Raw genomic sequence first — 113,531 nt, forward strand, 5'->3', positions numbered from 1 at the left:
TCGCGGCCGATGCCGAGACGGGTGTTGTGCTTCTCCGTCGACTCGCCCATGGCGATGTTCTCGAAGGAGTCCGTGAGCCCGTCGTACGCCATCGCGTCGATCATCTGGATCGCCCCGTACTTGTAGCCCTCACGGGACTTCGGGAGCAGATGGGGGGCGTTGGTCATCGACTCCTGGCCGCCCGCCACGACCACGTCGAACTCGCCGGCGCGGATCAGCTGGTCGGCCAGCGCGATGGCGTCGAGACCCGAGAGACACACCTTGTTGATCGTGAGCGCGGGCACGCTCATCGGGATGCCCGCCTTGACCGCGGCCTGGCGTGCCGGGATCTGCCCTGCCCCGGCCTGGAGCACCTGGCCCATGATCACGTACTGCACCTGGTCGCCACCGATCCCCGCACGGTCCAGGGCGGCCTTGATCGCGAAGCCGCCGAGGTCGGCTCCGGAGAAGGACTTCAGCGAACCGAGCAACCGTCCCATGGGCGTACGGGCGCCCGCGACGATCACCGAGGTCGTGCCGTTCGTTCCAGTCATGAGGTGCGATCCCCTTCCAGCCTGCACGGCCGAGGAGTGAGTGAACGAGGGTTTACTTCGAATGTACTGAGTGGCACTCCGTGCCGTCACCGGGCCGTCGGTGTGATCGCGCGCACGTTGCGTAACCGTCGTATGAGCGCTGCACTGACTCCATGCTGACGCGAATCGACCACATCGGGATCGCCTGTTTCGACCTCGACGCCACCGTCGAGTTCTACCGGGCCACCTACGGCTTCGAGGTGTACCACTCCGAGGTCAACGAGGAGCAGGGCGTGCGCGAGGCCATGCTCAAGATCAACTCCACGGACGACGGAGGCGCCTCCTACCTGCAGCTTCTGGAGCCGACCCGCGAGGACTCCACCGTCGCGAAGTGGCTGGCCAAGAACGGAGAGGGCGTGCACCACATCGCCTTCGGTACGGCGGATGTCGACGGCGAGGCGGCCGCGATCAAGGACAAGGGCGTACGCGTCCTGTACGAGGAGCCGCGAGTCGGTTCCATGGGGTCACGGATCACGTTTCTGCACCCCAAGGATTGTCATGGCGTACTGACAGAACTGGTCACTTCGGCGCCAGTTGAGTCACCTGAGCACTGACCCCCGTACATATGGGCCGGTAGGGTTGGGGTCGGCCGTCCCCTTTCGGGGTGACGGCCCGGGTCCTGCCGCCTTCCGACGAGTGGGATCCAGGGGCACCGCGGCGATCCATCAGCGGCTGTCCCAGGGCCGGGGTCCAGGTTTCGGGGGACGAGGGTGAGGGCGGCAGCCCGTGCTCCGCCGTTGATCTGACACCATGCCCCGGGGGCACCGTTCGGCGGTTGGACGGAGCTCGTTTGCCAGAGGTTGCGACCAGGGGACGGATGGGACCGCGCAGTGCGGGGCTACGAACGCCAGGAGCGAGAGCCGGCGGCTGACGTCGACCACCTCTCTCGGTTCGAGGCCGAGATGGAGCGGCTGAAGACCGAGCGGGAAAAGGCGATTCAGCACGCCGAGGACCTCGGCTACCAGGTCGAGGTGCTGCGCGCCAAGCTGCACGAGGCGCGCCGCACCCTCATGTCCCGGCCCGCCTACGACAGCGGGGGCGACCTCGGGTACCAGGCCGAGCAGATGCTCCGCCAGGCCCAGATGCAGGCCGACCAGCTGCGGGCGGACGCCGAGCGGGAGCTGAGCCAGGCCCGGGCGCAGACCCAGCGGATCCTGCAGGAGCACGCCGAGCAGGCCGCGCGGCTCCAGGCGGAGCTGCATCAGGAGGCGGTCACCCGCCGCCAGCAGCTCGACCAGGAGCTGTCCGAGCGCCGGCAGACGGTCGAGAGCCACGTCAACGAGAACGTGGCGTGGGCCGAGCAGCTGCGCGCCCGCAGCGAGTCCCAGGCCCGCCGGCTCGTCGACGAGTCCCGCGCGGAGGCCGAGCAGGCGCTCGCCGCCGCCCGCGCCGAGGCCGAGCGGCTGGCCACCGAGGCCCGCCAGCGCCTCCAGAGCGACTCCGAGGCCGCCCGGGGCGAGGCCGACCAGATCCTGCGCCGGGCCCGCGCCGAGGCCGAGCGGCTGCTGAACGCGGCGTCCACGCAGGCCCAGGAGGCCACCGAGCACGCCGAGCAGCTGCGTACCTCCACCGCCACCGAGTCGGACTCCGCCCGCCGCCAGGCCTCCGAGCTGAGCCGGGCCGCCGAGCAGCGCATGACGGAGGCCGAGACGGCGCTGCGCGAGGCCCGCGCCGAGGCCGAGAAGCTGGTCACGGAGGCGAAGGAGAACGCGGCCAAGTCGGTCGCCGGCGCCGAGTCGACCAACGAACAGCGCACCCGTACGGCGAAGGAGCAGGTCGCCCGGCTGGTCGAGGAGGCCACCAAGGAGGCCGAGGCCACCAAGGCGTCCGCCGAGGAGGTCGTCGCCGACGCCAGGGCCGAGGCCGAGAAGATCGTCGCCGAGGCCTCGGAGAAGGCCCGCTCGATCACCGCGGAGGAGTCCGCCTCCGCGCTCGCCAAGACCGCCAAGACCGCCGAGGACGTGCTGAACAAGGCGTCCGAGGAGGCCCGCAGCACCACCAAGGCCGCCATAGAGGAGGCCGAGCGTATCCGCGCCGAGGCCGAGGCCGAGGCGGACCGGCTGCGCGCCGAGGCGCACGACCTCGCCGAGCAGCTCAAGGGCACGGCGAAGGACGACACCGAGGAGTACCGCGCCAAGACCGTCGAGCTGCAGGAGGAGGCGCGCCGGCTGCGCGGCGAGGCCGAGCAGCTGCGCTCCGACGCGGTCGCCGAGGGCGAGCGGATCCGCTCCGAGGCCCGCCGCGAGGCCGTCCAGCAGATCGAGGAGGCGGCCAAGACCGCCGAGGAACTGCTCGCCAAGGCGCGCACGGACGCCGACGAGCTGCGGCAGACGGCCACCGCGGACAGCGAGAAGGTCCGCACCGAGGCCATCGAACGCGCGTCGACGCTGCGCCGCCAGGCCGAGGAGACGCTGGAGCGCACCCGCAAGGAGGCCGAGCGGTACCGCGCGGAGGCCGCCGAGCAGACCGAGGAGCTGAAGGCCGAGGCCGAGCGCGCCGCCCAGGAGCTGCGCGAGGAGACCGAGCGCGGTGTCGAGGCCCGCAAGGCCGAGGCGGCCGAGGAGCTGACCCGGCTGCACACCGAGGCCGAGTCCCGGCTGGCCACCGCCGAGGAGGCACTGACCGACGCCCGCGCCGAGGCCGAGCGGATCCGCCGCGAGGCCGGCGAGGAGAGCGACCGGCTGCGCTCCGAGGCCGCCGAGCGCATCCGCACGCTCCAGGCGCAGGTCGAGGCCGAGGTGGAGCGGCTGCGCGACGAGGCCGCGTCCGACGCGTCCGCGTCCCGCGCCGAGGGCGAGGCCATCGCCGTACGGCTACGGTCGGACGCCGCGGCCGAGGCGGAGCGGCTGAAGTCCGAGGCGCAGGACACCGCCGACCGGGTACGGGCGGAAGCGCAGGCCGCGGCCGAGCGGCTGTCGACCGAGGCCTCGGAGACGCTGGCCGCCGCGCAGGAGGAGGCCGCCCGGCGCCGCCGCGAGGCCGAGGACCTCCTCGGTTCCGCCCGGCAGGAGGCCGACCAGGAGCGGCTGCGGGCCCGTGAGCAGAGCGAGGAGCTGCTGGCCTCGGCGCGCAAGCGCGTGGAGGAGGCCCAGACCGAGGCCGTACGGCTGGTCGAGGAGGCCGAGCGGCGGGCCGGCGAGATGGTGTCGGCGGCCGAGACCCACGCCCAGCAGGTGCGGGACTCCGTCGCCGGGCTGCACGAGCAGGCCCAGGAGGAGATCGCCGGGCTGCGCAACACGGCCGAGCATGTGGCGGACCGGATGCGCCGGGAGGCCGAGGAGGAGTCCGACCGGGTCCGCGCCGACGCCTACGCGGAGCGGGAGCGGGCCGCCGAGGACGCGGGCCGGGTGCGCCGCGAGGCCCGGGACGAGACGGACGCCGCCAAGTCGCTCGCCGAGCGCACGGTCGCGGAGGCCATCGCCGAGGCGGAGCGCATCCGTTCGGACGCCTCCGAGCACGCCCAGCGGGTGCGTACCGAGGCCTCGGACACCGTCGCGCGGGCCGACCAGGACGCCTCGCGCACCCGGGCGGAGGCCCGCGAGGACGCCAACCGCATGCGTTCGGACGCGGCCACCCAGGCCGACACCCTGATCACCGAGGTGACGGCCGAGGCGGAGCGGCTGACGCGGGAGACCAACGAGGAGGCCGAGCGGGTCCGGGCCGAGTCCGTCGCCAAGGCCGACCGGCTGGTCGGCGAGGCCACCGACGAGGCCGAGCGGCTGCGGGCCGAGGCCGCCGAGACGGTGGGCTCCGCGCAGCAGCACGCCGAGCGGGTGCGGGCCGACGCCGAGCGGGCGCGGGCCGCCGCCGAGGCGGAGGCCGACCGGCTCATGGCGCATGCCCGCGAGGAGGCCGACAACACCCTCGACGGGGCCCGCAAGGACGCCAACAAACGGCGTTCCGAGGCCGCCGAGCAGGTCGACAAGCTCATCTCGGAGACGGCGGCGGAGGCCGACAAGCTGCTCGCCGAGGCGCAGACGCAGGCCCTGCAGACCACCGCGGACGCCGAGGGACAGGCCGACTCCATGGTGGGCGCGGCCCGCAAGGAGGCCGACCGGCTGGTCTCCGAGGCGACCGTCGAGGGCAACTCCATGGTGGAGCAGGCCCGTACGGACGCCGACGAGCTGCTGGTCGGGGCGCGCCGGGACGCGACCGCCATAAGGGAGCGGGCCGAGGAGCTGCGGGACCGGATCACCGCCGAGATCGAGGCGCTGCACACCCGGGCCCGCCGTGAGGCCGCCGAGACGATGAAATCCACCGGCGACCGCTGTGACGCGCTCATCAAGGCCGCCGAGGAGCAGTTGGAGAAAGCGACGACGAAGGCCAAGGAGATCGTTTCCGAGGCCAACTCCGAGGCGGGCAAGGTCCGTATCGCCGCGGTGAAGAAGGCGGAGGGTCTCCTGAAGGAGGCCGAGCAGAAGAAGTCCACGCTCGTCCGTGAGGCCGAGGAGCTGAAGGCCGAGGCGATCCGCGAGGCGCGGCGCACGGTCGAGGAGGGCAAGCGCGAGCTGGAGGTGCTGGTCCGCCGCCGCGAGGACATCAATGCGGAGATTTCCCGTGTCCAGGACGTCCTGGTGGCGTTGGAGTCTTTTGAGGCCCCGTCGGGCGGCAAGGACGGTGGAGTCAAGACGGGTGCTGCGGCGGGTGCGACCCGTTCGGGTGGCAAGTCGTCAGACGGCTAGCGGTGTCGGGGTGTTGCGGGTATCTTCCCGCGCCGCCCCGGCGCTACGGACATCATTTTGTGCTCGTTTTTGTGCTCGTTCTGTGCTTGCCATCTGTGCCGTCCGTGCTTCCAGGGCCTTTACGCAAAGTTTCTGGCAAGTATTCCGATGGTCGGCCACTCAAAAGGGGTGTCATTCTCCAGATCAAACGTGCATCTGCTCGATGACACGCCGCTTCGCCCCCTAGGATTCCACCTATCACCTCACCGGTCTCATTCGACAGGAACCCCATGAGCGACACTTCCCCCTACGGCTTCGAGCTTGTGCGGCGTGGATACGACCGCGCTCAGGTGGACGAACGTATCTCCAAGCTCGTCTCCGACCGTGACTCCGCTCTCGCCCGCATCACCGCTCTGGAAAAGCGCATCGAGGAGCTCCACCTCGAAACGCAGAACGCCCAGGCCGCCGTGACCGACGCCGAGCCGTCGTACGCGGGTCTCGGCGCGCGCGTCGAGAAGATCCTCCGCCTCGCCGAGGAGGAGGCGAAGGACCTGCGCGAGGAGGCCCGGCGCGCCGCCGAGCAGCACCGTGAGCTGGCCGAGTCCGCGGCCCAGCAGGTGCGCAACGACGCCGAGTCGTTCTCGGCGGAGCGCAAGGCCAAGGCCGAGGACGAGGGCGTCCGGATCGTCGAGAAGGCCAAGAGCGACGCGTCGCAGCTGCGTGCCGAGGCGCAGAAGGACGCGCAGTCCAAGCGCGAGGAGGCGGACGCCCTCTTCGAGGAGACCCGTGCGAAGGCCGCGCAGGCCGCCGCCGACTTCGAGACGAACCTCGCCAAGCGTCGCGAGCAGTCCGAGCGGGACCTGGCGTCGCGTCAGCAGAAGGCCGAGAAGCGTCTCGCGGAGATCGAGCACCGCGCGGAGCAGCTGCGGCTGGAGGCGGAGAAGCTGCGCACCGACGCCGAGCGCCGCGCCCGCCAGACGGTGGAGACCGCGCAGCGTCAGGCCGAGGACATCGTCGCGGACGCGAACGCCAAGGCGGACCGGATCCGTTCGGAATCCGAGCGGGAGCTGGCGGCGCTCACCAACCGCCGCGACTCGATCAACGCGCAGCTCACCAACGTGCGCGAGATGCTGGCGACCCTCACGGGTGCGGCCGTCGCCGCGGCCGGCACGCCGGTCACCGACGACGAGCCGATCTCCCGCGGCGTCCCGGCCCAGCAGTCCCGGTAACTCGCTCACCTGACGGCAACAGCCGGAAGAGGCACCTACGGGCCCGCGTCTCCCCTCCGGAGGGCGCGGGCCTTTGGTGTGCGGTTCCCCTCCGCCTAGTAGCTCGGGGGCTTCCCTGGTGGCGCGACCGGCCGCCGTACGTGGTTGTTCGCGCAGTTCCTCGCGCCCCTGGAGGGCTGGGGTGTGGTCACAAGTGCTCCGGTGGCAGGGCGCCCGAGGCCGTTCTAGCGTGGCCGCATGATCGAGCTGGACGGGCTGACCAAGCGGTACGGCGAGAAGGTGGCGGTGAACAATCTGACGTTCGCCGTGCGGCCCGGGATGGTGACCGGCTTTCTGGGGCCCAACGGGGCCGGGAAGTCGACGACGATGCGGATGATCCTGGGGCTGGACCGCCCGACCGCGGGCGACGTACGGATCGACGGCACGCACTACGACGGCCTGCGGGACCCGCTCACCTACATCGGCGCCCTCCTGGACGCCAAGGCCATGCACGGCGGCCGCAGCGCCTTCAACCACCTCCTGTGCCTCGCGCAGAGCAACGGCATCCCCAGAACCCGCGTGCACGAGGTGCTGGACACGGTCGGCCTGACCTCGGTCGCCCGGAAGAAGGCCAAGGGATTCTCGCTAGGGATGGGCCAGCGGCTCGGCATCGCCGGCGCGCTGCTCGGCGACCCCCGCATCCTGATGTTCGACGAACCGGTCAACGGCCTCGACCCCGAGGGCATCCACTGGATCCGCAACCTGATGAAGTCCCTCGCCGCGCAGGGCCGTACCGTCTTCGTCTCGTCCCACCTGATGAGCGAGATGGCCCTGACCGCCGAACACCTCGTCGTCATCGGCCAGGGCAGGCTGCTCGCCGACACCTCGATGGCCGAGTTCATCCGGCAGAACTCCCGGTCGTACGTACGGATCCGCACCCCACAGCGCGAGCAACTGCTCGACGCGCTGCACGCGGCCGGGGTGATGGTCGTGGCGGCGGGCGACGGGGCGCTGGAGGTGGACGGCGGTAAGCCGGAGCTGATCGGTGAGCTGGCGGCCCGGCGGCAGGTCGTGCTGCACGAGCTGAGCCCCCAACAGGCCTCGCTGGAGGAGGCGTTCATGCGGCTGACGGCCGAGTCGGTGGAGTACCACGCCCACGACGGCACCCCGCCGACGAGCCCGGCACCGGCCCCTGTCCCCGCCCCCGACTGGGGCGCCGGCTGGAAGCGGGAGGGCTGACCATGGCCGCCACCCAGGTCGTCCGCTCGGAGTGGACCAAGATCCGGTCGGTGGCGTCCACGGTGTGGACGCTGTCCCTGGCCGGGATCGTCACGATCGCGCTCGGCGTGCTGATCTCCCTGCTGTCGAAGCACGAGTTCGACAACCTGAGCCGCGACGACCGGCTCTCCTTCGACCCGACGTTCATCAGCTTCGCGGGCATGACCCTCGGCCAGCTGGCGATGATCGTGTTCGGGGTGCTGGTGGTGTCGAACGAGTACAGCACCGGCATGATCCGGACCTCGCTGGCCGCGGTCCCGCAGCGGGGCACGTTCCTCTTCAGCAAGATCGTGGTGGCCACCGCCCTCGCCTTCGTGGTGGGGCTCGCGACCAGCTTCGTGGCGTTCTTCCTCGGGCAGGCAATGCTCGGCTCGCACCGGGCCGAGATCGGCGACCCGGGCGTGCTGCGCGCGGTCTTCGGCGGCGGGCTCTACATGACCCTCATCGCGATGTTCTCGATGGGCGTCGCGGCGATGCTGCGCAGCCCGATGCTGTCGCTCGGCATCCTGATGCCGTTCTTCTTCCTGATCTCCAACATCCTGGGCAACGTGAGCGCCACCGAGAAGGTCGGCCGCTATCTCCCCGACCAGGCCGGCAGCAGGATCATGCAGGTCGTCACCCCAATCGACGACGACACCCCGTACGGTCCCTGGGGCGGCCTCGCCATCATGGCGCTGTGGGTGGCGGCGGCCCTGCTCGGCGGATATCTGATGCTGAAGAGGCGGGACGCGTGACCGTGCCGGACGGCCTCGACCCTCGATCAGCCACCTGACCAGCGATGACGTACATGCCAAGCCGATCCCGCGGTGACCTGCGTGGTTTTACTTCCTCTTGGCCGGAACCGTCAACGCCCGGCTAAGCTCCTAATCCTTACGGGGGCGTGCGCCCCGACGTCGGCGGACGTCCAGGGACGTCCCGAACCGTTCGATGGGTTGCGGAGCATGATCGAGGCAGTCGGCCTGACGAAGCGCTACGGCGCCAAGACGGCCGTGTACAACCTTTCCTTCCAGGTGCGGCCGGGGGCCGTCACCGGCTTCCTCGGGCCCAACGGCTCGGGCAAGTCGACGACGATGCGCATGATCCTCGGCCTGGACAACCCCACCTCCGGGCAGGTGACGATCGGCGGCTATCCGTACCGCAGGCTGCCGAACGCGGCCCGGCAGGTCGGCGCGCTGCTCGACGCCAAGGCGGTGCACGGCGGCCGGCACGCCCGGAACCATCTGCTGTCGCTGGCGCAGCTGTCGGGCATCCCGGCCCGCCGGGTGGACGAGGTGCTGGGCGTCGTCGGCCTCCAGGACGTGGCCAGGAAGCGCTCCAAGGGCTTCTCGCTCGGCATGGGCCAGCGGCTCGGCATCGCCGCCGCCCTGCTCGGCGACCCGCAGGTGCTGCTCTTCGACGAGCCGGTCAACGGCCTCGACCCCGAGGGCATCCTCTGGGTGCGCAACCTGATGAAGGCGCTGGCCGCCGAGGGCCGTACGGTCTTCGTCTCCTCGCACCTGATGAGCGAGATGGCGCTGACCGCCGACCACCTCATCGTGATCGGGCGCGGGCAGCTGCTCTCCGACATGAGCATCAAGGACTTCATCTCGGCGAACTCCGCCGACTTCGCGCGCGTAAGGACCCCGGACAGCGAGCCGCAGCAGCGCGAGAAGCTGTCGGCCGCGCTGACCGAGGCGGGCGGCCAGGTGCTGCCCGAGCAGGACGGGGCACTGCGTGTCATGGGGCTCCCGCTCCCCCGGATCAGCGACCTCGCGCACGGCGCCGACGTACGGCTGTGGGAGCTGTCGCCGCACCAGGCCTCGCTGGAGGAGGCGTACATGCGGATGACGCAGAACGCCGTCGACTACCGCTCCACGGCCGACCAGAAGGCCGGTCTCCAGCAGCCGCTGCCGCCCGGCGCGCAGCCGCCGATGCCGGTGCCCGGCCAGGGCCAGCCGGGCTGGTACGCCCCGCCCGCCCCGCAGCAGCCCGGCGGCCAGCCGTACGCGCCACAGGGCCAGCCGGTCCCGCAGGGCCAGCCGGTCCCGCCCGCCGGTCCGTACGGGGCTCCGGCGCCCGCGCAGCCCGAGCCGAACCCGTACGCCCAGACCGCGCCCCCGGCGCCCCAGGCCCCCGCGCAGCCCGCCGCCGCGCCGGCCTCCTCCCCCGCTCCCGCGGCACCCGCGCCCGCCGCCGACCTGACGAAGTCCGAGGACGCCCGATGAGCACGCCCCAGCCGCCCGTCGCCCAGCAGCAGCCGCCCGCCCCCAACTGGCAGGCGGCGCCGGGCACTTCGTACACCTCGCCGATCCCGGTGGTGCGCACCCATCTCGGGCACGCCATCAGCTCCGAGTGGACGAAGATCAAGTCGGTCCGGTCGACGATGTGGACGCTGGGCGTCTTCGTCGCCCTGGTGGTCGGCCTCGGTCTGCTCTTCGCCCTGATCGGCGCCTCCACGGACATGAGCCTGGAGGGCGAGTCACCGCTGGTGCTGGGCCTGTTCGGTCTGATGATCGGCAGCGTCTGCGTCATCACGCTCGGGGTGCTGACCACCGCCTCCGAGTACGGCACGGGCATGATCCGGACCACGATGACCGCGTGCCCGAGCCGCGGCCGGGTGCTGCTCGCGAAGGCGATCGTGTTCTTCGCGCTCACCTTCACGGTCACCCTGGTCACCACCGCGTTCGTGGGCTTCGCCCAGGTCGCGATCCTGGAGGGCAACGGCGCCGCGAGCCCGGACGCCGACGAGTGGCTCAAGGCCACGGTGGGCGTGAGCCTGTACCTCGCGCTCTTCGGGCTGCTGTCGCTGCTGATGGGCTCACTGATCCGGCACTCCGCCGGCGCGATCACCATCATGCTCGGTGTCTTCCTCGCCCCGCTGGTCATCGCGATCTTCATGTTCTCGGAGTCGCTCAGGGAGGTCCAGGAATTCCTGCTGGAGTACTCGATCCCGAGCCAGCTCAGCGTCTTCTACGGCTCGGAGCTCAGCCAGTCCGGCCCGTCCGGCTGGGAGCCACTGTGGATCATGCTCGGCCTGGTGGCGGCGGCGTTCGTCGGCGCGTACGCGCTGCTGGAGCAGCGGGACGTGTGAGCGCGAGGAGCGAGTAGGCGCGAGAGCCAAATGAGCGCGAGAGCCGCCGGGTTCAGAACCTCGGCGCGTTACGGGACCGCTGCACCCGAGAGGTGCGGCGGTCCTTCGCGTTCCAGCAGGCCTTGTGCCAGTGCCGGCGCTCGTCGACGCCCGAGTGCTCGGGCCAGGCGACGACATGCGGCACCCCGGAGGCGATCATCTGGTCGCAGCCGGGGCAGCGGTAGGTCTTGCCCGCCGCGCTCGCGCCCGCCACATGCCGCACGCTCCACTCCTCGCCCTGCCAGGGCTCGCTGGTCTGCCAGCCGCCGTACCGGTCCGACCGGTCCTCCTCCGCACTGCGGCCTGCCGAACCCGACTGGCCCGACGAGGCAGAGTCCTTGGGGCGGTTGCGACGCGGGGACACGGGACACCTCACGGGGCTATACAGGGAGCAGGGTTGGTGTCCAGCCTACGCGGGCTCGGTGGGGGTACGCGTACCTCACCAATCCGCTCAGATCGCCCCCCGCCCGGCGCATTCTGCAGACAATCGGCAAATCTCGCCGCCAGGCCGTGACTTCGGCACGTGTCAGGCGGTTATGCCGGTGGGGGAGCTCCCGAGTCGGAGCCGAGGAAGCAGGAAGAGCGATGCACGTAGGAACATTTGTACTGGGCGCCCAGTTCCCCGGCCAGGGCCAGGGGGAGGCGCTCCACCGGGCGGTACGGACGGCGGAAGTGGCCGACGAGTCCGGTCTGGACGCGGTCTGGCTGGCCGAGCACCATTTCGTGCCGTACGGCACCTGCCCGTCGGCGATCACCCTCGCCGCGTTACTGCTGGGACGCACCCGGCGCATCCGGGTCGGCACCGCGGTCAGCGTGCTGCCGACGGTCCATCCCGTGGCCCTGGGCGAACAGGCCGCCCTGCTCCATGTGACCTCCGGCGGACGCTTCTCGCTGGGGGTCGGGCGCGGTGGCCCGTGGGTCGATCTGGAGGTCTTCGGCACCGGACTCGACGCGTACGAGAAGGGGTTCCCGGAATCACTCGATCTGCTGGTGCGCTGGCTGCGCGAGCCCTCGGTGTCGGCGTCGGGGGAACGATTCAGCTTCCGTGAGGTCCCCGTCGTCCCCCGGCCAGCGGAGGACCTGGACGAGACGCCCGGCCCCGAGGTCGTGGTCGCCTGCACCTCCCCGGCGAGCGTGCGGCTGGCCGCCGAGCGCGGGCTGTCGATGCTGCTCGGGATGCACGTCGGAGACGAGGAGAAGGCCGAGATGGTCGCGCTGTGGCGCAAGTGCGCCCGGGCGGCGGGCCGTTCGCCGGAGGAGATCGCCGGCGCGGCCCATGTGTCGGCCGGGGTCTGCCAGATCGCGGACCGGCGCACCGACGCCGTGGAGGCGCTCACCAAGGCGATGCCGGGCTGGCTGAAGCAGGGCCTCGACGCCCATGTGACCGTCGACGGCCGCGCCCGCGCCATGCGGGACCCGCTGGCGTACACCGAACTGCTCTGCGGACTGCACCCGGTGGGGACGCCCCGACTGTGCGCCGACCGGCTCGCGGCCACCAGCGAGCGGACCGGCATCTCCCGCTTCGCCCTGCTCGTCGAGGGCTCCGGCGATCTGGCGGCGACGGAGGAGAACGTACGGCGACTCGGTGCCGAGGTGCTGCCTCACCTCGGCTGAGCCACGCCGTGTCGTGCCGGGGAGCTTGCCGCCCCGATTACTGATGCACCTCCCGCGGTCGGAGCGGCAAGCCGTGCCGCGTCATGGCCTCAGCAGTCCCGGAGTTCCGGGGACTGGTTGAGGAGTTGGCCGCGGATCGAGGTGAAGCGGGCCAGCCTGTCGTCCACGGACGGGTCCAGTGGGAACACCGCCACCCGGTGGCAGTTCTGGAAGGCCAGCCGTACACCGAAGTGCCGCTGCAGCGCGCCGCGAATCGCGTCGCTGGCGAGCGCGCGCAGCAGTTGTCCGCGTGCCTGCTCGTCCGGCGGCGGCGTCTGGTTGTCGGCGAACTCGCCGCCGTCGACCTTCAGCTGGGCCACCAAGGAGCTGATCATCTCCCACGCGAAGGGCAGGGAGGTACGGACGCAGTCGACGAAGGCGGCTTCGTCGACCTCGCCTCGCTCGGCCTGTTCGAGTAGGGCCGGTGAGACGTCGAGCGACATGGGTTCTCCTCTCGCACCCCCACAACAACAGGGGTTGACGGACAAGGTCGGAGATCGGGTCGGCGAACACGCAGAGTGCACGCTTCGCGACCTCCAGTTTCTACGGTATGCAACCGAACGTGACCGCACCAGGAGATTGCGCGCACCGACAGGGCGCGTGACGCACACAATCAGCCAATGCCGAACAAGAGTTGACAGCGGCACATGCCGGGGGGACGACGGAGCGCCACGGGAGGGGCGGGAGGGGGTGACGCAGGGCGACGGCGGCGGCGACGGCGACCGAGGTCGAATCGCGCGCACACGTCGGCGTCGAGTAGCGTTGCCGACCATGCGTCTCGTCATTGCCCGCTGCTCCGTCGACTACGCGGGCCGGCTCACCGCCCATCTCCCCTCGGCTCCCCGTCTGATCCTGGTGAAGGCGGACGGCAGCGTCTCGATCCACGCGGACGACCGGGCCTACAAGCCCCTCAACTGGATGTCGCCGCCCTGCACGCTGAAGGAAGAGACGGGAGACTCCGAGGGCACTGCGGGCGTCTGGACCGTCATCAACAAGGCGGGCGAGAAGCTCATCATCACGATGGAGGAGGTCCTCCACGACTCCTCGCACGAACTCGGTGTCGACCCCGGCCTGATCAAGGACGGCGTGGAGGCGCACCTCCAGGAGCTGCTGGCCGACCGCATCGAGACCCTCGGCGAGGGCTACACGCTCATCCGCCGCGAGTACATGACCGCCATCGGGCCCGTCGACATCCTGTGCCGGGACGCCGAGGGCGCGACCGTCGCGGTCGAGATCAAGCGGCGCGGGGAGATCGACGGGGTCGAGCAACTCACGCGCTACCTGGAGCTGTTGAACCGCGACCCGCACCTCGCGCCGGTCCGCGGCATCTTCGCCGCCCAGGAGATCAAGCCCCAGGCCCGCGTCCTCGCCACGGACCGCGGCATCGGCTGCACCGTCCTCGACTACAACGCGATGCGCGGCATCGAGGACGACAAGCTCCGCCTGTTCTAGGGCCGTACGGCCGCGCCGCCCGCCCCCTGTTTTCCGCGTCAGGCCACCGTGCTGCTGGACTCGGCGGGCTGGCTGGCGGTGGGCGCGCCGGCGGTGTTCGTGGTGCCCGGGTCGGTCGGGTTCGTCGGGTCGTCCGTCGGCTCCCCGGTGGGGTCGTCCGTCGGCTCACCCGTCGGGTCGTCCGTGGGCTCGCCGGTCGGGTCGTCGGTCGGCTCGCCGGTGGGGTCCGTGGACGGGTCGTCGGACGGCGTCGGCTTGGGTGAGGTCTTCGTCGGGGTCGGCGACGGCTTGCCCGTCGGGCCCTCCGTGCCGGTCGGGTTCTCCGAAGGCCCCGCCGAGTCCGTAGGCGTCGGGTCGTCCGATGTGCCGTAGGTGCCGTCGGGGCCCGGGTCGGTCGGTTCGGGGACGGTGCCCGGGGTGTTGTCGTCGTCGCCTGCCTTGGGGCGGTCGGCGACGAGGCCGCCGTCGTCGACGCCCTCGCTCGCGGAGGGGTTGACGCCGACCTTGTCCGCCGGGGCGCCCCCGTTGCCGTCGGAGGTCGCGCCGAGGGTGACGACCGTGCCGAAGACCGCGGCGAGCAGCGCACCCGCTCCCACGGCCACCAGATTGCGCCGGGCACTGCCGATGACGCCCTTGAGACCACCGGCCTTGTGCGCGGGCGCACCGGCCCCCGGCCGGTAACCGACCAGCGTCGTCTCACCGTTCTCCGCAGACGCGCCCGCCCCGCCGAAGCCCGTCGACGAGTACGCGGACGGGACACCGCCGGGCGGGGACGCGGACTCCTCGTGCCGGGCGTCCGGGACCTCCTCCCCCGCCGCCGTACGCCCGCCGGGCGGCGTCGCCCCGGAGCGGTCGGCGACCAGGGCGAGGGCCCGGCGGCCGGCGACGGTGCCGCGCTTGTCGGCTAGGACGTTGCGCAGCCCGATGGAGGCCTCCAGCTCGGCCCGGGCCCGCTCCAGCTGCCCGCAGCAGAGCGCGAGGACGCCCAGCTCATGGTGGAAGTAGGCCTGCTCGCCGGTCTCCCCGGCGAGCCCGGCCGCCTCCGCGCCGGCCCGCAGCGCCCGCTCCCAGGCGCTCCAGCGCAGCCCCGCCGCGAACGCGGGCGCCGCCTGCCGGGCCAGCACCACCGCGGCGCTCTCCTCGTCCTCGCCGACCGGTGCCGTGACGGGCACCAGCGCGGTGAGGGCGGCCAGGACGGCGTCCGCCTCGGCCGCGACCCGCTCGGGGGTGACCGAGGGGTGCCCGGCCCACCAGGCGTAGTGCTGGGCGGCGGTGTGGGCGCGGGTCTCGGCGTCGTCGGCGTACCCGGCGGCCACCAGCTGGGTCCGTACCCCGGCGGCGAGCCGGTAGCGGGCGCCGACAGGTGTCACCAGGGCGCAGCCGACCAGCTCGCCGAGGGCCGCGTCGGCGTGGGTGTCGCCGACGAGGGCGGGCAGATGCGCCTGGTGCGGGACCTCACCGCCGAGCGCGACGGCGAACCGGAGGGTCTCGCGGGCCGAGGGGCTCAGCCGGGACGCGAGCAGCGCGGCGGGCGCGGCGCCCTCGGCGAGCGAGGGCAGGGGTATGGCGTGCTCGTCGGGGACGGCGTCCGCGGGCGGGTCGAAGGGGGCGTCGACGGGCGGCGCGTCCTGGAAGACTCCGAACTCGTCGACGGCGTCCGCGCCGGCCCGCTGCCGGTCCCGCTGCCGGAGCAGGGCCCCGGCCTGGGTGAAGCGCAGCGGCAGTCCCTCGGACTCGAACCAGAGGTCACCGGCCCAGTTCGACTCGTCCTCGGTGAGCACCCGCCCGACGGCCCGTTCCAGGAGCTGTTCGCTGCCGGCCCGGTCGAAGCCGCCGAGCACGACCTCCTCCAGGGGAGCGTCGGGGGACGGCAGGGGGACGTCGGGGGTGGCTCCGATCAGGAAGGCGCACTCGGGGGTCGCGTCGAGCAGTTCGTCGAGCGCGATGCCGCCGAACTCCAGGTCGTCCAGGACCACGACCGCGCCGATGTCCCGGACGATGTCGAGCATCTGCTGCCGGCCGGGCCGGAACAGGGATGTGCTGTACACGGCTGCGAACAGTTCGTACAACAGGTCGTCGACCGTGCGCCGGAAACCGCTCAGCCGGACGACACCGTCGGGTGCCAGATCCGCGCAGTCCTCGGCGACGGCGTCGAGGAGGGCGGTACGTCCGGAACCGGCGGCTCCGCTGAGGCGGACCGAGCGGCCGCGGGCGAGGAGCCGTACGAGCCGCTCTCTCTCGTCGGTGCGGTGGAGCAGGGGCAGCCGGGGCAGCGAGGGGCCCGGGGGCACCGGCGGCCGGGCGGCGCGGTCGATCGCGGCGCGCTCGGAGGGCAGGTGCTTCATGGGCTGACCAGGCAGTTCGCCCGGTGGGCAGGTCTCGATCTCGCTGCCGTCGACGGGGTTGACGGTGAGCAGGAAGTCGCCGGAGACAAGCTGGACGGTGCGGGCGAGTGCCGGGGCGTGCCGGTCGAAGTCCTGCGTCAGCGCATCACGTGCTGACCGCTTGTTCGGCGCCTGTCCGTCGTCCTGGCCGTACTCTTCGGGTCCCCGGGTGTTCGGGTCCATCGGTTCTAGCCCCCCAAAAGCGTCTCGTGTGCTGGAGCCCCTCCCGGCCGTGTCGCACACCGCGCTGTCGCTTCTGGTCCGGAACCCGCGTGAGGGTAGCTGGCAGCGGGCAGCCGAACCCTAAACCTTCGCACAGTATCTCCGACAGTCCGGGGTCCCGCGCCGTCCGAGACGTCACAGTCTCGTGAGGATTGGCCGTGTGGTGCGTTTCGCCCCCATGGTCCCCAGGTGGTCGCCGACGGTTCCCCAGGGTGGCCCGCACACACAGACCCATACGTACGGGCCCGTACACGCGTTCACACTCTGGGCAACGACTCCAGACCGATACCGCCCTCGATCGCCAGGATCCGGTGCAGCCGGGTGGCCACGAGCAGCCGCTGCATCTGCGGTGGCACATCGCGCAGCACCAGCCGCCGTCCGCACCGTCCCGCCCGCCGGTGGGCTCCCATGATCACCCCGAGTCCGGTGGCGTCCCAGGAGTCCAGCTCTGACAGGTCGAGCACCAGGTCGCCGGCTCCGTCGTCGACGGCCGAGTGCAGGACCGTACGGGCGTCCGCCGCGCTGCGTACGTCGAGGCGGCCCCCGACGACCAGCTCGGCGTGGTCGCCCCTGATGTACATAAGCGCTCCCCGTGAGTGCGTCTCGTACTCCGTGATGTGTGATGCAACGTCTGACGGTGTTTGACACCGACAGGTTGCCGTCTGTGAGCGAACCGATACCGAATTCACCTCAAGGGGTGAGGTCGGAGAGGCTCATGCGTTCACATGCGTGGGAAGGGCCGCCCGTGAAGCGTGCGCCGGCGTCCGCCGGGTCCGCGTCAGTAGGTGTAGAAGCCCTGCCCGCTCTTGCGTCCGATGTCACCGGCGTCCACCATCCGGCGCATCAGCTCCGGAGGGGCGAACTTCTCGTCCTGGGACTCGGTGTAGATGTTGCTCGTGGCGTGCAGCAGGATGTCGACGCCCGTCAGGTCGGCCGTGGCCAGCGGTCCCATCGCATGGCCGAAGCCCAGCTTGCAGGCGAGGTCGATGTCCTCGGCGGTGGCGACGCCCGACTCGTACAGCTTCGCCGCCTCGACGACGAGGGCGGAGATGAGACGGGTCGTCACGAAGCCGGCGACATCGCGGTTGACGACGATGCAGGTCTTGCCGACCGACTCGGCGAACTCCCGTGCGGCGGTGAGCGTCTCGTCACTCGTCTTGTAGCCGCGGACCAGTTCGCACAGCTGCATCATCGGCACCGGTGAGAAGAAGTGGACGCCGACGACGCGCTCGGGCCGCTCGGTGGCCGCCGCGATCTTGGTGATCGGGATGGCGGAGGTGTTCGAGGCGAGCACGGTGTCCTCGCGGACGACCTTGTCGAGGGCCCGGAAGATCTCGTGCTTCACTTCGAGCTTCTCGAACACCGCCTCGACGACGATGTCCGCGTCGGCCGCCGCGTCGAGATCGGTGGTGGCGGTGATCCGGCCCAGCGCCGCCTCGGCGTCCCCGGCCGCCAACTTGCCCTTGCTGACGAACTTGTCGTACGACGCCTCGATGCCGCCGATGCCACGGTTCAGCGCCTCGTCGGTGACATCGCGCAGGACGACGTCCCAGCCCGCCTGCGCGGACACCTGGGCGATACCGGACCCCATGAGTCCGGCTCCGATGACGGCGAGCTTCCGTGCCACTGTGCGACTCCCCTGGTACACGCTGTTGATGTCTGGCCTCTCCGGCGGACACTAGCGCTCGTGAGGGGGCATGTGACCCGGAAGTAATGCGTGTCACGTCTCAAGGCCTGAGACAGTGGTCACGTCTCAACTGACGGACTTGGCGATCCTCCCGGCAGCCGGAGCCGCAGGATTCCATCCTCCGAGGATGGCGCGCTAATACCTTGCGGGTTCACGCTGGTTGACGCTTCACAGACCGGCTTACGCCGAGGTCTCCACGTCCTGTGACCCGCATGCCCGCGGGCCAGTGTGTTTTTCGCGCCTACTGTATCGGCGTGTTCGCGATGACCACAGGCCATGCACACGAACTTCGCTTGGCTCTCGCGGTTGTCCGGGTGCACGTGCCCGCAGGCGAAACACGTCAGTGAGGTGTAGGCCGGGTTCACGGTACGTACGGTGGTCCCTTTGTGCCGGGCACGACTCCGCACTGCCAACTCGAAGGCATGCCAACCCTTTTCCAGGATGGCACGGTTCAACCCCGCCTTCTGGCGTACGCGGCTCCCGGGCTCGGTCACCGTTCCCCTAGCGGTGGACGTCATGCTCGTGATGTTGAGGTCTTCCACCACCACGAGGGCATTGCCGTTGACGATCCGCCGAGCCGTCTGCGCGTGGAAGTCCCGCCGGCGTTCGCGGAGCCTGCTCATCATGGCCCTCATCTTCACCCGGCAGGCCTTGCGTCGCTCGGATCCTCTCCTCGTACGGGCGAACTGGCGTTGGAGCCTCCGATAGCGTTCAGCCTCGCCAGGGGTCATGAAGGCACGGTCGAAGAAACGGCCGTCACTCGTAGCGGCCATGATGACCACCCCTCGATCCACTCCGATCCTGCCGCGTTCCAACGAGACCTTGGGCTCCGGCACCCCGGTCTCCACAAGGAAGCTGATGTACCAATGTTTGCCGTCACGGGACACAGTGGCCGACTTCACCGCACCACCTAGCGGGCGGGACCAGCGGAAAGCCACCCAGCCGAGCTTCGGCACGTGCGCCCGGCCCCGCTTGCGTCCCAGTCGCTCCACGGAGAGATGCCTCGGATCCGGAAATCGGAACGAAGGCTGCCATCGGTGCTTGGACTTCCAGCGCACTCCGTAGGTGCCGTGCGTTCGGCATGCCGTGTCCAGGTCACGCAGGGTTTGCTGAAGAATGTGCGACGGCGCGGTTCTCAGCCATGGGTGTTCCGCCTTGGCCTCGGCCATCTCACGAGCTTGTTGCACATACCCGATGCTCACACCCCGGCGCCGATACTCCCTGCGCTGCTCGAGCCCGATGTTCCAGACCGCCCTGCAGATACTCCCGTACTCCTCGGCCTGTTCGGCTTGCCCAGGCGTGAGTGTGAGCCGGTATTTCCTGCCGACCAGCACGACCCCACCCCTTCCGCTGGACACCAGCCGATCGTCATTTGCACAACGACACCACCCAGCTCCAGGACGCGGGTGCGATGCAAGAACAAATGCACAGCAATGAACCGTCTACATTGGCGCCATGGTCAATCTGACGCGCATCTACACCAGGACCGGCGACAAGGGCACCACCCACCTCGGGGACATGAGCCGGGTGGCCAAGACCGATCCGCGGATCTCGGCGTACGCGGACGCCAACGAGGCCAACGCGGTGCTCGGCACCGCGATCGCACTGGGCGGGCTGGACGAGGAGATCGTCAAGGTGCTCGTGCGGGTGCAGAACGACCTGTTCGATGTCGGGGCCGACCTCTCCACGCCCGTCGTCGAGAAGCCCGAGTTCCCGCCGCTCAGGGTCGAGCAGTTCTACGTCGACAAGCTGGAGGCGGACTGCGACCGCTTCAACGAGCGGCTGGAGAAGCTGCGCTCCTTCATCCTGCCCGGCGGCACCCCCGGCGCGGCCCTGCTGCACCAGGCCTGCACGGTCGTACGGCGGGCCGAGCGCTCCACCTGGGCGGCGCTGGAGGTCCACGGCGACACCATGAACCCGCTCACCGCGACCTACCTCAACCGCCTCTCCGACCTCCTGTTCATCCTCGCGAGGACGGCGAACAAGGAGGTCGGGGACGTGCTGTGGGTGCCGGGCGGGGAGCGCTGACCCGCTCGCCCAGCGCTCCCCCGGTCCCTGCGATCAGCGGGACACCTTCTCGGGTGCCGGGGCCTTCTCCGGCTCCGGCGCCTTCTTCGGCCAGATCGTGTACGTGAGGGCGATCAGGCCGTGGATGCCCGCGATCCGTAGCGCGGTCCACTGGAACGACCTCAGCGAGTCGACGTTCCCGTCGGCGCCCACGTACCAGACGGCCAGCTGGAGCAGGGCCAGTGCCACCCCGGTCGCCACCAGCGTCCGGGTCCAGAGCTTCCCCTCGTGGCGGGCGCGGGCCAGGCCGTACTTCGGTGGGCCCTGCGGCTTGGGTCCGCCGGCCAGGCGGTGGGCCGCGTGGCCGTCCAGCCATTTGATCAGGTAGTGGCCGTACCCCACGGTGAAGCCGATGTAGAGCGCCGCCACGCCGTGCTCCCAGCTGGGCTCGGCGCCGTTCTTCAGGTCGATCGCGGTCACGACGAACAGCACCAGTTCGAGTACGGGCTCGCAGAGCAGCAGGACGACACTGGCCCGGCGCTTGTTCAGTAGGTAGCGGACGGCCAGGGCCAGCGCCAGCAGCACCCAGAAGCCGACCTCACAGGCGATGATCAACGCGACGATCACGACGCACTCCTTTCGGTCACGCTTCCAGGCTCCCGGGCCCCGGCGCCGGAGTCGTCGTCGGCGGTGACGAAGTCGCGGTACATCGAACGATGCAGTCCAGGACCGTTCCCGGGCATCAGGCGGCGGGGTCCCGTCCCGTGTTGGATGGAGGGCATGGCCGTACGACTCCCCCGCCCGCCCCGCATCGACGTGTCCATCGCCGTCGCCGGTCTCCTCGGCGGTCTGCTGCTGTGGGGCCTGGGCCTCACCACGCGCACGGCCCACGACGGGATCGTGGTGTTCGAGGGCTACTGGTGGGTGCTGCCGCCGCTGGTCGTGACCGCCGGCTGCGAGGCGCTGCGCAGCACCATGCCGCGCACGGCCCTGCTGGTCGGATGGGCGGCCCTGACCCTGGAGACCATGACCCGGGGCAGTCTGCTCACGGTGCTGATGTTCACCGACCTGGTGTACGCGGCCGTGCTGTACGGCCCGGCCGCCACGGCCCGCCGGATCCCCTGGATCGCCGGACTGGTCACGGTGGCCTTCACGGTGGTGCCCCTCTGGGCCTTCCGGAAGCCGGACGCCCTGCTGATCGGGCTGGTCGTCGGGCTGGTCTCGCTGATGCCCGCCGCCACCGGCTGGATCGTCCGCAACCACCGCGACGCCGCCGAGGCCGCCCGGCTGCGCGCCGAGCAGACCACCCTGCTCGCGGAGATGGACCGCGCCCAGGCCGTCGTGTCCGAACGCGCCCGGATGGCACGGGAGTTGCACGACATGGTCGCCAACCACCTCTCGGCGATCGCGATCCACTCCACGGCCGCGCTCTCCCTCGACGACCCGGACACCTCCAAGGAGGCCCTCGGGGTCATCCGGGAGAACAGCGTCGAGGGGCTCGCCGAGATGCGCCGGCTGATCGGCATCCTGCGGGACTCGCACGACGACACCGAGCCGGCCGCCGCGCCCACCCTCGACGGGCTCGGCGCGCTCGTGGACACCGCCCGCACCAACGGCCTCGACGTCACCCTCGACACCGACCACGGCGACACCCTCCCGGCGCCCGTCGAAATGGCGGCCTACCGGATCGTCCAGGAGTCGCTGACCAACGCCCTCAAACACGCCTGCCCCGGCCGGGTCACCGTCGCGCTGCGGCAGACGAACGGCTCGCTCGGCATCACCGTGACCAGCCCGTACGGCGACCGCGACCACCCGAGCGCGCCCGGTTCCGGCGCCGGTCTGGTCGGGATGCGGGAGCGGGTCGCCCTGCTCGGCGGCACGTTCGAGGCGGGCCCCGAGAGCGCGGGACCCGAGAGCGCGGGACCCCAGGGCGCGGGCCCCGAGAGCACAGGCCCCGACGGCTCGGGGCGCGGCAAGATCTGGAGGGTCCGCGTCACCCTCCCCGTCACCGAAGGAGACCCCGCATGATCCGTGTCCTCGTCGCCGAGGACCAGTCCGCCGTACGGGCCGGGCTGGTGCTCATCCTGCGCAGCGCGCCGGACATCGAGGTGGTCGGTGAGGCGGCGGACGGGGAGCGGGCGGTGGCGCTCGCCCGGGAGCTGCGGCCCGACCTGGTGCTGATGGACGTACAGATGCCGCGTCTGGACGGGGTGTCGGCGACCCGTCAGGTCGTCACCGAGGGGCTGGCCGACGTCCTCGTGCTGACCACCTTCGACCTCGACGAGTATGTGTTCGGGGCGCTGCGGGCCGGTGCCGCCGGTTTCCTGCTGAAGAACACGGAGGCGAGGGACCTGATCGAGGCGGTACGGGCGGTGGGGCGCGGCGAGGGTCTGATCGCCCCGGCGGTCACCCGGCGGCTGATCGCCGAGTTCGCCGCCAAGCCCGTACGCGAGCCCACCGTCGACCCGGCGGTCCTCGACTCCCTGACCCGGCGGGAGCGGGAGGTCCTCTCCTGTCTGGGCGAGGGACTGTCGAACGCGGAGATCGCCGGGCGGCTGGACATGGCCGAGGCGACGGTGAAGACGCACGTCAGCCGACTGCTGGGGAAGCTCGATCTCCGGAGCCGGGTGCAAGCGGCCGTCCTGGCCCAGGAGTTGGGGGCCTGACCGCAGCCGCCCCACCCGGGGTGTCCCGCATGAGCACACTGGTCCAGACCCATTGACCTATGGTCCAGACCTTTCTATTCTCAGCCGCACTGCGCCACGTCATGCTCATGCTCATGCTCATTCGCAGCACAAGACACCCCACAAGGAGGCGCACATGCGCTTCAGGCAACGCGCCATAGCGGGTCTCGCCACCCTTCTCCTCCCCCTGGCCGGACTGGTCGGTCTCGCCACCCCCGCCCAAGCGGCCACCTCGGCGACCGCCACCTACGCCAAACCCCAGGACTGGGGCTCCGGCTTCGAAGGCAAGTGGACCGTCAAGAACACCGGGACGACCACCATCAGCTCCTGGACCGTCGAGTGGGACTTCCCCTCCGGCACCTCCGTCACCTCCGCCTGGGACGCGGACGTCACCTCCTCCGGCACCCACTGGACCGCCAAGAACAAGTCCTGGAACGGCACCCTCGCCCCCGGCGCCTCCGTCTCCTTCGGTTTCAACGGGAGCGGCTCAGGCTCCCCTTCGAACTGCAAGCTGAACGGCGGCAGTTGTGACGGCGGCCCGTCCGTCCCGGGTGACGCGGCCCCCTCCGCCCCCGGCACCCCGACCACCTCGGCCGTCACCGACACCTCGGTGAAGCTCAGCTGGTCGGCGGCCACCGACGACAAGGGCGTCAAGAACTACGACGTCCTGCGCGGCGGCACCAAGGTCGCCACCGTAACCGGCACCACCTACACCGACACCGGCCTGACCGCCGGCACCGACTACTCGTACACCGTCCAGGCCCGCGACACCGCCGACCAGACCGGCCCGGTGAGCGGCGCGGCCTCCGTCCGGACCACCGGCGGCGGAACCGACCCGAACCCCGGCGCGAAGATCAACCTGGGCTACTTCACCGAGTGGGGCGTCTACGGCCGCAACTACCACGTGAAGAACCTGGTCTCCTCGGGCTCCGCGGCCAAGATCACCCACATCAACTACGCCTTCGGCAACGTCAAGAACGGCCAGTGCGTGCTGGACGACGCCTACGCCGCCACCGACAAGGCGTACACCGCCGACCAGTCCGTCAGCGGCACCGCCGACACCTGGGACCAGCCGCTGCGCGGCAACTTCAACCAGCTCCGCCAGCTCAAGGCCAAGTACCCGCACATCAAGGTGCTGTACTCCTTCGGCGGCTGGACCTACTCCGGCGGCTTCGGCCAGGCCGCGCAGAACCCGGCCGCGTTCGCCAAGTCCTGCAAGGCCGTCGTGGAGGACCCGCGCTGGGCCGACGTCTTCGACGGCATCGACATCGACTGGGAGTACCCGAACGCCTGCGGTCTAACGTGTGACACCAGCGGACCGGCGGCCTTCAAGAACCTGATGTCCGCCCTGCGCACCGAGTTCGGCTCGAACTACCTGGTCACCGCTGCGATCACCGCCGACGGCTCCTCCGGCGGCAAGATCGACGCGGCCGACTACGGCGGCGCCGCGGCCTCGCTGAACTGGTACAACGTGATGACGTACGACTACTTCGGCGCCTGGGCGACCACCGGCCCGACCGCTCCGCACTCCCCGCTGACCTCGTACTCCGGCATCCCGACCGCCGGCTTCAACTCGGCCGACGCGATCGCCAAGCTGAAGGCGAAGGGCGTCCCGTCCTCGAAGCTGCTGCTCGGCATCGGTTTCTACGGCCGCGGCTGGACCGGCGTCACCCGGTCCGCCCCCGGCGGCACGGCGACCGGCGCGGCCACCGGCACCTACGAGGCGGGCATCGAGGACTACAAGGTGCTCAAGAACTCCTGCCCGGCCACCGGCACCGTCGCGGGCACGGCCTACGCGCACTGCGGCGCCAACTGGTGGAGCTACGACACCCCGGCCACCATCGCCGGAAAGATGACCTGGGCCAAGAACCAGGGCCTCGGCGGCGCCTTCTTCTGGGAGTTCAGCGGCGACACCGGCAACGGAGAGCTGGTGAACGCGATCAGCAACGGGCTGAAGTAGCCACTACCAGGAACGACTAGGCGACATTGACGCGCTGACCGGGCGGGGCTGCCTCCAGCCAGGCAAGGAAACCGGTCAGCGCGTCCTCGCTCATCGCCAGTTCCAGCCGGGTCCCGCGGTGCAGACACGCGAGGATCACGGCGTCGGAGAGCAGCGCCAGCTCCTCCTCGCCCTCGGGGGTGCGGCGCCCGGCCACCTCGATCGCCGAGCGCTCCAGGACCCGGCGGGGGCGGATCGAGTACGAGAAGACGCGGTACCACTCGATACGGTCGCCGTTGTAGCGGGCGACCCCGTACCCCCAGCCCTTGCCGTTCTCGTCGCTGCCGGGTTTCTCCGGGGCCTCCCAGCGCAGGCTGCAGTCGAAGGTGCCGCCGGAGCGCTGGATCAGCCGTCGGCGCAGTCCGAAGACGAAGAGCCCCACCACCACGAGCGCGATCACCGACCCGCACACAGTCAGAGCGAGGACCATCGACACCGACCTCCTCGTCTCCTGGGTAACGGAACTGCTAGGTAATGAAAGGTAAAAAACACCCCTATTTGCCTCAGCCGCGGCTGGGTCGGGATGAGGACATCCAGACCCAGCCGCGGCTGAGGTACAGCATCACACGGCGTACGCGCTCAGCGCGCACCCGCCGTACGCAGTCGTACATCCGCGCGGCGCTCGGCGGCGGCGTCGCCCTCCGCCTTCGCACGCTCCAGCTCTCGCTCCGCGCCCTGGACGTCGATCTCGTCGGCCAGCTCGGCGACCTCGGCCAGCAGGGACAGCTTGTTGTCCGCGAACGAGATGAAACCGCCGTGCACAGCGACGACGACCGTGCCGCCGTCACTGGTACGGATGGTCACCGGGCCCGACTCCAGCACACCGAGCAGCGGCTGGTGACCGGGCATGACGCCGATGTCGCCGGACGTGGTACGGGCGACGACCAGGGTGGCCTGGCCGGACCAGACCTCTCGGTCGGCCGCGACCAGCGCGACGTGCAGCTCAGCAGCCAAGGTGGCTCCTCGGGTCACCACCCGGCGCCTCGGCCGGGTGTTGGGTCAATTCTAGAGGGAGTACAGAGAGGGGCGGGACGCACCCCATGAGGTGTGGCCTCGCCCCTCACTGTTCACAAGTCGCCGGGCGTCAGCTGACGCCGAGCTCCTTCGCGTTCTTCTTCAGGTCCTCGATACCACCGCACAGGAAGAAGGCCTGCTCGGGGAAGTGGTCGTACTCGCCGTCGATGATCGCGTTGAACGCGGTGATCGACTCGTCCAGCGGGACGTCCGACCCGTCGACGCCGGTGAACTGCTTGGCGACGTGGGTGTTCTGGGACAGGAAGCGCTCGACGCGACGGGCACGGTGGACGGTGAGCTTGTCCTCCTCGCCCAGCTCGTCGATACCGAGGATCGCGATGATGTCCTGGAGGTCCTTGTACTTCTGCAGGACCGTCTTGACGCGCATCGCGGTGTTGTAGTGGTCCGCCGCGATGTAGCGGGGGTCCAGGATGCGGGACGTGGAGTCCAGCGGGTCCACGGCCGGGTAGATGCCCTTCTCGGAGATCGGACGGGAGAGAACCGTCGTCGCGTCGAGGTGGGCGAAGGTGGTGGCCGGGGCCGGGTCGGTCAGGTCGTCCGCGGGGACGTAGATCGCCTGCATCGAGGTGATCGAGTGACCACGGGTCGAGGTGATGCGCTCCTGGAGGAGACCCATCTCGTCGGCCAGGTTCGGCTGGTAGCCCACCGCGGAGGGCATACGGCCGAGCAGGGTCGACACCTCGGAACCGGCCTGGGTGAAGCGGAAGATGTTGTCGATGAAGAACAGCACGTCCTGCTTCTGCACATCGCGGAAGTACTCCGCCATGGTCAGACCGGCGAGGGCCACGCGCAGACGGGTGCCCGGGGGCTCGTCCATCTGACCGAAGACCAGGGCGGTCTTGTCGATGACGCCCGAGTCGGCCATCTCCTCGATGAGGTCGTTGCCCTCACGGGTGCGCTCACCGACACCGGCGAACACGGAGACACCGTCGTGGTTGTTGGCGACGCGGTAGATCATCTCCTGGATGAGCACCGTCTTGCCGACGCCGGCACCACCGAACAGACCGATCTTTCCACCCTTGACGTACGGGGTGAGAAGGTCGATGACCTTGACGCCGGTCTCGAACATCTCGGTCTTCGACTCGAGCTCGTCGAAGTTCGGGGCCTTGCGGTGGATGCCCCAGCGCTCGCCCGAGTACTTCTCGTCGGTGTTCAGCACCTCACCGAGGGTGTTGAACACCTTGCCCTTGGTGAAGTCGCCGACCGGCACCGTGATGGAGGCGCCGGTGTCGGTGACCGGGGCCTGGCGGACCAGGCCGTCGGTGGGCTGCATGGAGATGGTGCGGACCAGGCCGTCACCCAGGTGCTGGGCGACCTCCAGGGTCAGCGTCTTCTTCGCGCCGTCCTCGGCCGGGTCGGCCACCTCGACGTGAAGGGCGTTGTAGATGTCGGGCATGGCGTCGACGGGGAATTCCACGTCGACGACCGGGCCGATGACCCGGGCGACGCGGCCCGTGGCAGCGGCCGTCTCAACTGTCGTCGTCATTACCTGTCACTCCCCGCGTTCGCGTCGGCGAGGGCTGCGGAGCCACCGACGATCTCGCTGATTTCCTGGGTGATTTCGGCCTGGCGGGCCGCGTTGGCAAGGCGGGAGAGCGTGTTGATCAGCTCGCCCGCGTTGTCGGTGGCCGACTTCATCGCGCGGCGGGTGGCGGCGTGCTTGGAAGCGGCCGACTGGAGCATCGCGTTGTAGATACGGCTCTCGACATAGCGCGGCAGCAGGGCGTCGAGGACGTCCTCCGCCGACGGCTCGAAGTCGTACAGCGGAAGGATCTCGCCCTTCGGCGCGGCCTCGGCCGCCACCTCGTCGAGGCTGAGCGGCAGCAGCCGGTCGTCGAGCGCCGTCTGCGTCATCATCGAGACGAACTCGGTGAAGACGATGTGGAGTTCGTCCACCCCGCCGGCCGCCGTGTCCTTCTCGATGGCCTCGATCAGCGGAGCGGCGACCTTCTTGGCGTCCGCGTAGCTGGGCTCGTCGGTGAAGCCCGACCACGACTCCACGACCTTGCGCTCGCGGAAGTTGTAGTGGGCCAGACCGCGGCGGCCGACGATGTACGTGTCGACCTCCTTGCCCTCCGCCTCAAGGCGCGCCGTCAACTGCTCGGCGACCTTGATGGCGTTGGAGTTGAAGGCGCCGGCCAGTCCGCGGTCGCTCGTGAGGAGCAGCACCGCGGAACGGGTCGCCGTCTCCGCCTCCGTGGTCAGCGGGTGCTTGGTGTTCGAACCGGTACCGACCGCCGTGACCGCGCGGGTGAGCTCGGTCGCGTACGGCGTGGAGGCCGCCACCTTGCGCTGCGCCTTGACGACACGCGAGGCGGCGATCATCTCCATCGCCTTGGTGATCTTCTTGGTCGCGGTGACGGATCGGATGCGACGCTTGTAGACCCGGAGCTGGGCTCCCATGAGTCAGGTCCCTTCCTTACGTCACTTGGAGACGTTGACGGCCGGGGCGTCCTCGCCGAGCAGCTTGCCGTCCGCGGTCTCGAACTGCTTCTTGAACTCGGCGATCGCGTCGGCGACAGCGGTCAGGGTGTCGTCCGACATCTTGCCGCCCTCCTTGATGGAGGTCATGAGGCCCTGCTCCTTGCGGTGCAGGTACTCCAGCAGCTCCTTCTCGAAGCGGCGGACGTCGGAGACGGGGACGTCGTCCATCTTGCCGGTGGTACCGGCCCACACGGAGACGACCTGGTCCTCGGTCGGCATCGGCTGGTACTGCGGCTGCTTGAGCAGCTCGACCAGACGCTGACCACGCTCCAGCTGCGACTTCGACGCGGCGTCCAGGTCGGAACCGAAGGCGGCGAACGCCTCCAGCTCGCGGTACTGGGCGAGGTCGAGGCGCAGTCGGCCGGAGACCTGCTTCATCGCCTTGTGCTGCGCGGAACCACCGACTCGGGAGACGGAGATACCGACGTTCAGCGCGGGGCGCTGACCGGCGTTGAAGAGGTCCGACTCCAGGAAGCACTGGCCGTCGGTGATGGAGATGACGTTGGTCGGGATGAACGCCGAGACGTCGTTGGCCTTCGTCTCGACGATCGGCAGACCGGTCATCGAGCCCGCGCCGAGGTCGTCGGAGAGCTTCGCGCAGCGCTCCAGCAGACGGGAGTGCAGGTAGAAGACGTCACCCGGGTAGGCCTCACGGCCCGGCGGGCGGCGCAGCAGCAGCGACACGGCGCGGTAGGCGTCGGCCTGCTTCGAGAGGTCGTCGAAGATGATGAGGACGTGCTTGCCCTCGTACATCCACTGCTGACCGATGGCCGAACCGGTGTACGGCGCCAGGTACTTGAAGCCGGCCGGGTCGGACGCCGGGGCGGCGACGATGGTCGTGTACTCCAGCGCGCCGGCCTCTTCCAGGGCGCCACGCACGGAGGCGATGGTCGAGCCCTTCTGGCCGATGGCGACGTAGACGCAGCGGACCTGCTTGTTCACGTCACCGGAGCGCCAGTTGTCGCGCTGGTTGATGATCGTGTCGACGGCCAGGGCGGTCTTGCCGGTCTGACGGTCACCGATGATCAGCTGACGCTGGCCGCGGCCGACCGGGGTCATGGCGTCGACGGCCTTGTAGCCGGTCTCCATCGGCTCGTGCACCGACTTACGGGCCATGACGCCGGGAGCCTGCAGCTCCAGGGCACGGCGGCCGGACGTCTCGATCTCGCCGAGGCCGTCGATCGGGTTGCCGAGCGGGTCGACGACGCGGCCGAGGTAGCCCTCGCCCACGGCGACCGACAGCACCTCGCCGGTACGGCTGACCGGCTGGCCCTCCTCGATACCGCTGAACTCACCGAGGACGATCGCGCCGATCTCGCGCTCTTCCAGGTTGAGCGCGAGGCCGAGGGTGCCGTCCTCGAACTTCAGCAGTTCGTTGGCCATGGCCGAGGGAAGACCCTCGACCTTCGCGATGCCGTCGCCGGCAAGCGTGACCGTACCGACCTCTTCGCGCGAGGCCGCGTCCGGCTGGTACGACTGGACGAAGTTCTCCAGCGCGTCCCGGATCTCCTCCGGCCGGATCGTGAGCTCCGCCATCTGGGTTCCCTGCTCTCCTTGTTGGGCCCGAAGTTTCACTTTGGGGGGATGGGGACTCCCCCCTGAAAGAGGTGAATCCTCTGCACGGCCCAACCGGGCCGCAGACATACGTACGTACTGCTGTACTGCTACTTACTGCTATGAAGTTTGTGCTAGCTCGCCAGTCGGCGGCCGGCGTCCTCGAGTCGGTCCGAGATCGAGCCGTTGATCAGCTCGTCGCCGACCTGGACCCGGATCCCGCCGAGGACCTCGGGGTCCACATCGAGGTTGAGGTGCATGGCTCGGCCGTAGAGCTTCGCCAGGGCGGCGCCGAGGCGGCGCTTCTGCGCGTCGCTCAGCGGGACCGCCGAGGTGACGACGGCGACCACGCGGTCCCGGCGCTCGGCGGCGAGCTTGGACAGGGAGTCGAGTCCCGCCTCCAGGCTACGTCCACGCGGCGCGGTCACGAGGCGCGTCACCAGACGCTCGGTGGTGGCCTTGGCGCGGCCGCCGAGCAGGCTGCGCAGCAGCTCGCCCTTGGCGGACGCACCGGCGGCACGGTCGGTCAGCGCGGCCCGCAGCTCGGTGTTCGAGGCGACGATCCGGCCGAACCGGAACAGCTCGTCCTCGACGTCGTCGAGCGTGCCCGACTGCTGCGCGGCGGTGAGGTCGGCGACGTCGGCCAGCTGCTCCAGCGCGTCCACCAGGTCGCGGGGCTGCGACCAGCGGGAACGCACCAGGCCCGACACCAGGTCGGCGGTGGTCGCGCCGACCTGGCCGCCGAGGATGCGGCCGACCAGCTCGGCCTTGGCCTCGCCGGACTGCGCCGGGTCGGTGAGGACCCGACGCAGCGACACCTCGCGGTCGAGCAGCGCGGTGACGGCGGCCAGCTCGTCGCCGAGGACCGTCGCGTCGACGGACGTGGAGTCCGTCAGCGCGTCGAGACGCTCACGGGCGGCTGCCAGGGCCTCGCGGCTCGCTCCGTTCATCGCGCGGCCTCGGCCTTCTCCTCGAGGTCGTCGAGGAAGCGGTCGATGACGCGGCTCTGCCGGGCGTGGTCCTCAAGGGACTCGCCGACGAGCTTGCCGGCCAGGTCGGTGGCGAGCTTGCCCACGTCCTGACGCAGCGCCGAAGAGGCGGCCTTGCGGTCGGCCTCCAGCTGCGAGTGACCGGCGGCGATGATCTCCTCGCGCTGCCGCTGGCCTTCCGCACGCATCTCGGCGATGAGCGTGGCGCCCTGCTCCTGCGCCTCCTGGCGCAGCCGCGCGGCCTCGTGCCGAGCCTCGGCGAGCTGAGCCTTGTACTGCTCCAGCACGCTCTGGGCCTCGACCTTCATGCGGTCGGCCTCTTCGATACCGCCTTCGATCGCGTCGCGGCGCTCTTCCAGAACCTTGTTGATGTTCGGGAGCGCCTTCTTCCAGAAGAAGAAGAACACGATGGCGAAGGCGATGGCGCCCACGAGCAGCTCGGGGCCGGGCGGGACGAGCGGGTTCTGCTCTTCCCCGGCCGCCAGCTGTACCAGGTTGGCGATCACATCAGTGCCTCTCGTTGAAAGGTTCGCTCGTCAGGGCTCGATCATCCGTAGACGAACGGCATGACGATGCCGATGAGGGCGAGCGCCTCACAGAAGGCGAAGCCGAGGATCTGGTTGGCACGGATCAGGCCGGCGGCCTCGGGCTGACGGGCCAGGGCCTGGGTGCCGTTACCGAAGATGATGCCGACGCCGACGCCGGGGCCGATGGCGGCGAGGCCGTAGCCGACAGCACCGATGTTGCCTTCGAGGGCGGCAAGGGTCTCCATGGCAGCCATGCTGATTCTTCCTTCTCTTTCATGGACCGGCGGGGGTTGGCCACCGGACGTTCTGAGGGGCTTGTAGGGCGGCGGGGCTCAGTGGTGCTCGGCGAGCGCGCCCTGGATGTACGAGCAGGCGAGGAGTACGAAGACGTACGCCTGGACGGCCTGCACGAAGAGCTCGAAGAGGATCATGACGATGGTCATGACGAAGGAGACACCGGCCGCCGGGATCATCCAGCTGTTCAGCAGGTACCAGGAGGCGACGGTGAACATGACCAGCATCAGGTGGCCGGCGAACATGTTGGCGAAGAGTCGCACCGCGTGCGTGAACGGGCGGACCAGCAGGTTCGAGAAGAACTCGATGACCACGACGAGCGGCAGCACCGGGCCGAGCGACTTGTCGTAGCCGGTGACGTTCTTGAAGAAGCCGACGAAGCCGTGCTTCTTGAAGGTCAGCGAGACCCAGACCACGTAGACGATGGCGGCCAGGACCATCGGGTAGGCGATGATCGACGACACCGGGAACTGGGCCAGCGGAATCACGGACCAGATGTTCATGAGCCAGATGAAGAAGAACAGCGAGACCATCAGCGGGACGTACTTCTCGCCCTCCTTCCGGCCCAGCGTCTCGTAGACGATGCCGCGGCGTACGAAGTCGTAGCCCGCCTCGCCGATCATCTGCAGCTTGCCCGGGACCACCTTCGCCTTGCCGAAGGCGAGGGTGAAGAAGGTGATCACCAGAAGGGTGGTGATCAGGGCGAGCAGCATCACCTTGTTGAACTCGAACCCGCCGACCGTGGCGATCGGCTTGAAGAGGAACGAGTGCAGGCCCGGAGCCGGGAAGCCACAGCCGTTGTCGGACATGATCCGACAGCTCCAGTCAAAGGCGAGCTGGGTCCGGTCAGCACTCACCACGGGCTCCTTCGGCGTGACGCATGGGTACGGCAACCTCGTTGTGTCGGCGCGGCGCGCAGCCGCGGGTCGGCACTGGACTGGTGTTACGGATGTGGGGGCGGCTGGGGGGCATCAAGCCTCGCGATTGAGCAGGCGTCAGCTCAGATGCCCGCGCCCGCGATGCCGCAGTTGGCACCGGACGATAGCAGGAGTTCGCACACGCCCTTATCCCGGCCCTACTCCTCACGACGAGTGCCCCGATTTTTCGGGCTTGTTGCCCGTCGGCGCATCGGGTTCGACGTAGAGGATCTTGGCCTTCATATGGGCACGCGTCTGTGCCGCGATCCACACGAGGGTGGTGGCGACGAGCGTGAACGCGAAGGCCCTGGGGTGGAACAGGGTGGTGTTCTTGAACGCGGACAGAAAGATGAACAACAGCAGAATCTGTGCCGCGTAAAGCATCAGTCCCATCATCTGGAACAGATGAGGAAGCGATTTGGCGGTGCGCTGCAGAACGTAGAGCCCGATTCCCATGAAGAGGATCGTGATCACCGCCGCCACAACGGCGCCGAGAGCCCCCTTGCCTCCGACGACCACACCGCTGACGACAGCGGCGATCGCGCCGGCGGCAGCCGTGGGTACGGCGGCCTGAAGGAGGATCCGGACGTCATTGGACGGCATGGCGGCAACTCCGCTTGCTAAGGGGGCAGGGTGTCGTCATGGACGAGCGTAGACCCCGGGGGCGAGCGGAAATCTCCCGCCAACGGACCGTCGTAATGCGGCCCTTCGGCTCTGTCCCGGGTTCTCGTGAACCGTATCACAAACTATTTGATGAGGTCTTTACCTGAATGGCGTGCCAGACGTCACACATGAGAGTGAACCTGCCCGTCTGTGCAAAATCGATGCCGACTTGTCTGGTATAAGGCCGGTTTGCCCGGTCAGGCTCTTGCATGGCATCGGCAAAGTGTTAGTCAGATTCTTACCTTGCCGTCAGCGCGACGCCCCGACCCTCCGCCCGCACGACGGACGGTCCCGGTTCAGTGGCGGGCGCCCGCCGGGCTGCGTTCCGCTTCGTGCGTCCTGCCCCCGATCGCCGTCGCTCCGTTCAAGGACGGGGCCCAGTCGGCGACGGGCTCCGCGGCGACGGTGGGGACCACGCGGCGGCGGCGGTAGCGGGGCGGCACGAAGCGCTGGGCCCAGAGCGGGGCGCGCGGCGTGAAGCGGGGCAGCAGCAGGAGGAAGAGGCCGACCCCGCTGAGCATGGCGATGGCGAGGACGATCCACATGGACGCCGAGTTCACCGTGTACGCCAGGGTGCCGAAGGCGATGACCGCCGACCAGAAGTACATGATCAGCACGGCTCGGCTGTGCGAGTGTCCGACCTCCAGGAGCCGGTGGTGCAGATGCCCCCGGTCGGCGGCGAACGGCGACTGGCCCCGCCAGGTGCGGCGCACGATCGCGAGGATCAGGTCGGCCGCCGGGATCGCGAGGATGCTCAGCGGCATCAGCAGCGGGATGTAGACCGGCACCATCGAGTAGACCGTGCTGCGCTCCGAGCCGTACAGGTTCATCACGTCCGGGTCGACCTGACCCGTGATGGAGATCGCGCCGGCCGCCAGCACCAGGCCGATCATCATCGACCCCGAGTCGCCCATGAAGATCCGGGCCGGGTGCATGTTGTGCGGCAGGAAGCCCAGGCACATGCCCATCAGGACGGCCGCGAACAGTGTGGCGGGGGCCGCGGCCTCGATGCCGTAGCTGTACCAGAGGCGGTAGGCGTACATGAAGAACGCGGCGGAGGCGATACAGACCATGCCGGCCGCGAGCCCGTCGAGACCGTCGACGAAGTTGACCGCGTTGATGGTGATGACGACCAGGGCGACCGTCAGCAGGGTGCCCTGCCACTGGGTCAGCGCGACGATGCCCACACTGGGGATGGGCAGCCACAGGATCGTCAGACCCTGCATGACCATCACACCGGCGGCGATCATCTGCCCGCCGAGCTTGATCAGGGCGTCGATCTCGAACTTGTCGTCCAGGACACCGATGAGCCAGATCAGCGCGGCCCCGGACAGCAGCGCGCGCGGCTCGTTGGACTCGGCGAAGACCTCGCTGAGGTTGGTCAGGTGGTCGGCGACCAGCAGACCCGCGCACAGCCCGAAGAACATCGCGATACCGCCGAGGCGGGGGGTGGGCTCACGGTGTACGTCGCGCGCGCGGACCGCCGGCATGGCTCCGGCCACGATCGCGAACTTCCGCACCGGCCCTGTCAGCAGGTACGTCACCGCGGCCGTGATGCAGAGCGTCAGGAGGTATTCACGCACGGGCTTCCCCACAGGTCTCGCTGGCCATCACAGCCTCACACCCTAGCGATGCGCGCGGCGATGCACGCATACGGTGGAGGACATCCGGGTAGCGACGATGGTTGCACGTGATGCTGTGCCTGGTGGTGCGTCTACCCCACCTCAGCGTGGATACGGCGGAAATCTTCCGGCCAGGTCCCGCACTTCTTCACGCGTCCGCTTGCCGTCCCCGCCGTCTCCGAGGGCCTCCGCGAACAGGACGGCGAGCCGTGCCATCTCGGCCTCGCCCATGCCCTGCGTGGTCAGCGCGGCCGTGCCCAGCCGCAGGCCACGGGCGTCCCCGTGAGGCAGCGCACAGCAGTCCAGGACCATCCCGGCCGCCGCGAGCCGCCCCCGCGCGGTCCGTCCGTCTACGCCGAGTGGCGCGGGATCGACGGTCAGGAGGTGGGTGTCGGTGCCGCCGGTGACGACCACGAGGCCCTGCTCGGCCAGACCCCGGGCCAGTGCGCGGGCGTTCGCGACCACCTGATGGGCGTACGCCGTGAACGCCGGTGTTGCCGCCTCCCCGAACGCGACGGCCTTCGCGGCGATGGTGTGCATCTGCGCGCCGCCCTGGGTGAACGGGAACACCGCCCGGTCCACCCGCTCGGCCAGCTCGCTCCCGCACAGCAGCATCCCGCCGCGCGGCCCCCGCAGCACCTTGTGCGTGGTGGCGCACACGATGTCGGCGTACGGCACCGGGTTGGGCGCGGCTCCCCCGGCGACCAGGCCGATCGGATGGGCGGCGTCGGCGATGAGATACGCGCCCACCTCGTCGGCGACCTCGCGGAAGAAGGCGTGGTCGATGTGCCGGGGATAGGAGATGGAGCCGCACACGATGGCCTTGGGGCGGTGCGTACGGGCGAGGGTGCGCACCTGCTCGCGGTCGACCAGCCCCGACTCGGCCTCCACGCCGTATCCGACGAAGTCGAACCAGCGGCCGGAGAAGTTGGCCGGCGACCCGTGGGTGAGGTGCCCGCCGAAGTGCAGGCCCATCGCCAGGACGGTGTCGCCGGGGCGCAGCAGGGCGGCGTAGGCGGCGAGCACGGCCGAAGACCCGGAGTGCGGCTGTACGTTGGCGTGCTCGGCCCCGAACAGCGCCTTCGCCCGCTCCACGGCCAGCCGTTCGGCGACGTCCACCATCTCGCAGCCGCCGTGGTACCGGGCGCCGGGATAGCCCTCCGCGTACTTGTTGGCGAGCGGCGACCCCAGCGCGGCCAGCACCGCGGGCGAGGTGAAGTTCTCGGCGGCGACGAGCTGCAGCGTCGTCGCCTGCCGATCGACCTCACCCAGCAGGATGTCGGCCAGCTCAGGGTCCTGCCGCCGCAGGACATCGGCCTCGAGAACAGGGGTGACCGACATGATGGACTCCGGGGCGTCGACGGTGACGTACGGCCAATGTAGACCCGCGGCTCCTCGCGCGCCCGGCGTTACGCCCTGGCCGGCACCCCCGTCAGCGCCGTCACCACCGGGTCGAGCGCCTGGTTTATCTCGTCCCCCACCGACTGGAAGAACGGGAGCGGGGCGCCGTACGGGTCGTAGACCTCGTCCGCCTCGGCCGTCGGGGCCAGGAGCCACCCGCGTAGAGCCGCCGCCGCGCGGACCAGCGCTCGCGCGCGGACGACCATGCCCTCCTCCAGGGGAGGGAGGGTGGTCGGGTCGATCGCGCGGACGAGGCGGGTGAACTCCTTCAGGGTGAAGGTGCGCAGCCCGGCGGAGTGCCCCATGGAGATGACCTGGGCCCGGTGGTCACGCGTGGCCGTCAGCACCAGGTCGGCCATGATCACATGCTCGTCCAGCAGTTCCCGCCCCGTGAAACCGGAGGTGTCCGCGCCGAAGTGGGCGAGGACCGCCTCGGCGTTCGCCTCCATGGGCGCCCCCTCGTGCCCCCAGGTCCCCGCGCTCTCGACGACCAGCCCGCCCCACAGCGGGTCCCCGAGCCGGTCCGCCAGGGCATGCCGGGTCAGCCGCTCGGTGATCGGCGAGCGGCACACGTTGCCGGTGCTGACGTGGAGGATGCGGAAGGTGTCCCGCGGCAGCCCCGTGAAGGTCCGCGTCTCTTCCCCGTCCCATATGCCACGCCCCGCGTCAGGGGCCGTCAATTCGCCACCTCGAGGTCGGGTACGACCTTGCGCAGCTCCTCCGCCGACAGGGCGCCCGCACGCAGCAGCACCGGCACCTTGCCGGTGACGTCGACGATGGACGACGGCTCGTTGCCGGGGGTCGGACCGCCGTCGAGGTAGACGGAGACGGAGTCACCGAGCATCGCCTCGGCGGCGTCGCAGTTCTCCGGCGCCGGGTGCCCGGTCAGGTTCGCGGAGGAGACCGCCATGGGACCGACCTCGGTCAGCAGCTCGATGGCGACCGGGTGCAGCGGCATGCGTACGGCGACGGTGCCCCGGGTGTCGCCGAGGTCCCACTGCAGCGACGGCTGGTGCTTGGCGACGAGCGTGAGCGCGCCCGGCCAGAACGCGTCGACCAGTTCCCAGGCCATCTCGGAGAAGTCCGTGACCAGGCCGTGCAGGGTGTTCGGGGAGCCGATGAGCACGGGCGTGGGCATGTTGCGGCCCCGGCCCTTGGCCTCCAGCAGGTCGGCCACGGCCTCCGACGTGAACGCGTCCGCGCCGATGCCGTACACGGTGTCCGTCGGCAGCACCACGAGCTCGCCCCGGCGAATGGCGGACGCGGCCTCGCGCAGACCGGTGGCGCGGTCGGTCGCGTCGTTGGTGTCGTATCGCCGTGCCATCTAGCGGGCCTCCTCGTACACGTACTGCTGCTGAAGTGAACTCATCAAACACGTGCGCGGGCGCGCGCGCGTGCTCGTCGGCCTGCTCACGGCAGTGCCTTGCGGGCGGTCGCGAACCGCGGCCGGTTGTTGAGGTCCGGGTGGTCGGCCGCGTCGGCCCAGCCCCGCTCCTCGGTGAAGATCCAGGGCACCTGGCCGCCCTGGGTGTCGGCGTGCTCGATGACGACGACACCCCCGGGGCGCAGGAGCCGGTGTGCGGTGCGTTCCAGGCCGCGGATCAGATCCAGGCCGTCCTCCCCCGAGAACAGGGCGAGTTGGGGATCGTAGTCGCGGGCCTCGGGCGCCACGTACTCCCATTCGGTGAGCGGGATGTACGGCGGGTTGGAGACGACCAGGTCGACCTGGCCGTCGAGGTCGCGGAAGGCGTCCAGGGCGTTCCCCTGGCGCAGGTCGACGCGGGAGCCCGCCATGTTCTTGCGGGTCCACGTCAGGGCGTCCTCGGACAGCTCCACGGCATGCACGCGCGAACGCGGCACCTCCTGGGCGAGGGCGAGGGCGATGGCGCCGGAGCCGGTGCACAGATCGACGATCAGCGGCTCGACGACGTCCATCGCGCGGACGGCGTCTATGGCCCACCCGACGACGGACTCGGTCTCGGGCCGGGGCACGAACACCCCGGGCCCGACCTGAAGTTCGAGGTAGCGGAAGTAGGCCCGCCCGGTGATGTGCTGCAGCGGCTCACGCTGCTCGCGCCGGGCGATGACCTCCCAGTACCGGGCGTCGAAGTCGGCGTCCTTGACGGTGTGCAGCTCGCCCCGCTTGACGCCGTGCACGAACGCGGCGAGCTCCTCCGCGTCGTTGCGCGGCGAGGGCACGCCGGCGTCGGCCAGGCGCTGGGTGGCCTGGGCCACTTCCGCGAGCAGCAGGTTCACGCAAGTCCTCCGTCGTACTGGTCGTGCTCGTAACCGCCTTACGCGGCTGCCAGCTTCGCGGCCGAGTCCGCGTCGACGCAGGCCTGGATCACCGCGTCGAGTTCACCGTCCAGGACCTGGTCCAGGTTGTAGGCCTTGAAGCCGACGCGGTGGTCCGAGATGCGGTTCTCCGGGAAGTTGTACGTACGGATCTTCTCGGAGCGGTCGACGGTACGGACCTGGCTGCGGCGGGCGTCGGCGGCTTCCTTCTCCGCCTCCTCCTGTGCCGCGGCGAGCAGCCTGGAGCGCAGGATACGCATCGCCTGCTCCTTGTTCTGCAGCTGGCTCTTCTCGTTCTGGCAGGAGGCGACGACTCCGGTGGGAATGTGCGTGATGCGCACGGCGGAGTCGGTGGTGTTGACGGACTGGCCGCCGGGCCCGGAGGAGCGGTAGACGTCGATCCGCAGGTCGTTCATGTTGATCTCGACGTCGACCTCCTCGGCCTCGGGTGTGACCAGCACACCGGCCGCGGAGGTGTGGATACGGCCCTGGGACTCGGTGGCCGGCACCCGCTGGACGCGGTGCACGCCGCCCTCGTACTTCAGCCGGGCCCAGACGCCCTGGCCGGGCTCGGTGGCGCCGTTGCCGCCCTTGGTCTTCACGGCGACCTGGACGTCCTTGTAGCCGCCCAGCTCGGACTCGGTGGAGTCGATGATCTCGGTCTTCCAGCCGACGCGCTCGGCGTACCGGAGGTACATCCGGAGCAGGTCACCGGCGAACAGGGCGGACTCGTCGCCGCCGGCGCCGGCCTTGATCTCCAGGATGACGTCCTTGTCGTCGGACGGGTCCCGGGGCACGAGCAGCAGCCGCAGCTTCTCGGTCAGCTCCTCGCGCTGCTTCTCCAGCTCCTTGACCTCGGCGGCGAAGTCCGGGTCGTCCGCGGCGAACTCACGGGCCGTGTCGATGTCGTCGCCGGTCTGCTTCCAGGAGCGGTAGGTGCCGACGATCGGGGTCAGCTCCGCGTAGCGCTTGTTCAGCTTGCGCGCGTTGGCCTGGTCCGCGTGGACCGACGGGTCGGCGAGCTTCTTCTCCAGGTCGGCGTGTTCCCCGACCAGTTCCTCGACCGCCTCGAACATCTTCTCCGGCTCCCTGTACGACGTACGACGTTGTGAGTGGGCTGCACTCCTGGGCTGCGCAGCTGTGTGCCGCACCGCAAAGCGCCGGTCCCGACACCCCCGAGGGGGCGCGGCGACCGGCGCTGGGGGCTCGCTACTTCTTGGCAGCGGCAGCCTTGCCGAAGCGGGCCTCGAAGCGGGCCACGCGGCCACCGGTGTCGAGGATCTTCTGCTTGCCCGTGTAGAACGGGTGGCACTCGGAGCAGACCTCGGCGCGGATGGTGCCGCTGTCGATCGTGCTACGGGTGGTGAACGACGCGCCACAGGTGCAGCTGACCTGCGTCTCGACGTACTCGGGGTGGATGTCGCGCTTCAAGGTGTCTCCTAGGTTCGGGAGGGCGCCGGGTCGCTGCCGCGGGATGCGGGAGCGTGAACCGGAGCCGACGTACCAGTCTGCCAGGACTGGTGCCATCTCCCCAAACCAGGGGGTGGGCTCAGGTATTCCCCAGCCCCGTTTCAGCTGCGGGCAGTCGTGCCGCTGGGGGCGGCACGGGTGGGCGCAGGCGGCGCCCCGTGAGCGCCGGGCCGCGCGACCTCCCCCGCTCGGCATGCGCTACGGGGTGCCTCGTAACCGCCGTACGCGACCACAGGGCCGTCGTGGCCGCTCGCGCAGTTCCCCGCGCCCCTTCAGGGGCGGGCCGGAAGCCACCACGTCCCCTCGGGGCTAGCCGGCGGCCACAACCCCGTCCGCCGCCCCCGTCGCCGTGCCCTTCGTCGCCGACTTCGGGATCGGTTTGTCGGCCTTCAGGGCGGCCCAGACCTGCTGGGACTTGTCCTTGTCGACCAGGACACGGTTCGGGTCGGCGGGGTCGTACTGGACCGGCATGGTGACCATGGTCATGTTCTTGGAGCCGATGCCCTTGAGGCCGTTCGCGAAGGACGCGAGGGACTTGACGGTGTCGAGGTCGGAGTCGGTGGTGACCGCGTCCGTCGCGGTGTCGGCGAGATCGTAGAGCTTCGTGGGGCTGCTGAAGATCCCGACGGACTTGACCTGTTCGATCAGCGCCTTGATGAACGCCTGCTGGAGCTGGATCCGCCCGAGGTCGGATCCGTCGCCCACCCCGTGCCGGGTCCGTACGAGCCCCAGCGCCTGCTTGCCCGTGAGCGTGTGCTCCCCGGCCTTGAGGTCCAGATGGCTGTCCGGGTCCTTGATGTCCTTGGTGGTCGTGATGTCGACCCCGCCGAGAACGTTGATCAGCTTCTCGAAGCCCGAGAAGTCGACCTCGATGTAGTGGTCCATCCGGATCCCGGTCATGGACTCGACGGTCTTCACCGCACACGCCGCGCCGCCCGTGGAGTACGCGGAGTTGAACATCGCGTACGAGGCCGCCGGCTGCGTCTTGCCGTTCGCGTCGGTGCACTCGGGCCGCTCGACGAGTGTGTCCCGGGGTATGGAGACCACGCTGGCCCGCTTGTGGCCCTCGTACACGTGCACGACCATCGCCGTGTCGGAGCGAGCGCTGCCGTCGTCCACGCCCCCGCCGAGCTTCTTGTTGCTGCCCGCGCGGGTGTCGGAGCCGAGGACGAGGATGTCCTGCGAGCCGTTGTCGACGTCGAGCGGCCGGTCGGTGCCGAGGGCCTGGTTGATGTCGACGCTCTTGATGTTGCCGTTGAGCTTGAAGTACAGGAAGCCGGTTCCCGTGCCGCCCAGCACCAGGACGCCCGCGGCCGTCCAGGCGGTGACGACCGCCGCTCTGCTGTGCCCGCCGCGTGTCGTGCGGTTCCTGCGGCGGCGGCTCTTGGCCGCGCGGTGACGCGGTCCGGTGGTGCCGGTCTGTCCCGGGGTGCCGGGTGTCGGCGTGCTCTCGGCGGACATCTGCTCCTCGGTTCTCTTTCCGGTCGGTTACCCCCTGCGCTCAGGCCCAGGCCTGTCGGGTCGGATACGGCCATGCCGTTCCACGGCCGCTCCGTCCGGTCAGACGGGATAATCCGGGAAAGGGTTGCACGACGAACGGTGCCCATCGCGTAAAGCGCGATGGGCACCGTGTGTGACAGATGAGCCCGGTGGGACCGGGCTCACCTGGTGTTTCAGCCGAGCAGGTCGTACTGGGCGTAGCTGGTACCGACCGAGCCCCGTGTGCTGAAGATCTCGCTCGTGGCCTTGCCGGTGCCCTTGTAGAGGTACAGCGTGCCGGCCTTCGTACGGGCCAGCAGGTCCGCCTTGCCGTCACCGCTCACGTCACCGGGAGTGATGAGCGTGTTGTAGGCGCTCCAGTCCGAACGGACCTTGATCCGGGCCGCGAAGGCGCCCGTGCCGGACTTGCCGGTGCCCTTGTAGAGGTAGACGTTCGAGCCGGTCTTGGTGCGCGCGATCAGGTCGGCCTTGCCGTCGCCGGTGAAGTCGCCGTGACCGAGCACCGCGTTGTACGTGTTCCAGCCCGTGCCGACCTTGACGCGGGTACCGAAGGAGCCGGTGCCCTTGCCGGGATAGATCCACAGGGCGCCCGCCGAGTCGACCGAGAGCAGGTCGGGCAGGGCGTCCCCGGTGACGTCACCGGGGGTGACGATCCGGGTGCGGGTCTTCCAGTTGTCGAAGATCTGCGTGGTCGACCAGGTCTTGGACGAGGGCACGTACCGCCGCCAGAAGACGTCACCGTCGGAGGAGCGGCGCAGGACGTAGTCCTGGTAGCCGTCCCGGTTCAGGTCGGTCTGCTGGACCAGGTTGTAGCCCTTCCAACTGCCTTCGGCGGTCAGGGCCTTGCGGTCGCCGAGCTTGGAGCCCGTGGAGGCGCGGACGTAGCCCGTGCCGGTCTCCTTGTTGCGCAGGAAGACGTCGGCCTTGCCGTCGCGGGTGATGGCCGCGTCGTCGATCCTCGGGTAGGTCGCGCCGACGTACTTGCTGACCTTCGCGAAGACCGGGTAGGCACCCTTGTACACGCAGTCCTCGACGCCCCAGGAGACGACGCCGACGATCTTGTTGTTGACGACGAGCGGGCCACCGGAGTCACCGTTGCAGGTGGCCGTGGTGGTGGCGTCCGTGCCGCCGGAGGGCTTGCCCGCGCAGACCATGTGGCCCTTGACGAAGTAGCTGCCCCAGGTGTTGCCGCAGGTCGTGTCGCTGACGATCGGCAGGGTGGCCGTCTTCAGCGTCTCCGAGATGTCGTTGCTGGTGGAGCTGGTGCGGCCCCAGCCGTAGACCGTGGCCTTGGTGCCGGACGCGTACGACGCGGTGTCGTCCGACGACGTCATCCTGATCGGCTTGGCCTTGACCGGCGCCGACAGTGTCAGCACGGCCACGTCGTTGTCGATCGCGTCCTCGTCCCACGAGGAGTGGTTCCACTGGCGCGACAGCGTGCTGCGGGTGCCGCCGTGGTAGTCGACGTGGTCGAGGCTGCCGTCCTCGTTGTAGACGGCCGTGGGCAGCCGGTCGGTGCCCGTGATGACCTCGCCGTACGCGGCCCAGTCGTAGTAGTTCTTGTCGACGCAGTGCGCGGCCGTGAGGATCTTCGTCGGCGAGACGACCGTACCGCCGCAGAAGAAGCCGAGGTCCTGGGTCGGGTCGTAGTACCAGAGCTGGGCCATCCACGGCGCCGAGGCGATCGTGGTCTCGGAGCCGCCGATGATCTGGGCGGACCGCCCCGGACCCTCGTCGTCCGCGCTCGCGGTCGACGACGGCTCCCGCGTCGCCACACGGGCGGTGTCGTCCGCCGCCATCGCCTTGGCGATCCGCACATCCAGCGCGTCGGGTGTCGAGGCGGTGTCGGCGGTGGCCCCGCCCGCGGACGACATCAACAGCGTCCCGGCTATCGCGGCGGCTATGGCTCCGGACAAAGGTCTAGCCACTCAATTCCCCCCTGGGAGTGCAATGGTTGATCAGAACATGAAGAACCTGATCGTAGAAGACCGTGATCGTACACGTGTCGCATACAGAAAACTGGGGCCACCCTCACAAAGAGGGTGACCCCAGCGTCTCTTGGCGTTGCGAGATCTAGTCGCCGTTGCCCGGCATCGGCGTCGTCTTCTGGATCTGCAGCAGGAACTCGCCGTTCGACTTGGTCTGCTTCATCTTGTCGAGCAGCAGCTCGATCGCCTGCTGGGAGTCGAGCGCGTGCAGCACACGGCGCAGCTTCCAGGTGATCGCGAGCTCGTCGCTGCCGAGCAGGATCTCTTCCTTACGGGTACCGGACGCGTCGACGTCCACCGCCGGGAAGATGCGCTTGTCGGCGAGCTTGCGGTCGAGCTTCAGCTCGGCGTTGCCCGTGCCCTTGAACTCCTCGAAGATGACCTCGTCCATGCGGGACCCGGTGTCCACCAGCGCGGTGGCGAGGATGGTCAGCGAGCCGCCGTCCTCGATGTTGCGGGCCGCACCGAAGAAGCGCTTCGGCGGGTACAGGGCGGTCGAGTCGACACCACCGGACAGGATGCGGCCGGAGGCCGGCGCCGCCAGGTTGTAGGCACGGCCCAGACGCGTGATCGAGTCGAGCAGTACGACGACGTCGTGGCCCAGCTCGACGAGGCGCTTGGCCCGCTCGATGGCGAGTTCGGCGACCGTCGTGTGATCCTCGGCCGGGCGGTCGAAGGTCGAGGAGATGACCTCGCCCTTCACCGACCGCTGCATGTCGGTGACCTCTTCCGGACGCTCGTCGACGAGGACGACCATCAGGTGGCACTCGGGGTTGTTGTGCGTGATCGCGTTGGCGATCGCCTGCATGATCATGGTCTTGCCGGTCTTCGGCGGGGCCACGATCAGACCGCGCTGGCCCTTACCGATCGGCGCGACGAGGTCGATGATGCGGGTGGTGAGGACGCCCGGGTCGGTCTCCAGACGGAGCCGGTCCTGCGGGTAGAGGGGCGTCAGCTTGTTGAACTCCGGGCGCCCGCGCCCGGATTCGGCGGCCATGCCGTTCGCGGAGTCCAGCCGGACCAGCGCGTTGAACTTCTCGCGGCGCTCGCCGTCCTTGGGCTGGCGGACCGCGCCGGTGACGTGGTCACCCTTGCGCAGGCCGTTCTTGCGGACCTGGGCGAGCGACACGTACACGTCGTTGGGACCGGGCAGGTAGCCCGAGGTCCGGATGAACGCGTAGTTGTCGAGGATGTCCAGGATGCCCGCGACGGGGATCAGGACGTCGTCGTCGGCGAACTGCGGCTCGGGGGCGCCGATCTCGTCACGGCCGCGACGGCCACGACGGTCCCGGTAACGGCCGCGACGGCCACGGCGTCCGCCGTCGAAGTCGTCGTCGTCCTGCGGGCCGTTGTCGCGCTGACGGTCCTGGCGGCCGCCGCCCTGCTGCTGGCCCTGCTGGCCGCGGTCGCGCTGCTGCTGACCGCCGCCGCCCTGCTGCTCGTCGCCCTTGCCCCGACGGCCGCGCTCACCGCGCTCACCGCGGTCGGTACGGTCGCCACGGTCGGTGCGGTCGCCGCGGTCACGGCCGCGCTCGCGGCGACCCTGGCGGCCCTCGGCGCCCTGGTCACCGGCGTCGGCCTGGGCCGGGGCGGGCGTCTCGGCCTTGGGCTCGCTCTTGGCCTCGGCGGTGACGGTCTCGGGGCTGCCCGCGTCGGCGGTGGCCCGGCGCCGGCGGCGCTCGGTGGGCGCCTCGTCGCCACCGGCCGGCTGGCCGGGGATCTCGATCTGCTGCTGGGCCACGGCCTTCTCGGTCTTGTCGACCTTCTCGGCGGGCGCCTCGGCCTTCTTGGCCGGGGCCTTCTCGGCCGGGGCGGCGTCGTCGCCCGTGCGCGCCTTGGAGGTGGCACGGCGCTTCGGCTTGGTCTCGGTGGCGGCCTCGGCCTTCGCCGGGGCACCCCCTCCCGCCTGCGCGTCCTTGATGACCTCGATCAGCTGGCTCTTGCGCATCCGCGCGGTGCCCCTGATGCCGAGGCCGGATGCGACCTGCTGCAGCTCGGCCAGCACCATGCCCTCGAGGCCGGTGCCACGGCGCCGCCGGGAGCCGGCACCGCTGGCAGGCGCGGCGTCCGTGGCGGGCGCGGCAGCGGTGTCCTCGACACGTGCGCCCATCAGATCGGTGGTGTCGCTCACGAAGGGTCCTTCCCTGGAGCGGACGTCGGCCTTCTGGCTCGGCGACCGTTTGTGCTGTCCGGCTTCGGCCCTGTTCGGGTGGACCGTGCCGGGGCGGTGGTCCGCCAAAGGCGGCGGAGGAAAAATTTCTGGTGATTCGGCGCTTTCCGGGCCGTGGCACTGAGTGTCTGTGTCACGCGGCTCGGCAACGCCGGTTCCGGAGCCTGCTCGGCAGACCGCTCAGTGCCTGCGTACGGCGTACAGCTTGACGTACGAAGCACAGTGCGGCTTGGGAGACTCCCGGAAGAATGGTTGTCCCGGACGGGGACGATAAGCACCTCGCCATGGCTGGGGCAGGTGCAGACTTGAGGTTAACACTACCGGATCCAACAAACATTCCCCCTCTCGAAATCCGGCAACCGAACGCCCCTACTCGACGCCGCTGCCGGCGCCGGGTTCGGCGACGTTCGTGGTCAGCGGCAGGACGCACGCCCCTCGGGCGTCGAGGTCCAGCCGGTTGGCGGCCCATCCCGCACCCGCGAGATCGGCCACCTTGTCGGCGCTGGCCTCGTCGGCCAGGGCCAGGACCGTGGGTCCGGCGCCGGAGATGACCGCCGGGACGCCGTCGGCCCGCAGTCGCTCGACCAGGGTCGCGCTCTCCGGCATGGCGGGCGCCCGGTACTCCTGGTGCAGCCGGTCCTCGGTGGCGGGCAGCAGCAGTTCGGGGCGCCTGGTCAGGGCTTCCACGAGGAGGGCCGCCCGGCCCGCGTTGGTCGCGGCGTCGACGTGCGGGACGTTGCGCGGGAGCAGTCCGCGCGCCGTCTCGGTGAGAACCGGCTTCCCGGGGACGAAAACCACCGGAACGATGGAATCCGCGGGATCCATCCTGATCGCCCGCGCGGCGCCGCCCTCCATCCAGGAGAGCGTGAAGCCACCGAGGAGACAGGCCGCGACGTTGTCGGGGTGGCCCTCGATCTCCGTGGCCAGTTCGAGCAGCGCGGCGTCGTCGAGCCGGTTGTCGCCGCCTATGGTCACGGCGCGGGCGGCGACGATGCCGGCGCAGATGGCGGCGGAGGAGGAGCCGAGGCCGCGGCCGTGCGGGATGCGGTTGGCGCACACGATCTCGAGGCCCCGGGGCTGGCCGCCCAGCAGGTCGAAGGCGGTGCGCAGGGACCGTACGAGGAGGTGCTTCTCGTCGCGCGGAAGGGTCTCGCTGCCCTCCCCCGCGATGTCGACGTGCAGGCCGGAGTCGGCCACCCGGACGACCACGTCGTCGTAGAGCCCCAGCGACAGGCCCAGGGCGTCGAAGCCCGGACCGAGGTTGGCGCTGGTGGCGGGGACGCGCACCCGTACGGCGGCGGCGCGGAACGCTGGACCGGCCATCGCTCGATGACTCTCCTTGAACTGCGAGATTGACGATTGTCGATTGTCGAATGACGTTCGATGGATATCGACGGACATTCGACAGGTACGTGAGACCCTGCGGCCGCTCAAGACGGCGCGGCGCCGCACCCTTGCGGGGCATATGCGGCGGGCGGGTTCACTACAGCCTATCGAAGGAAGGTTCTGTGGCGACATAGGGCGCACAGGAGGCGCACGATGCGTGTCGTAAGCCCCCTGTGCACCCCCTGTCGGGTCCTGTCAGGGTTATCCCCCGGGAACCGGCGTCTACGCGCGGCTCCCAGGTCTTTTCGAACGGCTGGACGAGAGGATACGCCAGAGTCGTACGGGACTACGCGAGGCCGAGACGCTCGGCGGCCGTCGCCGCGTCCACCGGGACCGTGACGGGCTGCGGGGCACCCGCGACGGCCCAGTCGGGGTCCTTGAGGCCGTTGCCGGTGACCGTGCAGACGATGGTCTGGCCCGGGTCGACCTTGCCGGCCTCGGCGGCCTTCAGCAGACCGGCCACGGAGGCGGCGGAGGCGGGCTCCACGAAGACACCCTCCTGAGCGGCCAACAGCCGGTAGGCGCGCAGGATCTCACGGTCCGTCACCTCGTCGATGAAGCCGCCCGACTCGTCCCGCGCGGCGAGCGCGTACTGCCAGGACGCCGGGTTGCCGATACGGATCGCGGTGGCGATCGTCGACGGGTCCTTGACGACCTCGCCGCGCACGATCGGGGCGGAACCGGAAGCCTGGAAGCCCCACATGCGCGGGGTCTTCGCCGCGATCCCGTCGGCGGCGTACTCCTTGTAGCCCTTCCAGTACGCGGTGATGTTGCCCGCGTTGCCCACCGGCAGGACGTGGATGTCGGGCGCGTCGCCGAGCATGTCCACGATCTCGAACGCGGCGGTCTTCTGGCCCTCGATACGCACCGGGTTCACCGAATTGACCAGCGCCACCGGGTAGTTGTCGCTCAGTTCACGCGCGAGGGTGAGGCAGTCGTCGAAGTTGCCGTCGACCTGGAGGATCTTCGCGCCGTGCACCAGGGCCTGGCCCATCTTGCCCAGCGCGATCTTGCCGCGCGGGACGAGCACGGCGGAGACCATGCCCGCGCGGACCGCGTAGGCGGCCGCGGAGGCAGAGGTGTTGCCCGTGGAGGCACAGATGACGGCCTTCGCGCCCTCTTCCTTCGCCCGCGTGATGGCCATGGTCATACCGCGGTCCTTGAAGGACCCGGTGGGGTTCGCGCCCTCCACCTTGAGGTGGACCTCGCAGCCCGTGCGCTCGGAGAGCACCTGCGCGGGGACGAGGGGCGTGCCGCCCTCCCGGAGCGTCACGACCGGCGTGCTGTCGGAGACGGGCAGCCGGTCCCGGTACTCCTCGATGATTCCGCGCCACTGGTGGGTCATTGCTGGTTACTCTCCTTCAACCCGCATGATGCTGGCGACACCCCGCACGGTGTCGAGGTTGCGCAGCGCCTCGACGGTCCCGGTGAGGGAGGCGTCGGAGGCGCGGTGGGTGACGACGACGAGAGAGGCCTCGCCGTCCTTGCCCTGCTGGCGAACCGTATCGATCGACACTCCGTGCTCCGCGAACACGGTCGCCACCTGGGCGAGAACACCCGGTTTGTCGGCGACGTCGAGACTGATGTGGTAGCGCGTGACGACCTCGCCCATCGGCGAGACCGGCAGGGCGGCATAGGCGGACTCGCCGGGTCCGGTGGACCCCGCGAGCCGGTTGCGGCACACGGCCACGAGGTCGCCGAGCACGGCGGAGGCCGTGGGGGCACCGCCCGCGCCCGGTCCGTAGAACATCAGCTGACCGGCGGCGTCCGACTCCACGAACACGGCGTTGTACGCGCCGCGCACGGAGGCGAGCGGGTGGGTCAGCGGGATCATCGCGGGGTGCACGCGCGCGGTGACGGAGCCGCCGTGCGCGGCCCGCTCGCAGATGGCGAGCAGCTTGATGGTGCAGCCCATGTTCTTGGCGGAGGCGAAGTCGGCCGCGGTCACCTCGGTCATGCCCTCGCGGTACACGTCGTCGAGCCGGACGCGCGAGTGGAAGGCGATACCGGCGAGGATCGCGGCTTTGGCGGCGGCGTCGAAGCCCTCGACGTCGGCGGTCGGGTCGGCCTCCGCGTACCCCAGGGCGGTGGCCTCGTCGAGGGCCTCCTGATAGCCCGCGCCGGTGGTGTCCATCTTGTCGAGGATGAAGTTGGTCGTGCCGTTGACGATGCCCATCACCCGGTTGATCTTGTCGCCGGCGAGCGACTCGCGCAGCGGCCGGATCAGCGGGATGGCACCGGCGACGGCGGCCTCGTAGTAGAGGTCCTTGCCGGCCTCGTTCGCGGCGGCGTGCAGCGCGGCACCGTCCTGGGCGAGGAGGGCCTTGTTGGCGGAGACGACGGAGGCGCCGTGCGCGAACGCGGTGGTGATGAGGGAGCGGGCGGGCTCGATCCCGCCGATGACCTCGACGACGACGTCGATGTCCCCGCGTTTGACGAGCGCGGTGGCGTCGGTGGTGACGAGGGCGGGGTCGATGCCCTCACGCACCCGCGAGGGCCGCCGGACCGCCACGCCCGCCAGCTCGACCGGGGCACCGATGCGTGCGGCGAGGTCGTCGGCGTGCGTCGTCATGATGCGCGCCACCTCTGAGCCGACGACCCCACAGCCCAGCAGCGCCACCTTCAGCGGACGCGTACGCATCATCCGACCTCGTTTCCTCAACATCCGACATACCGAATACTCGCTACCGAATACGGTGGGACCAGTCTCACTCACCGGACGGGGGTTTCTGCCCCTCGTCCGGATCGTGAGACATGTATTTCATTTTCTCAGGGCCGGAAGACGGAGATCTTTCGGCTGGTGATGAATTCGCGCGGGATCACCCGACATCGAGCCGGAGAAGATCCTCCTCCGTCTCCCGGCGGACGATGACCCGCGCCTCTCCATCATTGACGGCGACGACCGGCGGCCGCAGCACGTGGTTGTAGTTGCTCGCCATCGAACGGCAGTAGGCGCCGGTGGCCGGTACGGCGATCAGGTCACCCGGTGCCAGGTCCGCCGGCAGGAACGCGTCCTTCACGACGATGTCCCCGCTCTCGCAGTGCTTGCCCACGACACGGGCGAGCATCGGTTCGGCGTCGGAGGTCCGGGACACCAGGGCCACGCTGTACTCGGCGTCGTACAGCGCGGTCCGGATGTTGTCGGACATGCCCCCGTCGACGGAGACGTACGTCCGCAGCCCGTCCAGCGGCTTGATGGTGCCGACCTCGTACAGCGTGAACGCGGTGGGCCCGACGATGGCGCGGCCCGGCTCGACGGAGATACGCGGCGCGCGCAGCTTGGCGGCGTCGCACTCGCGGTTGACGATCTCGGTGAGCGCCTTGGCGATCTCGTGCGGCTCGCGGGGGTCGTCGTCGCTGGTGTACGCGATCCCGAGCCCGCCGCCGAGGTCGATCTCCGGCAGCTCCACACCGTGCTCGTCCCGGATGTCCTTGAGCAGCCCGACGACCCGGTGCGCGGCGACCTCGAACCCGGAGGTGTCGAAGATCTGCGACCCGATGTGGCTGTGGATGCCGATGAGTTCGAGCCCGTCGAGCTTGAGCGCCCGCCGCACGGCCTCGGCGGCCTGTCCGCCGGCCAGCGGGATCCCGAACTTCTGGTCCTCGTGGGCGGTGGCGATGAACTCGTGCGTGTGGGCCTCGACGCCGACGGTGACCCGGATCTGCACCTGCTGCCGCCGGCCGAGCGACTGGGCGATGTGCGCGACCCGCACGATCTCCTGGAAGGAGTCGAGCACGATCCGGCCGACACCGGCCTCGACGGCCCGGTGGATCTCCGCCTCGGACTTGTTGTTGCCGTGGAAGGCGATGCGGTCGGCGGGCATACCGGCGGAGAGCGCGGTGGCCAGCTCGCCGCCGGAGCAGACGTCGAGGTTGAGCCCCTCCTCGTGCAGCCACCGGACGATCGCCCGGGACAGGAACGCCTTGCCCGCGTAGAACACGTCGGCGTCCTGCCCGAACGCCGTGCGCCAGGCGCGTGCGCGGGCGCGGAAGTCGGCCTCGTCGACGAAGTACGCCGGCGTGCCGAACTCCTCCGCGAGCGCCTTCACATCGATCCCGCCGACGCTGACGACTCCGTCGTCGCCCCGGGTGACGGTCTGCGCCCACACCTTCGGGTCCAGCGTGTTCAGGTCGGCGGGCGGGGCGGCGTAGTGCCCCTCGGGAAGCCAGTCGGCGTGACGGGGCCCGGCGGGGTGTGCGGAACGGCTCATGTCTGTAGGGCTTTCTGTGTGCGCTCTGGGCTGTGGCGTGCGGCGCTACGGTCCGGGCTCCGGGCTCCGGTGCCTGGGCTGTCGTGGACGCCGGGCTGCCGGTGTCGGCTGGGGGCTTCGGCTTGGGCTTCGGCTTGGGCTTGGGCTTCGGCTTGGGGCTTCGGGCTCCGCGGGGTCGCTCGCTCAGAGGTGGTCGGGTGCGTCGATGCCGAGCAGGGAGAGGCCGCCGGCCAGCACCGTCCCGGCGGCTTCGGCAAGCGCCAGCCGGGCGCGGTGGGCGGCCGAGGGTTTCTCGTCGCCGCGCGGCAGCACCGTGTGCTGGAAGGCGAGCAGGGCGTCGGCGGTGACGACCAGGTGCCGGGCGAGACGGTCGGGAGCGCGGTGGGTGGCCGCGCGGGCGAGGGCGGAGGGGTACTCGGTGAGGGCGGTGAGGAGGGGGGTGGTCACGTCGGGGCTGGTCACGTCAAGGGTGAGGACGGCTGTGAGTGGTGCGCGCTGGGCGTCGGGGGTGCCCAGGTCGCCCGGAGCGCCGGTGAACCCGAGGGCCGCGGCGTTGCGGGTGAGCGCGCGGGCTCGGGCGTGGGCGTAACGGACCCGGAAGAGGGGGTTGGCGGCGCGCTGCACGAGCAGCTCCGCGCTGATCCGGGGCCGGTCGTGGGCGGCGGGATACAGCAGGGCCCAGCGGAGGGCGTCGGGGCCGAGGGGGGTGGGGTCTTCCGGGGCGGGGACGGGGCGGAGGTCGAGGGGTGGGGTGGGGGAGGCGGCGGAGGCGGAGGTGAGGGCGGTCGGCTCCGGAGCTGGGTCAACGGCGCGGTCGGACTCGCTGACGAGGCCGTCGAGGTGGCTGCGTCCGAGTCCCTCCAGTCCCCCCACTCCCTCTTGTGCGGCACGTTCGACGCCTCGCGCCCGGACGTGATCGACCTCGACACGGCCGCCCTGGCTGCCGACGATCCGTACGAGCGCGTCCGCGACGACCTCGGCACGGATGTCGTACGGAATCCGCAGCCGCAGGACCTGCCCGGCGAGGGTGTCGCTGTGACCGTACGGAAGAGGGGCTGGACCTCGCCCGTCCCGGTTGCCCTCGGCTCCGCCGATCCGGCGTACGAGCGCGGTGACGGCGACCCGGTCGAGGTGGATGTTGAGGAATCCGGGGCCGGTGATCTCGACGGCGGCGACGCCCTCGGTACGGCTGAGGTGGGGCCGCAGTATCTCGGCGACCTGCAGCGGAGGCCGCCCGGCGGGCCGGGCCAACTGCAAGGCGATGTTCGTCGCGTAGTCCCCGCTCCCCCCGGGCCCCGGCGGAGTCACCACGGCCCGTACGGGCACCGCCACACTCAGCTCCCCCTCATCCACAGCACGACGCACCGCGCGCAGCACGGTACGGGAGAGCTCGACGGGGGTCACGGGGACAAGCGTATGGGAGGAGGGGGGTGGGTATGCGAGCCGGTTTACCTCGGCGTCCGGGATGTGGACGGGGGTGGGGCGGGAGCCCGATGCCCAAGCCTCCGAAGACGTCGCGGACCTGGTGGACCCTCTTGTACGGCAGTCGGTGGACCTCGTCGCCCTCGCAGGCGTCCCTCGCGGTCGTGGCGGCGCCCGCCCGGAGGTCAGCTGCCGGTTCGGCCGGCGCGCTCAGCCCGCTCGGGGTGCCCGGGGTGCCCGCTCCCGCTGTCGGTGACAGTGCCGGGGGCGCCGACGTGCGTGGCCGCATCGGCTTGGCTGCCGCCCGCGGTGCGCCCTCGCTCCACCAACTGCCGTACGAGAGCGACAAGTTCAGCGGGCTCGAAGGGCTTGGCGAGAAACGCGTCGACGCCGACGTCGAGCCCGGCGTCGACCTCGTACTGCGAACAGGCACTGACGATGGCGAGCGGAAGGCGTCGCGTCCGGGGGTCACCGCGGAGCTGGGCGGCGGTACGGAGGCCGTCGAGCCGAGGCATCACGACATCGAGGGTGACGAGGTCGGGCCGCACCTGATGAACCACGTCCAGGCACTCGGCACCATCAGCCGCGGTCACCACCTCGAAGCCCTCCAGCTCGAGGTTGACCCTGATCAGCTGCCGGATGACCTTGTTGTCGTCCACAACAAGCACCCGGCCGGACGCGCCTGGCACAACTCGAGAGTAGGTCCGCGCCCACCACCGCGTCCGGGTTTTCCCCACTTCCACCCCCTGCGGGCGACACCCCCGCCCCGACCCCGCCCACCACCCCCAAAACCCGTTCATGATCTCCCCCGCAGAGCTGGTAGGGTTCTACCCGTCGCCGCCGAACAAGGCGCCCGACACGCCCCCGTAGCTCAGGGGATAGAGCAACGGCCTCCGGAGCCGTGTGCGCAGGTTCGAATCCTGCCGGGGGCACCTTGCATGAGGTGCCCGAAGACCCCGTAATCAGCGGATGCTGAGGACGGGGTCTTTTTGTGTGTGCTCTGGCGCTGGGGGCGTGGGAGCAGGCCGTCAGGGGGAGTTGCGGCGGGGCTGTGGGGTGATCAGGTAGAGGTCGAGGATGGGGGGCATGGGGGTGGTGCCGGGGCCGCCGGAGAGGATCCAGGTGGCTATGTCCTCGGTGGCTTCGGGGTCGTTGACCAGGCCGAGCCAGACGGGGCGGGCGCCGGTGGCTCGGGCTGTGGAGGAGGGGTGGACGACCACGACGTTGGCCTGGTCGCAGGCGTCCAGGCAGGTGGAGATTCGGGTGGGGACCAGGGATTGGAGGCGGGCGGTCTGGGCCTCGTGGTCCACGCCGGGGAGTTTGGGGGTGCCGCAGCAGCAGTCTCGGCAGAGGGTTACCCGGGATGGGGTGGGGGGTGTCATCCGGGGCCTCGTGGGGTCGTGAAGGGGGAGGTTGCCGGGGGAGTTTATGCCCGCGCCGCCGTCACCCGCCCCCTCCCGTCCCTCCCGCCTCGCCACGTCCCGCCCCGTCCTGCCTCTCCCCGTCCAATCCGCCTCGCACCGCCCCGCCCGTCCCTCCTCATCCCGCCTCGCCTCGTCCTGCCTCCCCCCGGCCTGCCTGGCTCCGCCCTGTCCCGCCTCGCCTCGCCCCGCCCGTCCTGCCTCACCCCGTCCTGCCCCGCCTGCCCCCGCCCCGTCCCCCGACTCACCCCGTCCCCTCCCATCCCCTCCGGCATGGGCTACCCGCGTCTTCGACCCCGGGCGGGGGCTCCGGGGCGTTCAGGGGGCTGGCTGGGTCAGGTGGAGGGCTGCGTCGTGGAGTAGGTGGGCGTGGAGTTCGAACAGGGCGATCAGGTCGATCTTGTCGCCCTGGACCTCGCGTTGGATGAAGAGGCCGTCGGCGCCGGCGACCGCGTAGGTGGTGAGGGCGGTTACGGACGCGTCGTCCAGGGCCGGGAAGAGTTCGGTCATGACGTCCGCGATTCTTCGGCTCGCGATGTCGCGGACCTGGAGGAAGACGGTGCGGCCTCGGGGTTCGGTGGGGCGGCGTTCGAGGGCGAGCATCAGGCCGAGGCGGAGGAAGTCGGGGGCGTCGAGGAGGGACTTGGCGACGCCTGCCGACATGAGGGTCATGCGTTCCAGGGGGGTGCCCGCGTCCTCGCTCGGCAGTTCTACGGCCGTGAGCCAGTTCTCGAAGCTGCGCTCGATCACCGCGGCGATCAGGTCGTCCTTGTCCTTGAAGTGCCAGTAGATGGAGCTGGCGGGCAGCCCGCACTTGGCGCTGACCGCGGCGATGGACGTGCCCTCGTAGCCGCGCTCGCCCGCGATCTCCACGGTGGCGTCGAGGATGCGTTGACGGGACTCCACTCCGTTCGCTCGCTTCTTGCGCGTCGCCGCCTGCGGCTGTGCCTGTGGCCTGGTCATCGGGTGGGCCCCGCCCCTCTGGTCGGCGTGGTGTCTTGGGCGTCCGGGGCCAATTGTAATGAGTGTTCCATCAAGGGCGGGGCAAGGGCTGTTCGGTCCAGATGGTCTTGCCGTGGGGGGTGTAGCGGGTGCCCCAGCGTTCGGTGAGTTGGGCGACGAGGAAGAGGCCCCGGCCGTCCTCGTCCTCGGTGCGGGCGCGGCGCAGGCGGGGTGAGGTGCCGCTGCCGTCGTAGACCTCGCAGATCAGGGCGCGGTCGCGGAGGAGGCGGAGCTGGACCGGGCCGGTGGCGTGGCGGATGGCGTTGGTGACGAGTTCGCTGGCCACGAGTTCGGTGGTGAAAGCCAGTTCGGGCAGGCCCCAGGCGGCGAGCTGCCCGGTGACCGCCTCACGGGCGCGGGAGACGAACGCCGGGTCGCTCGGCAGCTCCCACTGGGCGACCCGCTCCGGGCCCAGGGTGTGCGTACGGGCGACCAGCAGGGCCACGTCGTCGCTCGGCCGGGCCGGGAGCAGGGCGTCGAGGACCGCCTCGCAGGTGTCCTCGGGGGCGCGGTCGGGGTGGGCCAGGACCTTGCGGAGCGCGTCCAGGCCGGTGTCGATGTCGCGGTGGCGGTCCTCGACCAGGCCGTCGGTGTAGAGGACGAGCTGGCTGCCCTCGGCCAGGTCGAGTTCGACGGTCTCGAAGGGCATGCCGCCGAGGCCCAGCGGCGGGCCCGAGGGCAGGTCGACGAAGTCCACCGTGCCGTCCGGGGCGACGACCGCCGGCAGCGGGTGTCCGGCGCGGGCGAGGGTGCAGCGCCGGGACACCGGGTCGTAGACGGCGTACAGGCACGTCGCGCCGACGATGCCGGAGTCCTGGTGGGTGTTCTCCACCGCCCAGCCCTCGCCGCGGTCGAGCCGGCCGACGAGGTCGTCGAGGTGGGTGAGGAGTTCGTCGGGGGGCAGGTCGAGGGCGCAGAAGTTGTGGACGGCGGTGCGCAGCCGGCCCATGGTCGCGGCGGCGTGCAGGCCGTGGCCCACGACGTCGCCGACGACGAGAGCGACCCGGGCGCCGGAGAGCGGGACGACGTCGAACCAGTCGCCGCCGACTCCCGCCTGCGCGGGGAGATAGCGGTACGCCACCTCGACCGCGCTCTGCTCGGAACGGCCGCGGGGCAGCAGGCTGCGTTGCAGGGCGAGGGCGGTGTTGTGCTCGCGGGTGTAGCGGCGGGCGTTGTCGATGCAGATCGCGGCGCGGCCCACCAACTCCTGGGCCAGGGAGAGGTCGTCGTCCTCGAACGGGGCGGGCTGCGTGGAGCGGTAGAAGCTGACGACGCCGAGGGTCGCGCCGCGCGCCCGCAGCGGCACGGTGATCAGGGAGTGGATGCCGGCCGCGAGGGCGCGCTCCAGCCGGGCCGGGTCCTGGGCCAGCCAGCCGCCCGCCTCGGCGAGCACGGGTTCGAGCACCGACCGGCCCGTCTCCCAGCTGCGGGCCTGCGGGGTGGAGGGGACGTAGCGCACCGGGTCCCCCACCTCGTAGAGGTGCGATTCCTCCTGTACGGCGGCCAGCGCGACCCGGCGCAGTCGCATACCGGGGCCGAGGGGCTCGGGTTCGTCGCCGAGGAGGACGGAGACGGGCAGGTCGACGGCCGTGAAGTCGGCGAAGCGGGGGACGGCCACCTCGGTGAGTTCCTCGGCGGTACGGGTGACGTCCAGGGTGGTGCCGATCCGGACCCCGGCGTCGTGCAGCAGCTCCAGCCGGCGGCGGGCGAGCACGGCGAGGCGGCCGACGCCGGGTTCGCCGACGAGGAGCAGCCAGGCGTCGGAGGCCGCGGAAGGGGAGGCGGGGGGCGCGGGGTGGGGCGGCGGGGGTTCTGTCGGGGGCGGGGTCGAGGTCGGGTGGGGGTGCGGGGAGGTGGGGACGAGGGTGCGCAGGGCGCGCAGGGTACGTCGGGTGCGCGGGCGCACGGTCGGTGGTGGAGCGGTGGGGGTCGGGCCCGGCGGGGCGGCTGCTGGGCTCCGGGTGGGGGCGGTGGTGGCTGTGGTGGCTGTGGTGGCGGTGACGACGGGTGGCGGCGCCGGTGGCCGTGGTGTCGGGCCTGTGGCGGGTGGCGGCGCCGGTGGTGTGGTGGGCCGTGTCGGCGGGAGCGGGGGCGGTGAGGTGAGTTCCGTGTGGCGCAGGCGGGGGCCGCCGATGATGCGGGCCTCGACGACCACGCCGGACTCGCCCGACTCGCTCATGATCGGGCGGCGGAGGAGGGTCGCCACGCGGCCGCCGGAGAGGGTGACCTCGTCGAGGGTGCGGTGGGGGGAGGCGATGAGTTCCTCGGCCTTCTCGCGCAGGACGGCCAGGTCGACGCGGCCGAGGGGATCGCCGTACCGGCCGTCGTCGCCCCGCGCCCGGTGCGGCTCGTCGGGCTGGCGGGGCCAGGTGCCGGGGCCGGGGCCGGTGCGGGCGGCGCGGTGGTACGCGGCGAGGAGCGCCCGTTCGCGTTCCGTGGCCTGCTCCAGGAGGCCGGCCTCGATGTCTTGGGCGGCCTCCTGGACCAGCCGCAGCATCGTGGGGTCGCCGTCGTCGCGCAGACAGGTGAGGTCGAGAACGGCCTCCACCCGGCCGCTGAGCGGGTTGCGGACGGGGGCGCCGGCGCAGGCGAAGGGGGAGAGGCAGTCGGCGAAGTGTTCGCGCCCGAGGACGTAGACGGGCTGGCGTTCGGCGAGGGCGGTGCCGACGCCGTTGGTGCCGGCGGCCGCCTCGGAGGCGCAGAAGCCGGGGGCGAAGTTGACCTCGTCGAGGCGGGTGCGGAGGCGGCGGTCGCCGCCGTGGCGCTGGACCATGCGGGCCTGTCCGTCGCAGAGCACCACGGTCATGCTCACGTTCGACAGTGCGGTGGTGAGACGGTCGAGCACCGGGTCCGCGGCGCGCAGGAAGGGGTCGTCCATGGCGAGGTCGGGCGCGTAGGGGATCAGCAGCCGGTGGGGTTCGAGGCCGGCCGAACGGCACCGCTTCCACGAGTCGAGCACCGGGTCGCGGACATCCGAGTCGACCCGCGCACCGGCGAGGAAACGCTCATGGGCATCGACGAGACCGCCGATGTCGTCCCAGGAGACGGACAACGGGATCACTTCCCTCACCTGCGGGCGGCCCCGCCGCACACCGCCACCCGACGTGCTCCCGGGGCCGCTTGCCAGGCGCTACAACCCTAGACCTTGGGTGACGTGCATCACAACAGCGGAGAGGGGGGTGGGCAGAGGAGGCGGGGAGGCCGGGCGGAGGGGGGCGGGAGGTGACTTGTGTCTCATGGGGGACGGGCGGGGCGGGGCGGGTGTCGGCGGCAGAGTCGCTGCTCGGAAGCGGTGTCGTCGTTCTGCCGGTGGCAGGAGTTCGGGTGGTGCATACCGGGGAGTCATTTGGGGTGGGAACGGTCCTGGGGTTCCCTTCGTTCTTGACTTGCCCTGCCTCCGTCGGTGCGGTCCCCCGCCGTACCGACGCGACGCGGAAGGACGACGTGCCCTTTGTTCCCGCTCCCGCTCGACGCGCCGCCCCCCTCGCGGCCCACCCCGTCCCCGGTCACCGATCCGCTCCCCCTGATACCCAGCCCGGCCCGGCCCGTGGACCTCACCCGAGGCCCGAGCCAGGCCACGGGTCCGGCTCCAGCCACGGCCCCAGTTCCGGTTCCGGCCCCAGCCACGCCCCCGGTCCCGGTCCCGGTCATCGACCCCGAGGCGGAGGCGCTGTCCGCGTCCCCGTGCGCCCTCGCTCCGGTCGGCGACGCCGCCACCACCGGCCTGTGCGACCTTTCCGCGCCCGCCGGCGTCCGTGATCTTCCCGCGCCCGCCGTCCTCTCCGACGTTTCCCCGCCCACCAACCCCTGTGACCCCTCCCCCACCACTGCCGCTACCCCCGCCGGTGACCCCGCTCCCTGCTCGGCCGCGGAACCCCGTGTCGCCCGGCTCCTGGCGTTGCTGCCGGGGCGGGTGCGGGCGCTGCTGCCCGCGCGGTCGGCCGGGAACGCGCGGCGGCTGCGGTTCGCCCTCACCCTGCTGCCGTTGCTGCTGCTCGCGGTGTGGGCGGCGGTGGACTGGCGGACGGTCCACGACGGGGCGGTACGGCTGGCGTCGGCCAACCCCTGGTGGCTGCTGGCCGGTGCCTTCTTCACGGCCCTGTGCTCGGTGGCGTCCGCGTGCATCCGGCAGGGCGCGGTGCCGGAGCGGCTGCCGCCGGGGCAGCTGCTGGCGACGCAGTTCGCGGCCGGAGCCGCGGGGCACGCGCTGCCGGGCAACATCGGCGCGCACGCCGTCGTCCTGCGCTTCCTGCGCCGCCGGGGCATCCCCCTCGCCCGTGCCACCTCCTCGCTCGCCCTGTACTCGGCGGTCAAACCGGTCGCCAAGACGCTGGTGATCGTCGTCTTCGTCATCGCCTTCCCGGGCACGCTCCGCCTGACCGAGCTGCTCCCGGAGGGCGAGACCCTCGCCCTGGTCGGCGCGATCACCGGTGTCGGTCTCGCCGCCGTGGTCACGCTGATCACGACCGTACGGCCGTTGCGACGGCCCCTCATCGGAGGGCTGCGGTCCGCGCTCACCGACACCCGGCTCGTGCACAGCCGTCCCGTCCGGGCGGTCTCCCTGTGGGGCGGGGCCGCGGCCTTCCCGCTGTGCCAGGGGGCGGTGCTCGCGTCGGTCGGCTCCTCGCTCGGGCTGTCGGTGTCGTGGGTGCAGATGATCTTCGTGTACCTCGTCGCCAGTACGGCCGCCGGTGCGGTGCCCGCGCCGGGGGGCCTCGGGCCGATGGACGCGGCGCTCGTCTTCACGCTCGTCGCCTTCGGCGCGCCGGCGACCCTCGCCACGACCACCGTCATCGGCTATCGCGTCCTCACCGTCTGGCTCCCGCTCCTCCCCGGCACGCTCGTCCTCTCGGCGCTGGTGCGCGCGAAGGTGCTCTGAGCGAGCGGGCAGCGGGAAGCGTCAGCGGTACGACGGGGCCGGGCCGACTTCGTACGGACGCGCGGGCGCACTACGTACGGATGTTCGGGCGTACTGGCGTACTGGCGCACGGACTTACGTGCAGCAGGCAGTTGAAGCGGGAACCATCTCTGGGACAGGAGGCATCGGGCGGGGCCGGCGGGTTGGGGGATGGTGCATGTCGTACGCGACGGGGCGGCGGGTGGTCGTCACGGGGCTCGGGGCTGTCACACCGCTCGGGATGGGTGTGGGCGAGCTGTGGCAGGGGTTGCTGGAAGGGCGGTGCGGGATACGGGAGTTGGAGGGGGCGGAGTTCGCGGAGTTACCGGTGCGGGTCGCGGGGACGGTGCCGGTGGACCCCGTCGAGCTGCTGCCCCGGGCCCGGGCGCGGCGGATGAACCGGGCCGCGCGGTTCGCCGTACTGGCGGCACGGGAGGCCTGGCGGGACGGCGGGTTCGATGCCGGTGGTACGGCCGCGAGCGGGCTCGATCCGGAGCGGGTGGGGGTGTCCGCCGGGGCGATCCTCGGTGACGCGTCGGTGCTCGTGGCGGGTGACCGGCAGTTACGGGACCGGGGGCCGCGCGGGGTCTCGCCGCTCACCACGCCGATGTGTGTGCCCTCGCAGGCGGCGTCGCAGATCTCCCTGGACCTCGGGATCACCGGGGAGGCGCGGACCGTCACGAGCGCGTGCGCGTCCGGTACGGAGGCGATCGGGCAGGCGGTCGACCGGATCCGGTACGGGCGGGTGGACGTGGCGGTCGCGGGTGGGGCCGAGGCGGTGGTGACTCCGGCGATCATGGCGTCCTTCGCGGCGATGCGGGCGCTGTCGCGGCACGGGCTGGACGGGGGCGGGGAGAGCCCGTCGCGGCCGTTCGCGACGGACCGGGACGGGTTCGTGAACGGGGAGGGGGCGGGGTTTCTGCTGCTGGAGGCGGAGGACCACGCGCGGGCCCGTGGGGCGCGGATCTACTGCGAGGCGGCGGGGTGGGGGCTGTCGGCCGACGCGCACCACATGGCGGCGCCGGATCCCTCGGGCTCGGGGGTGGCGCTCGCGCTGCGGCGGGCGCTGGTGGACGCGGCGGCGTCGGCGGCGGATGTGGTGCATGTCAACGCGCACGCGACCGCCACGGTTGACGGGGATCTGGCGGAGGCGAACGCGTTGGCGGTGGTGCTGGCGGGGCGGCGGGTGCCGGTGACGGCGCTCAAGGGGCACCTCGGGCACCTCCAGGGCGCTGCCGGGGCGGTGGAGGCGCTCGTCACCGCGCTCACGCTCCACCACGGGGTCATCCCGCCGACCATCGGCTGCGCCGACCAGGACCACGCCATCACCCTCGACCTCGTCACCACCACCCCCCGCCCCCTCCCACCCGACGGCGACCTCGCCCTCACCAACTCCTTCGGCTTCGGCGGCCACAACGCGGTCCTGGCCCTGCGACGGGCGGCGTAGGCCCGGACCGTTCGGGCCGCTTCAGTCAGCCCCGGGCCGTCCGGGACGGTTCAGCCATGGCCGCAGGCCCTGCTGGGCGGCCCGCAGGAGCTCGTCCGGAGGGCGCTCGTCAGCTCGTTCGAGCACGACGAGGCCCCAGTGCTGGTGGTGGACCGCGCCGAGTGTCACCGCACGTTCGTGCCGCAGGTACGTCACCGCCGAAGCGAGGTCGGTCACGGGGGGGGAGTCACCTCGGAGCCGGCGAGTTTCCCGACGTACCGGTCCAGCCAGTCTTCGCCTTCCCGCGTCGCGGCTCGGGGCAGTGCGGACTCGGGATTTCCGTCGAGAAAGACCATGACCGGCCGGACCCGTGCGAGAGCCTCGGTGAGGTCGGTCAGGAAGGCGTCGACCGACTCTTCGCTGTGTCCCGTGGCCAGCAGCGTAGGCACGAACGGCATCAGCGCGTCCGCGATCACCACGTCGTCGCCGCTCGCCACGACCGCGTCGACGAACCTCGCCGCCGCGGCGATCAGTGTCCCCCGCCCGACCCTGCCCGTCGCCTTGAACTCCTCGGCCACCGCGGCGAACTGCAGTCGGGTCAGGATCTCCTCCTCGCGGAAGTGGTCCACCCGCAGTCCCGTGGCAGCCAGCCGTCGGGACAGCCCGGCGCACAGCGTCGACTTGCCCACTCCGGGAGAGGCTCCCCACACCGTGACCAGAACCGTCATGGAGGCGGAGCCTAGGGCTCGCGGGTCAGGCCGAGCGTTTGCGGGTGGCTGTCTTCTTCGCCGGGGTCTTCTTCGCGGTGTTTTCCATCGCCGCCGATTTCGTGGCCGTCGATTTCGTCGCCGTCGATCTCGTTGCCGTCGATCTCGTTGCCGTCGATTTCGTCGCCGTCGATCTCGTTGATGTGGACTTCGTCGGTGTTGTCCTCTTGGCCGTTGTCTTCTTCGCGGTGGCTGTCTTCTTGGCGGGCTGGGCCGACTTGGACGTCGTCTTCTTCGGGGCGGCCGTGGATTTCTTGGCCGTCGTGGTGGATTTCTTGCCCGAAGGTTGTTTGGGGGTGGGGCGGGGCGGCAGGGGGGTGATGTCGGCCACGGACTCGCCCCGGGATTCCTTGGCTTCCCGGACGCTCTTCTCCAGGGCGGCCATGAGGTCGAGGACCTTGCCGCCCGGGGCCGGGGCGGGGGCGGTGGGGGGCTCCTCGCCGGAGGCCTTCGCGGCGATGAGTTCCTCGACCGCCTCGCGGTAGTCGTCGTGGAGGGAGTCGAGGTCGACCTCGCCCAGGGTGTCCATCAGGGCGTCCGCGAGGTCCAGTTCCTTGTCGCGGACGGTGACCGCCGCGTCGGGGGCGACCCCCTCGGTCGTACGGATCTCGTCGGGCCAGAGCAGGCCGTGCATGGCGAGGACGTCGTCCACCACCCGCAGCATGCCGAGGCGCTCGCGCCCGCGCAGGGCGAACTTGCAGATCGCGACCTTGCCGCTGCGCTTGAGCGCCTCGCGGAGCAGGGTGTACGGCTTGGCGGCGGGAACGCCGTTCGCGGCGAGGTAGTACGCGGCGTCCACCTGGAGCGGGTCGACGCTCTCGGCCGGGACGAAGCCCTCGATCTCGATCGTCTTGGCGGTGGGGATGGGCAGCGACGCCAGATCCTCGTCCGTGATCGGGATCATCGTGCCGTCCGCGTCCTCGTACGCCTTGCCGATCTCCCCCTGCGTCACCTCACGGTCCTCCAGCTCGCAGACCTTGCGGTAGCGGATGCGGCCGCCGTCCTCCAGGTGGACCTGGCGGAAGGAGACGGAGTGGCTCTCGGTCGCGTTCACCAGCTTGATCGGGATGCTGACCAGGCCGAAGGAGATGGCGCCGTTCCAGATGGATCGCACGGGCAGCACGCACCTTTCGGGTAGCCGCTTCCGGTTTGTCCACACCGTAACTCCGGCCTGCCGCCCCTGCCCGTCGGCCGCCGGGCGCCTCACGGACCCGCACTGTCCCGGACCGGTCAGGGTCCCGGACCGGTCAGGATTCGAGAAGCGCGGGCGGGCCGGGCGCGCCTAGCGTGAAGGCCATGGACCTCACCATCAACGCGAGCTTCCTCCCGCACGACGATCCGGACGCCTCCCTCGCCTTCTACCGCGACCTCCTCGGCTTCGAGGTCCGCAACGACGGCGGGTACGACGGGATGCGCTGGATCACGGTCGGACCGGCCGGCCAGCCCGACACGTCCATCGTGCTGGAGCCGCCGGCCGTCGACCCCGCCGTGGACGACGCCGAACGGCGCGTGATCGTCGAGATGATGGCCAAGGGGACGTACGCCCGGGTCCTCCTCGCCACCGCCGATCTCGACGGCACCTTCGCGCGGCTGGAGGCGGGCGGCGCCGAGATCGTCCAGGAGCCGATGCGGCAGCCGTACGGCGTCCGTGACTTCGCGGTCCGTGATCCCGCGGGCAACCTGATCCGCGTCCACGAGGTCTGAGGTACGAGTCCCCTGGCGGCCTTCGCCGTAGTCGCGCGGAAGACGCGCAGGGGACGGCCACCGCACGTACTGTTTCCCACTGCCCCCCACCCCCACCGCACGCACCCCCACCGCACCCACGGTCCAGCGGATCGGATCCGCGCCCGACAGATGGAGGAACGATGACCAAGGCCACGAGGGCGCGGACGCAGGCGCAGTCTCCCGGGCCGCACGCCGCCGACAGCCATGATCTGATCCGGGTGCACGGGGCGCGGGAGAACAACCTCAAGGACGTCAGCATCGACATCCCGAAGCGCCGGCTGACGGTGTTCACGGGGGTCTCCGGCTCGGGCAAGAGCTCGCTGGTGTTCGACACGATCGCCGCGGAGTCACAGCGGCTGATCAACGAGACGTACAGCGCCTTCCTCCAGGGCTTCATGCCGAACCTGGCCCGGCCCGAGGTGGACGTCCTCGACGGGCTGACCACCGCGATCACCGTGGACCAGCAGCGGATGGGGTCCGACCCGCGCTCCACCGTGGGCACGGCCACCGACGCCAACGCGATGCTGCGCATCCTGTTCAGCCGGCTCGGCAGGCCCCACATCGGGCCGCCCGGCGCGTTCTCGTTCAACGTCGCCTCGGTCTCGGCGAGCGGCGGGCTGACGGTCGACCGGGGTGCCGACAAGACCAAGACCGAGAAGGTGACGTTCAGCCGTACCGGCGGGATGTGCACGCACTGCGAGGGCCGGGGCAAGGTCTCCGACATCGATCTCACGCAGTTGTTCGACGAGTCCAAGTCGCTGTCCGAGGACCCGTTCACCATCCCCACCTACACCGGGGACGGGTGGGTGGTGCGGGTGATCGCCGAGTCCGGGTTCTTCGACAAGGAGAAGCCGATCGGCAAGTACACGAAGAAGGAACGGCACGACTTCCTGTACCGCGAGCCGACCAAGGTGAAGATCAACGGGGTCAATCTGACGTACGAGGGGCTGATCCCGAAGCTGCAGAAGAGCTTCCTCTCCAAGGACCGCGAGTCGATGCAGCCGCACATCCGGGCGTTCGTGGACCGGGCGGTCACCTTCGCCGTCTGTCCGGACTGCGAGGGCACCCGGCTCAGCGAACTGGCGCGTTCCTCGCGGATCAGCAAGATCAATATCGCCGAGGCCTGCGCGATGGAGATCCGCGACCTCGCCGAGTGGGCGCGCGGGATCGAGGACGCGTCGGTGGCGCCGCTGCTCGCCAAGCTGCACTACACGCTCGACTCGTTCGTGGAGATCGGCCTCGGCTATCTCTCGCTGGACCGGGCCTCGGGCACTCTCTCCGGCGGTGAGGCGCAGCGGACGAAGATGATCCGCCACCTCGGTTCCTCGCTCACCGATGTCACGTACGTCTTCGACGAGCCGACCATCGGGCTGCACCCGCACGACATCGAGCGGATGAACAACCTGCTGCTGCGGCTGCGCGACAAGGGCAACACGGTGCTCGTCGTGGAGCACAAGCCGGAGACGATCGCCATCGCCGACCATGTCGTGGACCTCGGCCCCGGCGCCGGTACGGCGGGCGGCACGGTCTGCTTCGAGGGCACCCTGGAGGGGCTGCGGGCGAGCGACACCGTCACCGGCCGGCATCTCGGTGACCGGGCCGCGCTGAAGGAGACGGTCCGCAAGCCCACCGGGACGCTGGAGATCCGGGGTGCGAGCGCGAACAACCTCCAGGACGTCGACGTGGACATCCCGCTCGGTGTGCTCACCGTCGTCACCGGGGTCGCCGGGTCGGGGAAGAGTTCGCTGGTGCACGGCTCCGTCCCCACCGAGGAGGGCGTGGTGTCGATCGACCAGACGCCGATCCGCGGCTCCCGGCGCAGCAACCCGGCGACGTACACCGGGCTGGCCGACCCGATCCGCAAGGCCTTCGCCAAGGCCAACGGCGTGAAGCCGGCGCTCTTCAGCGCCAACTCCGAGGGCGCCTGCCCCACCTGCAACGGCGCCGGGGTCATCTACACCGACCTGGCGATCATGCAGAGCGTGGCCACCACGTGCGAGGAGTGCGAGGGGAAGCGGTTCGAGGCGTCGGTGCTGGAGTACCGCTTCGGCGGCCGGGACATCAGCGAGGTGCTCGCGATGTCGGTGACCGAGGCGGAGCGGTTCTTCGGCGAGGGCGAGGCGCGTACGCTCGCGGCCCACCGGATCGTCGAGCGGATGGCGGACGTCGGCCTCGGCTATCTCACCCTCGGCCAGCCGCTGACCACGCTCTCCGGCGGCGAGCGGCAGCGGCTGAAGCTGGCCACCCACATGGGTGACAAGGGCGGGGTCTACGTCCTCGACGAGCCGACCACCGGTCTGCACCTCGCCGACGTGGAGCAACTGCTCGGGCTGCTGGACCGGCTGGTCGACGCCGGGAAGTCGGTGATCGTCATCGAGCACCACCAGGCGGTCATGGCCCACGCCGACTGGATCATCGACCTCGGCCCCGGCGCCGGGCACGACGGCGGCCGGATCGTCTTCGAGGGCACCCCGGCCGACCTGGTCGCGGACCGCTCCACGCTCACGGGGGAGCACTTGGCGGCGTACGTGGGTGCGTGACCGTCAGAGCCATAGGGTCCGCCCGTTTTCACACCGTTTCATGGGATTCTGGCTCCCATGACACCGATCACCGAGGTGGAGGGCCACAGGGTCGCCCTCTCCAATCTGGAGAAGGTCCTCCACCCGGCGACGGGCTTCACCAAGGGCGAGCTGCTGCACTACTACGCCACCACGGCGGACGCCCTGCTGCCGCATCTGCGTGACCGCCCGGTCTCCTTCCTCCGCTACCCGGACGGGCCGGGCGGCCAGGTCTTCTTCACCAAGAACGTGCCGCCGGGCATCCCGGACTGGGTCACCACCGCCGAGGTCCGGCGGATGGAGGGCCCGGCCCGGATGGTGCTGGTGCAGGATCTGGCGAGCCTGATGTGGGCGTCGAACCAGGTCGCCGAGTACCACACCCCGCAGTGGACCGTCCGTACCTCCGACGAGGCCGACCGGCTGGTGTTCGACCTGGACCCGGGGGCGCCCGCGACCGTCGTCGAGTGCTGCGAGGTGGCCGGCTGGCTGCGGGAGCGGCTCGCGGCGGACGGGATCGAGGCGTACGCGAAGACGTCCGGGTCGAAGGGGCTGCATCTGCTGGCGGCGGTGCGCGGGGCGTCCTCGGAGCGGGTGTCGGAGTACGCCAAGAGGCTGGCCGTGGAGGCGGAGGAGGCGCTGCCCCGCCGGGTCGTCCACCGGATGACCCGCAGTCTGCGCCCCGGCAAGGTGTTCGTCGACTGGAGCCAGAACGCCGCCCGCAAGACCACCGCCACGCCCTACACCCTGCGCGCCCGCGCCGAGCCGACCGTCTCCGCGCCGGTGACCTGGACCGAGGTCGAGGAGTGCGCCTCCCCCGGCCTCCTGGTGTTCCGGGCCGACGACATCGCGCCCCGCCTCCAGGACTACGGCGACCTGCTGGCACCCCTGCTGGACCCGGAGGCCGCGCACGAGCTGCCGTGACGGCGGCGCCGAGCCGGTAGCCGCCGAGGCGGCACCGCCGATGGGGCCTACACCCCGGTCCACGTCCGCCGGTCGCGGGCCGTCGCGTGCAGGCCCTCGACGTCCGCCGGTTTCAACACCCCTCCTGTGCGGGCGAGTTCGGGCAGGTCCGTGTCGCGCAGGACGCGGAGTTCGCGCAGGGGTGTGGCGATGTCGAGGGCGGCGGGTTCGGCGAGGGCGAGGACGGGGTGGACCTCGGCGGTGAGGGCGTAGGAGGCGCGGTCGGCGTCGGCGCGCAGCCCGCGCAGCAGCGCGCGGGGCTCGTGGCGGCCGACGGCGACCACCGGGTCGGTGACGACGACCCGCTGCCTGCGGGCGTACAGGGACCGCACGCAGTACAGACCCCCGGGGCCGAGCACCAGGTGGTGGATGCGGTCGCCGCCGGGCAGCGGCACGGAGTGCAGGGTGTGCCAGCCGGCGCCCTCCAGCCGGTCCAGCGCGTCGCCGACGGTCTGCTCGGCGGCCAGGGCGCGGCGGCGCGGGTCGGGGCGGAGCCGGCGCGGTGGTCCGGGGGCGCGGTCGAGGGCGATCAGCAGGGCCTCGCCGGGGCGGTTGGGGGCCAGGTCGTCGTCCGGGTGGAGGCTCAGCCGGGCCAGTTCGGCGGGGGTCGGCACGGGCGGCGGGCCCACCGCGACCGGGCCCGCGATGAAGGGGCCGAGAACCGCCAGCACTTCCTCTCTCCGCTCCTCGCTGAGGAGGTTCACCCGGCCCGCCTCACGGTCGTACCAGGCGATGTTCCTCCCGTCGGTGCGGCACACGTACAGGCGCTCCCGTCCGTGCCGCCAGGTCGGTATGACGCGCAGTCCGCTCATGCACCATCACCCCACGACCATGGGAACAGGCGGGGTGCTCCATCGGCAAGAACCCGGTTACCTTTGGGGTGACGACCCGCCGTCAGGGGCTTGCCGAGTGCGGCTTGCCGTGTGGGGCTTGCCGTCAGGGGCTTGGGGAGGCGCCGTTGCCGACGCGCAGGATGCGAGCCGATGTTCCCGCTCCGGGGGAACCGTGGAGCGAGATCGTGCCCGGACTGTGGATGGGCGGGCACGAGTTCGCGGGGCGGACCGGTGCCGGGGGCATCGAATTCGCGGTCGTACACGACGAGTTCGACCTGGTGCTGACGCTGCTGCGGCTGCCGGGGTACGGGCCGGACGAGGGCGTCGAGCATCATGTGTGGCCGATCCCCGACGGACCGCTGGACGGCACGCAGTTGGCGGGCGTGCTGCGGCTGGCGCAGGCGGCGTGCGACGCGCTGGAGGACGGCAAGCGGGTCCTCGTGCGCTGTTACAGCGGGTACAACCGGTCCGGTCTGGTCGTCGCACAGGCGCTGATCCGTGACGGGCACTCCGCCGAGGAGGCGATCCGGCTGATCCGCGCCCGCCGTTCACCGTGGGCGCTGCACAACGAGCTGTTCGTGGAGTATCTGCACACCGGTCTGGCGACGGTCCGGCTCCTGGAGGAGCTGGAGGAGCTGACCTGACGGCGCCGCCCGGACGGCGGAGCAACGGGGCGGGCGGAGCGGTTCCGCACGAATAGGGTGGACGGGACCGCGTCGACGCCCTCAGGAGCCCCCGTGTCCCCCCGTCTCCGTCACCGCGCGCGGGTGGCCGCCGGTGCGTCGGCCGCCCTGGCCGCCGCCCTGCTGCTGGGTGCCTGCGGCGACTCCGGGGGTCTGACGAGCGCGGGCGCCACACCCACCGCGAGCGGCCCGACCCGGCTGTGGCCCGGGGAGCCGCCCGCCACCTCCCCCGCCTACGACTACGGCGAGGCACAGACCGAGGTCGTCAAGGGCGTCCGGGCCCCCGGCGAGGACATCCACGAGGTGGACCCGGTTGCCGTCGTACGCGCGGAGATCGCGGCGCACCCCGACATGTACGTGGGGTCCGGGGCGCCCTACGCCGGGACGGCCGCGCGCATGGCGGACTGCGGCGACGGTGACGGTGACGGTGGCGGTGACGGTGACGGTGGCGGTGGCGGTGGCGGTGGCGGGGGCGGGGGGAACGGCGACCGCGGGGACCGTGCCCGGTGTCCCGTCCTCAAGGCCTACTACCGGGACCTCACCGGTGACGGGCGCGACGACATGGTGCTCGGGTTCCGGCTGCTGCCCGGGAAGCAGACGGCGCTGCGGATGTACACGTTCCAGGCGGACCGGCTGGTGCAGGTGCTGGCCAACGACGACGCCGTGATCGCGGTCGAACTGGCCGGACGGACGGTGATCATCCGCTCGCCCGCGGGGATCGTCGGCTACGAGTACCGCACCCAGTGGACCTGGGACGAGGAGCAGTTGGCGATGCTGCTCACCCGGGACGAGATCCTGCGGGTGGGCGGCACGGGTGGCGCGGGTGGCGCGGGTAGCGCGGGTGGCGCGGGCGGCACGTCGGCCTCGGTGAATCCGCGGTGAGCACGGCGAGGTCGTCGCGGAAACGGTTCGGCCTGCCGCGCCGGGCCGCCTCGCTCACCTGGAAGGCGCTGGCCTTCATCACGGTCATGTGCTGCGGGCTGGCCGCGCTGCTCGGCGCCCTCGTCCATGTCTCCGTCACCAACCGGACCGTGAGCGACGCCCGCTCCCGGGCGCTCGTCCGGCTCGACGAGGCGGTACGGGCGTACGAGGCCGGGAACCGGCTGCCGCCGAACGCCGGGATCGACGCCCACGGGCTGCCGGGGCCGCTGCGCGAGCTGGCGGTGAGCGGGCGGCGCGGCACGATGGTCGGGGTCGCCGACGGGTACCCCACGATGTGGGCCGCCGCCCCCGCCGACGGTGGCCGTGCCCTCGCCGTACAGATCGACTACGCGCAGAGCGCGGCCACCATCGAGAACCTGGACCGGGCCATCATCGGCTCCTCGGCGCTCGCGATCGGGGTGACGCTGGTCGTGGGCGCGCTCGGCGTCGGCGGGGTGACCCGGCGGCTGCGGACGACCTCGCAGGTGGCCCGGCGGATCAGCGCGGGCGACCTGGACGCGCGGGTCGGCGACCCCCGGACGACCGAACCGGAGCGGTATCGCGACGAGGTGGCCGCGGTGGCCGCCGCGCTCGACACCATGGCGTCCACGTTGCAGCGGAAGCTGCTGAGCGAACAGCGGTTCACCGCGGACGTCGCCCATGAGCTGCGGACGCCGCTGACCGGGCTGCACGCGGCGGCCGAGCTGCTGCCGGCGGGGCGGCCGACGGAGCTGGTGCGGGACCGGGTCGCCGCGCTGCGGACGCTGACCGAGGATCTGCTGGAGATCTCACGGCTGGACGCGGGGAGCGAGCGGCTGGAGGTGGACGCGATCCGGCTCGGGGTGCTGGCGGAGCGGGTGGCCGCGCACGCGAGCGGGGAGACGGAGGTGCGGGTCGTCCAGGACGCGGTGGTGGAGACGGACCGGCGGCGGCTGGAGCGGGTGTTGGGGAATCTGGTGGCCAACGCGCACAAGCACGGGGTACCTCCGGTGGTGGTTTCCGTGGAGGGTGCGGTCGTCTATGTGCGGGATCACGGGGGTGGGTTTCCGGGGTATCTGGTGGCTGAGGGGCCGCAGCGGTTCCGTACGGAGGGTTCCGCCAAGGGGCATGGGCTGGGGCTCACCATCGCGGTGGGTCAGGCGGAGGTTCTGGGGGCGCGATTGGGATTTGAAAACGCTCCGGGTGGGGGTGCGTTGGCCGTATTGCGACTTCCGGTGAGTGGGGGCTGATCGCGCCCACGCGGCGGAGCCGCATATCGGATACAGCCTCGCGCCCCCAAAAAAGGGCGGGGCTGCCCTGATGGCCCATCGCGGAAGGCGCCGTATCCTCCCTCCTCCTAACGTGGCGAATAGTCAGACTCGCCCCCTTTTCTTCTGGAGGAGCATCAGATGTCCCTGCGGATTCTGCTCATGCGGTTCGGTATAGCGGCTGCCGGTGGCGCCCTCGTGGCGTTCGCGGCCACGACGCCCGCCGCCGGTGTCGGACAGGAGGACCCCCGAGAGAGCAAGCAGATCGTCGACGGCGAGGTCGTCGCCCCTGCCGGTCTGATCCTGCGGAGCGCGCCGACCCGTGGCGGCTCGGTCATCCGGGTCGCGCGCCACGGCGAGATCGTCAAGATCTACTGCCGGACCGACGGTCAGGTCGTCGACGGCGTCGGGCAGTGGTACCTGCTCGTCAACGGCACCTGGGCCTGGGGTTCGGCCCGCTACATCGAGGCCTTCAAGACGCCGCGCTGGTGCGACGCCTGAGCGACAAGACACCGACAAGACGCGCAAGGCATCCCCAAAGGGTCTGATTTCGGTAAGTTCCGGGCATGACCACCAAGGCCGGAACGACCCTGGCGGCGGATCCCTCGGACCCGTCCCCGCCGCCCGCCGTACGCCTGCTCCGGCGCCGAGGCGTCGAGTTCACCCTCACCGTCGTGGCCGTCCTGCTCTCCGTGTCCGGCTACTGCGCCGTCGGCCTGGCGAAGAACGGCACCGTCCCGCCCGGCGCCGCCGACTACGGCGCCGGGCTCGGCGTGCTCGCGCTGCTGGCCCATCTGGCGGTGCGGCTGCGGGCGCCGTACGCCGATCCGCTGCTGCTGCCGATCGCGGTGCTGCTCAACGGCCTGGGGCTGGTGCTGATCCACCGGCTCGACCTGGAGACCCCGGCCGACCAGGCGGCACCCGCGCAGCTGAACTGGTCGACGCTCGGGGTGGCCCTGTTCATCACGGTCGTGGCACTGCTGCGCGACCACCGGGTGCTCCAGCGGTACGCGTACGTCTCGGTGGTGGCGGCCCTCGCCCTGCTGGCGCTGCCGATCCTGTTCCCGCCGGTCAACGGGGCCCGGATCTGGGTGCGGATCGCCGGGTTCTCCCTCCAGCCGGGCGAGTTCGCGAAGGTGCTGCTGGCGCTGTTCTTCGCCGGCTATCTCGCGGCGAACCGCAACGCGCTGGCGTACGCCGGGCGCCAGGTCTGGCGCTTCAAGCGCCTCCAACTGCCCACCGGACGCGTCCTCGGCCCCATTGTCACCATCTGGCTGCTGAGCGTCGGCGTCCTGGTCCTGGAACGGGATCTGGGCACCTCGCTGCTGTTCTTCGGCCTGTTCGTGATCATGCTGTACGTGGCGACGGGCCGCACCGGCTGGATCGCGGTGGGGCTGCTGCTGGCGTGTGTGGGCGCGGTGGCCGTCGGCCGGCTCGAACCGCATGTGCGCAGCCGGGTCGAGGACTGGCTGCATCCGTTCGCGTCGATCGAGGCGGGCCAGGGGGCGGGCCAACTCGCCCAGTCCCTCTTCGCGTTCGCGGCCGGCGGGCTGCTCGGCACCGGACTGGGCCTCGGCCACTCCGTGCTGATCGGCTTCGCCGCCAAGTCGGACTTCATCCTGGCCACGGCAGGCGAGGAGCTGGGCCTCGCCGGGCTCGCCGCGATCTTCCTGCTGTACGCCCTGCTGGTGGAGCGCGGCTTCCGCACCGGCCTCGCCCTGCGCGACCCCTTCGGCCGGCTACTGGCCACCGGTCTCGCCTCGATCGTGGCCCTCCAGGTCTTCGTCATCGCCGGCGGCGTCACCGGCCTCATCCCCCTCACCGGGATGGCGATGCCGTTCCTCGCCCAGGGCGGCTCCTCCGTCGTCACCAACTGGATCATCGTGGCCCTGCTGATGCGGATGAGCGACTCCGCCAGACGGCAGTACGACCCCGGGCCACCACCACTCACCGGCCCCGGCCGGGAGGGGGCGGGCGACTTCCGGGAAGGGGCGGGCGACTTCCGGGAAGGGCCGGTCGACAGCCCGGAGGGGCAGGGCGGCAGCCAGGAGGGGCAGGGCGGCAGCCGGGAGGAGTCGGGCAACGGCCGGGAGGGGAAGGGCGCATGACCAAGTACATCCGGCGCGCCGCCGCCCTGTGCGCCCTGCTGCTGCTCGCGCTCCTCGTCAACGCCACCCGCGTCCAGATCGTCCAGTCCCGGACCTACGACGACAGTCCCGCCAACCGCCGCCCGGCGATCGCCCGTTGGGGCCAGCCGCGCGGGGACATCGTGGTCGAGGGGCGCCCGGTGACCGGCTCGAAGGACACCGGGGAGCAGCTGCGGTACGAACGGACCTACCGCGACGGCCCGTTGTACGCGCCGGTCACCGGCTTCGCCTCGCAGGAGTACGGGACGACGTTCCTGGAGCACGCGCAGGACCAGCTCCTCGACGGCAGCGACCCGCTGCTGTCGTTCCTCCCGCTGTGGAACGACATCACCCGCGACCGCAACGCCGGCGGCGAGGTCGTCACCACGCTCCGGGAAGCGGCCCAGCGGGCGGCCTATCTGGGGCTCGGCGCACGCCGGGGCGCGGTCGCCGCGCTCGAACCGGCCACCGGGCGCGTGCTGGCGCTGGTCTCCCGGCCGTCGTACGACCCGGGCGAACTCTCCGGCAACGGGCGCGCGGCGGCCGAGGCATGGGCGCGGCTGAACGGGGACGCGGGCAAGCCCATGCTCAACCGGGCGGTGCGGCAGACCTATCCGCCGGGTTCGACGTTCAAGGTGGTGACGGCCGCCGCCGCGCTGGACACCGGGGTGGTCACGGACCTCGACGCCCCGACCCGCTCCCCCGACCCGTACACCCTGCCGGGCACCAGGACGTCCCTGTCCAACGAGGTCGACGGTTGCGAGAACGCCTCGCTGCGGTACGCCTTCGAGTGGTCCTGCAACACGGTCTTCGCGAAACTGGGCGTGGACGTGGGCCTCGGCGCCATGACGGACTCGGCCCGCGCGTTCGGCTTCAACGACCCGGACCTGCGCATCCCGTTCTCGGTCGCGCCCAGCAGCTTCGACACGGAGATGGACCGGGCGCAGCTGGCGCTCTCCTCCATCGGCCAGTACGACACCCGGGCCACGCCGCTGCAGATGGCGCTGGTCACGGCGGCCGTCGCCAACGGGGGCGCGGTGCGCTCGCCGTACCTCGTCGAGCGCACCACCACGGCGAGCGGCCGCACGGTGGCCGGTTCCGGCCCGCACCCCCTGCGGCAGGCCATGAACCCCTCCACCGCGAGGCGGCTGCGCGACCTCATGCGGGGCGTCGTCGAGCACGGCACCGGCGCCAACGCCGCTCTGCGTCACGCCACCGTCGGCGGCAAGACCGGCACGGCCCAGCACGGCCTCGGCAACTCCGGCACCCCCTTCGCCTGGTTCATCGGCTGGGCCCGGTCCGACGACGCGATCGAGCCCGAGGTGGCCGTGGCCGTGGTGGTGGAGGACGCGGAGGCCGTACGGGGCGACATCAGCGGGGGCGGCGACGCGGCGCCGATCGCGCGGGAGGTGATGCGGGCGGTGCTGAAGTCCTCCGGCTGACGCCCGCCGGCGCGCGCCTGACGAACCGTGACCACCAGCTGAGAAAACGGGGTGACCCCCGCCCCGCTCCGACTTATCGTGCGCCCCATGACGACCGCCACGTACGAACTCGCCCAGGTCAACATCGCCCGTCTCAAAGCCCCGTTGGACTCCCCGCAGCTCAAGGACTTCGTCGACGCCCTGGACCCGGTGAACGCGGTCGCGGACCGCTCCCCCGGTTTCGTCTGGCGTCTCCAGAGCGAATCCGGCAACTCCACGGACATCCCCGTCCTCGACGACGAGTGGCTGATCATCAACATGTCGGTGTGGCGGGACGCCGACGCCCTGACCGCGTTCATGTACCAGGGGCAGCACCGGGAGCTGCTGTCCCGCAGGCGGGAGTGGTTCGAGCGGCTGGCGGAGGCGGCGACGGCGCTCTGGTGGGTCCCGGCCGGGCATCAGCCCACCGTCGCGGAGGCGGAGGAACGGATCCTCCACCTCCGGGCCCACGGCCCGACCGCGTACGCCTTCACCCTGCGCACGTCGTTCCCGGCGGGACCGGCGGAGGCGAGTGGTACGGAGGCGACTGCGGCACCGGACGCCGCCGCCGTCGTCAGCTGATCGGCTGCCGGATCTCGTCGCGGACCTGAAGGGTGCGCTCGGCGAAGGCCTTCACATCCACCTTCTCGGGGTCCTGCCCGACGCTCGCGGTGCTCAGCTCCGCGACGGAGGCCCCGGTGTTGCCGTCGGCCCAGGCGCACATCGGGTACGTGACCTCGGTCCCGGCCTGGTCCTGGGTGACGACCTGACAGCTGATGGTGGTGTCCGAGCCGTCCGGGGTGTAGTCCTCGGGCGGCACGGCCACCGTGATCGAGTCGACCCCGGCCGCGCCCTTGAGCATGTTGTCGCGGGCGGCGTCGGTGTTCTTGAACCGTCCGTACATGCCCGAGACGATCAACGCGCCCTCGGTGCCGTCCTCCTGGGGCGCGTACTGCGCGACGGCGGCCGTGACATCACGCGCGTCGAAGGCGCCGTCCGCCTCCTCCTCCACCTGCTTCCCCGTGGTGTCGGAGAGGTCCTGGGCCAGCTTGTACTCACCGTCCAGCACGGTCTCGGGCAGCACGAGCCGGTACTCGGCCTCCGGGAAACCGCTCGAACTCTGCGTCCCGACGACCCACAGGCCGACGGCCCCGGCCACCGCGAGGGCGACGACCCCGCCGACGATCCCGAGGACCAGCCCCACCCGGCTCTTCGGCGGCGGCGCGGGCTGCCATCCGCCGGGCTGGGGCGGCCCGCCGTACGGCTGCTGCGGCGGGTACGGCTGCTGACCGTACGGCGGCGGCTGCTGCTGCTGCTGCGGAAACGGCTGGCCGTACGGACCCGGCTGGGGGTGCGGCTGGGGCTGGGGCTGCTGACCGTACGGCTGTTGGCCGTAGGGGCCGGGCTGCTGGGGCGGTGGAGGCATGGACACGCCAGCACGGTACTCCACAAGTGGTGCGCAAAGGATTGACGGCCTTGCTGACAAGTAGTCTCATAAGCGGTGACCGCTGGTAACTACCTGAACTCCCGTACGAGGAGCTGCGACAGCATGACTACGGTGACCTCGGTGAACTCGACGAACCCCGTGTCGGAGGCGGAGGTCCTGCGCGACGCGCTCGGGCTCCTCAAGGACCGCGAACAGGTGGCCGAACGACTGCTCGTGTCCTCCGCGAAGCACTCCTTCGACCCGGACAAGGAGCTGGACTGGGACGCCCCCTTCGAGGAGGGGAAGTGGTACTGGCCGCCGGAGCTGGTCTCCCTGTACGGGACGCCGATGTGGCGGAAGATGTCGGAGGAGCAGCGGATCGCGCTGTCCCAGCACGAGGCGGCGGCGCTGGCCTCCCTCGGCATCTGGTTCGAGATCATCCTCATGCAGCTGCTCGTGCGGCACATCTACGACAAGGCCGCGACCAGCGCGCATGTGCGCTACGCGCTCACCGAGATCGAGGACGAGTGCCGGCACTCGAAGATGTTCGCCCGGCTGATCAGCAAGGGTGACACCCCGTACTACCCGGTGAGCCGGCTGCACCACAATCTGGGCCGCCTGTTCAAGACGGTCTCGACGACCCCCGGCTCCTTCACCTCCACCCTGCTCGGCGAGGAGATCCTCGACTGGATGCAGCGGCTGACCTTCCCGGACGAGCGGGTCCAGCCGCTCATCCGGGGCGTCACCCGTATCCATGTGGTCGAGGAGGCCCGGCATGTGCGGTACGCCCGTGAGGAGCTGCGCCGTCAGATGGTGACCGCTCCGCGGCTGTCCCGGAGCTTCACCCGGGTCACCTCCGGCGAGTTCGCCCGCGTCTTCGCCGTCGCGTTCATCAACCCCGACGTCTACTCGAACGTCGGCCTCGACCAGCGGGTGGCTGTCGCCCAGGTGCGGGCGAGTGGGCACCGGCGGGAGGTCATGCAGACCGGTGCGAAGCGGTTGACCGACTTTCTGGACGACATCGGGGTGTTGCGGGGTGTGGGGCGGCGGATGTGGAGGTCTTCGGGGTTGCTGGCGTAGGGGTGTGGGCGGGGGCGCGTGAGGGGGTGGGGGGTGCGGGGTTCGTCGGCGGGTGCGGGTGCGTGGGGCTTCTCGCGCAGTTCCCCGCGCCCCTGAAGAGCACGGGGCTGCGCCCCGTGCTCTTCGGGCCGAAAAAGCAGGGGCGCAGCCCCGCTTTTTCAGGGGCGCGGGGAACTGCGCGACCAGCCCCCACCGGACCCGCACCCGCCGACGAACCCCGCACCCCCACCCCCTCACGCGCCCCCGACTACCCTGCACCGTATGACGCCCGACGCCCCCACCCGCGCGTACCGCCGACTGAGCGTCGAGGAGCGGCGCGGCCAGCTGCTGGACGCCGCGCTGGAGCTGTTCGCGCACCACGCGCCGGAGGACGTGTCCCTGGACGACGTCGCGGAGGCGGCCGGCGTCTCGCGCCCCCTCGTGTACCGCTACTTCCCCGGCGGCAAGCAGCAGCTCTACGAGGCGGCCCTGCGCTCCGCCGCCGAGGAGCTGGAGCACTGCTTCGACGAGCCCGCCGAGGGCCCCCTCACCAGCCGCCTGGCCCGCGCCCTGGACCGTTATCTGGCCTTCGTGGACGGGCACGACACCGGGTTCAGCGCCCTCCTCCAGGGCGGCAGCGTCGTGGAGACCTCCCGCGCGACGGCCATCGTGGACGGCGTCCGACGCGCCGCCGCCGACCACATCCTGCGCCACATCGACGTGGCCGAGCCGGGCCTGCCGCTGCGGATGACCGTCCGGATGTGGATCACCTCCGTGGAGGCCGCCTCGCTGATCTGGCTCGACGAGGGCAAGCGGCCGGACGTCGCCGAGCTGCGCGACTGGCTCGTGGAGCAGTTCGTCGCCTGTCTCACCGCGACCGCCGGACGCGACCCGCAGACCGCCGCCGCCGTCCGGCACGCCCTCACCGTCGAGACCCCGGACGGCGCCGTCGCCGCCCTGGCCCGCCGGGTCCTGCCCGTGGTCGGCGACGCCGGGCACCTGCTGTGACACCGGCCGGGCCATCGGCTGTGACACTGGTCCGGTGAAGAGCCAAGACACCCCCTTCGTGGGCGGCCCCCTCGACGGGCGCGTCCTGCCCGTGCTGCTCGGCATCACCGGGCACCCCCCGAAGACGTACCGGGTCCCGGTGCCCGACGCGGCCGGCGGTCCCCCGACCGTCCTCGTCTACCGCCGGGTCGACGCCGGCCGGGGCGGCCTTCTGCACCAGCTGTGGAAGTACGAGTACGCCCCGGACGCGGACCCGAGCCGCCGCCTGAAGTGGCCGTGGTCCAAGCCCGGCACCCCGGCCGCCCCCGGCACCCCGGGCACGCCGGGCGGGCAATCCGCCACGCCGCCCGACCGGCCGCGCCCCACCGACGGGTGACACTCCGGCGCCGAACGGTCCACCCGGCGCGCGCCCGCCCCGCACGCCCCCCAATCTGCCGGTGCGAGGTGGACGGCCCACCTCCGCACCGGAGGTGATGACGTGTCAGGAAGGCTTCTCCGCCTGGTCGGTACGGCGACGGTCACGGCCCTCACGGCCGGCGCCCTCATCGGCACACCCCCCGCCCCGGCACTGGCCGCGCCGAAGCCCCCGGCGGCCGACGACACGATGACCGGCGACACCGAGACCGAGTCCCAGGCGGCCCCCGGAACCCGCTCGGTCGCCGACCTCCTCACCGACCTCCGGCGGCTCCACCGCGAGGCCGAGGAGGCCACCGCCGCCTACGACGTGACCGGCGACGAACTGACCCGGCAGCGGGCCGAGGTGACCCGCCTCGACCACCGCCTCGCGGCGGCCCGCCTCTCCCTGTACGACAGCCGGGGCGCGGCCGGCCGGCTGGCCCGGCAGCAGTACCAGAACAGCAGCACCGCGCTCTCCCCGTACGTCCGCCTGCTGATGACCCGCGATCCGCACCGGGCCCTGGAGGAGGGCCACGTCATCGACCAGGTCGCCCGGGAACGCGCCGACACGATCGAACGCCTGCTCGGCAACGAACAGGACACCGCCACCCTCGCCCGCCGCGCCCGCGCGGCCCTGGACCGCCAACTCACCCTCGCCGAGCAGCACAGGAGACACCACGACACCGCGTCCGTCCGCCTGAACGAGATCGAGAAGCTCCTCGCCTCCCTCACCCCCGAACAGCTGGCCGACATCAAGAAGGCGGAGAAGAGCACCAAGGCCGACTCTCCGAAGCCGCCGGACACCCAGGTCTCTTAGGACGCGGGGTTCTGTCGGCCTGAAAGAGCAGGGGCGCAGCCCCGCTCTTTCAGGGGCGCGGGGAACTGCGCGAGAAGCCCCACCGGACCCGCACCCGCCAACAAACCCCCGCACCCGCACCCGCCAAAGCGACCCGCACCCCCACCCCGGAAGGCGCCCGCCCCTAACCCCCCGCGACCTCCGCGAGATACGCCCGAGTCTTCTCCGCGTCATAGAAGTAACTCTCAAAATCCGCCGGATCATCGAACCCATTGGCAAAACGATCCGCCACCACCGGCAACCCCTCGGCCGCCCCCACCAACCCCAGCACATGCTCAGCCGGCGGAGCCAACATCGTGTTGGTCCACTTGGTGACCGGCCCCACGACCCGCCAGAACCGCTCGAACGTCCGCCGCATCCACGCCTCGTCGAACTCCCCGTCCCCGTGGTCGAGGATCGCGGCGAGATAGACGGCCGCACACTTGGTCGCCGAGTTCGCCCCCTGCCCGGTCAGCGGATCGTTGGCCACGACGACGTCCCCGGCGCCCAGCACCAGCCCGCCGCCGGGCAGCCGTCCGACGGGGTTCCGGACGACCGGGGTGTAGCGGCCGGTCAGCGCCGCCCCCGGGTCCGTCACCTCGACGCCCGCCGTGCGCGCGTACTCCCAGGGAACGTACCGCTTCATCAGGTCCAGGGTCAGCGCGAGCTGCTCCTCGGCGTCGCGGACGCCGGCGAACACGTCGAGCGGCCCGCCGGGCAGGCCCAGCCAGAAGAGCGCGTCCGCGTGGCCGGAGGTGGTCAGTACCGGCTGGACGATGAGTTCGCCGAGGCCGGGCACCAGGTTGCAGCGGGCCGCGGCGAACTCCGGGTGTTCGGGGCGCGGGCCCAGCCCGTGGACGTAGACCGCGGCGAGCGCGCGCTGAGGCTCGGTGTAGGGCGAGCGGGCGGTGTCGCGGGGGAACATCCGGACCAGTTCGCCCTTGCCCGCGGTGACGAGCACGAGATCGTAGACCCGGGAGAACCAGTCGAGGTCGGAGACGGCGGCGCCGTGCACGACCAGCTGGCCGCCGCGCCGGGCGAAGGTCTCCAGCCAGCCGGCCATCTTCACCCGCTGGTCCACGGCCTGGGCGTACCCGCGCAGCCGGCCGACCCAGTCGACGGCGCGCTCGCCGTCCGGGCCGGCGACGGAGACACCGACGCCCTCGATCCTCGGGGCCTGCGACTCCCAGAAGTTCAGGTCGAGATCGCGCTCGTGACGCAGCGCCGAGTCGAACATGCACTGGGTGGACATGATCCGGCCGGCGCGTATCTCGTCCGGGGTCCGATTGGACATCAGGGTGACCTCGTACCCGTGCGACTGGAGGCCGAGGGCCAGGTGCAGCCCGGACTGGCCGGCTCCGACGACGAGAATCTTCCGCATCCGGACAGGTCTCCTGGTTGGTCCGTGGCGTCCCGTGGCGTCCCGCTCGGGGACTACGCGGGGACTACTCGGGGCTGAGGGATATCGCGTGGCCGCAGAGTGCGAGCAGGGTCTCCATCGCGGAGGCCCGCTTGCGTGCGTCCATGATCATGACAGGTACATGGGCGGGTACGGTCAGCGCGTCCCGGACGTCCTCGGGTTCGTACCGCACGCTGCCGTCGAACGCGTTGACCGCGACGATGTACGGCAGTCCGCAGCTCTCGAAGTAGTCGAGCGCCGGGAAGCAGTCGCCGAGGCGGCGGGTGTCGGCGAGGACGACCGCGCCGATCGCGCCGCGCACCATGTCGTCCCACATGAACCAGAACCGCTCCTGGCCGGGCGTGCCGAACAGGTAGAGGACGAGGTCGTCGTCGAGGGTGATGCGGCCGTAGTCCATGGCCACGGTGGTGGTCAGCTTGTCCGGCGTCGCGGAGAGGTCGTCCGTGCCGGCGCTGGCCTCGGTCATCAGGGCCTCGGTGCGCAGCGGGGTGATCTCGGAGACCGCGCCGACGAAGGTGGTCTTGCCGACGCCGAAGCCGCCCGCCACCACGATCTTCGTGGCGATGGGGGCCCGGCTGAGGTCGGCCTGCCAGGGTTTCAGCTCCTCCTCGGGCTCCGCCCCGGCACCCTCCTCGGGAGGGGCGTCGTCCACGTCGACGCGCAGGGAACCGGCATCGAGCCGGGCGGCGTGCGCGTCGACATGGACGCGGGGGGCGTCGTCCTTGACGCCCGGGGTGACGCCGGCCGAGGCGTCGGGGGTGACGCCGGCCGAGGCGGCGTCAGAGACGGCGGAGTCCACTCAGCACCCTTTCCAGCAGAGCGCGGTCCGGCTGGCCCGGTCCGTGACCTGTTCCGTACACACGGATCTTTCCCTGGTCCGCGAGATCGCTGAGGAGGACGCGGACCACGCCGAGCGGCATCTTCAGCAGCGCGGCGATCTCCGCCACCGTCCGCATACGGCGGCAGAGTTCGACGATGGCCCGCATCTCGGGCATCACCTTGGAGTTGAGTGAACCATTCGGCAACTCCCGCCGCTCCGCCGGGGCTTCGAGTACGGCGACGAAGGTCTCCACGTGCAGGACGTGGCCGAAGCGGGTGCGGCCGCCGGTGAGCGAGTAGGGGCGTACGCGGGCGGGTTTGCGGTCGCCGCCGCGCACGGGGAGCTTGTTGGCGCTCTTCGCGCCCGCCGCTCCCTTCACGCCCTTGGCGTGACTCTGCGCGCCCTTGGCGCCGCCCTTCGCGCCCTTCGTACTCTGCCGCGGGCCGCTCATCGACGGCTCCCGGCGGCCTCGGTCTCCTTCTGGGACTCGGCCTCCAGGGACTTGCGCAGTTCGCTGCGGAGCTCCGGGGTGAGGACATGGCCGGCGCGGCCGACGAAGAGCGCCATGTGGTACGCCACCACGCTCATGTCGCAGTCCGGTGAGCCGTGCACCCCGAGCAGCGAGCCGTCGCTGATCGACATCACGAAGAGGCTGCCGTGGTCCATGGCGACCATCGTCTGCTTGACCCCGCCGAACTCCATCAGCTTGGCGGCGCCGATGGTGAGGCTGCCGATGCCGGAGACGATGGTGGCCAGGTCGGCGGCGGAGCCCCGGGGGCTCTGCGGGCGCTCTTCCCGGACCTGGCGGGCCTCGGCGTTTCTGCCGGGGTCGGAGGAGAGCAGCAGCAGGCCGTCGGAGGAGACCACCGCGACCGACAGCAGCCCCGGCACCTCCTCGACGAGGTTGGTCAGGAGCCAGTGCAGGTTGCGGGCTTCACTGCTCAGTCCGAAGGTAATGGGCGCGGTCAACTGCTTTCCTCCTCGGAAGTGCCCCCCGTGGTGTCAACTGCCTCTGTCCGGTACTCATGTGCCACGTGCTCGTGCGCCAGGGGCATCCGCGTCTCACCCGACTGCTCGGCGATCTCCGCCTCGACGTCACGGCGTCCCTGGCTGGCCCCCTGGTGGAACCCGCCGAGCCTACGGCGCAGTTCCTCGGCGTTCACGCCCCCGGCGCGCGGCCGGGGAGGCATGGGCGTGGGCGCGGTGATCCTGGGCGTGCGCTTGGGCAGGCCCTTGTCCGTGAGCCGCGGGGGCTCCTCGCCCCGTGGCCCCGCCACCGTGCGCGCCGCGTTCCCCTCCTCGGCGTCGGCCCGCTCATGGGTGTCGGGATCGCCCGTGTACGGGTTCTCGTGCGCGTCGTACGGGTTCTCGTGCGCGTACGGGTCCTGGTCCTCCTCGGCGATGTCCTCGACGATGTCCTCGTCGGCGCCCTTCCCCGGGGCCACCGGAGCGAAGAGCTCCATCGTCGTCTCGGACACGGACTCGGTCCCGCTCCCGGGACTGGTTCCGGGACCGGTTCCGCCGTCGGGTCCGTCGTCTTCCGGTACGACGGTCCCGGCGGCCTCCGCCGTGTCGGCGAAGTCGGCGGCGTCGGCGGCCGTCCCCACGGCCTCCCTCGCCAGCAGTGCCCGCTCGGCCGCCTCGATGAGCGGGTCGCCGTCGCCTTCCGGCTCGCGGACGGCGACGGAACGGCCGGGCAGGACGTTCGAGTTGGCCTCGGCGTCGGCGCCCGGCAGGGTGAGCCGGGGCGTGAGGGAGGCCGGGGTGCCCACGGGCACGGCGGGCGTGGGGGCCAGCAGCGCCTTGGGCAGGACGACGACCGCGGCGGTGCCGCCCGAGTCGTGCGGCTGGAGCCGGACCGGGGTGCCGAGCCGGTGGGCGAGGCGGGCCACGACGTACAGGCCGAGCCCGAGGCCCTCGCCGCCCTCCTGCTCGTAGGGCGCCTCGGGATCGAAGTCGGTGAGGCGGGAGTTGAGCCGGTCCAGCCGGTCGGGGGCGACGCCGATGCCGCCGTCCTGGACGGAGAGGGTGATCTCGCCGTTCTCCATCAGCCAGCCGGAGACCTCGACGGACATCTCCGGCGGCGAGAACGAGGTGCCGTTCTCCATCAGTTCGGCCAGCAGATGGCTGAGGTCGTCGGCGGCGAACCCGGCGACGTGCGCGCCCGGCGGCAGCGCGGCGATGCGGACGCGTTCGTAGCGTTCGATCTCGCTGACCGCGGCGCGGACGACGTCCACGAGCGGGACGGGGCCGGCGTGGTGCTGGATGTGCTCGTGGCCGGCCAGTACGAGGAGGTTCTCGCTGTGGCGGCGCATGACGGTCGCGAAGTGGTCGAGCTTGAAGAGGGTGGCGAGGCGGTCGGGGTCCTGCTCGCGCTCCTCCAGGGACTCGATGACGGCGAGCTGCCGCTCGACGAGACCGAGGGTGCGCAGCGCCAGGTTGACGAAGGTGGCGTGGACGCTGTGCTGGACCTTCGTCAGATGCGCGGTGGCGGCGGCGAGTTCGGCGCGCAGCCGGTCGCGGTCGTCGGCCATGGTCTGGCGCTGGCCGATGAGGTGCTTGCGGTCGCCCTCCAGGGGCGCGAGCCGCTCGTGCAGCGCGAGGGCGTGCGCGTGGAGCGCGTTGACGGAGCGTACGACCTGGGCGAACTCGTCGTTGCGGCCGGTGAACTTGACCGGCTCCTCGGTCGCCGGGTCGCCGGCCACACGGGCGGAGCCGATGCGCAGCACGGCGAGCGGGCGGGTGAGGGAGCGGGCCATGCCGGTGGCGACACCGACGGCGAGGAGCATCAGCGCGCCGAGGAGGGCGACCCGGATCTCCAGCGCGGTGACGTCCTCGTCGCGGAGCTGGGCGAGGTCCTTGGTGCGCCGGTCGTAGAGCGAGGACTCGGCGCCGCGCATCAGGTCCACGCGGGCGGAGAGCGCCGCGCCCACCTTCTTGGCGCTGGTGCCCGCCTCGCCCGTGGAGAGCGTGGGCTGGTCGGTGAGGTCGGCCAGGTACTTCTCGGCGGTGTCGGCCTCGGGGCCGGTGACCGTGGCGTCGTACGAGGAGCGGCCGGCGGCGGGCGCGGTCTCGCGGAAGTGGGCGAGCGCGGCGTCGGAGCGGACCCGGGCCTGCTGGGCGACGGCGGTGAGGGCGTCGCGCTGCTTCGCGTCGGCGGCCGAGGCGCCGGTCGTGGTCGTGGGCAGCCCCGTGGCGGGGTCGATGACCGTCTGGGTGGTCGTGGGGACGCTGAGCGCGGCGACGAGCAGGCCCCGGGCGGCGGCGGCCTGCTGGACGGCGGTGTCGAGTTCGGCGAGGGCGTAGGCGCCACCGCCCGCGCGCGGCGGCAGTTCGGCGGCGAGTTCCTCGGCGAGGGCGTGGAGTTCGGTGACGACGGCGGTGTACGCCGTGTGCGCTTCGAGCGCGGTGCTCTTCCCGGAGAGCGCCGCCTGCCGGACGCCGGCGATGGACTCGATGTCCTCCCGCAGCCCGGCCGAAGTGTCGGTGTCCGCGCTCAGTTCCTCGACCTGGGTGTCGACGCGGTCGCTGCGCTGCTTGCTGGGCGCGGCCGACTCGGGCCGCCCGGCCGCGATGTACGCGGTGACCTCGTCGCGTTCGTCCGCCAGCGCGTGCGCCAGCGTGAGCGCTTCCTGCGTCTGCCCGGCGAGGGTGACCAGGCTCTGGGTGTCGTGCAGTTGCTCCGAGGCGGCGAGGATCGAGGGTGCCCCGGCACCCGCTATGGCGGCGGCGACGACGGCCACGGCGACGATGAGCCGGTTGCGTACGTGCGCCTTCCGCCCGGTGCCGACGGCGGGGGCCTCGGCCTGCGCCGTCCCCTGCTGGTTCCCAGAGGCCGCCGAGGCCTTCGAAGCTGCCTTCTTGCCTGCGCGCCGAGGCCGCGTCTTCTGCACCGGTGCTCGCATTCCTGACTCGTGTACCCATGGGCCGGGGTGACGATCCGTCGACCGGTCGAACGCCGTCGGTCGAAAGTCGTATGTCGTGCACAGCCGTCCCCCCGGTACGGCTCCCGACCCTCCCAGTGCCGGTGGGCGACGGTCCCGCATCAACAGTCCCGCCACCCGAAGGAGTGAACCTCGCCGGGGAGTTGGCGGGCAAGTTCCTCCGGCTCGTGCCGATGCCCCGCCCAGCGGGCCGGTTGGACGTCGGCGACGCGCTTTGACAGTATTCGCCGCCGCGCCTCACCGCTGACGATCATTCCATGCCAAACCCGGCGCCCCGGTCGGCGGGTCCGGGTCGTACGGCGACCGTTGTCGGCCTTTCGCCGATCTTGTGGGGGGCTCGTGCAGACTGGCCGAATGCGCACGGAACTCGTCTCGGAGCCCGGGAACCCCTTCCACCCCAACGAGGACTTCGCGTCGGTGGCCCTGCCCGCGGGGGGACAGGGCGGCACCCTGGTCGTCCTCGACGGTGTGACCCCGCCGCCCGAGGGCCACGGCTGTCGACATTCGGTCGCATGGTTCACTTCCCGCCTCGGCGGCACCCTGACCGAACTGTCCGTTTCGGAGCGGGATGCACCGTTGTCCGACGTGCTCTCACAGGCCATTTCCCGTACCGCCGGGGCCCACGCCCAAACCTGTGACCTTTCTCACCCACGAACCCCACAGGCCACGGTGGTTGTCGCCCGCTGGTCCCAGGAGGCCGTGGAGTACCTGGTGTTGTCGGACTCGGCCCTGCTGTGCGAGCGGCCGGACGGCACGGTGACGGCCGTCCTGGACGACCGCCTCTCCCGGCTCCCCCGCTCCGCCCTGGCCACGGCCGCACACGTCGACTCGGTCCTGCGCAACAGGGAGGGCGGCTTCTGGACGGCCGCCGCGGATCCCGCCGTGGCCGCCCGCGCGGTGACGGGAACCCTTCCCCGCGAGGAGGTCCGCACGCTGCTGGCGTTGACGGACGGCGCGACCCGCTGGACGGAGATGTTCCGGGAGGGCGACTGGACCGACCTCCTCACCTTCACCCGCAAGACGGGGACGCGGGGCCTGGTACGGCGGGTCCGGGAACTCGAAGCCACCGACACGGCCCGCGCGTTCCTGGGCCACGCGAAGACCCACGACGACGCGAGCGCGGTGTTCGTGGAGCTGTGAGGGTCCGGAGAGCTTGAGGCTCAGGGGACCGAGGCTCAGGGCGTGCCGGCGCCGGGCGTCGGGCTACCGGTGACGGAGGGCTGGTCCTGGGGACGGTCCGCGGGCGCGTCGGCGTTCGGGGCGACCCACACGCCCACCACCGCGGTGGCGAGCGCGGTAGAGGCCGCCACCAGCACGGTGGTGGCGGGGATCGCCGCCGCCGACAGCGAGCGGAAGTTACGGATCTGCCCCCAGCGCAGCCCGGCGAAGCGGACCAGACGGGCTTCCCAGTACAGGCCGAGGATGAGACAGACAGCGAGACAGTCGCCGCCGGTCAGCAGCAACGCGGTGCCGAAGTCGCGGGGCTCCAGGCCCCGGTAGAGCAGCTGCACGACTTCCGCCGGCAGCACCACGGCAAGCAGGCACAGCGCCTTGCCGATCGGGCTGCCACCCCGTAGCCAGGAATAGGCGTACCCGTAGATGAAGCCGTAGACGGGCCAGCGAAGAGCCGTCGACCACACCTCGACGACATCGCTCGCGGCATACCCGATCGTGACGATCCGGGGCGGCAGGGTGTAGACGAACCAGGGCAGGTTGAGGATGGCGAGCAGCGCGGCGCCCGCGACGCCGTTGCGCCAGGCGCTGGTACCGCCGGAGGTGCCGAGAGCGGCGAGGCGCAGCGCGACGGAGTGCTGCGGCGCTGTGCCACGGGGGCCGAGCGCCCCCAACTCGCGCCATCTCCGGCTCCACACACGTGGGGTGATGCTCGCCTCCGCCAGTCCGGTGCGCGAGGTGGTGAGGAACTCCCGGCGCCCGGCGGCGAGTTCCTGGTCCTTCAGCAGGGCGTGCATACGGCGGTTGTGCGCGGCCGGAGGGGTGCGGTGCAGCCGGACGGCCCGGTCCTCGGCACTGCGCGGGAGCAGCCAGGAGAAACCGAGGGCCGCCACGGCGACGGCGAGGTAGCGCCCGCTGGCGGAGGAATCCGTGGTGAGGGCGTCGAAACCCTCCAGGGTGAGTCCGGTGGTGAGCGCCGCGATCCCCAGCGCGGCGACGACGGTGGGGAGATGACGGGGCCAGCCGGACCGTTCGCGGCCACGCGTCCACAGCAGCAGAAATGTCACCAGGAACATCGATGTCTGGATAAGGGCGAGTGGTAGGTCTGCGATGTCTTCGGAGTCATGGGCTTCCGCCGCCAGGGGTGGGTACTCCCTGGCCAAAGTCCACCACAGCGCTCCGGACACCAGCGCGGCGAACAGTGTGCGCCGACCGAGTGCGACGAGGACGGCCCAGAGGGCCGCGGGCCACATCCAGGCGAGGAAAAACGCCACCGCGCGGGCCGACGGCTCCCAGAGGTCACCCGTGACGCCGATTTCCTCCTGTGGCGGCAGCGCCAACGCCCCAGGTCCGGCGCTCATCACGGCCAGCCAGATCCCCGCCGCGACGGTCACCGCCCACCGCCGGCCCGGCACACCGCACACTCCGCGCCGCAGAGCGCATCCGACTCCGCCGGCCAGAACCCAAGCGACGGCGGCCGGCAACAGGGCCCACGGCGACAGGCTGGTCCCGGCGAGCGTGGCGACGGGTACGAGGAGCAACACGCTCGGCACCAACACGGGCAGCAACTGCCGTGCGGACGGTGGGCGTCCGGTTCCGACTCGGACGGTGAGTGCGGCCACAACGAAGGGCAGCAGCACCCACCACCAGACCAGGAGGGGAACGTCCCGACCGACCTCGTCCTCCCACCAATCGGGTCCGTACGACAGCGTCACCAGCAGCAGTCCGCAGGTCATCGCAGTTCCCGCGACAGTCGCCACGGTCCACCGTCGGCGGGTGGCGGCAGGTGCCCAGCGGCGTACGAAGAGCACGGCGCAGAAACCCACGGCTGTCACGGCAAGCAACAGGCAGATCTGTTCACGCAGAGCGGAGGGGCGGTGCTGCAGCACCTCCGCAAGGACTGCTATCTCGTCGCCGCCCGAGGACGGTATCTCGCTGCCCGGCGCGGACCGCAACCACAACCGTGTCGACTCCTTGGCCGAGAGCCTCATCTCGACCCGGTTTCCGGACTGCGCCGAGGTCGTACCGCCCCACACGGCGGCGATGCCGTACTCCCCCGCATCGAAGGTGATATTCCACCGGTCGTAGAGCGCCTTCTCTCCCAGCATGCCGTCCCTGACATCCAGGGAGATCTCCATGTCCGCTTCGATCTGCCCCACCCCCAGCGAGCAAACGAGGCCTCCTTCCGACCAGGGGGCACTCGTACGGAGGACGGCCTGCACGGTCTTCTCCTTCGGGGACTGCGTCAGTTCCTCCGTCTCGGGATAACCGATCTCGAGGGCCTCCTCACAGTCGTCGTCCGTACCTCTGGCAAAAACGGAGAACGGGAGCCAGTCGGCGAGCAGTTGTTCGCCCCGGCGCAGGTCGGCGGTCATCGGATCGTCGGTACTCAGGTCCCAGCGGTGCTCGGCCCTGAGCACCCAGTAGCCGGGGTATTCGGGATCCGTGGTGATGCGGAAGCTGCTCGCACCCGCGCGTGCCGGGTGACCGGCCGCTCGGTACTTCTTCGCGGCGGCGACGAACACGGGGTCCACGGCCCCCTCCGGCTGTGGCGACTCGTCCGGCGCCCCAGCTTCGGTGCCGTCCTCGTCCTCGGCCGGACGCGCCCGGTCGATCTCCTCCAGCACCACGCGCACCCACTGGTCGCACACCACGACGCATCCCAGCAGCACGACCACGGGCAGGGCTATCGCCGCCACCACATGCGCCCAACGTCCACCGGACCAGCCCATGGCGCGCCCCCGTCCCTGAGGGGGTCAGCGCGACACCCCCCTCAGTTCTCTACCCCCCGATTCAACTGATGCAGCAGGTGGGCCAGTTGGGCCACCTCGTCGCGGTCCCAGCCCGCGAGTTGGCGTACGTACGCGACCCGGCGGGCGTCGCGGACCGCGCGGAAGCGGGCGCGGCCCTCGTCCGTGAGGTGGACGAGCCAGGCGCGGCCGTCGGCGGGGTCGGGTTCGCGGGCGATGAGGCCGAGGTGTTCCAGGGCGCGGAGTTGACGGGACATGGTGGCCTTGCCGACGCCGATGTAGGCGGCGAGTTCGGTGGCGCGCAGCCGGCCGGCCTCGTCGAGGCGGGCGAGGAGGCCGTAGGCGGCGGACTCGAGGTCGGGGTGGACGGCGCGGGCCATCTCCCCGGACTTGGCCCGGGCCCGCCGCAGCAGGACCGTCAGCTCCCGCTCCAGCGCGAGGTACGCCTGGTCCATACCGCCCACCGGCACCTCGGCCCCGCCGCCGTCGCCGTTTCCGCCCTCATCCCGCACGCCAGCGCTCCTGATTCCGATTCCGGGTACCTGCGGGTCAGTATTTCGCAGGTGGGGGCTGGACACCGTCCAGGTCGCCCGCGGGCCCGGCGGGGGCTGGTCGCGCAGTTCCCCGCGCCCCTGAAGGACCAGGCCCCCGCAGCCGTGAAAGGCGACCGGCGGCGGGCCTGAAAAGCAGGGGGCGCAGCCCCTGCTTTTCAGGGGCGCGGGGAACTGCGCGAGAAGCCCCACCGACCCGCACCCGACAACGCACCCCACCCGTCACGCCGCCAAAGGCACCCCCGCCACCGCTTCCGCCGGCGCCAGCGCCAGCTCCAGCACCTGCCGGACATCGGTCACGGCATGGACGTCCAGCTTCTCCAGCACCTCCGCCGGCACATCATCAAGGTCCGCCTCGTTCCGCTTGGGAATGACGACCGTGGTGACCCCGGCCCGATGCGCCGCGAGCAGCTTCTGCTTGACGCCACCGATCGGCAGCACCCGCCCCGTCAGCGACACCTCACCGGTCATCGCCACGTCCGTACGGACCAGCCGCCCGGACAGCAGCGAGGCGAGGGCCGTCGTCATGGTGACACCGGCGCTCGGCCCGTCCTTGGGCACCGCGCCCGCCGGGAAGTGGATGTGCACGCCCCGGTCCTTGAGGTCGGCGACGGGCAGCTCCAGCTCCGCGCCGTGCGACCGCAGGAAGGAGAGCGCGATCTGCGCGGACTCCTTCATCACGTCACCCAGCTGCCCGGTGAGGGTCAGCCCCGCCGCGCCCGTCTCCGGGTCGGCGAGCGACGCCTCGACGTACAGCACGTCACCACCCGCGCCGGTGACCGCGAGCCCGGTCGCGACACCCGGCACCGCCGTACGCCGCTCCGCCGGGTCCTGGGCCGACTCGGGCACATGGTGGGGGCGCCCGATGAGCCCGCGCAGATCCCCGTCGGTGACGGTGAACGGCAGCTCCCGCCGCCCCAGTTCGTGCTGGGCCGCGATCTTGCGCAGCAGCCGCGCCACGGACCGCTCCAGGTTCCGTACGCCCGCCTCGCGGGTGTACTCACCGGCCAGCTTGCGCAGCGCGCCCTCGTCGAGGACGACCTCGTCGGCGCCGAGCCCGGCCCGCTCCAGTTGCCGGGGCAGCAGGTGGTCCCGGGCGATGACGACCTTCTCGTCCTCGGTGTACCCGTCCAGCCGGACGAGTTCCATCCGGTCGAGCAGGGCCTCCGGAATCGCCTCCAGCACATTGGCCGTGGCGAGGAAGACGACGTCGCTCAGGTCGAGTTCGACCTCCAGGTAGTGGTCCCGGAAGGTGTGGTTCTGCGCGGGGTCGAGGACTTCGAGCAGCGCGGCGGCCGGGTCGCCCCGGAAGTCGGAGCCCACCTTGTCGATCTCGTCGAGCAGGACGACGGGGTTCATGGACCCGGCCTCCTTGATGGCGCGGACGATCCGCCCGGGCAGCGCCCCGACGTACGTACGCCGGTGCCCGCGGATCTCCGCCTCGTCGCGCACGCCGCCGAGCGCGACCCGGACGAACTTCCTGCCCATCGCGTGTGCCACGGACTCGCCGAGGCTGGTCTTGCCGACACCGGGCGGCCCGACGAGCGCGAGCACGGCACCGCCGCGCCGCCCGCCGACGACTCCGAGCCCGCGCTCGGCACGCCGCTTCCTGACGGCCAGGTACTCGGTGATGCGCTCCTTCACGTCCTCCAGACCGGCATGCTCGGCGTCCAGCACCCGCTGGGCGCCCTGGATGTCGTAGGCGTCCTCGGTCCGCTCGTTCCACGGGAGTTCGAGCACGGTGTCGAGCCAGGTCCGGATCCAGCCGCCCTCGGGCGACTGGTCGCTCGACCGCTCCAGCTTGTCGACCTCCTTGAGCGCGGCCTCCCGGACGGTCTCCGGCAGATCGGCGGCCTCGACGCGGGCCCGGTAGTCGTCGGACTCCTCGCCGTCCTGCTCGCCGTTCAGCTCACGCAGTTCCTTGCGGACGGCTTCGAGCTGGCGCCGCAGCAGGAACTCGCGCTGCTGCTTGTCGACGCCCTCCTGGACGTCCTTGGCGATGGTCTCGGCGACGTCCTGCTCGGCGAGGTGGTCGCGCAGCTGCTGGGTGGCGAGCTTCAGCCGGGCGATCGGGTCGACCGTCTCCAGGAGCTGGATCTTCTGTTCGGTGGTGAGGAAGGGCGAGTACCCGGAGTTGTCGGCGAGCGCGGAGACGTCGTCGATCGCCTGCACCCGGTCCACGACCTGCCAGGCGCCGCGCTTGCGCAGCCAGCTGGTGGCAAGTGCCTTGTACTCCTTGACGAGTTCGGCGACCTGCCCGGGCAGCGGCTCCGGCACGCTGTCGTCGATTCGCGTCCCCTCGACCCACAGCGCGGCCCCGGGCCCGGTGGTCCCGGCCCCGATCCGCACCCTGCGCACCGCGCGGATGAGCGCGCCGGGGTCCCCGTCCGCCAGCCGTCCGACCTGCTCGACGGTCCCGAGCACACCCGTGCTCGCGTACGCCCCGTCGATCCGCGGCACCAGCAGCACCTTCGGCTTCCCGGGCTCGGCCCGGGCCGCCGCCTGGGCGGCCTCCACCGCGGCCCGTACATCCGTGTCATTGAGGTCCAACGGCACCACCATCCCCGGCAGCACGACCTCCTCGTCGAGCGGCAGCACGGGCAGGGTGAGCGGTGCGGACGTCGATGCCATGATCTCTCCCTCGGCAGTCAAGTTGAGCTATGCCGACTCAATGCACATGAGCCGAGGAATGTTCCCCGAGGGACGGCACGTTCGCTCTGGGCGATCACCACCCGAGCAGAGGAACGCCGACCGGGGTCGCGCCCGATCGGCTCGACGTAATAGCCTCTACTCGCTACCAACTATTACACACTCGGAGGTCATGGTGGACGCAATCGTGCGGGCCTGGGTCGACGGATGGGTGGTCTCGCGTGGTGCGGCGCCGCCGGTGGTCGAGCCGTGGGGCTGCACGATCGACATGGGCATGGCCCACCACGTCACCCGTCACGTCCTCTCGGCGACGAACGAGATGGTGGAGGAGGCGACGGTCCGGAAGGTCGCGGACGCCGTCACCGGGACGGCGGTCTGGCTCAAGGTCTTCGCGGAGCCGTCGAGGGTGAAGCCCTGGCTGGGCGAGGGCTGGTGGGTGGATCCCGAGCCGGGCTGCCTGATGACGATCCGCCTGAGCCAGCACGAGCCCCCCCGCCCCCCTCCCCGACGGCTACCGGCTCCGCACCTGGTCGGCCGGTGACGTGACCCGGGTGATGATCGCCGCCCCGGACGGCTCCTTCGCCGCCCGCGGCCAGATCGCCCCCACGGGAGCGACCGCCGTCGTCGACCAGATAGAGACGTCCTCCCGCCACCGCCGCCGCGGCCTCGCCACCACCGTCCTCCACACCCTCACCCACGCGGCCCTCGCCCAGGGCGCGGAGACCGGGGTCCTGTGCGGAACACCAGACGGGCGCGCGCTGTACGAGGCACTGGGATGGAGGGTGGAGGCACCGCTGACCAGCGCGAAGTTCACGGGGCGCCCATGGGAAGGCAGCCGCTGACGGTGTGCCCCCCGGACCGCGTGACCGCGGCGAGCGACACTCGCACCACCGGCGCACCTCCCCGCCCGTACGGCGGCCACTGCCCGTACAACGCATCACCCTCGACCCGAGCCCCGCCGTCCACGCCCTTCTCAGCCCCAACGGCGCCGGAAAATCCACCCTTCTCCGGGCCCTCACCACTTCGTACGCCCCCGAGGGCGCCGGCCGGACGGGTCAGGAGGTGGTCGCAGGGGTCGCGGGGTCGCGGAGGCGGTGGGTCGGGTCCGGGCTACCGGCTCGGGCACAAGCCCCGCACGCTCACCGGCGGGACGAAGCGGCGGGTCGGCATTGCGCGGGCCATCCTCAACTCCCCGCGCCGCCCCCGCTCGACGTGCCCACGGCCGGACTCGCCCCGTGACAGCGGACCGGCTTCCGCACCCTCGTACGGCGGCTCTCCTCCGGCCGCGTCGCCTTCCACGGCCCCCTCGACGCGCTGGACGCGCTGGACGCGCTGGACGCGCTGGACGCGGCTACGCGACAGTCGTGGCCGCCGGACCAGGACCCCGGCCCCGACCCCGCCCGACGCCCGCGGCCGGGCCCGCCCGCCCCGCTCGCCACCACCGCCGTACCACCGGCCACGTCGCCACCCCGATCGCCAGGGACAGCAGATGCCCCCAGTTCGTCATCGGGTCCGTGAACGCGATCAGGTCGTCCACGAGCATGCCGCCGAAGCACAGCAGGATCGGCCACCGCAGCCAGGGCGACAGCAGCCCGGCCAGCGCGCCCACACTCGCGGCCACACCGAAGCTGATGCCGTAGTCGAGGCGGTGGAGGGAGCTGTCGGGGAGGTGGCCGGCCAGGACGGCGAAGCCCACCGGGACCTCGGTCGCGAGGGTGGCGAGGACATGGCCCAGCAGGAAGACCCCGGCCGTGCGCCGCCCGCCGATCCGGCGTTCCAGCGCGGTCAGCACCAGCAGAAAGGCCAGGGCGTACGGCGATCCGACCCCGCCCGCGACCCACAGCGCGCTCGCGAGCAGCACGAAGACCGGACTCCGGACCAGGTGCGCCACATCCGTACTGGAGCCCTGGTGCAGCGCGTGCACCAGGGCCGGGTCGGCGTATTCGGCGACCACCGAGGTGACCACCAGGACGGCGGCGTAGAAGAAGGTGAAGGGCGTACCGGCGGGGGTGGGGAGCAGCCGCCAAGGGCGCGGCAGCGGGACGCGCGCGAGCGGCAAGCGCCGGTGCAGGAATCGCGGGAGCGGCAAGCGCGGGAGCGGGGGGCGCGGAGAGCGCCGGAGCAAAGAGCGCGTGCGCGGGGGACATACGTGCTGCGAGGCAGCCTCGCGTTCCTCGCGCCCCGCGGGCTCCCCCTCGCGTTCCACCACCTCGGCCGGCGCCGCCGCACCCCCCTGCCGAGGGATGCCGTCGAGGACGGGCCCCGCGGTGTCCACGGTCTCGGCGGCGTCGATCTCGGCGGCGTCCAAGGTGAGGCGCTCCTTCCGGTTCACCCCACCCTCGACGCCTCGCCTGGCCCGTGTCTGTGACCCCCGCCACCCGCGAAGCGATTCACAGCAACTCGACAGCCCGCCGCCCCTACCGACCCCTAACGCCCTCCTACCGACCCCTACCGACCCCTAACGCCCCCCTACTGACCCCTACCGACCTCCCACCCCGATCCCCCGCGCCACCCGCTCCACATACGCCCGGAACCGCCCCGCCATGTCGAACCCCTCCGGGTCCAGCACCCACTGGATCTGCAGCCCGTCCATCACCGCCGCCAACTCCTGCGCGACGGCCACGACATCCGTGTCGGCCCGCAGTTCACCGGCGTCCACCCCGCGCCGCAGCATCCCGGCCACGGTGCCCACGACCTCGGCGTACCGCTTGACGAAGTACGCGTGGGCGGGATGACCGGGGTCGCCCGCCTCGGCGGCCAGGACGTTGAACATCCGGGTGCGGCCCAGCCGCGCGCTGTTGTACTCGGCGAGTTTCACGAGCGCCGCGAACATCTCGGCCGTCGACCCGAACTCCCGCGAGAAGAACCGGTCCCGGTCGGACTCGTCTATACGCTCCAGCACCTGGACGAGCAGGTCCTCCTTGCTGGGGAAGTGGTGCAGCAGCCCGCCCTGGGTGATGCCGACGTCCTTGGCGATCCGGGCGAGGGAGGAGGCGTGGAAGCCCCGCTGGGCGAAGTGCTCGACGGCCGCGTCGAGAATCCGCAGCCGCCGCTCGTCCCCGACGGCGTACGAGCCACGCGACGCACCGGAACTCCCCGACCTGCCGTCGGCAGACCCCTCTGACCTCCGGTTCCGCACCATGTCCGCCACCATAACCCCCCGCCGGACGGCCCCGAAGGCCCTCGCGAACCCGGAGTTACACGAGTCAACCACCCTCCCCTTTCAAGCCATGTGCCGCGTGATGGTGGCCACTTGACCAAAACCTAGTACCCACTCGGTTTTGCTGCTTCCCTGAACGAGCCTGCGCGGCAACGAAGCCGCCCTCGTCCCCCAGGAGAGCCCATGGCCGTCACCCCGGACGCCGCCCCGCTCGGCAAGGCGACCCCCCATCAGCCCCCGCAGCCCCCTCAGTCCGCCGACCTCCCCCGGCAGATCGAGAACGCCCCCGCCAGACTCGTCCTCGGCCTGGCCCTGGCCCAGTTCGGCACCTATCTCGCGGTCCTCACCCCGGTCATCGTCACCCTCGCCCTGCGCGTGAACCAGATCGTCCCGGAGGCGAGCCGGGGCGCGGCCCTCGGCCAGGTGCTCTCCGTCGGCGCCCTGCTGGCGATGGTCGGCAACCCGGTCTTCGGCGCCCTGTCCGACCGTACGACCAGCCGTTTCGGCCGGCGCCGCCCCTGGCTGCTCGGCGGCATGGTCACCGGTCTGGCGGGGCTGCTGATCGTCGCCCTCGGCGGCGGCGTCCCCACCCTGATGCTCGGCTGGGCGCTGGCGCAGCTCGGCATCAACGCCACCCTCGCCGCGCTCACCTCGTGCGTACCGGATCTGGTCCCGGACCGGCAGCGGGCCCGGGTCTCCGGCATCGTCGGCATGACGCTGTCGCTCTCCCTGGTCGCCGGGGCGGGCCTCGCCCGGCTCTTCAGCGGCTCGCTCTTCCTCGCGTTCCTCGTGCCGGGGCTGATCGGTCTGGCCTCGGTCGGCTTCCTGACCGTGGTCATCAAGGACCGCGACCGCCCGGCGCGCGCCGGCGCGTTCGAGCCGTACGGCGTCAGGGAGTTCCTGCGCAGCTTCTGGGTGAACCCGCGCCGGCACCCCGACTTCATGTGGAACTTCGTCGGCCGCTTCCTGGTCTTCACCGGCGCCGCCTGTGTGACCAGCTACTCCGTCTACTTCCTGATGGACCGCATGGGCTACGACGGCACCGAGGTCGCCGACAAGTTCTTCGTCGGCACCCTCGTGATGGTCGCCGCGACCGTCGTCGGCTCGATCGCGGGCGGCCAGCTCTCCGACCGCTCGGGCCGCCGCAAGCCGTACGTCCTGGGCTCCTCGCTCGGGATGGCGGCCGGGCTCGCGCTGGTGGCGACCTCCCAGACCTTCGGGGGGTATCTCCTCGCCATGGTCGTCTTCGGCTTCGCCGAGGGGCTCTATCTCTCGGTCGACATGGCGCTGGCCGCCGCCGTGCTGCCCAACCCCGAGGAGTCCGCCAAGGACATGGGCGTCCTCAACATCGGCAACGCCCTCCCCCAGTCCCTCGTCCCGATCATCGCCCCGGGCCTGCTGGCCGTCGGCGGCACCGGCGCCAACTACAGCGCGCTGTTCCTGTTCGGCGCCGTCGCCTCGATCGCGGGCGCCCTCGCCGTCCAGTTCGTCCGCTCGGTCAAGTAGCCCCACCAGAGCCCTCGTCCAAGGAATCGCATGCTCCCGTACCGCGACCCGAACCGCCCCGTCGACGAGCGCGTGGGGGACCTCCTGTCCCGGATGACGCTCGCGGAGAAGGCGGGCCAGCTCTTCCACGCGATGCTGACCATGAACCCCGACGGGTCACTGGCGGAGGCGGCCGACGGACCGTTCCTCCGGCGCGGCACCACGGAACTGGTCGCGGACGGCCATCTGACGCACTTCAATCTGCTGGGCCAGTACGGGGTCCGGGAGACGGCCGAGTGGGCCAACCGGCTCCAGGCGCTCGCGGCGGACACCCGGCTGGGCATCCCGGTCACCCTCTCCACCGATCCGCGCCACGCGTTCACCGACAACCCGGGCGCGTCCTTCGACTCCGGTGCCTTCTCGGCCTGGCCCGAACCCCTGGGCCTGGCCGCGATCGGCGAACCGGAGCTGGTGGAGCGGTTCGGCGACACGGTCCGCCGCGAGTACCTCGCCGTCGGCTTCCGGGTCGCCCTGCACCCGCAGATCGACCTCGCCACCGAGCCCCGCTGGTCCCGCCAGTCCGGCACCTTCGGCTCGTCCGCCGACGTCACGAGCGCCCTGGTCCGAGCGTACGTACGGGGCTTGCAGGGCCCCCGGCTCGGCCCGCGCTCGGTCGCCGCCATGGTCAAACACTTCCCCGGCGGCGGCCCGCAACGAGACGGCGAGGACCCGCACTTCCCGCACGGCAAGGAGCAGATCTATCCCGGCGGCATGAGCGACTACCACCTCGCGCCCTTCCGGGCCGCGATCGAGGCCGGCTGCTCGCAGCTGATGCCGTACTACGGCCAGCCGATCGGCGTGGACGGCTGGGAGGAGGTCGGCTTCGGCTTCAACCGGGACGTCCTCACCGGCCTGCTGCGCGAACGCCTCGGCTTCGACGGCGTCGTCTGCACCGACTGGGGCCTGCTCAACGACGCCCCCATCGGCGGCGAGACACACGAGGCCCGCGCCTGGGGCGTCGAACACCTCACCGTCGCCGCCCGCGCCGCCAAGGCCCTGGACGCGGGTGCCGACCAGTTCGGCGGCGAACACTGCCCCGAGGTGATCGTCGAACTCGTCCGCTCCGGCCGGATCTCCGAGGAGCGGCTCGACGTCTCCGTACGCCGCCTGCTGCGCGAGAAGTTCGTCCTCGGCCTCTTCGAGCGGCGGTACGTCGACCCCGACCGCGCCGAGGAGACCGTCGGCGCCGGCGAGTTCACCACGCTCGGCGAGACCGCCCAGCGCCGCTCCCTCACCGTCCTCACCAACCACTCCCTCCTCCCGCTCACCGACCGCCCCAACCTGTACGTCGAGGGAGTGGGCGCGCAGACGGCGTCCCTGTACGGCAACGTCGTGGCCGATCCGGCCGACGCGGACGTGGCCGTACTGCGGCTGCGGACGCCGTACGAGGAACGGCCGGGGTTCTTCGAGTCGTTCTTCCACTCCGGGTCACTGGCCTTCGGCGAGGAGCGACTGAAGGAGATCCTGAGGTTGCTGGAGGCCGTGCCCACACTGGTCTGCGTCAACCTGGAACGGCCCGCCGTCCTCCCGGAGATCGCCGCGAAGGCCGCCGCGCTGGTCGCCGACTTCGGGGCCTCGGACGCGGCCCTGCTCGACGTGGCCTTCGGCCGGGCCCGCGCCGAGGGCCGGCTGCCCTTCGAACTCCCGCGCTCCATGGCCGCGGTGGAGGCGTCCCGCCCGGACGTCCCCAACGACACCGAGGACCCGGTCTTCCCGTACGGCCACGGCCTGGCGCTCTGACGGCCCGCCCGCCCCGGGCAGCCGAAATTCGTCCGCCCCCGCGCCACGGACGGGTAAGGATGGGCGGATGCCCCTCACCGACGAACCCGAAGTCGACCAACCCGAAGTCATCGACCGACCCGAAGTCATCGACCGGCGCGAGGGCCCCTACGGCGAGGTCGTGCTGCGGCGGCACGGGAAGCTGCTGCAGATCATCGCCAACGGCTGCTTCCTGATGGACACCTCGGACGGCCGCTCGGAACGGCTGCTGGTCGACGCCGCGCTCGACGCCCTCGACGACCGGGACGGCCGTTCTCGGCCAAGTGTGCTCATCGGGGGCCTCGGTGTCGGGTTCTCGCTGGCGCACGCCGCCGCGGATCCGCGCTGGGGTCCGATCACAGTTGTCGAACGCGAACCCTCCGTCATCGACTGGCACCGCGCCGGACCGCTCTCCGAGGTGTCCGCCGAAGCGCTCGCGGACCCCCGTACGGAGATCGTCGAAGCCGATCTCGTCGCCTACGTCAATGAGACATCCGCCACGTTCGACGCGCTCTGCCTGGACATCGACAACGGGCCCGACTGGACCGTCTCCGCGTCCAACGACGGCCTCTACGCACCCGCCGGACTGGCAAGCTGCGCAAGGGTGTTGAGGCCTGGTGGGGTGCTTGCCGTCTGGTCGGCCCGGCCATCTGCGGAATTCGAGGAAACCTTGGGGAATGCCGGGTTCCAACAGGTGCGTACCGAAGAGATCCCGGTTGCCCGAGGAGTTCCGGACGTGGTGCACCTCGCGATCCGACCTGGATAGCCGTGGTGCGGTGACTGCCCGTACCCTGCTTGCCTGACGCCGATCATTCAAGCGTCAATCGCAGTCATGCGCAGCCATGCGTAGTCAAGGGATCACCCCACGGATTCCGGAAAGCAACACAGGGGCGGGCGATGGAGCAGACACACACCACCCACAGCAACACCACGGCGACGCCGGGCGCACAGCGCCGGGTCCTCGTGGTCGAGGACGACCCGACGATCGTCGACGCCATCGCGGCCCGCCTGCGCGCCGAGGGTTTCGTCGTCCAGACCGCGTCCGACGGCCCGGCCGCGGTGGACACCGCGGAGGCCTGGCAGCCCGACCTGCTGATCCTCGACATCATGCTGCCCGGCTTCGACGGCCTGGAGGTGTGCAGGCGCGTCCAGGCCCAGCGGCCCGTCCCCGTGCTGATGCTCACCGCCCGGGACGACGAGACGGACATGCTGGTCGGGCTCGGCGTCGGCGCCGACGACTACATGACCAAGCCGTTCTCCATGCGTGAGCTGGCCGCCCGGGTGCACGTCCTGCTGCGCCGGGTGGAGCGGGCCGCGCTGGCCGCCACCACCCCGCGCTCGGGCATCCTGCGCCTGGGCGAGCTGGAGATCGACCACGCACAGCGCCGGGTCCGGGTGCGCAGCGAGGACGTGCACCTCACGCCCACCGAGTTCGATCTGCTCGTATGTCTCGCGAACACCCCGCGTGCCGTACTCTCGCGCGAGCAGCTGCTCGCCGAGGTGTGGGACTGGGCGGACGCGTCCGGGACGCGGACCGTGGACAGCCACATCAAGGCGCTGCGGCGGAAGATCGGCGCGGAGCGGATCCGCACGGTGCACGGTGTGGGGTACGCCCTGGAGACCCCGAATCCCTGACCCGTGCCCGCCGTCCGCGTGCGCAGGGCGCAAGGCGGACACAGGCACGCAGACAGGTAGGCGCAGGGGGCTGGTGGCGTGATGAGCGGAGTCGGTGACCCGAGGTCCCGGAACCGGATTCCCGGTGGCGGGCAGCCGCGGAAGGGCGCGAGCCCGCTCAGCGGCGTGCGCCCCTTCTCGATCAAGACGAAGCTCGGCGCGCTCGTCGTCATCTCGGTCCTGATCACGACCGGTCTGTCGATGATCGCGGTGCACACCAAGACGGAGCTGCGCTTCATCACGGTGTTCTCGATGATCGCCACACTCCTGATTACGCAGTTCGTGGCGCATTCGCTCACCGCACCCCTGGACGAGATGAACGCGGTCGCCCGGTCCATCTCGCGCGGCGACTACACCCGCCGGGTCAGCGAGAACCGCCGGGACGAGCTGGGCGACCTCGCCCACACGATCAATCTCATGGCCGACGAGCTGGAGGCCCAGGACCGCCAGCGCAAGGAGCTGGTGGCGAACGTCTCGCACGAGCTGCGCACGCCGATCGCGGGCCTGCGCGCGGTGCTGGAGAACATCGTCGACGGTGTCACGCAGGCCGATCCCGAGACGATGCGTACGGCCCTGAAGCAGACGGAACGCCTGGGCCGGCTGGTCGAGACCCTGCTGGACCTGTCCCGGCTGGACAACGGCGTGGTCCCGCTGCGCCGCCGCCGCTTCGAGGTCTGGCCGTACCTCTCGGGCGTCCTCAAGGAGGCCCAGATGGTCTCCTCGGCGCGCGGCGGCATCGCCTCGGACTCCGGCAAGCACACCCGCACGGACGTGCACCTCCACCTGGACGTGCACCCGCCGGAGCTGACGGCCAACGCCGACCCGGAGCGCATCCACCAGGTCGTCGCCAACCTCATCGACAACGCGGTCAAGCACAGCCCGGCCCACGGCCGCGTCACGGTGAAGGCCCGCCGGGGGCCGACCCCGGACTCCATCGACCTGGAAGTCCTCGACGAGGGCCCCGGCATCCCCGAATCCGAGTGGCACCGCGTCTTCGAACGCTTCAACCGCGGCGCCGTCAGCTCCCCCCACGGCCCCGGCAGCGACGGCGGCACCGGCCTCGGCCTAGCCATCGCCCGCTGGGCGGTAGACCTCCACGGCGGCCGCATCGGCGTAGCCGAATCCCCCAAAGGCTGCCGCATCCAGGTCCTCCTCCCAGGCCCCTCCCCCAAACCCCAGGGCACCCCAGCCTCCTAGCCCCACCGGCGCCTCCGGGCGCCTTCGGCGACGGGGGCCGTGGGGTTCAGCGGCGCAAGGGGCCACGGACTCTTCTGGGGCGCGGGGAGCCGCGGTCCTTCCAGGGGCGCGGGGAACCGCGGCCTCCGCAGGGGCGCGGGGAGCCGCAGGCTCTCAAGGGGCGCGGGGAACTGCGCGATCAACCACGATGCATCCGCACTCGCCCACCCACCCCCTCCTCCCGAGCTCCGACGCGCAGACGAGGGGGGTCGAAGGGGCACAGCCCCTGGGGATGGGACGGGTAGGGGCGGCGGGGGCGAAAAATCCCCTGATACCCACCCGGCCCATGGCCGAATCCCCCCACCATTGCCGAATATCGCTCATTCTCCCGGGGCTTACATCTCTGCCAAGTTGACGTAAAGTTCGAACCGGAGCCACAAGATCCACGCCCGATCCGCCCAGCCGGACACGTGTGATCAGGTGCGTTCAGGCAGAGGGCCGCGTACACATACCCGCAGGCCCCACCCGACGCATGCCCGACAGATGGCCCCCACACCCATTCCGGGCCGGAACCACGCTTGTTTCCCGCCATTTCCACCCCCGAAACACGCTTTCCGATGTGACTTACGCGACGAAGAGCGGACTCGGCCTGACCTTCCCGGCCACAGGGGCGTAGCCTTAATTCCCGCTGTCCATCACCTTGTGAAGCGGAAGAGGGCGGTTGCCGCCGTGTCGCCACAGTCCCCCAGTAACTCGAGCATCTCGACCGACGCAGACCAAGCGGGTAAGAACCCCGCCGCGGCCTTCGGTCCGAACGAGTGGCTCGTCGACGAGATCTATCAGCAGTACCTCCAGGACCCGAACTCGGTAGACCGAGCCTGGTGGGACTTCTTCGCCGACTACAAGCCAGGCGCAGCTGCCGCCACGGCTCCGGCGAGCACTGCGGCCGCGGGGGCCGCAGCGACCACCACACCCGCGGCACCCGCCGCCCCGGCCCAGGCCGCACCCGCCGCCAAGGCCGCCCCCGCCCCGGCTGCCCCGAAGCCCGCCGCGGCCGCCCCGGCCCCGGCCCCCGCGAAGCCCGCGGCCGCCGCGCCGGCCAAGCCGGCCGCCGCCGCCCCCGCGAAGCAGCCCGCGCCCGCCGCGGCCGTCGCCGAGGGCCCGGAGCTGATCACACTGCGCGGCCCCGCCGCCGCGGTCGCGAAGAACATGAACGCCTCCCTGGAGCTGCCCACGGCCACGTCCGTGCGCGCCGTCCCGGTGAAGCTGCTGTTCGACAACCGCATCGTCATCAACAACCACCTGAAGCGCGCCCGGGGCGGGAAGATCTCCTTCACGCACCTGATCGGCTACGCGATGGTGCAGGCCATCAAGACGATGCCGTCGATGAACTGGCACTACGCGGAGAAGGACGGGAAGCCCACCCTCGTCAAGCCGCCGCACGTCAACTTCGGCCTCGCCATCGACCTGGTGAAGCCCAACGGCGACCGCCAGCTGGTCGTCGCGGGCATCAAGAAGGCCGAGACGCTGAACTTCTTCGAGTTCTGGCAGGCCTACGAGGACATCGTCCGCCGCGCCCGTGACGGCAAGCTGACGATGGACGACTTCACCGGTGTCACGGTCTCCCTGACCAACCCCGGCGGCCTCGGCACCGTCCACTCCGTGCCCCGTCTGATGCCCGGTCAGTCCGTCATCATGGGCGTCGGCTCCATGGACTACCCGGCCGAGTTCCAGGGCACCTCCCAGGACACCCTGAACAAGCTGGGCATCTCGAAGGTCATGACCCTGACCTCGACGTACGACCACCGGGTCATCCAGGGCGCCGCCTCCGGCGAGTTCCTGCGGATCGTCGCCAACTACCTGCTCGGCGAGGGCGGGTTCTACGACGACATCTTCGAGGCCCTGCGCATCCCCTACGAGCCGGTCCGCTGGCTCAAGGACATCGACGCCAGCCACGACGACGACGTCACCAAGGCCGCCCGGGTCTTCGAGCTGATCCACTCCTACCGGGTCCGCGGCCACGTCATGGCCGACACCGACCCGCTGGAGTACCGCCAGCGCAAGCATCCCGACCTGGACATCACCGAGCACGGGCTCACCCTGTGGGACCTGGAGCGCGAGTTCGCGGTCGGCGGCTTCTCGGGCAAGTCCCTGATGAAGCTCCGCGACATCCTCGGCGTGCTGCGCGACTCGTACTGCCGCACGACCGGCGTCGAGTTCATGCACATCCAGGACCCGAAGCAGCGCCGCTGGATCCAGGACCGTATCGAGCGCCCGCACAGCAAGCCGGAGCGCGAGGAGCAGCTGCGCATCCTGCGCCGGCTGAACGCGGCGGAGGCCTTCGAGACCTTCCTGCAGACGAAGTACGTCGGCCAGAAGCGCTTCAGCCTGGAGGGCGGCGAGTCCGTCATCCCGCTGCTCGACGCGGTCATCGACTCGGCGGCGGAGTCCCGTCTCGACGAGGTCGTCATCGGCATGGCCCACCGCGGCCGGCTGAACGTCCTCGCCAACATCGTCGGCAAGTCGTACGCGCAGATCTTCCGCGAGTTCGAGGGCAACCTCGACCCGAAGTCGATGCACGGCTCCGGCGACGTGAAGTACCACCTGGGCGCCGAGGGCACCTTCACCGGTCTGGACGGCGAGCAGATCAAGGTCAGCCTGGTCGCGAACCCCTCGCACCTGGAGGCCGTGGACCCGGTCCTGGAGGGCGTCGCACGCGCCAAGCAGGACATCATCAACAAGGGCGGCACGGACTTCACCGTCCTGCCGGTGGCCCTGCACGGCGACGCGGCCTTCGCGGGCCAGGGCGTGGTGGCCGAGACCCTGAACATGTCGCAGCTGCGGGGCTACCGCACCGGCGGCACGGTTCACATCGTCATCAACAACCAGGTCGGCTTCACGGCGGCTCCCGAGTCGTCGCGCTCCTCGATGTACGCCACGGACGTGGCCCGCATGATCGAGGCCCCGATCTTCCACGTCAACGGCGACGACCCCGAGGCCGTCGTCCGCGTCGCCCGGCTGGCCTTCGAGTTCCGCCAGGCGTTCAACAAGGACGTGGTGATCGACCTCATCTGCTACCGCCGCCGCGGTCACAACGAGTCGGACAACCCGGCCTTCACCCAGCCGCTGATGTACGACCTGATCGACAAGAAGCGCTCGGTGCGCAAGCTCTACACCGAGTCCCTCATCGGTCGCGGCGACATCACCCTCGAAGAGGCCGAGCAGGCGCTGCAGGACTTCCAGGGCCAGCTGGAGAAGGTCTTCACGGAGGTCCGCGAGGCCATCGCGCAGCCGGCGGCGTCCGTCGACGCCGATGCCCCGCAGGACGGCTTCCCGGTCTCGGTGAACACCGCGATCACCGCGGAGACCGTCAAGCGCATCGCCGAGTCCCAGGTCAACGTCCCGGACCACATCACCGCCCACCCCCGTCTGCTGCCGCAGCTGCAGCGCCGGGCGGGCATGGTCGAGGACGGCACGATCGACTGGGGCATGGGCGAGACCCTCGCCATCGGCTCCCTGCTGCTGGAGGGCACCCCGGTCCGCCTCGCCGGTCAGGACTCGCAGCGCGGCACCTTCGGCCAGCGTCACGCGGTGATCATCGACCGTGAGACGGGCGAGGAGTTCACGCCGCTGATGTACCTCTCCGAGGACCAGGCGCGGCTGAACGTCTACAACTCCCTGCTCTCCGAGTACGCGGCGATGGGCTTCGAGTACGGCTACTCGCTGGCCCGCCCCGAGTCCCTGGTGCTGTGGGAGGCCCAGTTCGGCGACTTCGTCAACGGCGCCCAGACGGTCGTGGACGAGTTCATCTCGTCGGCGGAGCAGAAGTGGAGCCAGACGTCCGGCGTCACCCTGCTCCTCCCGCACGGCTACGAGGGCCAGGGCCCGGACCACTCGTCCGCCCGCCCGGAGCGCTTCCTCCAGATGTGCGCGCAGAACAACATGACGGTCGCGATGCCGACCCTCCCGTCGAACTACTTCCACCTCCTGCGGTGGCAGGTGCACAACCCGCACCACAAGCCGCTGGTCGTCTTCACCCCGAAGTCGATGCTGCGCCTCAAGGCCGCCGCGTCGAAGGCGGAGGAGTTCACGAGCGGCGAGTTCCGCCCGGTCATCGGCGACAGCTCGGTCGACCCGAACGCGGTCAAGAAGGTCGTCTTCTGCGCCGGCAAGGTCTACTACGACCTGGAGGCCGAGCGGCAGAAGCGCGGCGTCACGGACACGGCGATCATCCGTATCGAGCGTCTCTACCCGCTGCCGGGTGCCGAGGTCCAGGCGGAGGTCAACAAGTACCCCAACGCCGAGAAGTACCTCTGGACCCAGGAGGAGCCGGCGAACCAGGGTGCCTGGCCGTTCATCGCGCTCAACCTGATCGACCACCTCGACCTGGCGGTCGGCGCGGACGTCCCCCACGGTGAGCGTCTCCGCCGCATCTCCCGCCCGCACGGCTCGTCGCCGGCGGTCGGCTCGGCCAAGCGCCACCAGGCCGAGCAGGAGCAGCTGGTGCGTGAGGTGTTCGAGGCGTAACAGCGCTCGAAGACGGTACGCGAACCGGGCCGCACCCCCTTCTCCAGGGGGTGCGGCCCGGCCGTTTCGGCGCTGCGGCGCACTTATCCTTGACCCATGTACTTCACGGACCGTGGCATCGAGGAACTGGAGAAGCGGCGTGGCGAGGAGGAGGTCACGTTCGAGTGGCTGGCCGAGCAGCTGCGGACGTTCGTGGACCTGAACCCCGACTTCGAGGTGCCGGTGGAGCGGCTGGCCACGTGGCTGGCGCGGCTGGACGACGAGGACGAGGACGAGTAGCCGCTCCGGGGTTTCCTTGAGGGGCGGGGCGGTCAGTCGCGCGGGTGGGCCAGGTCGTAGAGCAGGCCCAGGGCCCCGTGGCCGATCAGGAGGCCGCCGGCGGCGAGCCAGCCGAGGCTTCGGCGGTGCAGGCCCCAGGCGGTGACGGGCAGGCCCGCGAGGAGTTGGGCGGTGGCGAGGGCGCGTGCTCTGGGGGTGCCGGCCCAGGGGAGCCAGGGGCCGAGACGGCCGCGTTCGAGGGCGTCGAGTTCCGTGCGGACCGCCCCGCGCCAGCCGGTCCACTCGATGCGCTGCACGCCGGGCTGGACGCGGGCGACCTCCCGGAGGCGGTCCGCGGGTTCCCCCGGGGTGAGTCCGGCGGGGAGGGCGACCCCGGCGCGGGCGAGGACGGCGAGCAGGCCCAGCAGCCGGGCGCGGACGTCCGCCGCCGGGTCGGGTCGGGTGAGGTCGTCCAGGGACTGCGCGTCGAGGACGGGGTCCAGGCCCAGTCGGGCGGCGAAGGTGCGCATCGCCTCGTCCTCGCCGACCGGGGTGCCGTTCGCCAGCCAGACGTAGCCGACGGTGCGGCGGAAACCCGCGGCGAGGGTGTAGCCGCCGCGGTCGGCGTCCCACCAGAGGGCGAGCACGGGCCAGGGGACGCCGACGGCCAGCGCGGTCGCCCAGCCGGTGAGGACGTGGTCCACGGGCTCTCCACCCAGCAGCCAGGGCTTTCCCTCGGGCACGAGCGCGGTCCACTCATGGCCGGCCCGCGTGAGCAGCATGCGTTCGCGGAGCAGTTGCGCGACGGGGGCGACGGAGTCGGGATCCGCCCGGCAGAGCAGCAGCGCGCCGGGGGCGGGGGTGGGCCGCGGGGCACGCGATCCCTGGGAGCGTTCCGTCGACATGCCCCCACGCTAGGGCGATTTGCCCCTATACATCCTGCGGGTTCACCAGAACGGGTGTATTGACTTTCCGTGACCGCGATATATCGTGAATCGAGAAAGACGCGATAGTGCGTGTTGCGTGTTGGTTGGAGGAGGTCGGCACATGTCCGAGTGGTCCGTCGCCGAGCCGCGAAAGCTCACGTTCGACGAACCGGTGACGGCACTGCACGTGCGGGTCGTCAACGGCACGGTGAACGTGGTGGGCACCGACGAGGCGTCCGCCCGTCTGGAGGTGTCGGACGTCGAGGGCCCGCCCCTGACGGTGACGCAGAAGGACGGCACCCTGACCGTGGCCTACGACGATCTGCCCTGGAAGGGCTGGTTGAAGTGGCTCGACCGCAAGGGCTGGCGACGCAGCGTCCTGGTGTCCCTCGCCGTCCCGACGGGCACCCGTGTCGAGGTGGGCGTGGTCGGCGCCACGGCCGTCGTGTCCGGACTGGTCGGGCGTACGGAGGTGAAGGGTATCTCGGGCGACACCACCCTGGTCGGCCTGTCGGGCCCGGTGCGCGCCACCACGGTCTCGGGGAACGTGGAGGCACAGGCCCTCACGGGCGACCTCCGGCTCAGCTCCGTCTCCGGTGACCTGACCGTAGTGGAGGGCTCCTGCCCCACCGTGAAGGCGGACTCGGTGAGCGGCTCCATCATCCTCGACCTCGGCCCCACGGGCGGCCCCACCGACATCGGCCTCACCAGCGTCTCCGGCGAGATCGCCCTCCGCCTCCCCCACCCGACCGACGCGGAGGTCGAGGCCAACACCGCCGGCGGCACCATCTCCAACGCCTTCGAGGACCTCCGCGTCAGCGGCCCCTGGGGCGCCCACAAGGTCACCGGCCGCCTCGGCACGGGCAAGGGCCGCCTCAAGGCCACCACCGTCTCCGGCTCCATCGCCCTCCTCCGCAGGCCCCCGGCGGAGGAGGCACCGTGGAGCGGGGAGCCGGAGGGTGCAGGGGAGGCCGGGGAGCCGCCGGGCGCGAGCGCGACGGACGGTGCGCCCGAGCCCCCGCCGGGCACTCCGCCGGCGCCCGCACCGGCCGCCGGGCCTGGGACCATGACCGACAATCCTTCAGACGACCCGAGCGACGGCCTGAAGGACGGCCCGAGCGACGCCTCGAACGTCACCGGGGCCGACAGTGAAGGCCACAGCCCGGCCGAGGGCGCGACCGACCGCACGACCGACAAGAAGGTGCTCTGACATGCCTCCCGTCTTCGCCCACGGACGCCTGCGGCTGTATCTGCTGAAGCTGCTGGACGAGGCGCCCCGCCATGGCTACGAGGTGATCCGCCTGCTGGAGGAGCGCTTCCAGGGCCTGTACGCACCCTCGGCCGGCACCGTCTACCCCCGCCTGGCCAAGCTGGAGGCCGAGGGACTGGTCACCCACACCACCGAGGGCGGCCGCAAGGTGTACGCGATCACCGACGCGGGCCGCGCCGAACTGGCCGACCGCAGCGGCGAGCTGGCCGACCTGGAGCTGGAGATCCGCGAGTCGGTGGCGGAGCTGGCCGCCGAGATCCGGGCCGATGTCCGGGGCGCCGCGGGCGACCTGCGCCGCGAGATGCGGGCGGCGGCCTCCGAGGCACGCAAGGGGGGCGGGGCCGGCGAAGGGGAGCAGGGCCCGCTCGGGGAGTTCGGGGCCTACGCCGACAACGAGTCCTGGCGCGCCGCGAAGGAGGAGATGCGCCGCGTCAAGCAGGAGTGGAAGGAACAGGCCCGCCGAGCGAAGGACGAGAGCCGCCGCGCCCGCGACGAGGCCCAGCGCGCCCGCCGCCAGGCCAAGGAGGCCCAGGAGCACGCCCGCACCCAGGCCCAGGAAGAGCTTCAGCGCATCGCCAAGCGGGTCCAGGACCACGTCCAGGACCACTTCACCCGGGGCGACTGGCCGACGGGCGTACGCGAGGGCCTGACCGAACTGGCCAAGGAGTTCGGCGAGTTCGGCAAGGACTTCGGAAAGGAGTTCGGCAAGGACTTCGGCTTCGGGCGGACGGGGGCGGAGAAGGGGGCGGCGACCGATGCGGGTTCGGGTTCAGGGGCTGGGGCTGGGGCGGGAGCTTCGGCGGGTCCCGGCGCCGGGTTCGGGGAGCCCGAGTACTCGACGACCCCGGAGGACTTCCCGGCCGCCTACGAACCCGCCTGGGTGCACGAGAGCCCCACGGGCGACCCGGCCCGCGACCTCGACCGCCTCCTGGACCGCTTCCGCGACGACATCCGCGACGCGGCCCGCGACCACGGAGTCACCGAGGAGCAACTCCGGGACGCCCGCCGCCACCTGTCGACAGCGGCGGCCCACATCGGAGTGACGCTGCGAGCGCCGAAGGGATAGAGGGAGGGCAGGGGCGCAGCCCCGCCCTCCAGGGGCGCGGGGAACCGCGCGACAAGCCACGGCGGACGGACACCCCGCGACGCACCTCACCCCCACCCCGTACCCGACCCACCCCGTACCCGACCCACCCTCACTGCCGTCGCCCCACCCGACTCACCCCGCCTTGGCCTCCCCCACCCCATAAAGAACCCGCTCCAACGCCTCGTACGTCACCCCGTGGTCCGCGAGGACCTCGGCCGGGACACCGGGGCGGGTGGTGAGGGCGAGCAGCAGGTGCTCGTCACCGATGTGGCGGTCACGGTGGGCGTGGGCGGTGCGGAGGGAGCGGGTGAGCACATCCTTGGCGTCACGGGTGAAGGGCCGGTGGCCGGAGAGCCGCCCCAGGCCGCTCCGGGCGCGCTTTCCGCCCGACTCCAACACCCCCGCCCCGTGGGCCTCTTCGACACGATCGACGATCTCGGTGAGGTCGATGCCGAGGCCCGAGAGGGCGTCCATGTCGGCGCGGGAGAGACCACCCCGGCGGCGGGCCTCGGCGAGACCTCGCCGCACGGAGGCCCGGCGGTCCTCCTCGGCCAGCCCCAGCGCGGCCAGGGCGAACGAGGCGCGGCCGGCCTCGCGGTCCAGCAGGGAGAGGAGGAGATGCTCCTCGGTGACGTCGCGGGCGTCGCCGCGTTCGGCGTGGTCCACCGCTCCCAGGACCACGGCGCGGGCGTCTTTCGTGAACCGTTCGAACATCAATGCCTCCCGTACTTCTTGTGCACGGCCTGCCTGCTGACGCCGAGTTCCGCGGCGATCTCCTGCCACGACCAGCCCTGGTTGCGCGCGCTGCGCACCTGCACCGACTCCAGTTGCTCCAGCAGCCTGCGCAGCGCGGCGACGGCCCGCAGTCCGACCCGGGGGTCGTGATCGCCCGCGCGCTCGGCGAGATCCGTTGCTTCGGTCATGATGTCAACCTACGTTGACACCATGGCGATGTCAATCCTGGTTGACACGATGGCGGGGTCGGTCAGGGGCTGGTGAGCACGATCTTGCCGAACTGGTCGCCGGCCGCGAGGCGTTCGAAGCCCTCGCGGGCGCGGTCCAGGGGCAGGACCTCGTCGATGACGGGGCGGACGCCGGTCGCGGCGCAGAAGGAGAGGAGGTCCTCCAGTTCGTCCTTGGTGCCCATGGTGGAGCCGACGACCTTGAGTTCGAGGAAGAAGATGCGGGTGAGTTCGGCGTGGGAGGGGCGGTCGCCGCTGGTGGCGCCCGAGATGACGAGACTGCCGCCGGGGCGCAGCGACTTCACCGAGTGGGACCAGGTGGCGGCGCCGACGGTCTCGATGACCGCGTCCACGCGCTGCGGCAGCCGTGCCCCCGACTCCAGCGCCTCCACCGCGCCCAGTTCAACGGCCCGCTTGCGCTTGGCCTCGTCGCGGCTGGTGGCGAAGACCCGCAGGCCGGCCGCCTTGCCCAGCACGATCGCGGCGGTGGCGACACCGCCGCCGGCGCCCTGGACGAGGACGGAGTCGCCGGGTCGTACACCGGCGTTGGTGAAGAGCATGCGGTAGGCCGTGAGCCAGGCGGTGGGCAGACAGGCGGCCTCTTCGAAGGAGAGTTCCGCGGGCTTGGGGAGGACGTTCCAGGTGGGGACGGAGACCAGTTCGGCGAAGGTGCCCTGGTAGCGCTCGGTGAGGATCGAGCGGGGTTCCTTCGGGCCGACGCCGTGGCCGGTCTGGCCGATCACCGAGTGCAGGACGACCTCGTTGCCGTCCTCGTCGACGCCGGCGGCGTCACAGCCGAGGATCATCGGCAGCTTGTCCTCCGCGAGGCCTACGCCGCGCAGGGACCAGAGGTCGTGATGGTTCAGCGAGGCGGCCTTCACCTTGACGGTCGTCCACCCGGGCCTCGGCTCCAGGGCCGGGCGGTCGCCCAACTCCAGTCCGGCGAGCGGTTGGTCACGGTCGATGCGGGCGGCATAGGCAGCGAACATGCGCCTGACCATAGGGGGACGCCGGGATCGATGGAACCGCCACCGACTGTGACACGCGTCCCGTCACGAACCTTCGCCCAATAGCTCGGGGGTGGGGGGTTTCGTCGGCGGGTGCGGGTTCGGTGGGGGCTGGTCGCGCAGTTCCCCGCGCCCCTGAAAAAGCGGGGCTGCGCCCCTGCTTTTTCGGCCCGAAAGGGCCGTAGGCCCTTAAGGGGCGCGGGGAACTGCGCGAGAAGCCCCACCGGACGGACGTCTGGGGGTCAAAGGGGCGCAGCCCCTGGGGATGGGACGGGTAGGGGCGGCGGGGGCGAGAACCCACCCCGCACCACCCCGGACACATCAACGCCGAGCCACACCCTCGGCCCGAGCCGCCGCAGCCACCGCCGCCGTCACCGCCGGAGCAACCCGCTCGTCGAACGGCGACGGAATGACGTAATCGGCAGCCAGATCGTCCCCAACCACCGCCGCCAACGCCTCAGCCGCCGCGATCTTCATCCCCTCGGTGATCCGAGAGGCCCGCACCTGAAGCGCCCCCGCGAAGATCCCGGGGAACGCGAGCACGTTGTTGATCTGGTTCGGGTAGTCGGACCGCCCGGTGGCGACCACGGCCGCGTACTTGTGCGCGACATCCGGGTGCACCTCGGGGTTCGGGTTGGCCATGGCGAACACGAACGCGTTCTCGGCCATGGAGGCGACGGCCTCCTCCGGCACCGTACCGCCGGAGACCCCGATGAAGACGTCCGCGCCGGCGAGGGCGTCCTCCAGGGACCCCGTCAGCCCCGCCCGGTTGGTCAGCTCGGCCAGCTCCCGCTTGACCGCCGTGAGGTCCTCACGGTCCGCCGAGACGATGCCCTTGCGGTCGGCGACCGCGACGTCCCCGAGCCCGGCCTCCAGCAGCATCTTGGCGATGGCGACACCCGCCGCGCCCGCACCCGAGATCACCGCACGCAGATCACCCAGCCCCCGCCCGGTCAGCCGCGCCGCGTTCCGCAGCGCCGCCAGCGTCACGACCGCCGTACCGTGCTGGTCGTCGTGGAAGACGGGGATGTCCAGCGCGTCCTGCAGCCGCCTCTCGATCTCGAAGCAGCGGGGCGCGGAGATGTCCTCCAGGTTCACGCCGCCGAAGGAGGGCGCGAGGCGGACCACGGTCTCGATGATCTCGTCGACGTCCGTGCAGGCGAGCGCGATCGGCACCGCGTCGACGCCGCCGAACTGCTTGAACAGGATCGCCTTGCCCTCCATCACGGGGAGGGAGGCCTCGGGGCCGATGTCGCCGAGTCCGAGGACCGCCGTACCGT

At 71.2% G+C, this 113,531-nt stretch carries 99 protein-coding genes and 1 tRNA gene (2 of these 100 running past the window's edge); 43 read left to right on the plus strand and 57 right to left on the minus strand.

The window, feature by feature from the left end:
• Positions 1–533: the start of an acetyl-CoA C-acetyltransferase gene (locus ACZ7MG_RS06110; RefSeq protein ID WP_471395290.1), read on the minus strand. Its footprint begins 670 nt before the window's first position; only the first 533 of its 1,203 coding nucleotides appear in the window; its start codon is at positions 531–533; the stop codon falls past the left edge of the window.
• Positions 534–685: 152 nt separating this feature from the next.
• Between ACZ7MG_RS06110 and mce the strand changes: the two genes are divergently transcribed.
• The 7 genes from mce to ACZ7MG_RS06145 all read left to right on the plus strand — a co-directional run bounded on the left by mce (position 686) and on the right by ACZ7MG_RS06145 (position 10,789).
• On the plus strand, positions 686–1,126 hold the full coding sequence (mce, locus tag ACZ7MG_RS06115; protein WP_220646498.1) for a methylmalonyl-CoA epimerase: 441 nt from the start codon (positions 686–688) through the stop codon (positions 1,124–1,126).
• A 276-nt stretch (positions 1,127–1,402) separates the two neighbouring features.
• Positions 1,403–5,254, plus strand: a complete 3,852-nt coding sequence (gene scy / locus ACZ7MG_RS06120; RefSeq protein ID WP_471395289.1) for a polarized growth protein Scy — start codon at positions 1,403–1,405, stop codon at positions 5,252–5,254.
• A 269-nt stretch (positions 5,255–5,523) separates the two neighbouring features.
• A complete protein-coding gene (locus ACZ7MG_RS06125; RefSeq protein ID WP_013000631.1) occupies positions 5,524–6,462 on the plus strand; it encodes a coiled-coil domain-containing protein in 939 nt (312 codons plus the stop codon).
• 237 nt (positions 6,463–6,699) lie between these two features.
• Positions 6,700–7,680 (plus strand): ABC transporter ATP-binding protein, encoded by a 981-nt coding sequence (locus ACZ7MG_RS06130; protein WP_471395288.1) that lies wholly within the window; start codon positions 6,700–6,702, stop codon positions 7,678–7,680.
• Positions 7,681–7,682: 2 nt separating this feature from the next.
• Positions 7,683–8,453: an ABC transporter permease gene (locus tag ACZ7MG_RS06135; RefSeq protein ID WP_471395287.1), complete on the plus strand. Its 771-nt coding sequence runs from the start codon at positions 7,683–7,685 to the stop codon at positions 8,451–8,453.
• Between the two features lie 207 nt (positions 8,454–8,660).
• A complete protein-coding gene (locus ACZ7MG_RS06140) occupies positions 8,661–9,923 on the plus strand; it encodes an ABC transporter ATP-binding protein (protein ID WP_471395286.1) in 1,263 nt (420 codons plus the stop codon).
• Positions 9,920–10,789: an ABC transporter permease gene (locus ACZ7MG_RS06145; RefSeq protein WP_471395285.1), complete on the plus strand. Its 870-nt coding sequence runs from the start codon at positions 9,920–9,922 to the stop codon at positions 10,787–10,789. The genes ACZ7MG_RS06140 and ACZ7MG_RS06145 overlap by 4 nt, the downstream gene beginning before the upstream one ends.
• Before the next feature lie 52 nt (positions 10,790–10,841).
• On the opposite strand, the gene ACZ7MG_RS06150 is transcribed toward ACZ7MG_RS06145, so the two are convergent.
• Positions 10,842–11,192, minus strand: coding sequence for an ATP/GTP-binding protein (locus tag ACZ7MG_RS06150; RefSeq protein WP_471395284.1), 351 nt, complete (start codon positions 11,190–11,192; stop codon positions 10,842–10,844).
• 221 nt (positions 11,193–11,413) lie between these two features.
• Between ACZ7MG_RS06150 and ACZ7MG_RS06155 the strand changes: the two genes are divergently transcribed.
• Positions 11,414–12,442: an LLM class flavin-dependent oxidoreductase gene (locus ACZ7MG_RS06155; RefSeq protein WP_471395283.1), complete on the plus strand. Its 1,029-nt coding sequence runs from the start codon at positions 11,414–11,416 to the stop codon at positions 12,440–12,442.
• An 89-nt stretch (positions 12,443–12,531) separates the two neighbouring features.
• On the opposite strand, the gene ACZ7MG_RS06160 is transcribed toward ACZ7MG_RS06155, so the two are convergent.
• The gene (locus tag ACZ7MG_RS06160) at positions 12,532–12,924 is read right to left on the minus strand and encodes an SCO5389 family protein (RefSeq protein WP_086760468.1); all 393 of its coding nucleotides are present in this window, start codon (positions 12,922–12,924) and stop codon (positions 12,532–12,534) included.
• Between the two features lie 328 nt (positions 12,925–13,252).
• Here ACZ7MG_RS06160 and nucS point away from each other — a divergent pair, with 328 nt between their 5' ends.
• The gene (gene nucS / locus ACZ7MG_RS06165; protein ID WP_471395282.1) at positions 13,253–13,933 is read left to right on the plus strand and encodes an endonuclease NucS; all 681 of its coding nucleotides are present in this window, start codon (positions 13,253–13,255) and stop codon (positions 13,931–13,933) included.
• A gap of 38 nt (positions 13,934–13,971) precedes the next feature.
• Here nucS and ACZ7MG_RS06170 read toward each other — a convergent pair whose 3' ends face one another.
• The 4 genes from ACZ7MG_RS06170 to ACZ7MG_RS06185 form a co-directional block, all read right to left on the minus strand.
• Positions 13,972–16,500: an ATP-binding protein gene (locus ACZ7MG_RS06170; RefSeq protein ID WP_471395281.1), complete on the minus strand. Its 2,529-nt coding sequence runs from the start codon at positions 16,498–16,500 to the stop codon at positions 13,972–13,974.
• Positions 16,501–16,796: 296 nt separating this feature from the next.
• Entirely contained in the window at positions 16,797–17,120 is a 324-nt protein-coding gene (locus ACZ7MG_RS06175) for an STAS domain-containing protein (RefSeq protein ID WP_033526497.1), read from the minus strand.
• A gap of 197 nt (positions 17,121–17,317) precedes the next feature.
• Complete coding sequence (locus ACZ7MG_RS06180; RefSeq protein ID WP_471395280.1) at positions 17,318–18,166, minus strand: 3-hydroxyacyl-CoA dehydrogenase family protein; 849 nt, start codon at positions 18,164–18,166, stop codon at positions 17,318–17,320.
• A 119-nt stretch (positions 18,167–18,285) separates the two neighbouring features.
• Positions 18,286–19,560, minus strand: a complete 1,275-nt coding sequence (locus ACZ7MG_RS06185; RefSeq protein WP_471395279.1) for an RNA-guided endonuclease InsQ/TnpB family protein — start codon at positions 19,558–19,560, stop codon at positions 18,286–18,288.
• 121 nt (positions 19,561–19,681) lie between these two features.
• On the opposite strand from ACZ7MG_RS06185, the gene ACZ7MG_RS06190 reads away from it, so the two are divergent.
• Complete coding sequence (locus ACZ7MG_RS06190) at positions 19,682–20,254, plus strand: cob(I)yrinic acid a,c-diamide adenosyltransferase (RefSeq protein ID WP_471395278.1); 573 nt, start codon at positions 19,682–19,684, stop codon at positions 20,252–20,254.
• Positions 20,255–20,287: 33 nt separating this feature from the next.
• Here the strand turns inward: ACZ7MG_RS06190 and ACZ7MG_RS06195 are convergent, their stop codons facing one another.
• The gene (locus ACZ7MG_RS06195; protein WP_471395277.1) at positions 20,288–20,860 is read right to left on the minus strand and encodes a hypothetical protein; all 573 of its coding nucleotides are present in this window, start codon (positions 20,858–20,860) and stop codon (positions 20,288–20,290) included.
• Positions 20,861–21,013: 153 nt separating this feature from the next.
• Here ACZ7MG_RS06195 and ACZ7MG_RS06200 point away from each other — a divergent pair, with 153 nt between their 5' ends.
• The 3 genes from ACZ7MG_RS06200 (at position 21,014) to ACZ7MG_RS06210 (ending at position 24,877) form a co-directional block, all read left to right on the plus strand.
• Positions 21,014–22,261 (plus strand): sensor histidine kinase, encoded by a 1,248-nt coding sequence (locus ACZ7MG_RS06200; RefSeq protein WP_471395276.1) that lies wholly within the window; start codon positions 21,014–21,016, stop codon positions 22,259–22,261.
• Complete coding sequence (locus ACZ7MG_RS06205) at positions 22,258–22,899, plus strand: response regulator (protein WP_471395275.1); 642 nt, start codon at positions 22,258–22,260, stop codon at positions 22,897–22,899. Before ACZ7MG_RS06200 ends, ACZ7MG_RS06205 begins: the two co-directional genes overlap by 4 nt.
• A 154-nt stretch (positions 22,900–23,053) precedes the next feature.
• Entirely contained in the window at positions 23,054–24,877 is a 1,824-nt protein-coding gene (locus tag ACZ7MG_RS06210; RefSeq protein WP_471395274.1) for a glycosyl hydrolase family 18 protein, read from the plus strand.
• A 16-nt stretch (positions 24,878–24,893) separates the two neighbouring features.
• On the opposite strand, the gene ACZ7MG_RS06215 is transcribed toward ACZ7MG_RS06210, so the two are convergent.
• From ACZ7MG_RS06215 to ACZ7MG_RS06340, 26 genes are all read right to left on the minus strand, one after another.
• The gene (locus tag ACZ7MG_RS06215) at positions 24,894–25,346 is read right to left on the minus strand and encodes a DUF2550 domain-containing protein (RefSeq protein WP_383992426.1); all 453 of its coding nucleotides are present in this window, start codon (positions 25,344–25,346) and stop codon (positions 24,894–24,896) included.
• A 149-nt stretch (positions 25,347–25,495) separates the two neighbouring features.
• Positions 25,496–25,870 carry a F0F1 ATP synthase subunit epsilon gene (locus ACZ7MG_RS06220; protein ID WP_086757555.1) on the minus strand — a complete coding sequence of 125 codons (375 nt, stop codon included), beginning with the start codon at positions 25,868–25,870 and terminating at the stop codon, positions 25,496–25,498.
• A 130-nt stretch (positions 25,871–26,000) separates the two neighbouring features.
• Complete coding sequence (atpD, locus tag ACZ7MG_RS06225) at positions 26,001–27,437, minus strand: F0F1 ATP synthase subunit beta (protein WP_275456076.1); 1,437 nt, start codon at positions 27,435–27,437, stop codon at positions 26,001–26,003.
• Positions 27,437–28,354 (minus strand): F0F1 ATP synthase subunit gamma, encoded by a 918-nt coding sequence (locus tag ACZ7MG_RS06230; RefSeq protein ID WP_471395273.1) that lies wholly within the window; start codon positions 28,352–28,354, stop codon positions 27,437–27,439. Before ACZ7MG_RS06230 ends, atpD begins: the two co-directional genes overlap by 1 nt.
• Positions 28,355–28,375: 21 nt before the next feature.
• On the minus strand, positions 28,376–29,971 hold the full coding sequence (gene atpA, locus ACZ7MG_RS06235; protein ID WP_471395272.1) for a F0F1 ATP synthase subunit alpha: 1,596 nt from the start codon (positions 29,969–29,971) through the stop codon (positions 28,376–28,378).
• Between the two features lie 152 nt (positions 29,972–30,123).
• Positions 30,124–30,939 carry a F0F1 ATP synthase subunit delta gene (locus ACZ7MG_RS06240; RefSeq protein ID WP_471395271.1) on the minus strand — a complete coding sequence of 272 codons (816 nt, stop codon included), beginning with the start codon at positions 30,937–30,939 and terminating at the stop codon, positions 30,124–30,126.
• Positions 30,936–31,484: a F0F1 ATP synthase subunit B gene (locus ACZ7MG_RS06245; protein ID WP_471395270.1), complete on the minus strand. Its 549-nt coding sequence runs from the start codon at positions 31,482–31,484 to the stop codon at positions 30,936–30,938. Before ACZ7MG_RS06245 ends, ACZ7MG_RS06240 begins: the two co-directional genes overlap by 4 nt.
• 41 nt (positions 31,485–31,525) lie before the next feature.
• Entirely contained in the window at positions 31,526–31,759 is a 234-nt protein-coding gene (gene atpE / locus ACZ7MG_RS06250; RefSeq protein WP_037695385.1) for an ATP synthase F0 subunit C, read from the minus strand.
• Positions 31,760–31,837: 78 nt separating this feature from the next.
• On the minus strand, positions 31,838–32,608 hold the full coding sequence (gene atpB / locus ACZ7MG_RS06255; RefSeq protein WP_471395340.1) for a F0F1 ATP synthase subunit A: 771 nt from the start codon (positions 32,606–32,608) through the stop codon (positions 31,838–31,840).
• Between the two features lie 273 nt (positions 32,609–32,881).
• Complete coding sequence (locus ACZ7MG_RS06260) at positions 32,882–33,319, minus strand: hypothetical protein (RefSeq protein WP_471395269.1); 438 nt, start codon at positions 33,317–33,319, stop codon at positions 32,882–32,884.
• A 356-nt stretch (positions 33,320–33,675) separates the two neighbouring features.
• Positions 33,676–34,962 (minus strand): MraY family glycosyltransferase, encoded by a 1,287-nt coding sequence (locus ACZ7MG_RS06265; RefSeq protein WP_471395268.1) that lies wholly within the window; start codon positions 34,960–34,962, stop codon positions 33,676–33,678.
• A 141-nt stretch (positions 34,963–35,103) separates the two neighbouring features.
• Positions 35,104–36,342, minus strand: a complete 1,239-nt coding sequence (locus ACZ7MG_RS06270) for a serine hydroxymethyltransferase (protein WP_471395267.1) — start codon at positions 36,340–36,342, stop codon at positions 35,104–35,106.
• A 68-nt stretch (positions 36,343–36,410) separates the two neighbouring features.
• Positions 36,411–37,082 (minus strand): arsenate reductase/protein-tyrosine-phosphatase family protein, encoded by a 672-nt coding sequence (locus ACZ7MG_RS06275; RefSeq protein ID WP_471395266.1) that lies wholly within the window; start codon positions 37,080–37,082, stop codon positions 36,411–36,413.
• Positions 37,079–37,726 (minus strand): L-threonylcarbamoyladenylate synthase, encoded by a 648-nt coding sequence (locus ACZ7MG_RS06280; protein ID WP_033526519.1) that lies wholly within the window; start codon positions 37,724–37,726, stop codon positions 37,079–37,081. The genes ACZ7MG_RS06275 and ACZ7MG_RS06280 overlap by 4 nt, the downstream gene beginning before the upstream one ends.
• Before the next feature lie 86 nt (positions 37,727–37,812).
• Positions 37,813–38,658: a peptide chain release factor N(5)-glutamine methyltransferase gene (gene prmC, locus ACZ7MG_RS06285; protein ID WP_471395265.1), complete on the minus strand. Its 846-nt coding sequence runs from the start codon at positions 38,656–38,658 to the stop codon at positions 37,813–37,815.
• 38 nt (positions 38,659–38,696) lie between these two features.
• Positions 38,697–39,773: a peptide chain release factor 1 gene (gene prfA, locus ACZ7MG_RS06290; RefSeq protein ID WP_471395264.1), complete on the minus strand. Its 1,077-nt coding sequence runs from the start codon at positions 39,771–39,773 to the stop codon at positions 38,697–38,699.
• Between the two features lie 133 nt (positions 39,774–39,906).
• Entirely contained in the window at positions 39,907–40,128 is a 222-nt protein-coding gene (gene rpmE / locus ACZ7MG_RS06295; protein WP_018535357.1) for a 50S ribosomal protein L31, read from the minus strand.
• Between the two features lie 348 nt (positions 40,129–40,476).
• Complete coding sequence (locus tag ACZ7MG_RS06300; RefSeq protein ID WP_471395263.1) at positions 40,477–41,628, minus strand: LCP family protein; 1,152 nt, start codon at positions 41,626–41,628, stop codon at positions 40,477–40,479.
• 212 nt (positions 41,629–41,840) lie between these two features.
• Positions 41,841–43,541, minus strand: coding sequence for a trypsin-like serine protease (locus ACZ7MG_RS06305; protein ID WP_471395339.1), 1,701 nt, complete (start codon positions 43,539–43,541; stop codon positions 41,841–41,843).
• Between the two features lie 199 nt (positions 43,542–43,740).
• Complete coding sequence (gene rho, locus ACZ7MG_RS06310; RefSeq protein WP_471395262.1) at positions 43,741–45,786, minus strand: transcription termination factor Rho; 2,046 nt, start codon at positions 45,784–45,786, stop codon at positions 43,741–43,743.
• 408 nt (positions 45,787–46,194) lie between these two features.
• Entirely contained in the window at positions 46,195–47,148 is a 954-nt protein-coding gene (thrB, locus tag ACZ7MG_RS06315; protein ID WP_471395261.1) for a homoserine kinase, read from the minus strand.
• A gap of 349 nt (positions 47,149–47,497) precedes the next feature.
• Positions 47,498–48,556, minus strand: coding sequence for a threonine synthase (gene thrC, locus ACZ7MG_RS06320; RefSeq protein WP_471395260.1), 1,059 nt, complete (start codon positions 48,554–48,556; stop codon positions 47,498–47,500).
• A gap of 6 nt (positions 48,557–48,562) precedes the next feature.
• The gene (locus ACZ7MG_RS06325; protein WP_471395259.1) at positions 48,563–49,855 is read right to left on the minus strand and encodes a homoserine dehydrogenase; all 1,293 of its coding nucleotides are present in this window, start codon (positions 49,853–49,855) and stop codon (positions 48,563–48,565) included.
• A 175-nt stretch (positions 49,856–50,030) separates the two neighbouring features.
• Positions 50,031–51,422, minus strand: a complete 1,392-nt coding sequence (gene lysA / locus ACZ7MG_RS06330) for a diaminopimelate decarboxylase (protein WP_471395258.1) — start codon at positions 51,420–51,422, stop codon at positions 50,031–50,033.
• Positions 51,423–51,605: 183 nt separating this feature from the next.
• On the minus strand, positions 51,606–52,826 hold the full coding sequence (gene nrtL / locus ACZ7MG_RS06335; RefSeq protein ID WP_471395257.1) for an ArgS-related anticodon-binding protein NrtL: 1,221 nt from the start codon (positions 52,824–52,826) through the stop codon (positions 51,606–51,608).
• Between the two features lie 203 nt (positions 52,827–53,029).
• Positions 53,030–53,512: a response regulator gene (locus tag ACZ7MG_RS06340; protein ID WP_471395338.1), complete on the minus strand. Its 483-nt coding sequence runs from the start codon at positions 53,510–53,512 to the stop codon at positions 53,030–53,032.
• Between the two features lie 192 nt (positions 53,513–53,704).
• Here ACZ7MG_RS06340 and ACZ7MG_RS06345 point away from each other — a divergent pair.
• A tRNA-Arg gene (locus ACZ7MG_RS06345) sits at positions 53,705–53,776 on the plus strand.
• Between the two features lie 96 nt (positions 53,777–53,872).
• Here the strand turns inward: ACZ7MG_RS06345 and ACZ7MG_RS06350 are convergent.
• The 3 genes from ACZ7MG_RS06350 to ACZ7MG_RS06360 form a co-directional block, all read right to left on the minus strand.
• The gene (locus ACZ7MG_RS06350; RefSeq protein WP_471395256.1) at positions 53,873–54,226 is read right to left on the minus strand and encodes a (2Fe-2S) ferredoxin domain-containing protein; all 354 of its coding nucleotides are present in this window, start codon (positions 54,224–54,226) and stop codon (positions 53,873–53,875) included.
• Between the two features lie 357 nt (positions 54,227–54,583).
• A complete protein-coding gene (locus ACZ7MG_RS06355; protein ID WP_471395255.1) occupies positions 54,584–55,228 on the minus strand; it encodes a TetR/AcrR family transcriptional regulator in 645 nt (214 codons plus the stop codon).
• 70 nt (positions 55,229–55,298) lie between these two features.
• The gene (locus ACZ7MG_RS06360) at positions 55,299–58,328 is read right to left on the minus strand and encodes a SpoIIE family protein phosphatase (RefSeq protein ID WP_471395254.1); all 3,030 of its coding nucleotides are present in this window, start codon (positions 58,326–58,328) and stop codon (positions 55,299–55,301) included.
• Positions 58,329–58,718: 390 nt separating this feature from the next.
• On the opposite strand from ACZ7MG_RS06360, the gene ACZ7MG_RS06365 reads away from it, so the two are divergent.
• Together ACZ7MG_RS06365 and ACZ7MG_RS06370 are read left to right on the plus strand one after the other, a co-directional pair.
• Entirely contained in the window at positions 58,719–60,146 is a 1,428-nt protein-coding gene (locus tag ACZ7MG_RS06365; protein ID WP_471395253.1) for a lysylphosphatidylglycerol synthase transmembrane domain-containing protein, read from the plus strand.
• 196 nt (positions 60,147–60,342) lie between these two features.
• Positions 60,343–61,611 (plus strand): beta-ketoacyl-[acyl-carrier-protein] synthase family protein, encoded by a 1,269-nt coding sequence (locus tag ACZ7MG_RS06370; protein ID WP_471395252.1) that lies wholly within the window; start codon positions 60,343–60,345, stop codon positions 61,609–61,611.
• Between the two features lie 21 nt (positions 61,612–61,632).
• On the opposite strand, the gene ACZ7MG_RS06375 is transcribed toward ACZ7MG_RS06370, so the two are convergent.
• From ACZ7MG_RS06375 to ku, 3 genes are read right to left on the minus strand one after another with little or no spacing between them, the layout of a single operon-like run.
• Positions 61,633–61,827, minus strand: coding sequence for a hypothetical protein (locus ACZ7MG_RS06375; RefSeq protein ID WP_471395251.1), 195 nt, complete (start codon positions 61,825–61,827; stop codon positions 61,633–61,635).
• Positions 61,824–62,318, minus strand: coding sequence for a P-loop nucleotide/nucleoside kinase family protein (locus tag ACZ7MG_RS06380; protein WP_471395250.1), 495 nt, complete (start codon positions 62,316–62,318; stop codon positions 61,824–61,826). Before ACZ7MG_RS06380 ends, ACZ7MG_RS06375 begins: the two co-directional genes overlap by 4 nt.
• Positions 62,319–62,343: 25 nt before the next feature.
• The gene (ku, locus tag ACZ7MG_RS06385; RefSeq protein WP_471395249.1) at positions 62,344–63,471 is read right to left on the minus strand and encodes a non-homologous end joining protein Ku; all 1,128 of its coding nucleotides are present in this window, start codon (positions 63,469–63,471) and stop codon (positions 62,344–62,346) included.
• Positions 63,472–63,653: 182 nt separating this feature from the next.
• On the opposite strand from ku, the gene ACZ7MG_RS06390 reads away from it, so the two are divergent.
• The 3 genes from ACZ7MG_RS06390 (at position 63,654) to ligD (ending at position 67,561) form a co-directional block, all read left to right on the plus strand.
• The gene (locus ACZ7MG_RS06390) at positions 63,654–64,061 is read left to right on the plus strand and encodes a VOC family protein (RefSeq protein WP_471395248.1); all 408 of its coding nucleotides are present in this window, start codon (positions 63,654–63,656) and stop codon (positions 64,059–64,061) included.
• Between the two features lie 161 nt (positions 64,062–64,222).
• Complete coding sequence (locus ACZ7MG_RS06395) at positions 64,223–66,622, plus strand: ATP-binding cassette domain-containing protein (protein ID WP_471395247.1); 2,400 nt, start codon at positions 64,223–64,225, stop codon at positions 66,620–66,622.
• A gap of 57 nt (positions 66,623–66,679) precedes the next feature.
• Entirely contained in the window at positions 66,680–67,561 is an 882-nt protein-coding gene (gene ligD, locus ACZ7MG_RS06400; protein WP_471395246.1) for a non-homologous end-joining DNA ligase, read from the plus strand.
• Between the two features lie 47 nt (positions 67,562–67,608).
• Here the strand turns inward: ligD and ACZ7MG_RS06405 are convergent, their stop codons facing one another.
• Entirely contained in the window at positions 67,609–68,412 is an 804-nt protein-coding gene (locus ACZ7MG_RS06405) for a nuclease-related domain-containing protein (RefSeq protein WP_471395245.1), read from the minus strand.
• 161 nt (positions 68,413–68,573) lie between these two features.
• Between ACZ7MG_RS06405 and ACZ7MG_RS06410 the strand changes: the two genes are divergently transcribed.
• From ACZ7MG_RS06410 to ACZ7MG_RS06440, 7 genes are all read left to right on the plus strand, one after another.
• Positions 68,574–69,077, plus strand: a complete 504-nt coding sequence (locus tag ACZ7MG_RS06410; protein WP_471395337.1) for a protein-tyrosine phosphatase family protein — start codon at positions 68,574–68,576, stop codon at positions 69,075–69,077.
• Positions 69,078–69,170: 93 nt separating this feature from the next.
• Positions 69,171–69,998: a hypothetical protein gene (locus ACZ7MG_RS06415; RefSeq protein ID WP_471395244.1), complete on the plus strand. Its 828-nt coding sequence runs from the start codon at positions 69,171–69,173 to the stop codon at positions 69,996–69,998.
• Positions 69,995–71,266, plus strand: coding sequence for an ATP-binding protein (locus tag ACZ7MG_RS06420; protein ID WP_471395243.1), 1,272 nt, complete (start codon positions 69,995–69,997; stop codon positions 71,264–71,266). The genes ACZ7MG_RS06415 and ACZ7MG_RS06420 overlap by 4 nt, the downstream gene beginning before the upstream one ends.
• A gap of 159 nt (positions 71,267–71,425) precedes the next feature.
• On the plus strand, positions 71,426–71,785 hold the full coding sequence (locus ACZ7MG_RS06425) for an SH3 domain-containing protein (protein WP_471395242.1): 360 nt from the start codon (positions 71,426–71,428) through the stop codon (positions 71,783–71,785).
• 65 nt (positions 71,786–71,850) lie between these two features.
• A complete protein-coding gene (locus ACZ7MG_RS06430; protein WP_471395241.1) occupies positions 71,851–73,392 on the plus strand; it encodes an FtsW/RodA/SpoVE family cell cycle protein in 1,542 nt (513 codons plus the stop codon).
• Positions 73,389–74,852, plus strand: a complete 1,464-nt coding sequence (locus ACZ7MG_RS06435) for a penicillin-binding transpeptidase domain-containing protein (RefSeq protein WP_471395240.1) — start codon at positions 73,389–73,391, stop codon at positions 74,850–74,852. The genes ACZ7MG_RS06430 and ACZ7MG_RS06435 overlap by 4 nt, the downstream gene beginning before the upstream one ends.
• Before the next feature lie 87 nt (positions 74,853–74,939).
• Positions 74,940–75,452: a DUF3291 domain-containing protein gene (locus ACZ7MG_RS06440; protein ID WP_471395239.1), complete on the plus strand. Its 513-nt coding sequence runs from the start codon at positions 74,940–74,942 to the stop codon at positions 75,450–75,452.
• Here the strand turns inward: ACZ7MG_RS06440 and ACZ7MG_RS06445 are convergent.
• Positions 75,445–76,296 (minus strand): hypothetical protein, encoded by an 852-nt coding sequence (locus ACZ7MG_RS06445; RefSeq protein WP_471395336.1) that lies wholly within the window; start codon positions 76,294–76,296, stop codon positions 75,445–75,447. The genes ACZ7MG_RS06440 and ACZ7MG_RS06445 overlap by 8 nt on opposite strands.
• 123 nt (positions 76,297–76,419) lie before the next feature.
• Between ACZ7MG_RS06445 and ACZ7MG_RS06450 the strand changes: the two genes are divergently transcribed.
• The 4 genes from ACZ7MG_RS06450 (at position 76,420) to ACZ7MG_RS06465 (ending at position 79,576) form a co-directional block, all read left to right on the plus strand.
• Complete coding sequence (locus ACZ7MG_RS06450; protein WP_471395238.1) at positions 76,420–77,376, plus strand: AurF N-oxygenase family protein; 957 nt, start codon at positions 76,420–76,422, stop codon at positions 77,374–77,376.
• Between the two features lie 261 nt (positions 77,377–77,637).
• On the plus strand, positions 77,638–78,363 hold the full coding sequence (locus ACZ7MG_RS06455; RefSeq protein WP_471387416.1) for a TetR/AcrR family transcriptional regulator: 726 nt from the start codon (positions 77,638–77,640) through the stop codon (positions 78,361–78,363).
• A gap of 34 nt (positions 78,364–78,397) precedes the next feature.
• Entirely contained in the window at positions 78,398–78,739 is a 342-nt protein-coding gene (locus tag ACZ7MG_RS06460; protein WP_471387419.1) for a hypothetical protein, read from the plus strand.
• A 102-nt stretch (positions 78,740–78,841) separates the two neighbouring features.
• The gene (locus ACZ7MG_RS06465) at positions 78,842–79,576 is read left to right on the plus strand and encodes a coiled-coil domain-containing protein (RefSeq protein WP_471387422.1); all 735 of its coding nucleotides are present in this window, start codon (positions 78,842–78,844) and stop codon (positions 79,574–79,576) included.
• Positions 79,577–79,739: 163 nt separating this feature from the next.
• Here the strand turns inward: ACZ7MG_RS06465 and ACZ7MG_RS06470 are convergent, their stop codons facing one another.
• The 5 genes from ACZ7MG_RS06470 to ACZ7MG_RS06490 all read right to left on the minus strand — a co-directional run bounded on the left by ACZ7MG_RS06470 (position 79,740) and on the right by ACZ7MG_RS06490 (position 85,727).
• The gene (locus ACZ7MG_RS06470) at positions 79,740–80,975 is read right to left on the minus strand and encodes a styrene monooxygenase/indole monooxygenase family protein (protein ID WP_471387424.1); all 1,236 of its coding nucleotides are present in this window, start codon (positions 80,973–80,975) and stop codon (positions 79,740–79,742) included.
• 64 nt (positions 80,976–81,039) lie between these two features.
• The gene (locus tag ACZ7MG_RS06475) at positions 81,040–81,666 is read right to left on the minus strand and encodes a GTP-binding protein (protein WP_471388256.1); all 627 of its coding nucleotides are present in this window, start codon (positions 81,664–81,666) and stop codon (positions 81,040–81,042) included.
• Positions 81,667–81,793: 127 nt separating this feature from the next.
• On the minus strand, positions 81,794–82,285 hold the full coding sequence (locus ACZ7MG_RS06480) for a DUF742 domain-containing protein (protein ID WP_471387426.1): 492 nt from the start codon (positions 82,283–82,285) through the stop codon (positions 81,794–81,796).
• Entirely contained in the window at positions 82,282–82,803 is a 522-nt protein-coding gene (locus ACZ7MG_RS06485) for a roadblock/LC7 domain-containing protein (protein ID WP_471387429.1), read from the minus strand. The genes ACZ7MG_RS06480 and ACZ7MG_RS06485 overlap by 4 nt, the downstream gene beginning before the upstream one ends.
• Positions 82,800–85,727 carry a sensor histidine kinase gene (locus ACZ7MG_RS06490; RefSeq protein ID WP_471387431.1) on the minus strand — a complete coding sequence of 976 codons (2,928 nt, stop codon included), beginning with the start codon at positions 85,725–85,727 and terminating at the stop codon, positions 82,800–82,802. The genes ACZ7MG_RS06485 and ACZ7MG_RS06490 overlap by 4 nt, the downstream gene beginning before the upstream one ends.
• Before the next feature lie 405 nt (positions 85,728–86,132).
• On the opposite strand from ACZ7MG_RS06490, the gene ACZ7MG_RS06495 reads away from it, so the two are divergent.
• Positions 86,133–86,918 (plus strand): protein phosphatase 2C domain-containing protein, encoded by a 786-nt coding sequence (locus ACZ7MG_RS06495; RefSeq protein ID WP_471387434.1) that lies wholly within the window; start codon positions 86,133–86,135, stop codon positions 86,916–86,918.
• A 35-nt stretch (positions 86,919–86,953) separates the two neighbouring features.
• Here ACZ7MG_RS06495 and ACZ7MG_RS06500 read toward each other — a convergent pair whose 3' ends face one another.
• The 3 genes from ACZ7MG_RS06500 to lon all read right to left on the minus strand — a co-directional run bounded on the left by ACZ7MG_RS06500 (position 86,954) and on the right by lon (position 92,883).
• On the minus strand, positions 86,954–89,683 hold the full coding sequence (locus ACZ7MG_RS06500) for a hypothetical protein (protein ID WP_471387436.1): 2,730 nt from the start codon (positions 89,681–89,683) through the stop codon (positions 86,954–86,956).
• A gap of 41 nt (positions 89,684–89,724) precedes the next feature.
• Positions 89,725–90,213: a MarR family winged helix-turn-helix transcriptional regulator gene (locus ACZ7MG_RS06505; protein WP_471387439.1), complete on the minus strand. Its 489-nt coding sequence runs from the start codon at positions 90,211–90,213 to the stop codon at positions 89,725–89,727.
• A 261-nt stretch (positions 90,214–90,474) separates the two neighbouring features.
• Positions 90,475–92,883, minus strand: a complete 2,409-nt coding sequence (lon, locus tag ACZ7MG_RS06510; RefSeq protein WP_471387442.1) for an endopeptidase La — start codon at positions 92,881–92,883, stop codon at positions 90,475–90,477.
• Between the two features lie 190 nt (positions 92,884–93,073).
• Between lon and ACZ7MG_RS06515 the strand changes: the two genes are divergently transcribed.
• Positions 93,074–93,442, plus strand: a complete 369-nt coding sequence (locus tag ACZ7MG_RS06515; protein WP_471387444.1) for a hypothetical protein — start codon at positions 93,074–93,076, stop codon at positions 93,440–93,442.
• A 1-nt stretch (position 93,443) separates the two neighbouring features.
• The gene (locus tag ACZ7MG_RS06520; RefSeq protein WP_471387446.1) at positions 93,444–93,743 is read left to right on the plus strand and encodes a GNAT family N-acetyltransferase; all 300 of its coding nucleotides are present in this window, start codon (positions 93,444–93,446) and stop codon (positions 93,741–93,743) included.
• Between the two features lie 509 nt (positions 93,744–94,252).
• On the opposite strand, the gene ACZ7MG_RS06525 is transcribed toward ACZ7MG_RS06520, so the two are convergent.
• The gene (locus ACZ7MG_RS06525; protein ID WP_471388259.1) at positions 94,253–95,146 is read right to left on the minus strand and encodes a rhomboid-like protein; all 894 of its coding nucleotides are present in this window, start codon (positions 95,144–95,146) and stop codon (positions 94,253–94,255) included.
• Here ACZ7MG_RS06525 and ACZ7MG_RS06530 point away from each other — a divergent pair.
• Entirely contained in the window at positions 95,051–95,269 is a 219-nt protein-coding gene (locus ACZ7MG_RS06530; protein WP_471388333.1) for a hypothetical protein, read from the plus strand. The genes ACZ7MG_RS06525 and ACZ7MG_RS06530 overlap by 96 nt on opposite strands.
• Positions 95,270–95,380: 111 nt before the next feature.
• Here ACZ7MG_RS06530 and ACZ7MG_RS06535 read toward each other — a convergent pair whose 3' ends face one another.
• Complete coding sequence (locus ACZ7MG_RS06535; RefSeq protein WP_471387448.1) at positions 95,381–96,043, minus strand: TetR/AcrR family transcriptional regulator; 663 nt, start codon at positions 96,041–96,043, stop codon at positions 95,381–95,383.
• 201 nt (positions 96,044–96,244) lie between these two features.
• On the opposite strand from ACZ7MG_RS06535, the gene ACZ7MG_RS06540 reads away from it, so the two are divergent.
• The 7 genes from ACZ7MG_RS06540 to ACZ7MG_RS06570 all read left to right on the plus strand — a co-directional run bounded on the left by ACZ7MG_RS06540 (position 96,245) and on the right by ACZ7MG_RS06570 (position 107,020).
• Positions 96,245–97,567, plus strand: coding sequence for an MFS transporter (locus tag ACZ7MG_RS06540; protein ID WP_471387451.1), 1,323 nt, complete (start codon positions 96,245–96,247; stop codon positions 97,565–97,567).
• A gap of 30 nt (positions 97,568–97,597) precedes the next feature.
• Positions 97,598–99,346, plus strand: a complete 1,749-nt coding sequence (locus ACZ7MG_RS06545; RefSeq protein ID WP_471387453.1) for a glycoside hydrolase family 3 protein — start codon at positions 97,598–97,600, stop codon at positions 99,344–99,346.
• A 67-nt stretch (positions 99,347–99,413) separates the two neighbouring features.
• Positions 99,414–100,130 (plus strand): spermine/spermidine synthase domain-containing protein, encoded by a 717-nt coding sequence (locus tag ACZ7MG_RS06550; protein WP_471387455.1) that lies wholly within the window; start codon positions 99,414–99,416, stop codon positions 100,128–100,130.
• 131 nt (positions 100,131–100,261) lie between these two features.
• Positions 100,262–100,999: a response regulator transcription factor gene (locus ACZ7MG_RS06555; RefSeq protein WP_086760898.1), complete on the plus strand. Its 738-nt coding sequence runs from the start codon at positions 100,262–100,264 to the stop codon at positions 100,997–100,999.
• 81 nt (positions 101,000–101,080) lie between these two features.
• Positions 101,081–102,235: a sensor histidine kinase gene (locus ACZ7MG_RS06560; RefSeq protein WP_471387458.1), complete on the plus strand. Its 1,155-nt coding sequence runs from the start codon at positions 101,081–101,083 to the stop codon at positions 102,233–102,235.
• Between the two features lie 708 nt (positions 102,236–102,943).
• Entirely contained in the window at positions 102,944–106,741 is a 3,798-nt protein-coding gene (locus tag ACZ7MG_RS06565; RefSeq protein ID WP_471387461.1) for a multifunctional oxoglutarate decarboxylase/oxoglutarate dehydrogenase thiamine pyrophosphate-binding subunit/dihydrolipoyllysine-residue succinyltransferase subunit, read from the plus strand.
• 96 nt (positions 106,742–106,837) lie between these two features.
• Positions 106,838–107,020 (plus strand): DUF6104 family protein, encoded by a 183-nt coding sequence (locus ACZ7MG_RS06570; RefSeq protein ID WP_003961784.1) that lies wholly within the window; start codon positions 106,838–106,840, stop codon positions 107,018–107,020.
• Between the two features lie 32 nt (positions 107,021–107,052).
• Here the strand turns inward: ACZ7MG_RS06570 and ACZ7MG_RS06575 are convergent, their stop codons facing one another.
• Entirely contained in the window at positions 107,053–107,904 is an 852-nt protein-coding gene (locus tag ACZ7MG_RS06575; protein WP_471387464.1) for a hypothetical protein, read from the minus strand.
• A 142-nt stretch (positions 107,905–108,046) separates the two neighbouring features.
• Between ACZ7MG_RS06575 and ACZ7MG_RS06580 the strand changes: the two genes are divergently transcribed.
• Together ACZ7MG_RS06580 and ACZ7MG_RS06585 are read left to right on the plus strand one after the other, a co-directional pair.
• Positions 108,047–109,135, plus strand: coding sequence for a DUF4097 family beta strand repeat-containing protein (locus ACZ7MG_RS06580; RefSeq protein WP_471387467.1), 1,089 nt, complete (start codon positions 108,047–108,049; stop codon positions 109,133–109,135).
• Between the two features lies 1 nt (position 109,136).
• Entirely contained in the window at positions 109,137–110,261 is a 1,125-nt protein-coding gene (locus ACZ7MG_RS06585; protein WP_471387470.1) for a PadR family transcriptional regulator, read from the plus strand.
• Between the two features lie 153 nt (positions 110,262–110,414).
• Here ACZ7MG_RS06585 and ACZ7MG_RS06590 read toward each other — a convergent pair whose 3' ends face one another.
• The 4 genes from ACZ7MG_RS06590 to ACZ7MG_RS06605 form a co-directional block, all read right to left on the minus strand.
• On the minus strand, positions 110,415–110,996 hold the full coding sequence (locus tag ACZ7MG_RS06590) for a Clp protease N-terminal domain-containing protein (protein ID WP_471387473.1): 582 nt from the start codon (positions 110,994–110,996) through the stop codon (positions 110,415–110,417).
• A complete protein-coding gene (locus ACZ7MG_RS06595) occupies positions 110,996–111,205 on the minus strand; it encodes a helix-turn-helix domain-containing protein (protein WP_471387475.1) in 210 nt (69 codons plus the stop codon). Before ACZ7MG_RS06595 ends, ACZ7MG_RS06590 begins: the two co-directional genes overlap by 1 nt.
• A gap of 62 nt (positions 111,206–111,267) precedes the next feature.
• Entirely contained in the window at positions 111,268–112,233 is a 966-nt protein-coding gene (locus tag ACZ7MG_RS06600; RefSeq protein ID WP_471387478.1) for a zinc-binding dehydrogenase, read from the minus strand.
• Between the two features lie 339 nt (positions 112,234–112,572).
• Positions 112,573–113,531 carry the 3' portion of an NAD(P)-dependent malic enzyme gene (locus ACZ7MG_RS06605; protein WP_471387481.1) on the minus strand. It continues 283 nt past the right edge of the window, so only the last 959 of its 1,242 coding nucleotides appear in the window; its start codon lies beyond the right edge, outside the window; its stop codon occupies positions 112,573–112,575.

Source organism: Streptomyces sp. NPDC107538 (genome assembly GCF_055657445.1).

What these genes read in the sequence shown, in the direction of transcription:
- ACZ7MG_RS06380 (WP_471395250.1), bottom strand. Translation starts at nt 62,318, where the DNA reads ATGACGGTTCTGGTCACGGTGTGGGGAGCCTCTCCCGGAGTGGGCAAG.
- ACZ7MG_RS06395 (WP_471395247.1), top strand. Translation starts at nt 64,223, where the DNA reads ATGACCAAGGCCACGAGGGCGCGGACGCAGGCGCAGTCTCCCGGGCCG.
- ACZ7MG_RS06125 (WP_013000631.1), top strand. Translation starts at nt 5,524, where the DNA reads ATGAGCGACACTTCCCCCTACGGCTTCGAGCTTGTGCGGCGTGGATAC.
- atpD (WP_275456076.1), bottom strand. Translation starts at nt 27,437, where the DNA reads ATGACGACGACAGTTGAGACGGCCGCTGCCACGGGCCGCGTCGCCCGG.
- ACZ7MG_RS06575 (WP_471387464.1), bottom strand. Translation starts at nt 107,904, where the DNA reads ATGTCGACGGAACGCTCCCAGGGATCGCGTGCCCCGCGGCCCACCCCC.
- ACZ7MG_RS06580 (WP_471387467.1), top strand. Translation starts at nt 108,047, where the DNA reads ATGTCCGAGTGGTCCGTCGCCGAGCCGCGAAAGCTCACGTTCGACGAA.
- ACZ7MG_RS06200 (WP_471395276.1), top strand. Translation starts at nt 21,014, where the DNA reads ATGGCCGTACGACTCCCCCGCCCGCCCCGCATCGACGTGTCCATCGCC.
- ACZ7MG_RS06230 (WP_471395273.1), bottom strand. Translation starts at nt 28,354, where the DNA reads ATGGGAGCCCAGCTCCGGGTCTACAAGCGTCGCATCCGATCCGTCACC.
- ACZ7MG_RS06140 (WP_471395286.1), top strand. Translation starts at nt 8,661, where the DNA reads ATGATCGAGGCAGTCGGCCTGACGAAGCGCTACGGCGCCAAGACGGCC.
- prfA (WP_471395264.1), bottom strand. Translation starts at nt 39,773, where the DNA reads ATGTTCGAGGCGGTCGAGGAACTGGTCGGGGAACACGCCGACCTGGAG.
- ACZ7MG_RS06595 (WP_471387475.1), bottom strand. Translation starts at nt 111,205, where the DNA reads ATGACCGAAGCAACGGATCTCGCCGAGCGCGCGGGCGATCACGACCCC.
- thrB (WP_471395261.1), bottom strand. Translation starts at nt 47,148, where the DNA reads ATGGCCGGTCCAGCGTTCCGCGCCGCCGCCGTACGGGTGCGCGTCCCC.
- ACZ7MG_RS06130 (WP_471395288.1), top strand. Translation starts at nt 6,700, where the DNA reads ATGATCGAGCTGGACGGGCTGACCAAGCGGTACGGCGAGAAGGTGGCG.
- mce (WP_220646498.1), top strand. Translation starts at nt 686, where the DNA reads ATGCTGACGCGAATCGACCACATCGGGATCGCCTGTTTCGACCTCGAC.
- ACZ7MG_RS06410 (WP_471395337.1), top strand. Translation starts at nt 68,574, where the DNA reads ATGCGAGCCGATGTTCCCGCTCCGGGGGAACCGTGGAGCGAGATCGTG.
- ACZ7MG_RS06145 (WP_471395285.1), top strand. Translation starts at nt 9,920, where the DNA reads ATGAGCACGCCCCAGCCGCCCGTCGCCCAGCAGCAGCCGCCCGCCCCC.
- atpA (WP_471395272.1), bottom strand. Translation starts at nt 29,971, where the DNA reads ATGGCGGAGCTCACGATCCGGCCGGAGGAGATCCGGGACGCGCTGGAG.
- ACZ7MG_RS06535 (WP_471387448.1), bottom strand. Translation starts at nt 96,043, where the DNA reads ATGGTGCGGAACCGGAGGTCAGAGGGGTCTGCCGACGGCAGGTCGGGG.
- ACZ7MG_RS06515 (WP_471387444.1), top strand. Translation starts at nt 93,074, where the DNA reads ATGGTGGACGCAATCGTGCGGGCCTGGGTCGACGGATGGGTGGTCTCG.
- lysA (WP_471395258.1), bottom strand. Translation starts at nt 51,422, where the DNA reads ATGAGCCGTTCCGCACACCCCGCCGGGCCCCGTCACGCCGACTGGCTT.
- ACZ7MG_RS06495 (WP_471387434.1), top strand. Translation starts at nt 86,133, where the DNA reads ATGCGCACGGAACTCGTCTCGGAGCCCGGGAACCCCTTCCACCCCAAC.
- ACZ7MG_RS06350 (WP_471395256.1), bottom strand. Translation starts at nt 54,226, where the DNA reads ATGACACCCCCCACCCCATCCCGGGTAACCCTCTGCCGAGACTGCTGC.
- ACZ7MG_RS06555 (WP_086760898.1), top strand. Translation starts at nt 100,262, where the DNA reads ATGGAGCAGACACACACCACCCACAGCAACACCACGGCGACGCCGGGC.
- ACZ7MG_RS06425 (WP_471395242.1), top strand. Translation starts at nt 71,426, where the DNA reads ATGTCCCTGCGGATTCTGCTCATGCGGTTCGGTATAGCGGCTGCCGGT.
- ACZ7MG_RS06550 (WP_471387455.1), top strand. Translation starts at nt 99,414, where the DNA reads ATGCCCCTCACCGACGAACCCGAAGTCGACCAACCCGAAGTCATCGAC.
- ligD (WP_471395246.1), top strand. Translation starts at nt 66,680, where the DNA reads ATGACACCGATCACCGAGGTGGAGGGCCACAGGGTCGCCCTCTCCAAT.
- lon (WP_471387442.1), bottom strand. Translation starts at nt 92,883, where the DNA reads ATGGCATCGACGTCCGCACCGCTCACCCTGCCCGTGCTGCCGCTCGAC.
- ACZ7MG_RS06585 (WP_471387470.1), top strand. Translation starts at nt 109,137, where the DNA reads ATGCCTCCCGTCTTCGCCCACGGACGCCTGCGGCTGTATCTGCTGAAG.
- ACZ7MG_RS06470 (WP_471387424.1), bottom strand. Translation starts at nt 80,975, where the DNA reads ATGCGGAAGATTCTCGTCGTCGGAGCCGGCCAGTCCGGGCTGCACCTG.
- ACZ7MG_RS06545 (WP_471387453.1), top strand. Translation starts at nt 97,598, where the DNA reads ATGCTCCCGTACCGCGACCCGAACCGCCCCGTCGACGAGCGCGTGGGG.
- ACZ7MG_RS06305 (WP_471395339.1), bottom strand. Translation starts at nt 43,541, where the DNA reads ATGTCGTCCGCGGGCGGGGCCACCGCCGACACCGCCTCGACACCCGAC.
- ACZ7MG_RS06560 (WP_471387458.1), top strand. Translation starts at nt 101,081, where the DNA reads ATGAGCGGAGTCGGTGACCCGAGGTCCCGGAACCGGATTCCCGGTGGC.
- ACZ7MG_RS06170 (WP_471395281.1), bottom strand. Translation starts at nt 16,500, where the DNA reads ATGGACCCGAACACCCGGGGACCCGAAGAGTACGGCCAGGACGACGGA.
- ACZ7MG_RS06215 (WP_383992426.1), bottom strand. Translation starts at nt 25,346, where the DNA reads ATGGTCCTCGCTCTGACTGTGTGCGGGTCGGTGATCGCGCTCGTGGTG.
- thrC (WP_471395260.1), bottom strand. Translation starts at nt 48,556, where the DNA reads ATGACCCACCAGTGGCGCGGAATCATCGAGGAGTACCGGGACCGGCTG.
- ACZ7MG_RS06430 (WP_471395241.1), top strand. Translation starts at nt 71,851, where the DNA reads ATGACCACCAAGGCCGGAACGACCCTGGCGGCGGATCCCTCGGACCCG.
- ACZ7MG_RS06325 (WP_471395259.1), bottom strand. Translation starts at nt 49,855, where the DNA reads ATGATGCGTACGCGTCCGCTGAAGGTGGCGCTGCTGGGCTGTGGGGTC.
- ACZ7MG_RS06540 (WP_471387451.1), top strand. Translation starts at nt 96,245, where the DNA reads ATGGCCGTCACCCCGGACGCCGCCCCGCTCGGCAAGGCGACCCCCCAT.
- ACZ7MG_RS06370 (WP_471395252.1), top strand. Translation starts at nt 60,343, where the DNA reads ATGTCGTACGCGACGGGGCGGCGGGTGGTCGTCACGGGGCTCGGGGCT.
- ACZ7MG_RS06240 (WP_471395271.1), bottom strand. Translation starts at nt 30,939, where the DNA reads ATGAACGGAGCGAGCCGCGAGGCCCTGGCAGCCGCCCGTGAGCGTCTC.
- ACZ7MG_RS06190 (WP_471395278.1), top strand. Translation starts at nt 19,682, where the DNA reads ATGGTCAATCTGACGCGCATCTACACCAGGACCGGCGACAAGGGCACC.
- ACZ7MG_RS06135 (WP_471395287.1), top strand. Translation starts at nt 7,683, where the DNA reads ATGGCCGCCACCCAGGTCGTCCGCTCGGAGTGGACCAAGATCCGGTCG.
- ACZ7MG_RS06600 (WP_471387478.1), bottom strand. Translation starts at nt 112,233, where the DNA reads ATGTTCGCTGCCTATGCCGCCCGCATCGACCGTGACCAACCGCTCGCC.
- ACZ7MG_RS06450 (WP_471395238.1), top strand. Translation starts at nt 76,420, where the DNA reads ATGACTACGGTGACCTCGGTGAACTCGACGAACCCCGTGTCGGAGGCG.
- atpB (WP_471395340.1), bottom strand. Translation starts at nt 32,608, where the DNA reads ATGTCCGACAACGGCTGTGGCTTCCCGGCTCCGGGCCTGCACTCGTTC.
- atpE (WP_037695385.1), bottom strand. Translation starts at nt 31,759, where the DNA reads ATGGCTGCCATGGAGACCCTTGCCGCCCTCGAAGGCAACATCGGTGCT.
- ACZ7MG_RS06270 (WP_471395267.1), bottom strand. Translation starts at nt 36,342, where the DNA reads ATGTCGGTCACCCCTGTTCTCGAGGCCGATGTCCTGCGGCGGCAGGAC.
- ACZ7MG_RS06355 (WP_471395255.1), bottom strand. Translation starts at nt 55,228, where the DNA reads ATGACCAGGCCACAGGCACAGCCGCAGGCGGCGACGCGCAAGAAGCGA.
- ACZ7MG_RS06500 (WP_471387436.1), bottom strand. Translation starts at nt 89,683, where the DNA reads ATGGGCTGGTCCGGTGGACGTTGGGCGCATGTGGTGGCGGCGATAGCC.
- ACZ7MG_RS06300 (WP_471395263.1), bottom strand. Translation starts at nt 41,628, where the DNA reads ATGTCCGCCGAGAGCACGCCGACACCCGGCACCCCGGGACAGACCGGC.
- ACZ7MG_RS06435 (WP_471395240.1), top strand. Translation starts at nt 73,389, where the DNA reads ATGACCAAGTACATCCGGCGCGCCGCCGCCCTGTGCGCCCTGCTGCTG.
- ACZ7MG_RS06155 (WP_471395283.1), top strand. Translation starts at nt 11,414, where the DNA reads ATGCACGTAGGAACATTTGTACTGGGCGCCCAGTTCCCCGGCCAGGGC.
- ACZ7MG_RS06175 (WP_033526497.1), bottom strand. Translation starts at nt 17,120, where the DNA reads ATGTACATCAGGGGCGACCACGCCGAGCTGGTCGTCGGGGGCCGCCTC.
- ACZ7MG_RS06160 (WP_086760468.1), bottom strand. Translation starts at nt 12,924, where the DNA reads ATGTCGCTCGACGTCTCACCGGCCCTACTCGAACAGGCCGAGCGAGGC.
- ACZ7MG_RS06210 (WP_471395274.1), top strand. Translation starts at nt 23,054, where the DNA reads ATGCGCTTCAGGCAACGCGCCATAGCGGGTCTCGCCACCCTTCTCCTC.
- ACZ7MG_RS06570 (WP_003961784.1), top strand. Translation starts at nt 106,838, where the DNA reads ATGTACTTCACGGACCGTGGCATCGAGGAACTGGAGAAGCGGCGTGGC.
- ACZ7MG_RS06405 (WP_471395245.1), bottom strand. Translation starts at nt 68,412, where the DNA reads ATGAGCGGACTGCGCGTCATACCGACCTGGCGGCACGGACGGGAGCGC.
- ACZ7MG_RS06480 (WP_471387426.1), bottom strand. Translation starts at nt 82,285, where the DNA reads ATGAGCGGCCCGCGGCAGAGTACGAAGGGCGCGAAGGGCGGCGCCAAG.
- ACZ7MG_RS06590 (WP_471387473.1), bottom strand. Translation starts at nt 110,996, where the DNA reads ATGTTCGAACGGTTCACGAAAGACGCCCGCGCCGTGGTCCTGGGAGCG.
- nucS (WP_471395282.1), top strand. Translation starts at nt 13,253, where the DNA reads ATGCGTCTCGTCATTGCCCGCTGCTCCGTCGACTACGCGGGCCGGCTC.
- ACZ7MG_RS06455 (WP_471387416.1), top strand. Translation starts at nt 77,638, where the DNA reads ATGACGCCCGACGCCCCCACCCGCGCGTACCGCCGACTGAGCGTCGAG.
- ACZ7MG_RS06260 (WP_471395269.1), bottom strand. Translation starts at nt 33,319, where the DNA reads ATGCCGTCCAATGACGTCCGGATCCTCCTTCAGGCCGCCGTACCCACG.
- ACZ7MG_RS06440 (WP_471395239.1), top strand. Translation starts at nt 74,940, where the DNA reads ATGACGACCGCCACGTACGAACTCGCCCAGGTCAACATCGCCCGTCTC.
- ACZ7MG_RS06205 (WP_471395275.1), top strand. Translation starts at nt 22,258, where the DNA reads ATGATCCGTGTCCTCGTCGCCGAGGACCAGTCCGCCGTACGGGCCGGG.
- ACZ7MG_RS06445 (WP_471395336.1), bottom strand. Translation starts at nt 76,296, where the DNA reads ATGCCTCCACCGCCCCAGCAGCCCGGCCCCTACGGCCAACAGCCGTAC.
- ACZ7MG_RS06390 (WP_471395248.1), top strand. Translation starts at nt 63,654, where the DNA reads ATGGACCTCACCATCAACGCGAGCTTCCTCCCGCACGACGATCCGGAC.
- ACZ7MG_RS06280 (WP_033526519.1), bottom strand. Translation starts at nt 37,726, where the DNA reads ATGGCACGGCGATACGACACCAACGACGCGACCGACCGCGCCACCGGT.